We start from the raw sequence: 112820 nt of genomic DNA on the forward strand, positions 1-112820 counted from the left end.
GTAAAGCGGCAGCCGCGCCGTAGGTTTTGCTGATGCCACGCATCATCAAGCGATACTGTTCCATGTCATCCCCGCCCCGAGCTAGTGTGCCGTCAGCAGTTGACGCAACTTGGCGTTGTCCTTGGTAGAAAACGCGTCGACGTTTTCCTTGGTGATCAGGGCCTGGGGTGTCGCGACGACCCGCGAGATCTTCTGGCCCTCGATCAGGCGCAGCATGACGTCCATCGCGACCTCGCCGGTCAGGACCGGAAAGCTGTCCACCGTGCCCGTCAGCTCACCCCGCTTGATGGAGGCGTAGGCGTCGGAGATGCCATCGGTGCCGAATACGGCCACCTGATCCGCCTTGTTCTGCGCCCGCACCGCTTCGACGACGCCCAAGGCCATGGTGTCGTTGTTGGCGTAGAAGCCGACCAGGTCGGGGTGCTGCTGGAGAATCGTGGAGGCTGCGTTGTACGCCTGCTCCCGGCTCCAGTTGGCCGGCACGCTGGCGACGATGGTGAAGGCGTTCTGAGCCGCGATGGTTTCCTTGAAGCCACGCGTGCGCTGTCCCGCGGCATAGACGCCGGGCTGGCCTTCGATCACTGCCAGCTTGCCGCCCTGGGGCCGGTTCTGGATGAACCATCGGGCGACCCGTACGCCGTTGTCCTTCTGGACGTTGCCCACATAGTGAGGCGCATTGGGCATCACCGCGTCGTTCACGTTGACCACGGGTATCTGCTTGCTGGTGGCGGTCTGCAGCGCCGGCTCGAGGTTTATATCGGTCTGGGGCGATACCAGCAGGCCGTTGAACCCTTGGGCAATCATGGTTTCCGCAATCGATAGCTGACCGAGCTGGTCGTCTTCGTTGGCGGCGGCCTGGTACTCCACCGTGACACCATACTTTTGGGCAGCGTTCTTATAGCCCTGGCCAAGCAGTCGCCAGTATTCGTTGGTCAGCGTCTTGGACACCCCGCCGACCTTCAGCTTCTTCTCGGTCTTCGGCAGCGGCCCATAGCGGGTATCGAGCTGGGACCAATCGGTCCGATCCGGCTCGCTATCGGACTTCAGCGGTGTCAGATCGGCGGCCTGGACACTGGAGCAGAGCCAAGCCGACACCACTGCGGAGAGCAACAGTCTTCTCATTTTTCGGGCCTTCTATTGTTATTGTTAAGACTTAGCGGTTTATGAACGGCATACGCCGCGAGATCAGCTGGCCAACAGGAGGTCGTTGACGATCTGCTGCGAGGCGACCGCATCCTGGCGACTGATGGCCTCCGCCAAGGCCGGGTTGTCATTGAGGCGCTCGCTCAGCTTGAGGAGGCGCTTGACCGTCGCGATGTTGGTTTCCGCTTCGCGCACCGGATCGAGGCCGCTGGCATCCGGAAAGGTGTCGAAGTAGTAGGCGCCCCGATAGCCATCCCGCTGCATCTGCCAGAGGAACTCCAGGGTGGCGCGCGGGTTGACCGAACCGACCATCAGGCCGTCGTCACGCTTGCCCCAACCATCGTTGAGATCCAAGCCCAGCAGGCGTGAGCGGCGGGCGACCATGGCCGCGGCGAAGGCCGGGACTTCGTTGGCGAACAGCACATGGGCGAAGTCCAGGGTGATACCCAGGTTGGCACAGCCGGCCTCCTCCACCGCCAGCAGGCAGGTCGTGGCATTGGGGAAGATGCTGAAGGCACGGGGCTCGTTGGGCTTGTATTCGATACTGACGTCGACATCCGGGGCGTATTCCGCGACTTCCCGGACGGCGCTGACCGCATCCTCCCAGATCTTCTTGTAGTCGGCCTGGAAGCAATAATCGAAACCGTCCTGCCCCATCCACAGGGTCATCAGGGAAGCACCGAATTCGCGACCGGCGTCGATACCGCGCTTGGTAAGCTCGATCGCTTCACGCCGGATCCGAGCATCTGGATGAGTGAAGGCGCCGATCTTGAACTGGGGCGCATCCCAACGCATCTGCATGCCATTCACCGCCAGGCCTGCGTCTTCGATTCCGTGTTTCAGGGTGTCGATATCGGTCGTGAGGTGCTGGGGGTAGTTGAGGTCCAGATGAGTCAGACCCTTCGCGGTACCGGCGCGGGCGATCATCTGCATGACCGAAGGCTTGCCCTGCTGCTCCGGCCAGTAGCGATGCGCCCCGGAAGCGAACGAGTTCAGACGTGTAGCAAACTTGAGTTCAGACATGGCCCCATCCTTCGACAATCTCGTAATGTACTTTCCTTCTTCACGATTTTTCGTAAAGCTATAGATAAGGTACACGGATTGGCGTGCCGTGCAAGAGCAAATGCACCGGTTCGCTCGATGGACGGTTGGAAGACGAAGAATGGCGTCACACTTTCAACGGGAAGGCACTGGAAGATGCACCGTCATGGCTCCTTGCCAGGACTCCACGCCGTGGACATTGGGCTTCCGCTGGCGTCATTTCCCCCTGCGCAGGCCGTGGCCGCGCGCAGGGTCGCAGGGCTCTGCGGCCCAGACTCACTGCAGCTGGCCTACCGATGGAACCAGACACGCGGATCAGGCCTTGAGGCTGGACGCCCTAGTCTCAAGTGGACGGGGAAAGGTCGGCTGGTGATCGGCCGCGTTCTAGCTGGCGCATTCCACGTCTGGCGCCGCCTCTGGCAGGGGATGCCAATTGAAGGTTTCTTCGAACAGCCGTCGGTAAGCCGTCGTAATGGCCACCGGGGTGCGCCGGATGTAGTCGCGCGCATGGGCCTGGCGGTCGGGATCGAGCTTGCGCAGGTAATCCAGGGCGTCAGTAGCGGATGGCATGCGTCGGTTGAGGCCGCGGCTGCGCGGCGGCAAGGCGGTCCAGACCACGGCATCCAGGCCTTTGGCCGCCGCCCACTGGCCGATGCTGGTCTGAAAGGCCGATTGCGGCCCGCTCGGCCAGCTGCCAATGCATTCCGGCTGTTCCCTGGGTACCCCTTCACGCTCATGCAGGGCGTCGCGGGCCTCTTCGAGACTAGCGACATCGAGGCAGACCCACAGCACCTGCACCTCGGCGACATCCGCACAGAGCACCGTGGCCAGTTCGCCGCTGTCGCCTTCCCGGGCGAATTCGACGGGCAACCAGGGGCCATCGGTGAACCAGCATGAAGCGACCGGCAACTCTGCTGCCTTCCAGATCAACGAACCCCAACCCAGACAGGCAATCTTCATGGCCGCTCCCGCGCATCGACGATAGGCGTTGGAGGCCAACGAAGCGTCGGGGTTTCGCCCCGGCAAGATGGCGCGACAGAAAGACAAGACGAAAAAAAGCGGCCACGAGGGCCGCTTCTTTAGGTACCCGCGAGGCAGAGCTCGCGAGAGATAGATGGCGCAGCGGACGGGACTCGAACCCGCGACCCCCGGCGTGACAGGCCGGTATTCTAACCGACTGAACTACCGCTGCGCATGGAAGCCTTGCGGCATCCGGCTGGCTTAAGCAGCGAACCTGTTCAGCGGGGTTCTCTGCACCAGCGGCCGCTAAGATACTGATTTATCAGGGAAGAAACAACAGGCTTAGGAAAATATTTCTGCACTCGGCGGCGCTACCCACGGATGCCCCGGTAGGACTCAGTCAACACCCCTGCCCGCCTGCCGCCTGAGCAGCTCGAGAAAGCCTTGAAGCGCTGTGCCCGGCACCTGCCCCGCCCGCAGCAGGATGCCGAAGGGTTTCAGGGGTTCGGTGATCTCGAGGTCGAGCGGCACCATGAGACCGGTGCGCAGATGATCGCGCACCACGGCCTCGGTCAGCACCAGGATGGCGTCGGTGATCTGCACCAGTTGCAGCATGGCGAACACCGAGCCGCACTCGATGATGTCCGCTGGGGGCGGGAGTTGGCGGCGGGCGAAGGCGGCCTCCAGGGCGACCCGCGCCGGACTCGCCTCGGGTTGCAGGATCCAGGGCCATTCCTCGACCAGCTCGGCCAGATCCGGTACGGCGCGCCCGGCCAGCGGATGTCCGGTGCGCACCACCACCGCCAGGTGCTCATTACCCAACGGCTCGAAGGTGAAGCGGCCGAGATCGGCCGGGCTGGTGAAGCGAGCGATGGCGACATCGATCCGCTCCTGCTCCAGCAACTCGGTGAGCTGGTCGCTGGTATCGCCCAGGATGCGCAGCTGCAAGCCCGGTTGGCGGGCCTTGCTCTCGGCGATGGCCCGCACCACCAGATCGGGCAAGGCGCCCATGATGGCGCCCACCGCCAGATGGCCGTAGCCACCGGAGCGCCGCGCATCGAGGTCCTCGGCGCAGCGATCCAGGCCGCTCAGGGCGCGGCGGGCGAAGTCCACTACCTGGTCGCCCAAGGCCGTGGGACGTAAGCCCCGCGACTGCCGCTCGAACAACGCGCAGCCAAAGGCTTCCTCGACCTCCTGCAGCATCCGGGTGGTAGCCGGCTGGGACATGTGCAGGGCTTCCGCGGCGCGGCGCAGGTTACGAGTACCGGCCAGGGTCACCAGCATCAACAGGTGCTTGTAGCGCAGGCGATTGAACAGAGCGCGGGTATGCGGGGAGGCGTTCATCGGTAGCGTCCTGGTGCGTGATCGACGACGCGTGCGCGTCCTGAGCGTGGCAGGCCCTGGTCAGGCCCTCGCCTCGTACCGATACCCTAAGGGTATCGGCCCTAAACAAAAAGCGATTATCCAGGCATTGCAACTGCGACTACCTTGACCCGTGGCCGAATCACAACAACAAGAGAGATCGCCATGCACACCACCCTGTCTCCAGGGCTGGTCGCCAAGGTCACCCGGCGCCTGCTGCCCTTCCTGCTGCTGATGTACGTCATGGCCTTTCTCGACCGGGCCAACGTGGGTTTCGCCAAGGTCGCCTTCCAGGCTGACACCGGCATCTCCGACGCGGCCTTCGCCTTTGGCGCCGGGGTCTTCTTCGTCGGCTACGCTTTTCTCGAGATTCCCAGCAACCTGATCATGCACCGCGTCGGCGCCCGGCTGTGGATGTGCCGGATCATGGTCAGCTGGGGCCTGATCTCCGCCGCCATGATGTTCGCCCACACGGCGACGGCCTTCTATGTGCTGCGTTTTCTGCTCGGGGTGGCCGAAGCCGGCTTCTTCCCGGGCGTCATCCTCTACCTCACCTACTGGTTCCCCTCGCGCTACCGCGCCCGGGCACTGGGCTTCTTCTACTTCGGCGCCCCCCTGGCCTTCATCTTCGGCAGTCCGCTGTCGGGCCTGCTGCTGGAATTCGACGGCCTCGGCGATCTGCACGGCTGGCAGTGGATGTTCCTGGTCGAAGGGGTGCTGGCCAGCCTGGTAGGCATCTGGGCCTGGTTCTACCTGGACAACCGGCCGCGTGATGCCCGCTGGCTGAGCGATGCGGAAAAGCAGGCGCTGCAACAGGCGCTGGATGCCGAGGACGCCGCCAAGCCGCACCATGGCGGCCTGCTGCGCCTGCTCGGACAGCCGCGCATCCTGCTGCTGTGCAGCATCTACCTGCTGATCCAGGCCAGCGTCTATGGCGTGGTCTTCTATCTGCCGACCCAGGTGGCCGGGCTGCTCGGGCAGAAGGTCGGGCTGCTGGTCGGCCTGGTCTCGGCGATTCCCTGGATCTGCGCCCTGCTCGCCGCCTGGCTGATCCCCAGCTGGTCGGATCGCACCGGCGAACGCCGGCGCACCGCCGCCGCCACCCTGGCCATCTCCGGCCTGGGCATCGCCGCCTCGGTGACTTTCTCGCCGCTCTATGCGCTGATCGCCCTGTGCTTCGCCGCCGCCGGCTTCATCGCCGTGCAGCCGCTGTTCTGGACCTTTCCGTCCGACCAGTTGCGCGGTAGCGCCGCCGCGGGCGGCATCGCCCTGATCAATACCTGCGGCGCCATCGGCGGCTTCATCGCGCCCCTGGCCAAGCGCTGGGCCGAGGTGACCTTCGCCCACCCCGGCGCCGGCCTCTATCTCCTCGCCGGCACCACCCTGGTCGCCGCCGCCCTGATCCTCGGCCTGCGCCGCCGCGACCAGGCCGATCCCCAACCTCAGCTCACGCCCAGTCATTAAGGGAGCCTCGCCATGACCCTACCCACCATCAAGCAGGTCCGCGCCTACACCCTTCGCGGCGGCGGCGCCGACTACCACGACCAGGGCGACGGCCACTGGATCGACGACCACATCGCCACGCCCATGGCCAAGTACCCGGAATACCGCCAGAGCCGGCGCAGCTTCGGCATCAATGTGCTGGGCACCCTGGTGGTGGAAGTCGAGGCCAGCGACGGCACCGTGGGCTTCGCCGTCACCACCGGCGGCGAGCTGGGCGCTTTCATCGTCGAGCGGCACCTGGCGCGCTTCCTGGAGGGTGCCAAGGTCACCGACCTGGAAAAGATCTGGGACCAGATGTACCTCTCCACCCTCTACTACGGGCGCAAGGGCATCGTGCTCAACACCATCTCCGGGGTGGATCTCGCGCTCTGGGACCTGCTCGGCAAGCTGCGCCAGGAGCCGGTGCACCAGTTGCTCGGCGGCGCGGTACGTGACGAACTGCAGTTCTATGCCACCGGCGCCCGGCCGGACCTGGCCAAGGAGATGGGCTTCATCGGCGGCAAGCTGCCGCTGCAGCATGGCCCGGCCGAGGGCGAGGAAGGCCTGCGCAAGAACCTGGAGGCCCTGGCGACCATACGCGAGCGGGTCGGCGACGACTTCTGGCTAATGCTCGACTGCTGGATGAGCCTCGATCTCAACTACGCCACCCGCCTGGCCCAGGGCGCCCAGCAATTCGGCCTGAAGTGGATCGAGGAGGCGCTGCCGCCGGACGACTACTGGGGCTATGCCGAACTCAAACGCAACGTGCCGAAGGGCATGCTGGTGACCACCGGCGAACACGAGGCCACCCGCTGGGGTTTCCGCCTGCTGCTGGAGATGGGTTGCTGCGACATCCTCCAGCCCGACGTCGGCTGGTGCGGCGGCCTCACCGAGCTGATCCGCATCTCGGCCCTGGCCGATGCCCACAACGCCCTGGTGGTGCCCCACGGCTCCTCGGTCTACAGCTACCACTTCGTCATCACCCGCACCAACAGTCCCTTCGCCGAGTTCCTGATGATGGCGCCCAAGGCCGACGAGGTGGTGCCCATGTTCCATCCGCAGTTGCTCGACGAACCCGTCCCGGTGCGCGGCCGCATGCGCGCCTCGGCGCTGGATCGGCCCGGCTTCGGCGTGCGCCTCAATCCGGAGTGCGCCCTGGAACGTCCCTATCGCCACTGAGGCCTTGCCCAGGAGGGCTGGATGAAAGCGACCCAAGACACCCTGGCGACGCCCCTGCCGGATGCGCGCCCCGCGGCGACGCCGCTGCCACCCAAGAGCGCCCGGCTCAAGCGGGTCCAGGTGATCGCCCTGGCGCTATTGGTGCTGGCCGGCTTCGTCAACTACCTGGACCGCAGCACCCTGGCCATCGCCAACCAGACCATCAGCGGCGAACTGGGCTTCACGCCGACCGAGATGGGCCTGCTGCTGTCGGCCTTCGCCTGGGCCTATGCCTTCGCCCAGCTGCCCATCGGCGGCCTGCTGGATCGCTTCGGCGCGCGCCTGACCCTCGGCCTGGGCATCTGCCTCTGGTCCATCGCCCAGGGCGTGCTCGGGCTGCTCAGCAGCCTGCACCTGATGATCCTCGCCCGCGTCGGCCTGGGCATCGGCGAGGCGCCGCAATTCCCGGCCGGCGCCAAGGTGGTCAGCGAGTGGTTCAACGTGCGCGAGCGCGGCCTGCCCTCCGGCATCTTCAACCTCTCCTCCTCCCTGGGACCGGCGATCTCCCAGCCGATCCTCACCGCCCTGCTGCTGTGGCTGGGCTGGCGGCAGATGTTCATCGCCATGGGCGTGCTGGGCGTCCTGGTGGCGGCGCTCTGGTACCTGAGCTATCGCGATCGGGTCCAGGTGGCGCTGGACGCCGCCGAGCGGGCGCACCTGGACGCCGGGCTGCCCCCCCAGGACGCCGGCCAGCGACTGACCTTCGCCGACTGGCTGGGGCTGTTCCGCCGCCGCCTGACCTGGGGCGTGGTGATCGGCTACGTGGGCATCATCTACATGCTGTCGCTGTTCCTGACCTGGCTGCCGGCCTACCTGGAGCGGGTCCACCACCTGTCCCTGTCCCAGGCCGGCTGGGTCGCCAGTCTGCCGTTCCTGGCCGGCGCCTGTGGCGTGATCGGCGGCGGCCTGCTGGTGGATCGCCTGACCCGTAGCGGGCGCAGCCTGGCCTTCAGCCGCAAGCTGCCGATCTGCGGCGGTCTGGCCGCAGCCGGGCTGTTCGCCCTGTGCAGCGCCGGGGTGACCGGCATCGGCAGCGTCATCCTCTGTTTCAGCCTGGCGCTGTTCAGCCTCAACGTGGCGGTGGCCGGCACCTGGTCGCTGGTCAGCGTCGCCGTGCCCTCGCACCAGGTCGCCTCGCTGGCCAGCATCCAGAATTTCGGCGGCTACTTCGGCGGCGCCTTCGCCCCGGTCATCACCGGCATGATCGTCCAGCAGACCGGCTCCTTCGGCCTCGCCCTCGGCATCGCCGCCGCGGTCGCGGTGGCCGGCGCCCTGAGCTACGGCCTGCTGGTGCGCCTGCCCGACACCCCTTCCTGATTTTCCTGGAGACCACCGTCATGGACCTGCCACGCAATCCCTTCAAGGCCCGCCTCACGGGCAGCGATACCCTCTATGGCCTCTGGGCCGGCTTCGCCACCGGCTATGCCGCCGAGATCGCCGCCAGCACCGGCTACGACTGGCTGCTGATCGATGGCGAGCACGCCCCCAACACGGTGCCCAGCATCCTCGCCCAGTTGCAGGCGGTGGCGCCCTACCCCACGGCGCCGGTGGTGCGCTGCGTGACCGGCGATGCGGTGCTGATCAAGCAGCTGCTCGACATTGGCGTGCAGACGCTGATGGTGCCCATGGTGGAGACCGCCGGCCAGGCCCGCGCCCTGGTGCGGGCCATGCGCTATCCCCCTCATGGCATCCGCGGCGTCGGCGGCGGCCTGGCCCGCGCCACCCGCTGGGACGCGGTGCCCGACTACCTGCACAACGCCCATCGCGAGCTGTGCCTGATCGTCCAGGTGGAATCGCGATTGGGTAGCGACAATGTCGCCGAAATCGCCGCGGTGGAAGGGGTGGACGCCGTCTTCGTCGGTCCGGCCGATCTCTCCAGCGGCCTGGGCCATGCCGGCAATCCGGGCCACCCCGAGGTGCAGGCGCGCATCCGCGCCGCCATCGACGCCACCCGCGCCGCCGGCAAGGTGGCCGGGATCCTGGCGCCCCAGGAAGACGATGCCCGGCGTTATCGCGACTGGGGTTGCCAGTTCGTCGCCGTCGGCATCGACATCAGCCTGTTCCGCCAGGCGGCACTGACCAACCTGGCCCGCTATCGCCCGCTGGATGCGCCCCAAGCACCCTCTCGCACCTACTGACCCGGAGTCCGCCATGGCCGATCTGCCCCTTTACCAGAACTATATCGATGGCCGTTTCCTGCCGGCCGCCGAGGACTTTCTCGTCCACAACCCGGCCACCGGCGAGGCCCTTGCCCGGGTACCGGCCTCCAGCCACGAGGACGTCGACCAGGCCATCGCCGCCGCGCGCCGCGCGCAAAAGGCCTGGGCCCGCAAACCGGCAATCGAGCGGGCCGGCTATCTCAGACGCATCGCCACCAAGCTGCGCGAGCAGGCGCCGCGACTGGCCCAAACGATTGTCGCCGAACAGGGCAAGATCCGTGGCCTGGCCGAGGTGGAGGTCAATTTCACCGCCGACTACCTCGACTACATGGCCGAGTGGGCGCGGCGCATCGAAGGCGAGATCATCACCAGCGACCGACCCGACGAGCAGATCTTTCTGCTGCGCAAGCCACTGGGCGTGGTGGCCGGCATCCTGCCCTGGAACTTCCCGTTCTTTCTGATCGCCCGCAAGCTGGCGCCGGCGTTGCTCACCGGCAACACCATCGTGATCAAGCCCAGCGAAGAAACCCCGATCAATGCCCATGAATTCGCCCGGCTGGTGGCCGAGACCGATCTGCCGCCTGGCGTCTTCAATCTGGTCAGCGGCGCCGGCGCGGTGGGCGGTCAGCTCAGCGCCCATGCCGGCATCGACATGGTCAGCTTTACCGGCAGCGTCGCCACCGGCTCGCGGATCATGGCCGCTGCCGCACCCAATTTGACCAAGCTCAACCTGGAACTGGGCGGCAAGGCGCCGGCCATCGTCCTGGCCGATGCCGACCTGGACCTGGCGGTCCGGGCGATCCGCGACTCGCGCATCATCAACACTGGGCAGGTGTGCAACTGCGCCGAACGGGTCTATGTGGAGCGCGCGGTGGCCGAGGACTTCATCGAGCGCATCGGCCGGGCCATGGCCGCCACCCGCTATGGCGACCCCCAGGCCGACACCGGCGTGGAGATGGGACCGCTGATCAACGCCGCCGGCCTGGACAAGGTGGCGGCCAAGGTCGACGTCGCCCTCGGCCAGGACGCCCGGCTGGTCACCGGTGGCCGTCGTGCCGACCTGGGTCGCGGCTTTCACTTCCAGCCCACGGTGCTGGCCGACTGTCGCGCGGACATGCCGATCATGCGCGAAGAGATCTTTGGCCCGGTGCTGCCGATCCAGGTGGTGGACGATCTCGACGAAGCCATCGCCCTGGCCAACGACTGCGAATACGGCCTCACCTCCTCCGTCTATACCCGCAGCCTGGGCAAGGCCATGCACGCCATGCGCGAGATCGACTTCGGCGAGACCTACATCAACCGGGAGAACTTCGAGGCCATGCAGGGCTACCATGCCGGGGTGCGCAAGTCCGGCATCGGCGGCGCCGACGGCAAGCACGGCCTCTATGAGTACACCCACACCCAGGTGGTCTATCTGCAGGGTTGAGAGTCTCTGCCTGGTCCTGCACCAGGCCGCCTCGCTCGAATGTTCTCGGGCGAAAGCGGGTCGAAACAGACGCAACCCAAGACCAGGCACGGGCCTAAGGCCCTAGGGAGACCAGATGCAGAACTATCACATCGAACCGAGCGAGACCGGCTGGGAGCTTAGAGAAGAGAAAGGCGGTCGCGCCCTGCTCAAGGCCTCGACCAAGGACGCCATCGTCCACCAGACCGCGCAGTACATGGAAGGCAAGACCGGCAGCGTCAAGATCCATACCGGTGACGGCCGCATCGAGGAAGAACGCACCTATCCGCGCAGTGCGGATCCGGCGCAGTCCAAGGGCTGACGGTAGGCAGCCACCGGATTGGCTCCGGTGGCTGATTGATGGCTAGCTCAGCCGTAGGCTTTTTCGCCGTGCTGGAGTAGGTCCAACCCCTGCTCCTCGACCTCTTCGTCGACACGCAGACCGCGGGTCAGTGCCCGGGTAATGCCGAGCACCAGAAAGGTCACGACGCCGCAGAAGACCACGGTGAAAATGACGCTCTTGAGCTGGATGAACACCTGGCTGGCGATGGCGATGTCCTGGTAGCCACCGAGACTCTTGCTGGCGAAGACGCCGGTGAGCAGCGAGCCGACGATGCCGCCGATCCCGTGGAGGCCGAAGGCATCGAGGGCATCGTCGTAGCCGAAGGTGCGCTTGAGATAAACCACCGCGCCGTAGCAGATGGCGCCGGTCAGCAGCCCCATCACCAGGGCGCCGGCCGGACCGACGAAACCGCAGGCCGGGGTGATGGCGATCAAACCGGCCAGGGCACCGGACGCAACGCCAAGGGCGCTGGCCTTGCCGGTGCGCAGCCATTCCACCGCGAGCCAGCCGAGGATACCGGCGCAGGCGGCGATCTGGGTGGTGAGCATGGCCATGCCGGCACTGGCGCTGGCGGCCACCGCGGAGCCGACGTTGAAGCCAAACCAACCGACCCACAGCAAGGCCGCCCCGGTCAGGGCGAAGCCCAGGTTATGCGGTGGCAGGGCCTGGGTGCTGTAGCCCCGGCGATGGCCGAGCATCACGCAGGCCACCAGGCCGGCGACCCCCGAGTTGATATGCACCACGGTGCCACCGGCGAATTCGAGAATGCCCCAGTCGTAGAGCAGGCCGCCCGGACCACTCCAGGCCATGTGCGCCAGCGGCAGGTAGCAGAAGGTGAACCAGAGGGCGCAGAACAGCACTGCGGCACTGAACTTCATCCGTTCGGCGAAGGAGCCGGCGATGATCATCGGGGTGATCAGCGCGAAGGTCATCTGGAAGGTGGCGAAGACGCTTTCCGGAATGCTGCCGACCTGGCTATCGCGCACCACGTCGAGCAACATCCAGTGCTGCAAGCCGCCGATCACGCTGTGCAGGTTGAACTCACCGGCTACCATACCGTGGGTATCGGCGAACAGGCTGTAGCCATAGACCACCCAGAGCACGCCTATGACCCCGGCCACGGTGAAACTCTGGGTGAAGATGGAGAGCAGGTTCTTCGCCCGCACCAGACCGCCGTAGAAGAGCGCCAGGCCCGGCACCAACATCATCAATACCAGCACGCTGGAGATCATCATCCAGGCCGTATCGCCGCTGTCGAGCTTGGCGTCCTGTGCCAGGGCCATACCAGGCACCCCGAGGGCTGCCACCAGAACCGCAGATGCCTTGCCTTTACCGATCATGTCGAGCTTCCTTCGCTGAGGGATGAAAGGGAACGTCATTCGCCATACGGCCAGGCGCCCAACGCTGCCTGGCCGAAATGACGTTTTGCATGCCGCCTAATCGCGGCCATGGCGGGCCGCCGTAGGTTGGGTTGAGACGGCTTTATCGTCGAAGCCCAACATTGCCGGCCTTGGGGCGACGTTGGGCTTCGCTCCGCTCAACCCAACCTACGGTCTATCGCGGCCATGGCAGTTGCTCTTACCCAACTAGAACCCAGTCTGCCCCGGGATCCATTGGGTGCCCGCCAGCGGCACGCGCGCCATGGCGGCGGCCTCGATGGTGAGGGCTACCAGATCTTCCGGATCGAGGTTGTGCAGGTGCGACTTGCCACAGGCGCGGGCCATGGTCTGGGCTTCCAGCACCAGCACCCGCAGGTAGTTGGCCAGGCGGCGTCCGCCTTCCACCGGGTCCAGCCGTTTGGCCAGTTCCGGGTCCTGGGTGGTGATGCCGGCCGGATCGCGGCCGTTCTGCCAATCGTCGTAGTAACCGGCGGCCGAGCCGAGCTTGCGCAGTTCGGCGTCTAGCCGCGGATGGTTGTCACCCAAGGCGATCAGGGCGGCGGTGCCGATGGCCACGGCATCGGCGCCCAGCGCCATGGCCTTGGCCACGTCGGCACCATTGCGGATGCCACCGGAGACGATCAGTTGCACCTTGCGGTGCATGCCCATCTCCTGCAACGCCTGCACCGCCTGGGGAATGGCCGGCAGGATGGGGATGCCGACGTGTTCGATGAACACCTCCTGGGTCGCCGCGGTGCCGCCCTGCATGCCATCCAGTACCACCACGTCGGCGCCGGCCTTGACCGCCAGCTTGACGTCGTAATAGGGCCGGCTGGCGCCGATCTTGACGTAGATGGGTTTTTCCCAGTCGGTGATCTCGCGCAACTCGGCGATCTTGATCGCCAGGTCGTCGGGGCCGGTCCAGTCGGGATGGCGGCAGGCGCTGCGCTGGTCGACACCGATGGGCAGGGTACGCATGCCGGCCACCCGCTCGGTGACCTTCATGCCCAGCAGCATGCCGCCACCGCCCGGCTTGGCGCCCTGCCCCAGGACGATCTCGATGGCGTCGGCCTTGCGCAGGTCGTCGGGGTTCATGCCGTAGCGCGACGGCAGGTACTGGTAGACCAGGTGCTGGGACTGGCCGCGCTCCTCGGGGGTCATGCCGCCGTCGCCGGTGGTGGTGCTGGTGCCGGCGATGCTGGCGCCGCGGCCCAGGGCTTCCTTGGCATTGGCCGAGAGCGCACCGAAACTCATGCCGGCGATGGTCACCGGGATCTTCAGGTGGATCGGCTTCTTGGCGAAGCGGGTGCCGAGTACCACATCGGTACCGCATTTCTCGCGGTAGCCTTCCAGCGGGTAGCGCGAGACGCTGGCGCCCAGCAGCAGCAGGTCGTCGAAGTGCGGCAGCTTGCGCTTGGTGCCGCCACCGCGGATGTCGTAGATGCCGGTCTCGGCGGCGCGCTGGATTTCCTGGATGGTGAGGCGATCGAAGGTGGCCGATTCGCGCAGCACGGGGGTGTTCTGGTCAGTCATGGCGATTCTCCTGCGCGATCAATAGGCCGAGGCGTTGTCGACCTTGAAGTTGTAGAGCTGCCGGGCGGAGCCATAGCGCTTGAAGTCGCTGGCCCGTTCGGCGAAGCCGGCGGTGTCGAGCAATTCCTGGAGTTCGGCCAGGTGCTCGGCGCGCATCTCCTTCTCGATGCAGTCCGAACCCAGGGAGGCGACGTTGCCCTTCACATAGATGCGCGTCTCGTAGAGCGAATCGCCCAGGGCCTCGCCGGCATCGCCGCAGACCACCAGGCGCCCGGCCTGGCCCATGAAGCAACTCATGTGGCCGATGCTGCCGCCGACGACGATGTCGACGCCCTTCATGGAAATGCCGCAACGCGCCCCGGCGTCGCCTTCGATGATCAGCAGGCCGCCGTGGGCGGTGGCACCGGCGGCCTGGGAGGCGCTGCCCTTGACCCGCACCGAGCCGGACATCATGTTCTCGGCGCAGCCGACGCCGACGTTGCCGTGCACGGTGATGGCGGCGTGCTGGTTCATGCCGGCGCAGTAGTAGCCGGCATGGCCGTGGATATCCACGGACACGGCGTCGTTCACACCTACGGCGAGGTTGTGGGCGCCATTGGGATGGGTGACCACCCACTCGCGCTCGACGGCGGTCTGGGTGGCGTCGTGCAGGGCCTGGTTGAGGTCACTCACGGCGGTTTGGGTGAGATCGAAGGTTTTCATGTTCGCTGCTCCTCAGGCCGACTCGCGTTCCCAGACGTACAGGGTGGCCGGTGCCGGCTCCCAGACCTTGGCCCGCTCGATGCCGGGCAGGCTCGACAACGCCTGGTACTCGGAGGCCATGGCCACGTAGTCGTCGGTTTCGGCAAGGATGGCCGGCTTGCAGGCGATGGGATCGCGGATCACCGCGAAGCCGTTGCGGGTGCCGATGGCGAAGGTGAAGAAACCGTCCAGGTCTTCCAGCGAGCGATCCAGTGCCTGCTTGAGGCTGTCGCCCTCGCGCAGGCGCCAGGTCAGATAGCCGGCGGCCACCTCGGTGTCGTTCTCGGTCTCGAAGGCGATGCCTTCGCGCCGCAGGTTCTGGCGCAGCCGCGAGTGGTTGGACAGCGAGCCATTGTGTACCAGGCAGAGGTCGGCGCCGGTGGAGAACGGGTGGCTGCCCTCCAGGGTCACGGCGCTCTCGGTGGCCATGCGGGTATGGCCGATGATGTGGCTGCCCTGCATGCCGGCCAGGCCGAAGCGGCTGGCGATCTCCTGCGGCAGGCCCATGCCCTTGAGGATCTCGATGCTGCGCCCGGCGCTCATGATGCGCACCTCCGGCGCCAGTTCGGCCAGAGCCACCCGCACCTCGGCTTCCGGCGCCTGGACCTTGAGCACGATGGCGCTGGCGTTCTGGAACCAGTCCAGCTCGGCGCCCAGCCGCTGCTGCACGGCGGCGACCAGGCCGGCGAAGTCGTAGCCCGCGCTGGTGGCCTGCAGGGTCAGCTTGACCCAGCCCTCGGCCACCTCGTCGCCATAGATGGCGAAGCCGGCACTGTCCGGGCCCCGGTCGGTCATGGCTTCGAGCATGGGCTCGAAGAGGCTGCCGAGCTGGGCCTCCAGCGCCGGGTTCTTCAGATAGAGTCCAACGATTCCACACATGGGTGTCACTCCTTCGCAGGCAGAGGGCGCGTCAGGGCGCCCGAAGAACAGTCAGGAAAAATCCACAGCGATCAGAAGAATTCGATGTAGCGCTGGATCTCCCAGTCGGAGACGTGGCGGCTGTATTCCACCCACTCCATGCGCTTCAAATTGATGAATTCGTCGACGATTTCCGGCCCAAGCATCTCGCGGAACAGCGGATCGGCATCCAGGGCGTCGCAGGCCTCCTTGAGGCTCTGCGGCAGGGTCTCGATGCCGCGCGCGGCGATGGCTTCCAGGCTCAGGCTGTAGAGGTTCTCGTTGCAGGGCGCACCCGGATCGAGTTCGCGCTCGATGCCATCGAGACCGGCGGCGATGATGGCGGCGGTGACCAGATAGGGATTGCAACCGGCATCGGGCAGGCGGAATTCCAGGCGGCCATAGGGCACCCGTACCATCGCCGAACGGTTGTTGGCGCCATAGGCGATAAAGGCCGGTGCCCAGGTGGCACCGGACAGGGAACGCCCCACCACCAGACGCTTATAGGAATTCACCGTGGGCGCGGCGAAGGCGCACAGCGCCGGGCCATGGGCCAGCAGACCGCCGAGGAAGTGATAGGCCAGGCGCGAGAGGCCCATGCCGCGGGGATCGCTGTCGTCGTGGAAGAGGTTGCGGCTGGTGGCGCTGGCCAGCGACAGGTGGAAATGCATGCCATTGCCGGCGCGCTTGGGATCCGGCTTGGGCATGAAGGAGCAGATCATGCCCAGCTCGTTGGCGATCTCGCCGGCCGCCATGCGGAAGAAGGTGAAGCGATCCGCCGATTCCATGGCTTCGCTGTAGGTGTAGTTGATCTCGAACTGGCCGTTGGCGTCTTCGTGGTCGATCTGATAGATGTCGAAACCCACCGGCTGCAGCGCCTCGGTCAATTTTTCGAGGAACAGCCGCGAGCGCGACAGGCCCTTGTAGTCGTAGCAGGGCTTGTCCAGGGTATCGCTGCCGTCGACCAGGGAAAGCTTGCCGCCCTCGTCGCGACGCATGAGGAAGAATTCCGGTTCCAGGCCGGTATTGAGGCTCCAACCCCGCTCGCTCAGCCGCTGCACTTGGCGCTGCAGCACGTAGCGGCTGTCGTAGGGATGGGGTTTGCCGTTCACGTGGCCGATGCAGACCACCCGCCCATAACCGGCCTGCCAGGGCACCGGAATCAGCGTGGCGAGATCACCACGCGCCATGAAGTCCGGGCCATGGGGCTCCATGCCCATGCCGCAGATGGCAAAGCCGGCGAAACCCGCGCCCTCTTCCGCCACGGCTGCCAGCCCCGCCACCGGTACGGACTTGGTCTTGGCAGAGCCATGGATATCGACGAACTGGGCCAGTACGTAGCGGATACCGTGCTGATCGATGAGGCGCTGGGTTTCACTGGGCAACATGACAGGCTCCTGAGTTGAGATCGACTATATTCCCAATGGGAATTTATTCTTCTCATCAGGAAAGCAAGGAGTTTGCCAAGTCGGATGGCACGGATAGCCTGGTATGCCAAGATCTGTCATGCGGGCTGCTAAGGCCCTGAGGCTCAAGGAAATTCGCGGCTACAGCCCAGCTGGCGTTTTTCCGGCATGATGGCTCTCACACCAGACGCCGCTGGCGTCTTCCCCTCGCCCTGCACTTTACTGGTGCGAATTTTTTATTCCCTAAACTAAAATGATGCAAGAAACCTCAAGTCGTGAGCCACGCCTGAAGATCGAGCAGTACATCGGCATCCAGATTCGTCGCCAACGGCAAGACCAGGGCCTCAAGACCGCCGACGTGGCGCGCATGGCCGGTATCAGCCAAGGCATGCTGAGCAAGATCGAGAACGCCCAGGTCTCCACCAGCCTGGAAACCCTCGGCCGGCTATGCGATGCCCTGGGCCTGCCCCTGTCGCGGCTGTTCAGCCAGTATGATCAGCAGGAGCGCGATGCTTTGCTGGTCAAGGCCGGAGAGGGACTGGAGGTGGTGCGTCGGGGAACCGACAAGGGCCACACCTACCATCTGCTCAACCACTCTCGCGGGCCAAAGAAGAGTCTCGAGGCCTACCTGGTCTCCATGGACGATGCCAGCGAGGAATTCCCCACCTTCTCCCATCCCGGTACGGAGTTTCTCCATCTGCTCGAAGGCAGCCTAGTCTATCGCCATGGCAATCATCTCTATGAGATGAATCCGGGCGACAGCCTGACCTTCGACAGCGACATTCCGCACGGCCCCGAGCGCCTGACCCAGGTGCCGATCAAGCTGCTGTCGATCATGACCTTCAAGGACGGCTGAACCTCGTCGTCACCGGTGAAAGACCGATTCACCGGTGAAACAGCCACCAGATAACTGACAGGAAATTTTTATTACTCGACGCTAGACGAGGGCTTCTCCTTGCCCTATAAAAGCTTCCGTGAATTTTATATTCCCAACAGGAAATACCGCGACAGCGAAAAACTTCCTTCACTGGTGAAATCCGGACGCGCCCATGGAAACCTTGCCCACCTACATCCTCAATGTCAGCTGCCCAGCCACCTCCGGCATCGTGGCGGCGGTCAGCACCTACCTCGCCCGTAATGACTGCTACATCGCCGAGATGGCCCAATTCGACGATGAGTTCACCCAGCGCTTCTTCATGCGCACCCTGTTCCGCTTCAATGCCGGCGCCAATGCCGGGATAGAGGCGCTGCGCGATGGCTTTGCCGCAGTCGCCGGTGATTTCGGCATGGAGTGGGAGCTGTACAGCAACGAGCGCCCTACCCGTGTCCTGCTGATGGTGAGCAAGTTCGATCACTGCCTCACCGACCTGCTCTATCGCCACCAGAAGGGCGAGTTGCCGATGGAGATCACCGCCATCGTCTCCAATCACCTGGACCTGCGCCCCATGGCGGAGCGGGAAGGCATCCGCTTCGTCTACCTGCCGGTGACCAAGGACAACAAGCGCCAGCAGGAGATCGAACTGCTGCGCCTGGTGGAGGAAACCGGTACCGAACTGGTGGTGCTGGCGCGCTACATGCAAATCCTCTCGGACAATCTCTGCAAGGAACTGGCCGGGCGCGCCATCAACATCCACCACTCCTTCCTGCCCGGCTTCAAGGGCGCCAAGCCCTATCACCAGGCCTTTGAGCGCGGCGTCAAGCTGATCGGCGCCACCGCCCACTACGTGACCTCGGATCTCGACGAAGGCCCGATCATCGAGCAGGAGGTACAACGCGTCGACCACGGCTATCGCCCCGACGACCTGGTCGCCATCGGCCGGGACACCGAGACGGTGGCGCTGTACAAGGCGGTGAAGTACCACATCGAGCACCGCCTGTTTCTCAATGGCAATCGCGTGGTGGTATTCCGATGAGCGCCCTGCGCATCGACGGCAAGGCGGCCGCCGCCCGCCTGCTGCAACGGGTCGAACGGGACGTGGCTGAATTGCGCGAGCGCGGCATCCAGCCTGCCCTGGCGGTGATCCTGGTGGGCAGCGATCCGGCCAGCCAGGTATACGTGCGCAACAAGATCCGCCGCGCCGGCGAGGTGGGTATCCGCTCCCTCAGCCATGAATTGCCCGCGGCCCTGGAGCAGACCGAGCTGCTCGGCCTGATCGCCGCGCTCAATGCCGATCCCGAGGTGCACGGCATTCTGGTGCAGCTGCCGCTGCCGCCGCAGATCGATGAGGCCGCGGTGATCCAGGCGATTCGCCCGGACAAGGACGTCGACGGCTTCCATCGCGAGAACGTCGGCGCCCTGGCCCTCGGGCAACCCGGCCTGGTGCCCTGTACCCCGGCCGGCTGCCTGCACCTGCTGCAGGACCACCTGGGCGATCTCAGCGGGCGCCACGCCGTAGTGGTCGGGCGCTCCAATATCGTCGGCAAGCCCATGGCCGCCCTGCTCTTGCAGGCGCACTGCACGGTGACCCTGGTGCATTCACGCAGCCGGGACGCCGCGGCGCTCTGTCGCCAGGCCGACATCCTGGTAGCGGCGGCCGGCCAACCCGGCCTGATCACCGCCGACTGGGTCAAGCCCGGCGCGGTGGTCATCGACGTCGGCATCAACCGCGTGGAGCTTGAGGGCAACGCCCGGTTGGTGGGCGATGTCGCCCCCGCCGTGGCTAGCGTCGCCAGCGCCCTCACCCCGGTACCGGGCGGGGTCGGGCCCATGACCATCGCCCTGCTCCTGCACAACACCCTGAGCGCCGCCCAGCGCCAGCACCCACACGCCGCCGCGACCTGACCGGGAGTCCGTCATGCCTTTCAGCCTGTTGAAATATGGCCTCTCCGCCGACTATCCGGTGGAGGTCGATCTGCCGCCCCCCAAGGAACTCAAATCCAGCTACGACGTGGTCATCATCGGCGGTGGCGGCCATGGCCTGGCCACCGCCTACTACCTGGCCAAGTACCACGGCATCACCAATGTGGCGGTACTGGAGAAAGCCTATCTGGGCGGCGGCAACACCGCGCGTAACACCGCGGTGATCCGCTCCAACTACCTCACCAGCGAAGGGGTGAAGTTCTACATCGAGTCGGTACGGCTATTCAAAGAGCTGTCCAACGAATTCGACTTCAACATCATGTATTCCGAGCGTGGCCAGTTGACCCTGGCACACACCGACGCCACGGTACGCGCCTTCCGCCAGCGCGCCGAGGTGAACAAGCACTTCGGCGGCCGCACCGAGCTGATCGATCGCCAGCAGATCCGCGAGCTGGTGCCCTGCCTCAACCTCGATCCGGGCCACCTGCCGGTGTTGGCCGGGCTGTGGCACATCGACGGCGGCACGGCGCGGCACGACGCCGTGGCCTGGGGCTACGCCAAGCAGGCCGCCAAGCGCGGCGTGGAGATCCACCAACTGACCGAGGTGCAGGACTTCGTGGTGGAGAACAATAGGATCGCCGCCATCAAGACCAACCGTGGCACCGTGCGCTGTGGCTGCGCGGTGCAGGCGGTGGCCGGCACCAGCTCGCTGCTGATGAACAAGCTGGGCATCCGCGCGCCGCTGCACACCTATCCGCTGCAGGCCATGGTCACCCAGCCGTTCAAGCCCTTCCTCGATCCCCTGGTGAGCTCCAGCGCCCTGCACTGCTACGTGCAGCAGACCAGCCGCGGCGAGATCGTCTTCGGTGGCGGTTCGGACCCCTATCCGCTGTACCACACCCGCTCGACTCTGGACCTCAAGGAAAGCCTGCTGGCCCACGCCATCGAGATGTTCCCCTTCATGGCCAACGCCAAGCTGATGCGCCAATGGGCCGGGATGACCGACATGACCCCGGACTACAGCCCGCTGATGGGCCTCTCGCCCATCGACGGTTATTACCTGGACGCCGGCTGGGGCACCTGGGGCTTCAAGGCCACGCCCATCTGCGGCAAGACCATGGCCGAACTGGTGGCCAGCGGCGGCCGGGTGCCCGAACTCATCGCCCCCTTCGGCCTGGATAGGTTCAGCCGCTTCCAGCAGGTCAACGAGATGGGCGCCACTGCGGCCAGCCACTAAGGAGCTTTCATGAAGATCCTCACCTGCCCGCTCAACGGGCCGCGCAACATCAGCGAATTCACCTACGGCGGCGAGCTCAAGGCCATGCCCGACCCCAAGGCCAGCAGCACCGCCGAATGGGCCGACTACGTGTTCAACTGCGAGAACCGCCGCGGCGTGGTCACCGAGTGGTGGCTGCACAACGCCTCCAGCTACTGGTTCCTGGCCGAACGCCACACCGGCACCGACGAGGTGCTGCGCACCTTCGATCCCCGCGAGCTGTTCACCCAGCGGGTCGACTTCACCGCCCAGGAGACCCGCTCATGACCCGCCTGCCCGCCCCCATGGGGCTGCTGATCGACCGAAACCGCCCGCTCACCTTCAGCTTCGAAGGCCAGAGCTACCAGGGCTATGCCGGCGACACCCTGGCCAGCGCCTTGCTCGGCGAGGGTCGCTGGCTGCTGTCGCGCTCCTTCAAGTACCACCGGCCCCGCGGCCCCCTGACCCTGGCCGGCCAGGATGCCAACACCCTGGTGCAGTTGCCGGACGAGGCCAATGTGCTGGCGGACGAACTGTCGCTGCGCGAAGGCCTGACCGCCACTGCGCAGAACGTCAGCGGCAGCCTTGAGCGCGACCGCGACGCCCTGCTCGGCAAATTCTCCAAGTTCATGCCGGTGGGCTTCTACTACCGCGCCTTCTACAAGCCCAAGGGCATGTGGAAACGCTGGGAACCGCTGATCCGCAAGAAGGCTGGCCTCGGCGTGCTCGACCTGAGCTTCGTCCCTACTTACCACGACAAGGCCTACCTGTTCTGCGACGTGGCGGTGATCGGTGCCGGGCCCGCCGGCCTCAGTGCTGCGCTGGCCGCCGCCCAGGGTGGTGCCGAGGTACTGCTCATCGAACAGCAGCCGCTGCTCGGCGGCGCCCTGGCCTGGGGCCGCTTCGGCCTCGACGCCGGCCAGGGCGAAGGGCTGCGTGAGGAACTGGTGGCCGCGGTGCGCGCCGAGCCGCGCATCCGCGTACTGGAGGCCGCCGTGTGCAACGGCTGGTTCGCCGATCACTACCTGCCGGTCATCCAGGGCAACCGGATGTCCAAGGTCCGGGCGCGGCAGACCATCCTCGCCAGCGGCGCCTTCGACCAGCCGGTGATCTTCCGCAACAACGACCTGCCCGGCATCTTGCTGACCAGCGCCGCCCAGCGCCTGATGCGCCTCTACGGCGTGCGGCCGGGCCAGCGTGCCGTGGTCCTGGCCGGCAACGACGACGGCTATCTCGCCGCCCTGGACCTGCAGGAACAGGGCGTCGCCGTGGCCGCGCTCATCGATCTGCGCGCGGCGCCCTTGGATGGGCAATTGCTCCAGGCGGTGACGGAACGCGGCATTCCGGTGCATCGCAACCACACGGTGTACGAAGCCCACGCCGATGCCGCCGGTCGCCAGCTGGCGCGGGTGGACGTCCGCCCCATCGTCGCCCAGGGCCAGGTCGGGCCCGCGGGCCTGACCCTGGACTGCGACCTGCTGTGCATGTCCGCTGGCTACATGCCGGTCTACCAGTTGGCCTGCCAGGCTGGTGGTACCCTCGGCTACCTCGATGAGCAGGCGGCCTTCAGCCTCGGCAACCTGCCGCGTGGCCTGCATCTGGCCGGTTCGGTCAATGGTCGCCACGCGCTGGAGCGGGTACTGGCCGACGGTCGCGCCGCGGCGGCCAAAGCCCTGGCCGAACTGGACCTCGCCCCGCTCGCCACTCCGGAGCCGCCGGCCGACGACAGCCAGGTCAACTTCCCCTGGCCGATGTTCGCCCATCCCCAGGGCAAGGAATTCGTCGACTTCGACGAAGACCTGCAGATCGCCGACATCGTCAACGCCACCCGTCACGGCTATCGCGACATCCAGCTGGTTAAGCGCTTCTCCACCGTTGGCATGGGGCCGTCCCAGGGTCGCCACTCGGCGCTGCCTACCGCACGCCTGGTAGCCGCGGCCACGGCGCGCAGCGTCAGCGACACCGGCGTGACCACCGCGCGACCACCCTTCACTGCGGAAAAACTCGCCCATGTCGCCGGGCGGGCCTTCGATCCCTATCGGCGCACGGCCATGCACCGCCGCCACCTGGAGCTGGGCGCCAGCCTGATGCCGGCGGGCGCCTGGCAACGGCCGGCCTTCTACGGTCCTGCCAGCAAACGCGAGCGCTGCATCCAGGCTGAAGCCCGCCAGGTGCGCGAAGGCGTGGGGCTGATCGACGTCTCCACCCTGGGCGGTCTCGATGTGCGCGGCCCCGATGCCGCCGAATTGCTGGAGCGGGTCTACACCTTCGGCTTTCGCAAACTACCGGTCGGGCGCACCCGCTACGCCCTGATGACCGCCGAGGACGGCGTGGTGATCGACGACGGCGTGGCCGCGCGCCTGGGCGAGCAGCACTTCTATGTGTCGGCCACCACCAGCGGCGTCGACCGCGTCTATCGCAGCCTGCTCAAGTGGAACGCCCAGTGGCGCCTGGACGTGGACATCGCCAACGTCAGCGCCGCCTTCGCTGCCGTGAACCTGGCCGGCCCCCGCTCACGGGAAGTACTGCGGACGCTGTGCCCGGACCTTGACCTGTCGGCAGCGGCCTTCCCCTACCTTGCCGTGCGTGAAGGCCGGGTCGCCGGCATTCCCGCTCGCCTGTTGCGGGTCGGTTTCGTTGGCGAGCTGGGCTATGAGATCCATGTGCCGGCGCGCTTCGGCGAACGGCTTTGGGATGCGCTGATGGAGGCCGGAGCCCATGCGGGCATCCGTCCCTTCGGCGTCGAGGCCCAGCGCCTGCTGCGCCTGGAAAAGGGCCATGTGATCATCGGCCAGGACACCGACGGCATGACCCATCCCGCCGAGATCGACATGGGCTGGGCCATCGGCCGCCAGAAGCCCTTTTTCGTCGGCCAGAAGTCCATCGAGATCCTCGAGAGCCAGCCGCTGCGGCGCAAGCTGGTGGGCTTCACCCTGCCGGCGACCGCCACCCGGCCGCTGGAAGGTCATTTGGTGCTGCGCGGCGACGACATCGCTGGCAACGTCACCTCCTGCGAATTCTCCGCCACCCTCGGCCACATCGTCGGCTTGGCCTATGCCGGCGCCGACCAGGCCGAGCCCGGCATGTCCCTGCCGATCCGCGTTGAAGGGGGCGAGATCGTCCAGGCCACGGTGGCGCGCCTGCCCTTCTACGATCCCCAAAGCCAACGCCAGGAGATGGGCGCATGAACCAGACCCTCATGAGTTTCGACGAGCGCAGCCCCCTGGCGGAACTCCAGCTCGATGCCCCCTTGTTGCAGCATGAGGGGCGGATCTTCGCCGAACGACTGAGCGATGGAGACGAAGCGGACCTGCTACACCGCGGTGGCCTGGCCGACCTGTGCAACCTGCCGCGCTTCGGCCTGCGTGGCCCCGCGGCCGCTGGCTATCTGCAGGGCCAAGGCTATCTATTGCCGGAGCGGCCCAACGAGGCACTGCGCCAGGCGTCCGGGGAGTGGCTGCTGCGGTTGTCGCAGAGCGAATACCTGTTGCTCGGCGCCCTGGCCGATGGCGGGGCCCGAGTCGCCGCCCTGGAAGCGGCCGCGGGAGAGCTGGGCCCAGGCTGCTACCCGCTGCCGCGGCAGGACTCCCACGCCTGGCTGATCCTTACCGGTGCCCAGTTGCCGGCGCTGTTCGCCAAGCTGTGCGGTGTGGACCTCGGTAAGCCCTTCGCCGTGGGCCAGGTGGTGCAGACGTCGGTGGCGCGACTCAACGCCATCCTGCTCAATGCCGGCGACGGCGCCCTGCCGCACATCCATCTGCTCTGCGACCGCGCCAGTGCCCATTACCTCTGGCACGTGCTGCTGGATGCCCTGGACGAGTTCGACGGCGGCGCCCTGGGCGTCGCGGCGCTGCTGGAGGCTGGCATCCCATGACGGTCCTCGACGCGGCGGCGGTCGAGACCGACAGCGACTACCTCGTCCCCGCCCTCCTGCGCGGCCTGCGGGTGCTGGAGCTGTTCGGTCCCGAGCGGCGCCTGCTGACGCTGCAGGAGATCGCCGACGGCCTGGGCAGCTCGACCTCGTCGGTCTATCGGATCGTGGTCACCCTCACCGAATTGGGCTATCTGGACCGGCGCTCCAAGACCGAATACGGCCTAGGCATCAAGGTCATCAGCCAGGGCTTCGCCTACCTCGCCAGCCGCGACCTGGTGGACATCGCCCAGCCCCATATGGAACGGCTGCGCGACGTCACCTCGCTGTCCTGCCACCTGGGCGTGCGCGATCGCACCGAGGTGGTCTACCTCTATCGCGCCATGGCCAGCCAGCGGCTGACGGTGAACGTCCCGGTGGGCACCCGCCTGCCCTGCACCCGTACCGCCCTGGGCCGGGTCCTGCTCGGCGGCCTGGACGCCGAGGCACTCGGCGCCCTCTACCAGCACGAGCGCCTGGACGACCAACCGGCCCCAGCGCCGCGGACCCTGCCGGAGCTGTTGCGACTGATCGAGGAAGATCGCCGCCAGGGCTGGGTGCTGCATCGCTCCGACTACTCCACCGCCATCGCCACCGGCATCCGCGATCATCGTGGCCAGTTGGTGGCAGCCCTCAACGTCTCCGGACCGGATGCGGTGATGGATACCCCGACGACGCGGGAATGGGTGGGTGCCGTGTTGGCGGAGACGGCTGGGCGGATTGCGGGAGAACTGGGATATCAGCCTCCAGCCAGTCCCTGACTAGGCCTAGGCTGCTATCTGGTATACCGTAATATTAAAATACCCAGAGTAGTGGTCAGGCCGAGGTCGACATGAGCTCATCCCCGCGTTTCTGCTGTCAGTGCGGCAGCGCCGAGCTGATCCGCCGGCGCCCAGCCGGAGATAATCACGAACGGCTGCAATGCGCCGCCTGCCACCATGTGTTCTACGACAATCCGCGGATAATCGCCGGTTGCCTGGTGGAGCACCAGGAGCGCTATCTACTCTGCCGCCGCGCCATCGAGCCGCGCCTGGGCTACTGGACGCTACCGGCGGGCTTCATGGAGAACGGCGAGAGCGCCGAGCAGGCCGCCTTGCGCGAAACCTGGGAGGAAAGCGGCGTCAGGGCACGCATTCTGGCGCCCTACTCCATCTTCAACGCCGCTGCGGTCAACCAGGTCTATCTGATCTTTCGCGCCGAACTGCTCGAGATTACTGCCGAGGCTGGCCCCGAAACCTTGGAACGACGCTTCTTCGCTCCGCAAGAGCTGCCTTGGGCGGACCTCGCCTATCCTTCGATCCGCCAGATCCTCGAACGGCGGGTGCGAGAGCAGGCGCTGGGTCGTCACGGTCTGTACCTGGGCACCGCCGATGACGGCCAGCTCCACGCCCTGGGCTGATCGCGCCTGGCTCAGCGTGATGTCGCCGTCTGCAGGCGCGCCGCCTGGGCGGGCGAACCTTGGTAGGCCAGCCAGAAGTACAGCGGACAGGTGACCAGCAGGCCGACCAGCCACGACAGGTCCGCGCCCGCCACCAGCTCGGCGTAGGGCCCTTTGAACAGCGCCGTGTTGGCGAAGGGTAGCTGCACCAGGATACCGACGACGTAGGCGGCGATGGCGTGGCCGTTGAAACGGCCGTAGCGACCGCCATCCGCGGCGAACAGCGAGGGGATGTGGTAGTCGCCCCCCTTGATCAGATAGAAGTCGATCAGGTTGATCGCGGCCCAGGGCACCAGGATCATGGTCATGGCCAGTACCAGCCCGATGAATCTCTCGATGAAGTCGGCCGACGCCATCAGCGCCATGCCTGCGCAGCCCAGCAGCACCAGGCTGGACAGCATCACCTTGAGCCGCACGCCGGGCGTCCAACCGGCGGCGAAGGTCTGCACGCAGGTAATGAGGGAGAGCACCGCGCCATAGAGGTTGAGGGCGTTGTGGCTGATGATGTTGAGCAGGAACAGCACCATCAACACCGGGCCGAGCCAGCCGGTGGCCTGGGCCACGGCGGCCATGGCATCGAGACCTTGCGGCGCCGCCAGTACCGCCACCATGCCGAAGCTGAAGGCCAGGATGGTGCCCAGGGTAGCCCCCAGGTAGGTGGCCCAGAACGGCCGGGCGATGCCCACCGATTCCGGCAGGTAGCGCGAATAGTCGCTGGTATAGGGCGAGAAGCTCAGCTGCCAGATCACCCCGAGCGACAGGGTCGCGATGAAGCCGCTGGCGTTGAGGCTACCGCGGGTCAGGAAATCCGCCGGCAGCGGCTGGCTCAGCATCATGGCGAAGCCGGCCAGTAGCCCTGCCCCCATCACCCAGGTCCCCCAGCGGTTGAGCAGGTGGATGCAGCGATAGCCGATCACCCCGATGGCCGTGGCGCTGAGGGCGCCCAACACGATGGCCAGCGGCAAGGGCACCGCCGGCACCAGACCATGGATGGACTTGCCGGCCAGCACCACGTTGGAGGTGAAGAACCCCACGTAGATCAGCGCCGCGACAGCGACGATCAGCAAGGCTCCATAGCGCCCGAACTGGCCGCGGCTTTGCACCATCTGTGGGATGCCCAGCCGTGGCCCCTGGGCGGACGCCAGGGCCAGCACCAGACCACCGAGCCCATGGCCGAGCACGATGGCGAGCAGGCCCCAGGCCAGATCGAGGTGGAAGGTCTGGACCACCATGGCACCGGTGACGATGGGCAACGGGGCGATGTTGGTGCTGAACCAGAGGGTGAACAGATCGCGGCTGTGGCCGTGGCGCTCGGATGGCGCGACGTGATCCACGGTATGGGTTTCGATGGCGACGGCGGAGCGAGGGGCGACGGACATCCAGGAGTTCCATTGTTGTAGTTGTGGAAAACGCCTGCTGGACAGGTCGTTCTGGTAGGTAGAAAATATTATGGTATACCAGAATACACAACCGCTTTCTGGCAGCGTCGAGATCGCCTCCATGCCGGAAGGCAACGCCTCTTGCCATGAAACATATTATGGTATACCAATGATTACATCCGCCGGCCCTGCTGGCGCGTACCGTCAAACAAGAGCCGGTCGGGCCTGCCCGAAATGGCAGAGAAAGAGGTAGGCACCTATGAAGTTCTCCCTATTCGTGCACATGGAACGCTGGGACGACAGCGTCAGTCATCGGCAGCTTTTCGAAGAACTCACCGAGCTGACGCTGCTGGCCGAAGCCGGCGGCTTCTGTACCGTCTGGGTCGGCGAGCATCACGCCATGGAGTACACCATCTCCCCCAGCCCCATGCCCATCCTGGCTTACCTCGCCGCCCGTACCTCGACCATCCGCCTGGGTGCCGGAACCCTGATCGCGCCCTTCTGGCATCCCCTGCGTGCCGCCGGCGAATGCGCCCTGCTCGACGTGATCAGCGAAGGGCGCATGGAAGTGGGCCTGGCGCGTGGCGCCTACCAGGTGGAATTCGATCGCATGGCCGGCGGCCTGCCCGCCACCGCCGGCGGCAAGCACCTGCGCGAGCTGGTCCCCGCCCTGCGCAAGCTCTGGGAAGGCGACTACGCCCATGATGGCGAGATCTGGCAATTCCCCACCTCCACCAGCGTGCCCAAGCCACTCGGCACCCCGCCGATCTGGATCGCCGCGCGCGACCCCGACTCGCACAATTTCGCCGTGGCCAACGGCTGCAACGTCATGGTCACGCCCCTGATGAAGGGCGACGAGGAAGTGGTCGACCTCAAGCACAAGTTCGACGGGGCCCTGGCCAACAACCCCGGCGTCGCCCGGCCCAAGTTGATGGTGCTGCGCCACACCCATGTGCACGCCCCGGAAGAACCCGAGGGCTGGAAGATCGGCGCCCAGGCCATCGGCCGCTTCTACCGCACCTTCGATGCCTGGTTCGGTAACAAGGAAACCCCGGTCAACGGCTTCCTCGCACCGAGCCCCGAAGAGAAGTTTGTCGGCCGCCCTGAGTTCGAACTGGAGAACATCCGCAAGAACACCCTGATCGGCACCCCTGAGGAAGTGACCGCCCGCCTGCGTCACTACGAGGAACTGGGCGTCGACGAATTCAGCTTCTGGTGCGACAACAGCCTGCCCTTCACCGAGAAGAAGAAATCGCTGCAGCTGTTCATCGACCAGGTCGCACCCGCTTTCGCCTGAACGCGGGCCGCTCGGACTTACAAGGCTGCAGCACGCCTGAACGCTTGGCATACCATCATTTGACAGACAGACCAGGAGTCACCATGAGCTTCGAAATCCGTAAGGTCGTTACCTACCTCGAAGAGACCCACAGCGAAGGCGGCAAGGCCACCGACAAGCCGGTGACCATGGCCGGTGTCGCCGTGGTCATCCGCAATCCCTGGGCCGGCAAGGGCTTCGTCGAAGACCTCAAGCCGGAGATCAAGGCCCACTGCTCCGACCTCGGCGCCTTCATCGTCGAACGCCTGACCCGCGCCATCGGCGGTGCCGAGCGCATCGAGGCCTATGGCAAGGCGGCCGTGGTGGGCGCCGACGGTGAGATCGAACACGCCTCGGCGGTGATCCACACCCTGAGATTCGGCAATCACTACCGCGAGGCGGTGAAGGCCAAGAGCTACCTGAGCTTCACCAACAAGCGCGGCGCGCCGGGCACCTCCATCCAGATTCCCATGATGCACAAGGACGACGAGGGCCTGAGATCCCACTACATCACCCTGGAAATGCGCATCGAGGACGCGCCGCGCGCCGACGAGATCGTGGTGGTGCTGGGCGCCGCCGACGGTGGCCGCCTGCACCCACGCATCGGCAACCGCTACATCGACCTCGAGGAACTCGCGGCTGAAAAGGCCCGCTGAGGAGAATCCGCGAATGATCCGCTCTACAGATGCCAAGACCCCGGCCGGTACCGCCTTCAGCATCGCCGGCGACGGCAGCCCCCTCGTCCTGATCCACGGCGTGGGGCTCAGCAAGGAGATGTGGGGCGGTCAACTCGCGGGACTCGCGCCACGCTATCAGGTAATCGCCTACGACATGCTCGGCCACGGCGCCAGCCAGCGCCCGGCGCCGGACGCCACCCTCGACGACTATGCCGACCAGCTCGCCGAGCTGCTCGACCATCTCGCCGTGAAGACGGCCGCGGTGGTGGGCTTCTCCATGGGTGGCCTGGTCGCCCGCGCCTTCGCCCTGGGCCATCCGCAGCGGCTGGACGCGCTGGTGATCCTCAACAGCGTGTTCAACCGCTCCGTGGAGCAACGCGCGAGCGTGCTGGAGCGCACCCGCCAGGCCGAATTGGAAGGGCCTGACGCCAATCTGGATAGCGCCCTGGCGCGCTGGTTCAGCCGCGAGTACCAGGGTGCCAATCCGGCGCAGATCCAGGCGCTGCGCGAGACCTTCGCCCACAACGATCCCCAGGGCTATCTGACCACCTACGCCCTGTTCGCCACCCAGGACCGCTATGGCGCCGAGCGCCTCGACAGCATCCAGGTCCCCACCCTGGTGGCCACCGGCGAACTGGACAGCGGCTCCACCCCGGAGATGGCACGGCAGCTCGCGGCGTGGATTCCCCGGGCGCGGACTGCCGTGCTGCCCGATCAACGCCATATGATGCCGGTCGAGTCACCCAAGCTGGTCAACGCCCTGCTGCTGGACTTCCTCGACGAGGTCCTGAGCACGGCCTCCTCCACTTCCATCAAGGGATACGTGGCATGACCCTGCAACGCTTTCAGATGTGCATCGACGGCGAATGGACCCAATCCCGCGCGGGCCGCACCTTCGCCAGTCTCAATCCGGCCTCCGCCGAGGCCTGGGCGGAACTGCCCGATGCCGATGCCGAAGATGTCGACCGCGCCGTCCAGGCCGCCCAGCGCGCCTTCGAGGCGCCCGCCTGGTGCGGCCTTACCGCCACCGCCCGCGGCAAGCTGCTCCGCCGCCTGGGCGATCTCATCGCCGCGAACAAGGAAGCCCTGGCGCAGCTGGAGAGTCGCGACAATGGCAAGCTGATCCGCGAGACCCGTGGCCAGGTCGGCTACCTGCCGGAGTTCTTCCATTACACCGCCGGCCTGGCCGACAAGCTCGAAGGCGGTACCCTGCCGCTGGATAAGACCGACCTCTTCGCCTACACGGTGCACGAACCCCTGGGCGTGGTGGCGGGTATCGTGCCCTGGAACAGTCCGCTGTACCTCACCGCCATCAAGGTCGCCCCAGCCCTCGCCGCCGGTAACACCATGGTCATCAAGCCCTCCGAGCACGCCTCAGCCACCATCCTGGAGCTGGCGCGGCTGGCCCTGGAAGCCGGCATTCCGCCCGGGGTCTTCAATGTGGTGACCGGCTACGGTCCGGGTGCCGGCGCAGCGCTGAGTCGCCATCCGCTGGTGCGCAAGATCGCCTTCACCGGCGGTGCCGCCACCGCCCGCCACGTGGTGCGCGCCAGTGCCGAAAACTTCGCCAAGCTGAGTCTGGAGCTGGGTGGCAAGTCACCCAACATCATCTTCGCCGACGCCGACCTGGACAGCGCGGTCAATGGCGCGGTGGCCGGCATCTATGCCGCCTCCGGCCAGAGTTGCGTGGCCGGCTCGCGGCTGCTGGTACAGGACGAGATCTACGACGAATTCGTCGCCCGGCTGGTCGAGCGCGCCCAGCGCATCCGCATCGGCAATCCCCAGGACGACGCCAGCGAGATGGGCCCCATGGCCACCGAGCAGCAACTCGCCATCGTCGAGCGCCTGGTCGCCGACGCCCTGGCCGAAGGCGCCACCCTGCGCCTGGGTGGCAAGCGGCCGGATACCGGCAGCGCCGGCTGGTACTACGAACCCACCCTGCTCGAATGCGACCGCCATTCGCTGCGCATCATGCAGGAGGAAGTCTTCGGTCCGGTGGCCGCGGTGATCCGCTTCAAGGACGAGGCCGAGGCCCTGCGCCTGGCCAACGACAGCGAGCTGGGACTCGCCGCCGGTATCTGGACCCGCGACCTGGGCCGCGCCCATCGCCTGGCGCGGGACATCCGCTCCGGCATCGTCTGGGTCAACACCTATCGCGCCGTCTCGGCCATGGCGCCCATTGGCGGTTTCAAGAACAGCGGCTACGGCCGCGAGAGCGGCATCGACTCGGTACTGGCCTATACCGACACCAAGACGGTATGGATCAACCTGTCCCAGGCACCGATGCCCGATCCCTTTGTCATGCGTTGAACGAGGTTGGCAGTCATGATAGATCCCGCAGTCTACAAGCAGGTAATGGGCGCCTTTCCCTCCGGCGTTACCGTGGTCACCACCCTGGACGCCGAGGGCAACCTGGCCGGCCTGACCGCCAGCGCCTTCAGCGCCCTTTCGCTGGACCCCGCCCTGGTGCTGTTCTGCCCCAACTACAGCTCAGCTACCTATCCCCTGCTGCGCGACGGCAAGGGCTTCGCCATCCACCTGCTCGGCGCCGAACAGCAGCGCATCGCCTACGCCTTCGCCAGCAAGGGCAAGGACAAGACCCAGGGCATCGATTGGACGCGCAGCGCCCTGGGCAATCCGCTGCTGGCCGATGCCACCGCGGTGATCGAATGCGAGTTGTGGCGCGAATACGACGGCGGCGACCACGCCATCATCGTCGGGGCGGTGAAAAACCTCATCGTGCCGGAACAGGAGGTCGTCCCCATGCTCTATCACCGGGGCAAGATGGGTGCCGCGCCCGCCCACGCCTGAGGACCGCGCCGCGCCGACGGACTTATGGCATGCCAAGGGTGCATGCTAGACTTCGAGCTCATCGTACAGGCATGGGCTGTGCGGTCGTACGCCCCTTGGGGTTGTGCCGCCGCCCAGGCCATCGCCTGTGGAACCGGTCCGCCAGAGAGCCTCATGAGACGCGCGCAACTAGACGACAGCTTCAAGATCACCCGTAGCCCCGTCACCCTCCGCGAGATGGTGTGCAACCGTCTACGCCAGGCGATCCTGAACTTCCAGCTGCTCCCGGGCGATCGCCTGGTGGAGCGTGATCTCTGCGACCGCCTGGGCGTGAGCCGGACTTCGGTCCGTGAGGCGCTGCGTCACCTCGAATCCGAGGGCCTGGTGGAATTCGCTGATGCCCGCGGACCGCGCGTGGCCATCATCACCCTGGAGGACGCCTGCGACCTCTATGAGCTGCGCAGCGTGCTGGAAGGCATGATCGTGCAGTTGTTCACCCTGCGTGCCGGGCCTCAGGAGATCGCGGCGCTGGAACAGGCTCTGGTGGAAAATCGCGAAGCCCTGGAAGGTGCTGAGCTGCCGGAAGTCCTCGAACGCGTGCAGAACTTCTATGACGTGCTCATGGAAGGCTGCGGCAACCGCGTCGCCGCTACCCAGTTGCGCCAGTTGCAGGCCAGGGTCAGCTACCTGAGAGCCACCTCGGTGTCCCAGGCCAATCGCCGCCAGGCGAGCAATGCCGAAATGGAGCGCATCGTCGCCGCCATCCGCAGCGGTGATGCCCTGGCCGCTCACCAGGCCTCGGTCGACCACGTCCGGGCCGCCGCCAAGGTCGCCCTCGACTACCTGCGCCGCCAGCAGGAACACCAGGGCGAAGCACCGCGCGAACTCTTCACGCCGCAGGTGCAGGACGAGCCGCGCATCGAACGCTAGCGCCGCTCTTCCGGCCAGACCCGACGCCCGCCGCGCCTGGCCGTATCCCTCAGAGTCCTTCGACGATGAAGATCTCCGCCCGCGCCGCCGTCTGGCGGTGACCGCAGGCGTCCTGGTACTCAGCCGAGCGATAGCAGGCCAGCGCCTGCTCGTAGGAAGCGAATTCGATCACCACGCGCCGCGTGGCCCAGCCCTCGCCTTCCAGTTGCTCGGCGCGCCCGCCGCGGGCGAGAAAGCGGCCACCGTAGCGAGCGAAAGCCGCCGGCGCCCGCTCCGTGTAGCCGCGATAAGCCTCGGGATCGGTCACGTCGACCTGGGCGATCCAATAACCTTTCATGGCAACTTGCCTCTTTCTTTGGGTGTTGTCTAATGGTATACCAGAATACATAACCTTCTAGAAGCCTTGTGAGGACGTCGTGGCCATCCACCCTATCGAAGCGCTCATCGAGGATTTCCGGGCCGGCAAGATGGTCATCCTGGTGGATGACGAGGACCGCGAGAACGAAGGCGACATCCTCATCGCCGCGGACGCCTGCACGCCCGAGGCCATCAGCTTCATGGCCCGGGAAGGTCGCGGCCTGATCTGCCTGACCCTTACCGAAGAGCGCTGTCGCCAGCTCAACCTGATGCAGATGGTCAGCGACAACGGCACCGTACACGGCACGGCTTTCACGGTCTCCATCGAGGCGGCCAGCGGGATTTCCACCGGTATCTCGGCCGCCGATCGGGCCCGCACCATCGCCGCTGCCGTGGCGCCCGGCGCCACCCCGCGCGACCTGGTGCAGCCCGGCCACATCTTTCCCCTGCGTGCCCGCGACGGTGGCGTGCTGACCCGTGCCGGTCATACCGAGGCCGGTTGCGATCTGGCTCGGCTGGCGGGTCGCGATCCGTCCGCAGTGATCGTCGAGGTGATGAACGACGACGGCAGCATGGCTCGCCGGCCGGACCTGGAGCGCTTCGGCAAACACCATGGTATCAAGCTGGGCACCATCGCCGATCTCATCCATTACCGACTGCGCACCGAGCATACCGTGGTCCGCATCGGCGAGAGCGAACTGCCCACGGTGCACGGCACCTTCCGCCTGCTGACCTACGAAGACCGCATCGAGGGTGGCGTCCACCTGGCCATGGTGATGGGCGAGCTCGATCGCGAGACCCCTACCCTAGTCCGCGTCCATGCCCTGGACCCGCTGCGCGACCTAGTCGGCGCCGAATACAGCGGTCCGCCGAGCTGGACCCTGTGGGCCGCCCTGCAACGCGTCGCCGAGGAAGGCCATGGCATCGTGGTGGTGCTGGCCAACCACGAATCCTCCCAGGCGCTGCTCGCCCGGGTGCCCTCGCTGACCCAGCCCAAGCGCCTGTTCGAGCGCTCCCAGTCGCGCATCTACGCCGAAGTGGGGACCGGGGCCCAGATCCTGCAGGACCTGGGGGTCGGCCGCATTCGCCACCTCGGTCTGCCGCTGCGCTATGCCGGCCTGACCGGCTACGAACTGGAGATCGTCGAGACCGTCCCCTTCCACGGATGATGGCAAATCGTCATGCGGGAAGGCTTGCAAAAGGTTTGGAATACCATAATATCAAATTACGCCTAGGCCCGGATCAGACGGGCCCGACAGAACAAGACCAAGGCCTCCTTTTTCTGGCCCCTGGCCGCACTGCTCTTAGAACTGACAAGGTCTCCTGGCCGCGTCGATCCAATAACAGAGAGGGCATCAAGATGTTGCTGAAGCGCAAAGTCGTATCCGTGGTCGTCGCTGGCCTGCTCGCCACCCTGGGCGCTCAAGCCCAGGCGGAAAGCCTCAACTTCACCAGCTGGGGCGGGACTACCCAGGACGCCCAGAAGAAAGCCTGGGCCGAGCCCTTCACCCAGCAGACCGGCATCCAGGTGGTGCAGGACGGCCCCACCGACTACGGCAAGCTGCAGGCCATGGTGCAGAGCGGCAACGTCCAGTGGGACGTGGTCGACGTGGAGGCGGACTTCGCCCTGCGCGCCGCCCAGCAAGGGCTGCTCGAACCCCTGGATTTCAAGACCATCGACCGCAGCAAGATTGATCCGCGCTTCGTCAACGACCATGCCGTGGGCTCCTTCTTCTTCTCCTTCGTGCTCGGCTACAACCAGGGCAAGCTGGGCAGCAAGCAGCCCCAGGACTGGTCGGCGCTGTTCGATACCGCCACCTACCCCGGCAAGCGCGCCCTCTACAAGTGGCCGAGCCCCGGCGTGCTCGAACTCGCGTTGCTGGCCGATGGCGTACCCAAGGACAAGCTCTATCCGCTGGACCTGGATCGGGCCTTCAAGAAGCTCGACACCATCAAGAAGGACATCGTCTGGTGGGGCGGTGGCGCCCAGTCCCAGCAGTTGCTCGCCTCCGGTGAAGCGACCCTGGGCCAGTTCTGGAACGGCCGGGTCTATGCCCTGCAGCAGGACGGCGCACCGGTCGGCGTGAGCTGGAAGCAGAATCTGGTCATGGCCGACATGCTGGTGGTGCCCAAGGGCGCCAAGAACAAGGACGCGGCCATGAAGTTTCTCGCCGAGGCGAGTGGCGCCAAGGGCCAGGCGGACTTCGCCAACCTCACCGCCTACGCCCCGGTCAACGTCGACAGCGTCGCCAAGCTGACGCCCGACCTGGCCAAGAACCTGCCCACGGCCTATGCCAGCGAGCAGGTGACCCTGGACTTCGCCTACTGGGCCCAGCACGGTAGCGAGATCGCCAGTCGCTGGAACGAATGGCTGGTGAAATGACATGTCCGCCTCGAGCTCCAGCCGGGCGGTACTCGGCACCGCCACGGCCCCCAAGCGCCGGGTGAGCGATCCGGCGCGCAACCGGGGTGAGAGGGCCGTACGCTGGAAGGGGGCGAGTCATCTCTTCCCTGCCCTGCTGTTCCTTGGCCTGTTCTTCCTGATCCCGCTGATCGGCCTGCTGCTGCGCGGCTTTCTCGAACCCACGCCGGGCCTCGGCAACTACCAGACCCTGTTCGCCAACGGCGCCTACGCCCAGGTGCTGCTCAACACCTTTGGCGTCGCCGGCCTGGTGACCCTGTTCAGCGTGCTGATCGGCTTTCCGCTGGCCTGGACTATCACCCTGATGCCGCGTGGCTGGGGGCGATTGCTGTTCAACATCGTGCTGCTGTCGATGTGGACCAGCCTGCTCGCCCGCACCTATGCCTGGCTGGTGCTGCTGCAGGGCTCGGGGGTGATCAACAAGCTGCTCATGGCGATGGGACTGATCGACGAACCCCTGGCGCTGGTGAACAACCTGACCGGGGTGGTGATCGGCATGACCTACATCATGATCCCCTTCATCGTGCTGCCATTGCAGGCGACCCTGCAGGCCATGGACCCTATGGTGCTGCAGGCCGGCGCCATCTGCGGCGCCAGTCCCTGGACCAACTTCCGCAAGGTGTTCCTGCCGATGTGCCGGTCCGGCCTGGGCTCGGGGGCGCTGATGGTGTTCGTCATGTCGCTCGGCTACTACGTCACCCCGGCGCTGCTGGGCGGGGCGCAGAACATGATGCTGCCGGACTTCATCATCCAGCAGGTGCAGTCCTTCCTGAACTGGGGACTGGCCAGCGCCGCCGCGGCCTTGCTCATCGTCATCGCCCTGGTGCTGTTCGCCCTCTATCTCAGGCTGCAACCGGAATCCCCGGTCGACCCCCAGAACGCGAGGTGACCCATGCTGCTGACTCCCAACGCCATCGGCTGGCGCCTGCGCGGCGGCCTGCTGCTGATCACCGGCGCCATCGCCGCGGTCCTGCTGCTGCCCATCATCTTCATCGTGCTGCTGTCGTTCGGCTCCTCCCAGTGGCTGGTCTTCCCGCCGCCGGGCTGGACGCTGAAGTGGTACCAGCAATTCTTCGCCAACCCGGAATGGATGCAGGCCGCCCTGGCCAGCCTCAAGGTGGCGCTGCTGACCACTCTGGTCTCGGTGGCCCTGGCGCTGCCCTGCGCCTTCGCCCTGGTGCGCGGCCGGTTTCCCGGACGCAAGACGCTCTATGCGATCTTCACCCTGCCGATGATCGTGCCGCTGGTGGTGATCGCCGTGGCCATCTACGCGCTGTTCCTGCGCCTGGGCTACACCGGCACCCTGCTGGCCTTCGTGGTCAGCCATGTGATCGTCGCCCTGCCCTTCACCCTGATCGCCGTCATCAACTCGCTCAAGCTGTTCGATCAGTCCATCGAGGATGCCGCGGTGATCTGCGGTGCCTCGCGCCTGCAGGCCATCTACCGGGTGACCCTGCCGGGCATCTGGCCGGGCGTGTTCGCCGGGGCGCTGTTCGCCTTCCTGGTGTCCTGGGACGAGGTGGTGCTGAGCGTGATGATGGCCAGTCCCAACCTGCAGACGCTGCCGGTGAAGATGTGGTCCACCCTGCGCCAAGACCTGACTCCGGTGATCGCCGTGGCCTCCACCGTGCTGATCGGTCTTTCCCTGCTGGTGATGCTCGCCGCTGCCCTGCTGCGCCGCCGCCAACCCCAATCCCGCTGATACCCGGAGCCCTGCCATGAGCGTCGTCCTTCAGAACACCGCCGCCGCGGCCCCCCTGGTCCGCCTGCAGAACCTCAACAAGCATTATGGCGATTTCACCGCCGTGGACGATCTTTCGCTGGACATCCAGGAGGGCGAATTCCTCACCTTCCTGGGCTCCAGCGGCTCGGGCAAGTCCACCACCCTGTCGATGCTGGCGGGCTTCGAGACCCCCAGCTCGGGGGCCATCAGCGTCGCCGGCCGCTCGCTGCTGCGGGTACCGCCGCACCAGCGCGACATCGGCATGGTGTTCCAGCGTTATTCGCTGTTTCCGCACCTGTCGGTGCGCGACAACATCGGTTTCCCCCTGGACATCCGCAAGGTCGGCGCGGCGGAGCGCAACAAGAAGGTCGACGCCATGCTGCGCCTGGTGCAGCTCGACGCCTTCGCCCATCGGCGGCCGGCGCAGCTCTCCGGCGGCCAGCAGCAGCGGGTGGCCATCGCCCGGGCGCTGGTCTATGAACCGCGCATCCTGCTGATGGACGAGCCCCTCGGCGCCCTGGACAAGAAGCTGCGCGAAGACCTGCAGGACGAACTGCGCCAGTTGCACCGCCGGCTGGGGATCACCATCGTCTACGTGACCCACGACCAGGAAGAGGCGCTGCGGCTGTCGCAGCGCATCGCCATCTTCAGCCATGGCCGCGTCGTCGGCCTGGGCAGTGGCTACGACCTCTACCAGAATCCGCCGAATGCCTTCGTCGCGGCCTTTCTCGGCAACTCTAACTTTCTCAAGGTCACCGCCCGGGCCCAGGCCCATTGCACCTTCGAAGGCCAGGAGCTGGCGATGCGCCCGACCGCCGGCGTCAGACCGGAGCAGGCGTTGCTGCTGATGCTGCGACCGGAAAAGCTGCAACTGCTGACCACCGAACAGGCGGCGACCCTGCCCATGCCGGCGGGCTGGAACGAGATCCCGGCACGGGTCGGCGAGGCACTGTTCCTTGGCGAGAGCCAGAGCTGCATGCTGCAGACCGCAGGGGGTGCCCCGCTGATGGTCAAGTCGCTGGCCCATGCCCAGGGCCTGCAGCCCGGTCAGGTGGTGCGGCTGCGCTGGGCCGCCAGCGACGCCTGCGTCTACACCGAATGGAACGACGCTGACCTGAGCAAGGCGGCCGCTCACTGAGCCAGCCCAGGGCAGCGCCAGTCGCTGCCCTGGGCTCAGATCCGCCTGGCCCCAGCGGGCGCGAGCCCCCCTTACCGCTGCGCAATCCCCCCCCGGAGGGCCGACCCGGCAAGGCGTACCCCGGCATACCTCGAACGCCTTGCCTCTACCAGGCGCCAGTTCTCGCGGGCAGCGCGCAGCGGTGTTCGGCAAAAGGCAGACCAAGGAGAACACCTGAACGGGGCAAGCGCTCGGCCGACGACCTCGCCTGGGCTCGCCGCACCAGTCGCTTGATCCGCACGGGACGCCGCGCGTCTGGCTGTAAGCTGGGCCGCGGAACGGCCCAGCCAGGCGTGCGCAGGTACTAGCGCGAGCCGGTGTTCGCGTGTTGGCTACCATCCAGGACATCAGGGGCGTTGACCAGGAGAACGCACCTCATCCGCCAGCCGGACGGACGAGGCCCGTGACCGCCTACAGGCGGAAGCGACTGATCCGAGCCGTCAATTCCTCTCCCAGCTGTCCCAGCTCCATGCTGGCCGTGGACATTTCCTGGCTGGCGGTGACACTGGCCTCGGCCAGCGCCTCGACGACGGCAACGCTTCGCCCCACCTCGCCAGCGACCCGGCTCTGTTCTTCGGCGGCCGCCGCGATCTGCAGATTCATCGCCTGCATGTTGGTGACCTGGTTGCCGATGAGCTGCAAGGCTTCACCCGCGTGTTGGATCAGGGTCACCGCCTGGCCGGTCTGCGAGCGACTGGTACCCATGCAGGCGGCAGCCTGGGTGGCACGGTCACCCAGATCGGCAACGCTGCGCTCGATCTCGGTGACCGACTGCTGGGTACTGCGGGCGAGATTGCGCACCTCGTCGGCCACCACCGCGAAACCGCGCCCGGCCTCTCCGGCACGCGCCGCTTCGATGGCGGCATTCAGCGCCAGCAGGTTGGTCTGCTCAGCGACCGCCTTGATCACCCCGGTGACCGCACCGATGCGTTCGCTCTCGCGCAGCAGCGCATCCATCGCCGTGGCGGCCTGCAGCATCTCCCGGGCGAGCGCGTCCACCGCGGCGATCGCCTGGCGCACCCGGGCATCGCCATCCCCTGCGGCCCGCTCGACCTGCTGCGAGGTCTGCGACGCCATTTCGGCATGGCTGGCGACTTCCTGGGCGCTCGCGGTCAACTGCACGATGGCGGTGGCCACCTGCCGCGTTTCCTGGCCTTGCCGTTCCACCCCTTCACGGGTCCGCTCGGCACTGGCGGTGAGGCCCTGAGCTGCACCCTGCAGCTGCGCCGTGCCCTCCTGGACCTGGCCAACCAGGCCGCGTAACCCGGCGGTCATCTCGCCCATGCTGGCTTGCAGCTGACCCAGTTCATCGCGTCGCGTCACCGCGGGCACCGACGACAGGTCGCCACCGGCGATGCGGCGTGCCTGCAGCAGCGAAGCCCGGAGCGGCTGCATCAACAGGTGGGTGATGAGCCAGCCGGCGAGCAGCCCGGCCAGCAGCGCCAGGGCAGTGATCACGGCGAGCCAACGGTAGGCCTGCCGACTATCCATGTCGCGCTGAGCGACCGTCTGGGTCGCCAGTTCGCGACCCTTGAGGAGAATCTGGTCTTCCAGGCCGCGCAGGGTCTCGGCAGCCTGCTCGGCCTGGTGCCGCGCCTGCTGGAAGTCGCCGATGGACTGCTGGTAATGCACCAGGGCCTGTTCGGCCAGATCCAGGCTGGGCTTGTCGCGGGCTGATGCGCTGACCAGGCGGCGCTTCAGTTCAGCCAGTGTGGCCGCCATGTCGGCATCGGCCTTGGCTTGCTGGTCGGCGTCGCCGGTAAGCAAGTAACGTTGCAGGCTGTACCTCACATCGCGCAGACGCCGATCCAGCACCCCGATGGCGCGGAATTGCCCGAGGCGCTGGCCCGGATAGAACTCCGGCGCATCGCTGCTGGCCAGGTTCTTCTCGATCTCGCTCACCGCCTGCAGGGCCTGGTCGGCCCGGGTGCCGAGCAACCCCGCCGCCTGCCCCTGGCGCTCGTAGGCCGCCACCAGGGCAGTCAGGGTCTGGCCGTACTTGCCGGTCAGTTCGCTTTGCTGCCCAAGCAATCGCTCAGTGGTCGGATCGAGCCCCAGCCGCTGCAGTTCACCCTGCCGCTCACCGAGGGTCTTGAGGCGCGTGGCCAGCTCCTTGGCGGCGGCGTCGCTCACTTGATAGGAGTAGTCCAAGCGGGTGATACGCAGGTCTTTGGCGGCTTCGGTGAGTTCACCAATGGCCACCAGCCGATCGCTGCTGCGCCCCAGCATGCCAATGGTGTTCCAGCCGGTCGCCGCGATGGCCAGGGTCAGTAGCAGGACACTGCCAAAGCCCAACGCCAGCTTGTGAGTCGTCTTCAGATCCTTGAACCAGGTACGCATAAGCATCTCCGTATCGAAGCGAGGCTTCTTGGACAGCCATCGAACAGTGTTCAACTGACACCTGATGGTATACCAGAAGACAACTCTGCTCCCATCCTTCGTCCCTTGCCGCGCCTCGTTCATCCGATTCGCCCGCGGCGCTCTATCACGGCATTCCCGCTGGGGCGTTGCAGACGTTCGCGTGAGCAAGGCGTCAGGACGCGTCCGCGCAGGGCCATGGCGAAGAGTGGCAGCGCCGCCAAGGGCCGAAGACCGCCGCCAACAACGTGCAGACAGGGTCTGCAACACCACCCTAGCGGTCGCGCGCCTCGCCGCTCGCGGAGCGGAGGAATTGCCGAAACGCCTGGGCCCCAGGGCCCAGGCGCTCCTCGGGACTCCAGATCAGGCCCAGCTCCATGGGCGGGATGGCATCGGCCACGGGGCGGGCTTCCAGCTTGCGGCCTTCCAGCGACCAGCCGCGATAGAGCATGTCGGAGAGGATGGTCACGCCGAAGCTGTGGGCGACCAGGCCGCGCAGGGATTCCATGGACGAGGTCTTGAACACCACGTTGGGTTCCAGGCCCGCCGCGCGCCAGTAGCGCAGGGTCGAGGTCTCGCCTTCGTCCACCGTGGCGAGGATGTAGGGATAGGGGGCGATGTCGGCCAGGGTGACGCGCTCCGGCGCCAGCAGCGGATGAGCGCTGGGCAGCCAGAGCTGACGCGGCGAGCGCATCAGCAGATGACGCTCGAAGGGCTGGGTGGCGTCGACGTTGGAGATGACGGTGAGACCCAGCTCCAGGGTGCCGTCGGTGATGCCGGCTTCGATACTGGGTCGGTCCATGTCGCGCAGGTCGATGTCGATCTGCGGATAGCTGCGCTTGAAGCGCGCCAGCAGGGTCGGCAGGTAGTAGCCGAGCACCGCATAGGAGGCGCCGACGCGGGCCTGGCCGGTCAGGGCATGACTCTGGAACAGCGGCTGGCTGACGGCGTCCTGCAAGGTGTCGAGGATGTGCCGGGCATGGTGATAGAACTGGTGGCCCTCGGCGGTGAGCTTGACGCCGTGGGGCAGGCGCTCGAACAGCTGCACGGCGAGCATCGCCTCCAGCTGGCTGACCGCCGTGGTGACCGCCGACTGGCTGACGTTGACCGCGCTGGCGGCCAGGGAGAACTGGCTGCTCTCGGCGGCGGCGACGAAATAGCGCAGTTGCCGCATCGAGATGTCCTTGAGCAGTGCCATCTGATTTTCCAATACCTGGATTCTATTTTTATCGTTTCACGATAGCGCATTTCTCCTCCTAGACTCAGAGGCACAGGCGCGCCGCCTTCCTCTCGCGGTCGCCACGACAAGAACAATGAACAGGAGGACGGACCATGAGCGCCCTGGCGCCCGCGTTCCGCACCCGCGCGTCGAGCGCACCCTTGCCCAGCCGTCGGCGGCCCTGCCCGACGTCCTTGCGGCTATCGCTTTCAGGCCACGCCCGCGCCTGGCCGATGACAAAGCCCCGCCCTGTCCCTTTCCGCTCCGCACCGTGCCTGGCGGCCGCCCTGCGCACGCCTGATCGGCTGACCGCTCGCACCCGACAATCCCAACAACAGGTGACCCCATGAGCTATCCGAGTCTCAACTTCGCCCTGGGCGAGACCCTCGACCTGCTGCGCGATCAGGTGCGCACCCTAGTCGCCCGCGAGGTGGCGCCCCGCGCAGGCGAGATCGATGCCAGCAACAGCTTCCCCATGGATCTCTGGCGCACCTTCGGTGACCTGGGGCTGCTTGGCATCACCGTAGGCGAGGAATACGGCGGCGCAGGACTTGGCTACCTGGCCCATGCGGTGGCCATGGAAGAGATCAGCCGCGGCTCGGCTTCAGTGGCCCTGTCCTACGGCGCCCATTCCAATCTCTGCGTCAACCAGATCCATCGCAATGGCAGCGCCGCGCAGAAGGCCCGCTACCTGCCCGGACTGGTCAGCGGCGAGCACGTCGGCGCCCTGGCCATGAGCGAACCCAATGCCGGCTCGGACGTGGTCTCCATGAAGTTGCGCGCCGAACGCCGCGGCGATCGCTATGTGCTCAATGGCAGCAAGACCTGGATCACCAACGGGCCCGATGCCCACACCTATGTCATCTACGCCAAGACCGAACCGGAAAAGGCAGCCCATGGCATCACCGCCTTCATCGTCGAGCGTGACTGGAAGGGCTTCAGCCGCGGCAGCAAGTTCGACAAGCTGGGCATGCGCGGCTCCAACACCTGCGAGCTGTTCTTCGACGACGTGGAGGTGCCGGAGGACAACGTGCTGGGCCAGGTCAATGGCGGGGTCAAGGTGCTGATGAGCGGCCTGGACTACGAGCGGGTGGTGCTCGCCGGCGGCCCGGTGGGCATCATGCAGGCCTGCCTGGACGTGGTGCTGCCCTATGTGCATGACCGCCGGCAATTCGGCCAGAGCATCGGCGAATTTCAGCTGATCCAGGGCAAGCTGGCCGATCTCTACACCGGGCTCAACGCCAGCCGCGCCTATCTCTATGCGGTGGCCCAGGCCTGCGACCGCGGCGAGACCACCCGCAAGGACGCCGCCGGGGTGATCCTCTACACCGCCGAGAAGGCCACCCAGATGGCCCTGGAAGCCATCCAGATCCTCGGCGGCAACGGCTACATCAACGAGTACCCCACCGGCCGCCTGCTGCGTGACGCCAAGCTCTACGAGATCGGCGCCGGCACCAGCGAGATCCGCCGCATGCTGATCGGCCGCGAGCTGTTCAACGAAACCCGGTGAGGACGCCTTCATGACCGTGCTGACCTCCACGCTGAACCGCCGCGCTGCCGACTACCAGCGCAACGCCGCCGCCATGGCCGAACAACTGGCCCGGCTCGACGGGCTGCTGGCGCGCATCCGCGAAGGCGGCGGGGCCAGGGCCCAGGCGCGCCATACCGCGCGCGGCAAGCTGCTCCCTCGCGCGCGCATCGATCTGTTGCTGGACCCGGGCTCGCCCTTCCTGGAAATCGGCGCCCTGGCCGCCCTCGACGTCTACGAGGAAGAGGTACCGGCCGCCGGGGTGGTGGCCGGCATCGGCCGCATCGAGGGCGTCGAGTGCATGATCATCGCCAACGACGCCACGGTGAAGGGCGGCTCCTACTATCCGCTCACGGTGAAGAAGCACCTGCGCGCCCAGGCCATCGCCCTGCAGAATCGGCTGCCCTGCCTCTATCTGGTGGATTCCGGCGGCGCCAACCTGCCGCGCCAGGAGGACGTCTTCCCCGACCGCGAGCACTTCGGGCGAATCTTCTTCAACCAGGCGACCATGAGCGCCCAGGGCATCCCGCAGATCGCCGTGGTGATGGGTTCCTGCACCGCCGGTGGCGCCTATGTGCCGGCCATGAGCGACGAGACCATCATGGTGCGCCAGCAGGCCACCATCTTTCTCGCCGGCCCGCCGCTGGTGAAGGCCGCCACCGGCGAGGTGGTCAGCGCCGAGGAGCTGGGCGGCGCCGATGTCCATTGCCGGACCTCCGGCGTGGCCGACCACTACGCCGAAGACGACGCCCATGCCCTGACGCTGGCCCGGCGCTGCATCGCCAACCTCAACTGGCGCAAGCTGGGCGACTTGCAACTGAAGACGCCTATCCCGCCCCTCTACCCGGCCGAGGAACTGCACGGTCTGGTGCCGGCCGATCCCAAGCAGCCGCTGGAGGTGCGCGAGGTGATCGCGCGGCTGGTGGACGGCAGCGTCTTCGATGAATTCAAGGCGCAATTCGGCACCACCCTGGTCTGCGGCTTCGCCCACTTGCACGGCCATCCGGTGGCCATCCTCGGCAACAACGGCATCCTCTTCGCCGAATCGGCGCAGAAAGGCGCGCACTTCATCGAACTGGCCTGCCAGCGCCGCATCCCGCTGCTGTTCCTGCAGAACATCACCGGCTTCATGGTCGGCAAGAAATACGAGGAAGGCGGCATCGCCAAGCACGGCGCCAAGCTGGTCACCGCGGTGGCCTGCGCCCAGGTACCCAAGTTCACCGTGATCATCGGCGGCAGCTTTGGCGCCGGCAACTACGGCATGTGCGGTCGCGCCTACGATCCACGCTTCCTGTGGATGTGGCCCAACGCGCGCATCGGCGTGATGGGTGCTGAGCAGGCGACCGGGGTGCTGGTGCAGGTCAAGCGCGAGCAGGCCGAACGCGCCGGCGAGGCCTTCGACGATGAGGAAGCGGCGCGGATCAAGGCCCCCATCGTCGAGCAGTACGAGCGCCAGGCCCATGCCCACTATTCCAGCGCGCGGCTGTGGGACGACGGGGTGATCGACCCGGCCCAGACCCGCGAGGTCCTCGCCCTGGCCCTGTCGGCCAGTCTCAACGCCCCTCTCGAGCCGACGACCTTCGGCGTCTTCCGGATGTAGGCCATGACTGACTTCCACACCCTGGAACTGATCCGTGATCCACGCGGCTTCGCCACCCTCTGGCTCGACCGCCCGGATCGCCACAATGCCCTGGATGCGCAGCTGATCGCGGAGCTGGGGATCGTGCTCGCCCAAATCGCCACCGATGGCGAGCTGCGCTTTCTGCTCCTGCGTGGCCGCGGGCGGCACTTCTGCGCCGGCGCCGACCTCGCCTGGATGCAGGCCTCGGCCCGCCTGGACGCCGCCGCCAACCGCGCCGACACCGAGCGCCTGGCCGAGGTGATGTATCGCCTGCAGGCCTTGCCGATGCCGACTCTGGCGGTGGTCCAGGGCGCGGCCTTTGGCGGCGCGGTGGGCCTGGTCAGCTGCTGCGACCTGGCCCTGGCCGCGGGAGACGCCACCTTCTGCCTGTCGGAGGTGCGCATCGGCCTGGTGCCGGCGGTCATCGCGCCCTTCGTGACTCGCGCCCTGGGCGAGCGCATGGCGCGACGCTACATGCTCGGCGCGGAGCGCTTTTCCGGCGAACGCGCCGCCGAACTGGGCCTGGTGGCCGAGACTGCGCCGGCTGCCAACCTGGACACCCTGGTCGAGGCCTGGATCGCCCGGCTGCTGGACAACGGGCCCCAGGCATTGCGCGCCTGCAAGCGGTTGCTGGACGGCGCTGGCGCGGGCGCACCCCCCGACGAGGTGCGCTCCTTCACTGAGGGCCTGATCGCCGAGGTACGCGTCACCCCCGAAGCCCAGGAAGGCCTGCAGGCCTTCCTGGAGAAACGTCGTCCCGCCTGGCAGGAGACCTCGCCATGACCTTCGACCGTCTGCTCGTCGCCAACCGCGGCGAGATCGCCTGCCGGGTGATGCGTACGGCCAAGGCCCTCGGCCTGGGTACCGTCGCCGTGCACAGCGCCATCGATGTCGACGCCCGCCATGTGCGCCAGGCCGATCAGGCAGTGGACCTGGGCGGGACCAAGCCGGCCGACAGCTATCTGCTGGGCGAGCGCATCATCGCCGCGGCCCTGGCCGCCGGCGCCCAGGCGATCCATCCGGGCTACGGCTTCCTGTCCGAGAATGCCGCCTTCGCCGAGGCGGTGGCCGCGGCAGGGCTGGTCTTCGTCGGTCCTCCCGCCGCGGCGATCCGCGCCATGGGCAGCAAGTCCGCGGCCAAGGCGCTGATGACCGATGCCGGGGTGCCCCTGGTGCCGGGCTATCACGGCGAGGACCAGTCCCTGGCCACCTTTCGTAACGCCGCGGCGCGCATCGGCTATCCGGTCCTGCTCAAGGCCACCGCCGGCGGCGGCGGCAAGGGCATGAAGATCGTCGAGCGCGAAGCCGACCTGGCCGAAGGCCTTGCCTCGGCCCAGCGCGAGGCGCTCTCGGCCTTTGGCGATGCACGGATGCTGGTGGAGAAATACGTGCTGCTACCGCGCCATGTGGAGATCCAGGTGTTCGCCGATGCGCACGGCCATTGCCTCTATCTCAACGAACGCGACTGCTCCATCCAGCGCCGCCACCAGAAGGTGATCGAGGAGGCGCCCGCGCCGGGTCTCACGCCCGACCTGCGCCGGGCCATGGGCGAGGCGGCGGTGCAGGCGGCCCAGGCCATCGGCTATGTCGGCGCCGGCACCGTGGAATTCCTGCTCGACGCCCGTGGCGACTTTTTCTTCATGGAGATGAATACGCGGCTGCAGGTGGAGCACCCGGTCACCGAGGCCATCACCGGCCTGGACCTGGTGGCCTGGCAACTGCGCGTGGCCGCGGGCGAAGCCCTGCCCCTCACCCAGGCCCAGGTGCCGCTGCACGGCCACGCCATCGAGGTGCGCCTCTATGCCGAGGACACCGACCAGGGCTTCCTGCCGGCCTCTGGCACCCTGCAGCTCTATCGCGAGCCCGCGGCCGGTCCCGGGCGGCGAGTGGATAGCGGCGTGGAGGAAGGTGACGAGGTGTCGCCCTTCTACGATCCCATGCTGGCCAAGCTGATCGCCTGGGGCGACAGCCGCGAACAGGCGCGCAAGCGGTTGCTGGCCATGCTCGAAGACACCGCGGTGGGCGGCTTCGCCACCAACCTCGCCTTCCTGCAGCGCCTGCTCGCCCATCCGGCCTTTGCCGCGGCGGAGTTGGACACCGGTTTCATCGAGCGGCATCAGGCGGCCTTGCTGCCCGCACCCGCAGAACTGCCGGAGGCCTTCTGGACCCTGACGGGCCAGGCCTGGCTGGCGACGCTGCCCGCCGCTGCCGATCCCACGTCACCCTGGGCGTCCCGCCAGGGCTGGCGCCTGGGCGGACCACCGCGCATCGCGCTGCGCCTGGCCTGTCGTGGCGAGGTGCGCAGCCTGAGCCTGGTCGACCCGCTGGCCGTCGCATTGAGCGGTGATCGGCTCCACTGGCAGGTGGACGGCGTTCGCCACAGCGCCCGCCTCCATCGCCGAGGGCCGACGCTGTTTGTCGAATGGCAGGACCGTTTCGAAGCCGTCACCTGGGCCGATCCGCTGGCCGAGGTCGCGCGCCAGGCGGATGCCGGTGGCCTCACCGCGCCGATGAACGCCAGCGTGGTAGCGGTTCCGGTGGCCGTGGGCGACATCGTAGAAGCCGGGGCCCCGCTGGTGGTACTGGAGGCGATGAAGATGGAGCACAGCATCCGCGCGCCCCGTGCCGGCGTGGTGGCGGCGCTGTTCTGTAGCCCGGCCGAGCTGGTGGCCGAGGGCGCCCCGCTGGTGGAACTGGAGGAGGTGGCACCATGAGCGATGCCCTGCCGTCCCGGGTGCGGCTGGTCGAGGTCGGACCCCGCGATGGCCTGCAGAACGAGCCCCAGGCGCTGGGCATCGCCGAGCGCATCCAGCTGTGCACGGCGCTGATCGCCAGTGGCATGCATCATCTGGAGGTGGGCAGCTTCGTCTCGCCACTCTGGGTGCCGCAGATGGCCGGGACCGCCGAGGTGCTGGCAGGACTCGGCCGGCCCGAGGGCGTGGTGCGTTCGGTACTGGTGCCCAACCTGAAAGGTTTCGAAGCCGCCCTGGCGGCGGGGGTGGACGAAATCGCCGTGTTCGCCGCCGCCTCGGAGGGCTTCTCCCAGCGCAACATCAATTGCTCCATCGCGGAGAGCCTGGCGCGCTTCGTGCCCGTGGTCGAGGGCGCGCGGGCGGCGGGCATCCGGGTGCGCGGCTATGTGTCCTGCGTGCTGGGCTGCCCCTACGATGGCGAGGTCGCAACCGACCAGGTGGCGAGCGTGACCCGCGAACTGCTGGAGCTGGGCTGCGCCGAGGTCTCGCTCGGCGATACCATCGGCGTCGGCACCCCGGGTCGGACCCGGGCGCTCTGGCAGCGGCTGGGCCGGGAGGTGCCCCTCAGCCAACTGGCCGGGCATTTCCACGACACCTATGGCCAGGCCCTGGCCAACGTCTACGCCAGCCTGCTCGAAGGCGTCGCGGTGTTCGACAGCTCCGTCGCCGGGCTCGGCGGCTGTCCCTATGCCCAGGGCGCCAGCGGCAATGTCGCCAGCGAGGACCTGGTCTATCTGCTGGATGGCCTGGGCATAGCGTCCGGCGTCGACCTGAAGAGACTGGTCGAGGTCGGACAGAACGTTTCCGCCCTGCTCGGTCGCCCCAATCAATCGCGGGTCGGCAGCGCGCGGGCAACGCGAGCGGTCAACTAGCCGGGGCTCCGGCGGGCGCCCATGGCAACCGCCGGGGCTTGCTCTCATAATGGCGGCCTCTTTCATCCAAGGACCCGCTTTGGCCAGGAAGTCCCGACGCGAACTCGCCCAGCTCGATGGCACCACCGAGCTGCCCCTCACCGTGCGCGAGGTCGCCCTCGCCGCCGGGGTGTCGCCCATTACCGTGTCCCGGGCACTGCACCGCCCGAACCTGGTGAGCGCCGCCACCCGCGAGCATGTCCTGGCCGTGGTCAAGGAACTGGGCTACGTGCCCAATCTGCTGGCGGGCAGCCTGGCCTCCAGCAAGAGCCGGCTGGTGGCCATCCTCTTGCCCACCATCGCCAATTCCATCTATGCCACCGTGGTGCAGGCGATCATGGATCGCCTCACCGCGGCGGGCTACCAGGCGCTGATCGGTCCCACCGGCTATTCACCGGAAAAGGAAGAGGAACTGCTGGAAGCCATCCTTGGCCGCCGCCCCGATGGCATCGTCCTCACCGGCACCCTGCACACCCCGGCGAGTCGCGCGCGGCTGGCGGCGCTGAACATTCCGGTGGTGGAAGCCTGGGACCTGAGCGCCGAGGCCTTGGACATGCAGGTGGGCTTTTCCCACGAGCAGGTCGGCGTGGCCCTGGCGGAGCACTTCGTCGCCCGCGGCTATCGCCGCTTCGGGGTGATCTCGGTGGACGACCCCCGCGCCATGCGCCGCAACCTGGCCCTGCAGGCCCGCCTGGTCGAACTGGGCATCCCCGAATTGCCCATGGAGGTGCTGCCGCTGCCGGCCACTTGGGAAGTCGGCCGCAACGGCCTGGCGCGCCTGCTGGAACGCCCCGAGCCACCGGAACTGGTGCTGTGCAGCTCCGACACCCTGGCCCTGGGCGTGGTCGCCGAAGCCAGCAGCCGCGGCCTGCGCATCCCCGAACAGCTGGCGGTGGTCGGCTTCGGCGACACCACCAACGGCCGCTTCGCCACCCCGGCGCTGTCCACGGTCAGCGTCAATGCCGATGCCATGGGCCAGCGCGTCGCCCAGGCGCTGCTCGACCGCCTCGCGGGCGATCAAACTGCGGTAAGCCTCGACACCGGTTTCGCCCTGATCGAGCGCCAGAGTTCCTAGCCACTTTTTTGCGCCCGGCCACAGATTTAACGGTTGAATGATAGCGTTATCTGTTTAATGATAACGCTATCGTTGTCAGACGACTTACAACCTAAGCCCGCTACACGATGCCAGCCCGCACACAAAAACAAACCAGTGGGAGCTCTCCATGCACGAAACCAAGCAGACGCGCGTCCGCTATCTGATCCTGTTCATGCTATTCGTGGTGACCACGATCAACTATGCCGACCGCGCCACCATCTCCATCGCCGGCTCCGCCCTGCAAAAAGACCTCGGCATCAGTGCCGTCTCCCTCGGCTACATCTTCTCCGCCTTCGGCTGGGCCTATGTGCTCGGCCAGATCCCCGGCGGCTGGCTGCTCGATCGCTTCGGTTCGAAGAAGGTCTATGCGGCGAGCATCTTCACCTGGTCGGTATTCACCATGCTGCAAGGCTACATCGGTGAATTCGGCATCGGCACCGCGGTGTTCCTGCTGTTCGCCCTGAGATTCATGGTCGGCCTGGCCGAAGCGCCCTCCTTCCCCGGCAACGCCCGCATCGTCGCCGCCTGGTTCCCCACCAAGGAGCGCGGTACCGCCTCGGCGATCTTCAACTCGGCGCAATACTTCGCCACCGTGCTGTTCGCGCCGCTGATGGGCTGGATCGTCTACCACTTCGGCTGGCAGCACGTCTTCGTGGTGATGGGCGCCCTGGGCATCGCCTTCTCGGCGGTCTGGATGGCGGTGATCTACAGCCCCCGCGAACATCCCCGCGCCAACAGCGCCGAGGTCGAGTACATCGCCAGCAATGGCGGCCTGGTCGACCTGGACACCCCCGGCAAGAAGAGCGAAGGTCCGAAGTGGAGCTACATCGGCCAGCTGCTGACCAATCGCATGATGGCCGGCATCTACCTGGGCCAGTTCTGCATCAACGCCCTCACCTACTTCTTCCTGACCTGGTTCCCCGTGTACCTGGTGCAGGAACGCGGCATGACCATCCTCAAGGCCGGCATCATCGCCTCCCTGCCGGCCATCTGCGGCTTCATCGGCGGCGTGCTGGGCGGGGTGATCTCCGACTGGCTGCTGCGTCGCGGCAGCAGCCTGAGCGTGGCGCGCAAGACCCCCATCGTCGCCGGCATGCTGCTATCGATGAGCATGATCCTCTGCAACTACGTCGACGCCGATTGGATGGTGGTGGGCTTCATGGCCATGGCCTTCTTCGGCAAGGGCATCGGCGCCCTGGGCTGGGCGGTGGTCTCCGATACCTCGCCCAAGCAGATCGCCGGCCTCTCCGGTGGCCTGTTCAACACCATCGGCAACCTGTCTTCCATCACCACCCCGATCATCATCGGCTACATCATCGCCGCCACCGGTTCCTTCAAGATGGCTCTGGTGTTCGTCGGTGCCAATGCCCTGGTGGCCGCCATCAGTTACCTGTTCGTCGTCGGCGAGATCAAGCGCGTCGAGTTGCGCGGCGTGCCCACGCCGCCTGCCGAAGCCCCGCTCGCCGCTGAAACCTCTCGCTGATCGCCAAGGAGCCCGACCATGACCCAATTCAACGCCCCCCCCGCCCTGCACACCGGCACCCCGGTGGTCACCTCGCTGGAAGTCGTGCCCGTCGCCGGCCAGGACAGCATGCTGCTCAACCTGAGCGGCGCCCATGGCCCCTACTTCACCCGCAACGTGCTGATCCTCAAGGACAGCGCCGGCCGCACCGGCGTTGGCGAGGTGCCCGGCGGCGAGAGCATCCGCCAGACGCTGGAAGACGCCCGCCAATTCCTCATCGGCCAGCCGCTGGGGCAGTACCAGCGCATCCTCGGCCAGGTCCGCCAGGCCTTCGCCGGTCGCGATGCCAGCGGCCGTGGTCTGCAGACCTTCGACCTGCGCATCACCATCCACGCCGTCACCGCCCTGGAAGCCGCCCTGCTCGACCTGCTCGGCCAGCATCTGGAGGTGCCGGTGGCGGCCCTGCTCGGCGAAGGTCAGCAGCGCGACGCAGTGGAGATGCTCGGCTATCTGTTCTATGTCGGCGACCGCAACAAGACCACCCTGGACTACCGCAGCGAAGCCGAGAGCGACGACGCCTGGTTCCGCGTGCGCAACGAAGAGGCTTTGACCCCCGAGACCGTGGTGCGCCTGGCCGAGGCGGCCTATGACCGTTACGGCTTCAAGGACTTCAAGCTCAAGGGCGGCGTACTCAGCGGCGACGCCGAGATCGAGGCGGTCACCGCCCTGGCCGAGCGCTTCCCCGAGGCACGCGTGACCCTGGACCCCAACGGAGCCTGGTCGCTCAAGGAAGCCATCCGCCTGTGCCGCGACCAGCACCACGTCCTGGCCTATGCCGAGGATCCCTGTGGCGCCGAAAACGGCTACTCCGGACGCGAGGTGATGGCCGAATTCCGCCGCGCCACCGGCCTGCCCACCGCCACCAACATGATCGCCACCGACTGGCGCCAGATGGGTCACGCCATCCAGCTGCAATCGGTGGACATCCCCCTGGCCGATCCGCACTTCTGGACCATGCAGGGCTCGGTGCGGGTGGCGCAGATGTGCAACGACTGGGGCCTGACCTGGGGTTCGCACTCGAACAACCACTTCGACATCTCCCTGGCCATGTTCACCCACGTCGCCGCCGCGGCGCCGGGCAAGATCACTGCCATCGACACCCACTGGATCTGGCAGGACGGCCAGCGCCTGACCCGGCAACCGCTGGAGATCAAGGGCGGCCTGGTGGCGGTGCCGCAGCAGGGTGGCCTGGGCGTGGAGCTGGACATGGACGCCCTGGCCCGCGCCCACGAGCTGTACAAGGCCAAGGGCCTCGGAGCGCGCGACGACGCCATGGCCATGCAATTCCTCTCGCCCAACTGGACCTTCGATAACAAGAAGCCCTGCCTGGTGCGCTAGGCCCTTCGGCCCGCCAACAGCGCCCGCTCCGGACTCTCCGGGGGGGCGCTGTTTCCGTTCCAGCGTCCGACACCTGGAATTACACCTACCGATAGCCTGCTAAGCGTTCGTTAAGCTCACCGGATGGACACTGACCCCAAGGTATCGCGCAACCCTGCCCGATACCCACGCGGTTCCAGTTACTTTCGTATCCGGGAGAAGCACATGAACCTCAAGCCTCGTATTGCCAAGAGCCTCCTCGTCCTGACCATCGCCTCGGTGTTTTCCACCGCTGCCCTTGCCGACACCCGACCCGACATCGCTACCCAGCAGGTCGCCACCCTGCCGGCGATCTCCCAGCAGGGCCAGCAGGCCTTCATGGACGTGGTGGCCGCCCGCCAGGACCTCTTCGAGGCCCATGTCGAACAGGCCAAGCAGCAACTGGCCGCCGCCGAAAGCGCGCTGCAGACCGCCCAGACCGACAAGACCGCCTACCTCAAGTCGGCCAGGGACATGCGCGGTCAGGACGGCAAACTCATTCAGGTCTCCGCGCAGGACGCCAAGGCCACGTCCTGGCTGCCGATCTGGAGCGGCATGGCGCTGCGTGACGACTATGTCGCCACCCCGGCCAAGAACCAGGCCGTGGCCCAGGCCAACGAGAAGATCCAGCAGGGCGATACCAAGGCCGCCGGCGAGATCCTCAAGGTGGCCGGCGTCGACGTCGACTACTCCACCGCCGTGCTGCCGGCCCAGGAAACCCTGGACCTGGTGCACCGGGCCAATCAGGAGCTGGGCCACGAGCAATACTGGCAGGCCAACCTGACGCTCAAGCAGGTGCAGAACAGCCTGAAATACGACAACGCCAACGTCGACGTGACCCCCACCGGCTGGTTCTCCAGGACCACCTCGATCTTCACCCCGGTCGACAAGACCTGAGCCGGTCGCAGGCACCTGAGATCAACGGAATCGTTAACTTCAGCGTAACGATTCCGCCCTCAGGTTGATTGAACGCCAGGAAGGCGAGGTCTAGGGTGACTCCACGACAGGTGATTCGTGGAGACTCCAATGACAACGACATCCCACCCACCGGCTCGGATCGCCAGGCGCCGCAGCGACAAGCAGCAGCGTCTGGACCGGGTGGCCGCGCTGGCCGACGGCAAGGTGCTGCCCACCGCATCCATTGTCGCGGCCCTGGAACAGCTGCTCGCCCCCGGCGACCGGGTGGTGCTGGAAGGCAACAACCAGAAGCAGGCCGACTTCCTCTCCCGCAGTCTCGCCCAGGTCGATCCGGCCCGGCTGCACGACCTGCACATGATCATGCCCAGCGTCGGTCGCGCCGAGCACCTGGATCTCTTCGAACGCGGCATCGCCCGCAAGCTGGACTTCTCCTTTGCCGGCACCCAGAGCCTGAGGATCAGCCAGCTGCTGGAAGACGGGCTGCTGGAAGTGGGCGCCATCCACACCTACATCGAACTCTATGCCCGGCTGCTGGTGGACCTCATCCCCAAGGTGGTGCTCAGCGCCGGTTTCATGGCCGATCGCGCCGGCAACGTGTACACCGGGCCCAGCACCGAGGACAGCCCGGCGCTGATCGAGCCGGCGGCCTTCAGCGACGGCATCGTCATCGTCCAGGTCAACCAACTGGTGGACGACGCCAGCGAGTTGCCCCGCGTGGACATCCCGGCGGACTGGGTTGATTTCGTGGTGGTGGCCGACCGGCCCTTCTATATCGAGCCGCTGTTCACCCGCGATCCGCGCCATATCAAACCGGTGCACGTGCTGATGGCGATGATGGCCATCCGCGGCATCTACGAACGCCACCAGGTGCAGTCGCTCAACCATGGCATCGGCTTCAACACCGCGGCCATCGAGCTGATCCTGCCCACCTACGGTGAGCGCCTGGGCCTCAGGGGCAAGATCTGCCGGCACTGGACGCTCAATCCCCATCCCACCCTGATCCCCGCCATCGAGAGCGGCTGGGTGGAGAGCGTGCACTGCTTCGGCACCGAGCTGGGCATGGAGGGCTACATCGCCCAGCGTCCGGACGTTTTCTTTACCGGTCGCGACGGCTCGCTGAGATCCAACCGCCTGCTGTGCCAGCTGGCTGGTCAGTACGCCGTCGACCTCTTCATCGGCGCCACCCTGCAGGTGGACGGCGATGGCCATTCCTCCACCGTGACCCGCGGGCGCCTGGCCGGCTTTGGCGGCGCGCCCAACATGGGCCATGACCCGCGCGGTCGCCGCCATCCCACCCCGGCCTGGCTGGACATGCGCCAGCAGACGGGCGACACCGCCCCGGCGCTGCTGGAGCGTGGCAAGAAGCTGGTGGTGCAGATGGTCGAGACCTTCCAGGAAGGCGGCAAGCCCACCTTCGTCGACACCCTGGATGCCGTGGAGGTGGCGCGCAAGAGCGGCATGCCGCTGGCGCCCATCATGGTCTATGGCGACGACGTCACCCACCTGCTCACCGAGGAAGGCATCGCCTATCTCTACCGCGCCCGCTCCCTGGAAGAGCGCCGGGCGATGATCGCCGCCGTGGCCGGGGTCACCGCCATCGGCTTGCGCAGCGATCCGGCCGAGGCCCGGCGGCTGCGCCAGGAAGGCCTGGTCGCACTGCCCGAGGACCTCGGCATCCGCCGCACCGACGCCAGTCGCGAATTGCTCGCCGCCAAGAGCGTCGGCGAACTGGTGGAATGGTCCGGCGGCCTCTATCAACCTCCGGCCAAGTTCAGGAGCTGGTAATGCGCGCCCTTGCCCGTCTTGCCCCGTCTCCCGCCGAACGCCTGGCCGACCTGGCCGTGACGGCCCTGGTCGACGAAGCCGAACTTTCGCCCAAGCCGGCCCTGGTGGATCGCCGCGGCCAGGGTGCCCACCAGGACCTCAGCCTTGGCCTGATGCTGACCTCCGCCCAGGCCCTGCGACCCTGCTTCCGGGCCATGGCCGAAGCCGCTGAACTAGGGCTGCCCATGGCCGACCTGCGCCGCCTGATCGGCCGCCTGGGTCGCGATGGCGAAGCCGCGATGCTGAGCGTGACCGGTGGCGTCAACACCCATCGCGGCGCCATCTGGGCGCTGGGGCTGCTGGTGACGGCGGCCGTGCACGGGCGTCCTGGCTCTGCTGAGGCCTTGTGCCTTGCGGCAGGTCGCCTGGCTAGCCTCCCGGATCCTGATGCTCCCAGCACTCTGCCCAGCCATGGCCAGCGCGTTGCCCAGCGCTATGGCGTCGGCGGCGCCCGGGCCGAGGCGGCCGCCGGCTTTCCCGCCATCCACCAGCGCGGCCTGCCAAAACTGCGCGCCAGCCGCCAGGCGGGTGCCGGCGAGCAGAACGCCCGCCTGGATGCCCTGCTGGCGATCATGACCCGGCTGGACGACACCTGCGTGCTGCACCGCGCCGGCCCCGCCGCCCTCAGCGCCATGCACCAGGGTGCCCAGGCGATACTGGACGCCGGTGGCAGCGCCAGCCTGGCCGGGCGCCGCCAGCTGCTGGTCCTGGATCGGGAGTTGCTGGCCGCCAATGCATCGCCCGGTGGGGCGGCCGATCTCTTGGCCGCCACCCTTCTCGTTGATCGCCTGGAGCCACGGCTCCCTGGAGACCTCTGATGGAACACTTCACCTGCCGCTATCCGGCCAGCCAGCGCCGCCAGGGCCGTGCCCTGGTGGGCTGCGTCGGTTCGGGGGACCTGGAGGTCCTGCTCGAACCCGCCAACGCCGACTTCACCCTCAGGGTGACCACCTCGGTCAATGGCAGCGAACCGCGCTGGCGCGCCCTCTTCGACCGGCTGTTCGCCGCCCGCGATGACCTGCCGGCCTTGACCCTGGACATCCACGACTTCGGCGCCACCCCCGGCGTGGTCCGCCTGCGCCTGGAGCAGGGGCTGGAAACCCTCGACCTGGAGGAAAGCGCCCATGTCTGAAGCCACCCTTCCCGATGTGCAGGAATTGCTGCACAGCCGCAGCTTCGTCGAACTCGGCGCCCGTGAGCGGGCCCGGACGGTGCTCGATGCCGGTAGCTTTCGCGAGCTGGTCGGGCCCTTCGAGCGGCTGATGTCGCCCTGGCTGCCCAGGCAGGGCATCGTCTGCCAGGCCGATGACGGCGTGGTGGTGGCCAAGGGGCTGATCGACGGCGAGCCCGCGGTGGTCTGCGCCATCGAAGGCGCCTTCCAGGGCGGCAGCATGGGCGAAGTGGGCGGTGCCAAGATCGCCGGGGCGCTGGAATTGGCGCTGGAAGACAACCTCGCCGGCACCCCGACCCGCGCCGTGTTGCTGCTGGAAACCGGCGGCGTGCGCCTGCAGGAAGCCAACCTGGGCCTGGCCGCCATCGCCGAGATCCAGGCGGCCATCGTCGCCTTGCGTGCGCATCAGCCGGTCATCGGCGTCATCGCTGGCAGCGTCGGCTGCTTTGGCGGCATGTCCATCGCCGCGGGGCTGTGCAGTCAGCTGATCGTCACCCGCGAGGCCCGCCTGGGCCTCAATGGGCCTCAGGTGATCGAGCAGGAAGCCGGGATCGAGGAATACGACTCCCGCGACCGTCCCTTCATCTGGAGCCTGACCGGCGGCGAACAGCGGGTCGCCACGGGCCTGGCAGATGTCTTCGTCGCCGACGACAGCACCACCGTGGCCAACGCCATCCGCCAGGCTTTGGCCGCTGGCGTCACCACGTCGCTGCGGAGCCAGCAGGCCGACCGTTATCTGGCACGCCTTGCCGATCTCGATACCGAACCCCAGGCGGACGCCGCCGCGGTCCGTCACCTCTATGCCGGAGATCAGCCATGAGCACCCAGCCTTCGCAACGCGGCCTGACCTGGTTCCAGGCCTTGGCCGGTCAGGGCGAGGCCGTCAGCGGCCTGCCCGCCTCCCTGCACGTCGCCGACCTCGAACTGGCCGGACGTCCCGCGCGCTGGCTGGCGGTGGTAGCGGATGCCGAGAACCCCTTTCCCCGCGCCCGCCAGGGTGAGGTGGGCCTGCTGGAGGGCTGGGGTCTGGCCCGGGCCATCCAGCAGGCCATCGCCGAGGATGGTGGCGCTGAGATGAAACGCACCCTGGTCGCCTTGGTGGACGTGCCCAGCCAGGCCTATGGGCGCCGCGAGGAAGCCTATGGCATCCACCAGGCCCTGGCCGGGGCCGCCGGAGCCTATGCCGAGGCGCGTCTGGCCGGGCACCCGGTGCTGGCGCTGCTGGTGGGCAAGGCCATGTCCGGCGGCTTTCTCGCCCATGGCTACCAGGCCAATCGCCTGCTGGCCCTGCGCGATCCCCAGGTGGAGGTGCATGCCATGGGCAAGGCCTCGGCGGCGCGGGTCACCCTGCGAAGCGTCGAGGAGCTGGAACGCCTGGCGGCCGATATTCCACCCATGGCCTATGACCTGGACAGCTATGCCTCCCTGGGCCTGCTCTGGCGCCAGCTGGAAGTGGCCCAGCCCGACCAGCCCTCGGCCGAAGATGCGCAGCAGGTGCGCCAGGCCCTGGCCGACGCCCAGGCGGATGTCCTGGCCAGCGGAGCCACCGATCTCAGGCTGCGGCTGGATGGCGCCAATCGCGCGGCCTCTCGTGAAGTACGCGAACGCCTGCGGGCGGGTTGGAGCGCGTGATGAGCGGGCGGGCGATGGGATCGTTGGGCTTCGCTGGCGCTCAACCCAACCTACGAGACACTTTCGTAGGTTGGGTTGAGCAACGCGAAGCCCAACACAGCCCCCACGACCTGCTCTGGGGCCTGACGCCGGATACCCTTCCGGCAGAAGCCCCTGCCTGGGCGGTAGCGGTCGCCCAGGCCGGCCTGCCGGTGGTGGTACGGCGGGCGGCACCCGAGTCAGACCGCATTCCGGTCGGCCTGCGCGGCACCACCCGCGCCGAACGGATGGCGGCCTGGCTGGAGCCTGCTGCCGTGAGGCGCCAGCTCCCACCCGAGGCCCTGAGAGTCTCCAGTGATTGCCGTGACCTGCCCGTCTTCTCGACCCTGGCCTTTATCGAACCGCTATTGGATGACCTGGGGCTGCCCTGGGGGCCTACCGGCGCCGCGGGTTATGAATTGGCCTCCGGCTGGCCGGCGCTGCATGCCGGGAGCGATCTGGATCTGCTGATCCGCTGCGAAGCTAAAATGTCGCGTGACCAGGCGCGGGCCTTGCTGGCGTCCCTGCAGGGGCAAGCGCTGTGTCGCCTGGACATCCTGCTGGAGACCCCGCTCGGCGGCGTGGCCCTGGCCGAATGGGCCGGAAACGCCTCACGCGTGCTGCTCAAAGCAGCTGCCGGTCCCCAGCTGGTAGGCGATCCCTGGCGGGAGGCGCGCGCCGCATGAGCATCCTCTTCCAGTTTCCCGGCCAGGGCGCCCAACGTCCCGGCATGCTGCACGTCCTGCCCGAGCACGCCGAGGTCCGGCGTACCCTGGAGGAAGCGGCCGAGGTGCTGGAACGCGATCCCCTGGGCCTGGATACCGCCACGGCACTGGAACACACCCGCGCCGTGCAGCTTTGTCTGCTGATCGCCGGCGTCGCCACCGCGCGGCTGTTGTTGAGTCGGGGCCCGGCACCGCAGTTGGTGGCCGGGCTGTCCATTGGTGCCTATGCCGCAGCAGTGGTGGCCGAGGCCCTGGAGTTCGCCGATGCCCTGCGCCTGGTGGCCCGTCGCGGCGAGTTGATGCAGGCGGCCTATCCGAGCGGCTACGGCATGCTGGCGATCCTTGGCCTGGGGCGCGGCGCGATCGAGAAGCTGGTCTCTGACCACCACCGTCCTGACGCGCCGCTGTACCTGGCCAACGCCAATGCCGAGCAGCAATACGTGGTGGCGGGGAGCGACGCGGGCCTCGCCGTGCTGGCCGAGTCGGCGCGCGCCGAGGGCGCGGCGGCGGCCAAGCGCCTGGCCATGAGCGTGCCGTCCCATTGCCCGCTGCTGGCGGAGGCCGCCAAAACTCTTGACCAGGCCTTCGCCGGCGTCGAGCTGCGCGCGCCGCGCCTGGCCTATCTGAGCGGTACTTCGGCACGGCGGCTGGTGCGCGCCGAGCAGTTGCGCGACGACCTGGCCTTTAACATGGCGCGGCCCATCGAATGGCACGCCACCCTGGAAGCCGCTCGCGAGCGCGGCGTACGCCTGGCCATCGAGCTGGCGCCGGGCAGCGTGCTCACCCAGTTGGCCAAGCGCGTGCTGCCCGGGGCCGGGGTGCTGGCCTGGCAGGACACCCACCCCGACACCTTGGACGCGCTGCGGCGCGAGGAGGCGGCAAGACCGGACTAGGAAATTCCGAACATGGGGCTGCCCTCTCCCCGAGGGAGAGGGGGCAAGAGCGGGAGCGGTGCCTCGGCTTTATCCCATCAAGCACAACCGAGGCTGGACGAAGACTTTAGAACAAGGCGGCTGCCCTCTCCCTAGCCCTCTCCCCGTGGGAGAGGTGGTAAGAGCGGGGGCGGTACCCAGGCTTCATCCCACCCAAGCACAACCGAGGATAGACAAAGACTTAAAACACGGCGGCCGCCCTCACCCCAGCCCTCTCCCAGAGGGAGAGGGGGGTAAAAGCGAGATCGGTGCCAGGCTTTACCCCACCCAAGCACAACCGAGGACAACAACAATGATCATCTACGGTGTAGCGCTTCTGGCCGTCTGCATGCTTGCAGGCGTCATCATCGGCGACTTCCTGGGCGTCCTGCTCGGGGTCAAGTCCAATGTCGGCGGGGTGGGCATCGCCATGCTCCTGCTGATTTGCGCCCGGCTCTACATGGAGCGGCATGGCGGCATGAGCAAGGAATGCGAATTCGGCGTCGGCTTCTGGGGCGCGCTGTACATCCCGGTGGTGGTGGCCATGGCGGCTCAGCAGAACGTGGTCACCGCCCTGCACGGTGGCCCGGTAGCACTCTTGGCAGCCGTGGGGGCCGTGGCAGTCTGCGGGGCGACCATCGCCCTGATCAGCCGCAGCCATCGCGGCGAACCGCTACCGCCCTTGCCGGACGCCGCCGTGGCCCCCGCATCAGCGGTCACCCATGCCGCACCGGTCGGAGGTCGCTAGGATGAACGACATCATCACCAAAGCCCTGCAACACAACGGCCTGGTCGCCGCCTTCGCGCTGATCGGCCTGATCATGTGGATCTCGGTGATCCTTTCGCGCCGACTGACCTTTGGCCGGGTGCACGGCTCGGCCATCGCCATCGTCATCGGCCTGGTGCTGGCCTGGGTCGGCGGGACCGTCACCGGCGGCCAGAAAGGCCTGGCCGACCTCGCGCTGTTTTCCGGTATCGGGCTGATGGGCGGCGCCATGCTGCGCGACTTCGCCATCGTCGCCACCGCCTTCGAGGTCCAGGCCACCGAGGCGCGCAAGGCCGGAGTGATCGGCGCCGTGGCCCTGCTGCTCGGCACCGTGCTGCCCTTCATCGTCGGCGCCGCCGTGGCCTGGGCCTTCGGCTACCGCGACGCGGTGAGCATGACCACCATGGGCGCGGGCGCGGTGACCTACATCGTCGGCCCGGTGACCGGCGCCGCCCTGGGCGCCAGCTCCGACGTCATGGCGCTGTCCATCGCCACCGGCCTGATCAAGGCGATCATCGTCATGGTGGCGACGCCCGCGTCGGCGCGCCTGCTGGCGCTGGACAACCCGCGCTCGGCGATGGTCTTCGGCGGCCTGGCCGGCACCGTCAGCGGCGTCACCGCGGGGCTCGCCGCCACCGACCGCCGCCTGGTGCCCTATGGCGCCCTCACCGCCACCTTCCACACGGGTCTGGGCTGCCTGTTGGGGCCGTCGCTGCTGTACTTCTGTGTGCGAGCCCTGGCGGGTTAGTGGCGCGCGTACATCCGGCATTCGGCGACGAAGGCCAGCAGATTGGGATCGCGCTCGCGGCTGCGCAGAAAGACCGCGCCGATGCGCTGCTGCAGCCGGTAGCGCGGGGCCAGGGGCAGCAGCTTGAGGCGGTTCTGGTAGACCGCCTCGACCCGCCCCGGCAGCAACGCGTAGCCCACCCCGGAGCTGACCATGCTCATCAGCGAGAAGATGTCGTTGACCTGCATGATCACCTCCGGCTCGAAGCCGGCCTGGGCGAACACCTGGCGGCCGTCGCGAAAGGTGGCGAAGCCCTGGGTCAGGGTCACGAAGGGCACCCCGGCGAGATCGCGCAGGTCCACCTCGGCCTGGTCGGCGAAGGGCGAGTCGCTGGGCGCGGCCAGGAAGATGTCGTCGCTGAACAGCTCCACGCTCTCGCAGTCGGCGTCCACCACGGCGTCGTCCAGGGCCACCAGCATGGCGTCCAGCTTGAAGTCGTGCAGTTGCTCGGCGAGATCGGCGTTGGAACCCAGCACCAGGTCGATGTTGAGTTCGCTGCGCCTGAGCTTGAGGCCCATGATCAGCTGGGGCACGGTCTTGACCGTCAGCGAATAGAGCGCGCCCAGGCGAAAGCGATCGGCCGAGAAACCCGCCGCCTGCCGGGTCAGCCGCACCGTCTCGGCCAGGTCCTGCAGCAGTCGCTCGGCGCGCGCCTCCAGCACGAAGGCGCCGTCCAGCGGCGTCAGGGTACGCCCCTCGTGCTTGAACAGCGGACAGCGCAGGGCATTTTCCAGCGAATGGATGGCGCGGTGCACGCTGACATGGCTGGTGCCCAGCTCGGCGGCGGCCCGCGCCAGGTTGCGACTGCGCATGAAGGCCAGGAAGATCTCCAGCTTGCGCAGGGTGAGTTCATCGGTATCGGACATGGCGGCCAGCGGGCGGTGAGAGACAGCTGATCACCTTGCCCGGATGGGCAGGCGGCGTCGAGTGCCGAGCGCCTGGTTCAGCCCGATAACCACCGGAGGTAACCAGGCGCCCTCTCCCCGCCCTACAACCAACCCTTGATCTGCTGGCAGACCGCCGTGGTGGAGATGCCGTAGCGGTCGTGCAGGGTCGGCAGCGCCCCGGCGTCGAGGAAGGCGTCGGGCAGCGCGATCTGGCGGAAGGTGGGCGTCACGCCGTTGCGCAACAGGGTGGTCGCGACGGCCTCTCCCAGGCCACCGATCAGCGAATGGTTCTCCGCCGCCACCACCAGCCGCCCCGGCTTGCGGGCTTCCGCCAGGAGGGTCGCTTCGTCCAGCGGCTTGATGGTCGGCACGTGCAGCACCGAGACGTCCACGCCATCCGCGGCCAGGGCCTCGGCGGCCTCCAGGGCGCGCATGGTCATCAGGCCGGTGGACACCACCAGCACGTCGCGTCCGGGGCGCACCACCTGGGCCTTGCCCAGCTGGAAGCGGTAGTCGTAGCGATCCAGCACCAGGGGCACGTTGCCGCGCAGCAGGCGCATGTAGACCGGCCCCTGGTGGGCGGCGATGGCCGGCACCGCCTGCTCGATCTCCAGAGCATCACAGGGGTCGATCACCATGAGGTTGGGCATGGCGCGAAAGATAGCCAGGTCGTCGGTGGCCTGGTGGCTGGGGCCGTAGCCGGTAGTCAGCCCGGGCAGGCCGCAGACGATCTTGACGTTGAGGTTCTCCTCGGCGATGGCCATGCAGATGAAGTCGTAGGCACGTCGCGAAGCGAACACCGCATAGGTGGTAGCGAAAGGTACGCAGCCTTCGCGGGCCATACCGGCGGCGGCGCTCATCAGCAGCTGCTCGGCCATGCCCATCTGGTAGAAGCGCTCGGGATGGGCCTTGGCGAAGATGTGCAGGTCGGTGTACTTGGCCAGGTCCGCGGTGAGGCCGACGATGTCCTGGCGCTGTTCGGCCAGGGCCGCCAGGGCATGGCCGAACGGGGCTGGTCGGGTCGGCTGGCCCTCGGCGGCGATGCTGGCGATCATCGCCGAGGTGGTCAGGCGTGGCTTGGTGGCGGTGGTAGTCATCAGAAGTCCCTCCCGGCATCCAGGGCGTCGAGGGCCAGGGCCCATTCGTGCGCCTCGACGCGGATGAAGTGAGTCTTGTCGCGGGTTTCCAGGAAGGGCACGCCCTTGCCCATGCGGGTATCGCAGAGAATGATCCGGGGCTGAGGGCCCGGGTGCTGGCGAGCCCGGTCGAAGGCGGCGACCAGCGCCGCGCGGTCGTTGCCGTCGACGCGCTGGACGAACCAGCCGAACGCCTGCCAGCGCTCGACGAGGGGCTCGAAGGCCAGGATCTCGCGGCAGTGGCCGTCGGCCTGCTGGTTGTTCACGTCTACCAGGGCGATGAGATTGTCCAGTTGCCAGTGAGAGGCCGACATGGCCGCTTCCCAGGTAGCGCCTTCGTTGAGTTCGCCATCGGACAGCAGGTTGTAGACGAAGGATTTCGACTGCTTGCGCTTGAGGCCGAGGCAGGCGCCCACGGCGATGCCGAGGCCTTGGCCGAGGGAACCGCCGGTGATCTCCATGCCGGGGGTGTAGGCGGCCATGCCCGACATGGGCAGGCGGCTGTCGTCGCAGCCATAGGTCTCCAGTTCTTCCTGCGGCACGATCCCGGCCTCGATCAGCGCGGCATAGAGGGCGATGGCGTAGTGGCCGATGGACAGGTAGAAGCGGTCGCGCCCTTCCCATTCGGGCGCCTGCGGCTGGTAGCTCAGGGCGTGGAAGTAGGCGACGGCCAGGACGTCGGCGACGCCCAGGGCCTGGCCGACATAACCCTGACCCTGGATCTGGCCCATGCGCAGGGCATGGCGGCGGATGTTGTGGGCGCGCTCGGCCAGCGAGAGCGTTGCGGGTTGTGGCGAAGAAGCGGTCATGATCTGTACCTCGATTAGCGATTGACCAGGGCGGCGGGAATGCGCAGGACCAGCGTGGCGCCGATCACCAGCACCCCGGTGATGAGGAACATGCCGATGGCGCTGGAACCGGTGCTGGTGGTGATCCAGCCGATCAGGTAGGGCGAGCAGAAGCCGGCCAGGTTGGCGAAGCTGTTCACCGCGGCGATGCCGGCGGCGGCGGTGACTCCGCCTAGCAAGGTGGTGGGCAACATCCAGAACAGCGAGGACGCGGAAAGGATGCCGGCCGCTGCCAGGCACAGGCTGAGGATCGACAGGGTGACGTTGTGGCCGAACACCGCGGCGAGGCTGAGGCCGCAGGCGCCCAGCAGCATGGGGATCACCAGGTGCCAGCGGCGCTCGCGGTGCCGGTCGCCGCTGCGCCCGGCCAGCAGCATGGCGACGATGGCGCACATATAGGGCAGGCTGGTGAGCAGGCCGATGTGCAACGGATCGGCGACCCCCGAATTGCGCACCAGGGTCGGCAGCCAGAAGGTGATGGCGTACTGGCCCATGACCACACAGAAGTAGATGGCGGCCAGCAGCCACAGCCGGCGATCACGGATGAAGTCGCGCACGCTGGCGTGCTCGGTCTTGTGCTGGTTGTCCTCGGCCAGTTCCTTCTGGATCAGCGCCTTTTCCTCGTCGTCCAGCCAGGTCGCCTGGTGCACGCCATCCTTGAGATAGCCGAGCACCATTAGCCCCACCACCACCGTGGGGATGGCTTCGATGACGAACATCCACTGCCAGCCGGCCCAGCCATGGACGCCGGCGAACTGATTCATGATCCAGCCCGACAGCGGCCCGCCGATCATGCCCGACAGAGGTATGGCGACGAACCAGAGCACCGTCATGCGCGCACGGCGGTAGGAGGGAAACCAGTAGGTGAGATAGAGCAGCAGGCCCGGCGCCAGGCCGGCCTCGGCCACACCGAGCAGGAAGCGCAGCAGGTAGAACTGCCAGGCCGTCTCGACGAAGGCGAACATCCCGGAAAGGATGCCCCAGGTGATCATGATGCGGGCGATCCAGCGGCGGGCGCCGACCTTGTGCAGGATGATGTTGCTGGGCACCTCGCAGAGGAAATAGCCGAGGAAGAACATGCCGGCGCCGAGGCCGTAGACGGCTTCGCTCAGGGCCAGGTCGTTCATCATCTGCAGCTTGGCGAAGCCGACGTTGACCCGGTCCAGATAGGCGCAGAAGTAGCACAGCATCAGGAAGGGCATCAGCCGCCAGGCGGTCTTGCGATAGGCGTTGGCGCGCGCCGAGGTGGCCGCTGCCAGGGTGAGCGTAGTCATGGTCTGATCTCTTGTTGTTATGGACGCCGCAGGCGCGGCGTCCTTGTCGATGCAGAGCGTTGAAAACGAAGGGGCGATCAGTGGATCAGCATGCCGCCGTTGACGTCCAGGGTAACGCCGGTCAGGTAGCCGGAGAGATCGCTGGCCAGGAACAGCGCGGCATTGGCCACGTCCCTGGGCTCGCCCAGGCGACCCAGGGGGATGCCGTCGATGATCGACTGGCGGCGCTCGTCATGCATCAATCCGCCGGTGATATCGGTCTGGATCAGGCCGGGGGTCAGGGCATTCACGCGGATGCCGTCCGGCCCGAATTCCCGCGCCATGGCCCTGGTCAGGCCCAGCACCCCGGCCTTGGCGGCGCTGTAGTGGGGACCGCCGAAGATGCCACCACCACGCTGGGCGGACACCGAGGACAGGCAGACGATGCTGCCACCACCCTGCTCGCGCATGGCCGGGATCACCGCCTGGGACATCAGCAGGGTGCCGCGCAGGTTGACGTCGAGGATGCGGTCGTAGTCGGCGCGGCCGATCTCCAGGGTCTTCACCGGCTGAGTGATGCCGGCGTTGTTGACCAGCACGTCGAGGCGACCGTAGTGGGCGAGCGCCTGATCGACCGCAGCCCTGACCTGGGCCTCGTCGGCCACGTTGGCCGTCAGGCCCAGGTGACATTCGCCGAGGCTGGCGGCGGCATCCCGCGCGGCGCTGGCATCGAGGTCGAGGATGATGACCCGCGCGCCCTGGGCGGCGAAGGCCTGGGCCGTGGCTCGACCGATGCCGCGGGCGGAGGCGGCGCCGGTGACGAGGGCAATCTTATCTTGCAGCAGCAGGGAATGCAGGGGCATGACGCTATCCTTCTTGTTGTTGTGGAGGGCTGTCGCTGAGGGCCAGAGTGCCCCCGCCCCAGGGCCCCAGCAACGCAGCCTGCGTCAGACCGTGCTGAATAAAATTCATGCCTGCGGCTTGGCAGCTGGGTCTGACAGCTTAAGAATCGATCTCGAACTGGCCACAGGACCCGCAACTCATGGATTCCGGCAAGACGCTTTCCCTGCCACCCCTGAAAGCCCTTCAAGCCTTCGAGCAGACCGCCCGCTTCGCCAACGTCGCCCGCGCCGCCGAGCAACTGGCGCTGACGCCCTCGGCGGTCAGCCATCAGTTGGCCAAGCTGGAGGCCCTGGTGGGACGCGCCCTCTTCGTCCGCGGCGCGCGCGGCATGACCCTGACCCCGGCCGGGGAGCAATACCTCGAAGAGGTCAGCGAGGTGCTGCACCGGCTGGCCATGGCCACGGATCGCGCCGCCAGCGATGCCGGCCTGGAATGCCTGCGCCTGCACTCGGCGCCGAGCTTCGGCCTGCTCTGGCTGATGCCACGACTGGAACAGTTCCGCCAGAGCCACCCCGACCTGCAGATCAATCTCTCCTGCTCCTATGAATCCCTGCACTTCAGCCGCGACAAGGTCGACATCGACATCCGCCACGGCCTGCCCAGCTGGCCGAACCTGGAAATCCGCACCCTGCAGCGCGAACGCCTGGCGGTCCTGGCCGCGCCGCAGTTGCTGGAAAAACGTCCGATCCAGTCGCCGGCGGATCTGCTGCACAGCGAGCTGATCCTGTCCGAGGCCACCCTGATGAAGTGGCCCAACTGGTTCGCCCAGCAGGGCCTGGCGCTGCCGGAACGCCCCTACACCCTGAGTTTCGATCGCTCCTACATGACCCTGGAGGCCGCCCGCCATGGCCTGGGCTTCGCCCTGGAGAGCACGGTGCTGGCGGCGGACTATCTGGCCCGCGGCGATCTGGTACGGGTGCTGCCCCAGGACGACGACCTGCCGGTGGCCGCTCACCACCTGGTGTTTCCCCGGGCGCACTCGCGCTACGCCCGGGTGCGGCGCTTTCTGGACTGGCTGCAACAGGAGCTGGGCCAGCCCTTCGAGTACTAGAGCACCTGCAGCCGCTCCCGGAGCAAGTCGACGAAGGCCTGGGCCGCCGGAGTGAGGCTGCGGCCGGTGGGGGTGAGGATGCCCAGCGGCCGGGCCAGGCTCTCGCCGCAGAGCGGCAGGGCCACCACCGGGGCCTCGCCACCGGCCGACTCCGGCAACAACGCGAGGCCCTGCCCGGCCGCCACCAGGGCCAGCAGGGTGCTCATGTAGTTGGCCTCCAGGGCCGCCACCAGGCGCAGGCCGGCGGCGGCGAAGGCGAAGTCCAGGCACTCGCGCACGCTGCTGTCACGCCCCGTGAGCAGCAGGGGCACGGCGTCGAGTTCGGCCAGGGTGATTTCGGTGCGGCCTGCCCAGGGATGGTTGCTGGGGACGAACAGCTGCAGGTGATCGACGTACAGCGGCTGGAAGTCCAGGTCCACGGCCCGTGGGCGGACGCCGATGCCCAGGTCCACCTGCCCTTCCCTGACCAGCGCCTCGACCCGGCCGGCCACCACATCCTGCAGGCGAACCTCGATGGCCGGATGACGGGCCTGGAAGGTTTTCAGCAACTCGGGAAAGGGCCCCATGAAGAACGACGGCAAGGCCGCCAGGGTGATCCGCCCGCGGCGCAGGCCGGCCAGGTCCCGGGCGTGGGTCTGGACATCGCCCAGGTCCACCAGGATGCGCTCCAGGGGGCCGCGCAATTCTTCCCCGGCGGTGGTCAGCTGGACCCGCCGCGGGGTGCGCTCCAGCAGTTGCACCTCCAGCCAGGCTTCGAGTTGCTGAATCTGCACGGTGAGCGCCGGCGGTGACAGGTGCAATTCCTCCGCCGCCCGGGCGAAGGAGCCCTGGCGTGCCACGGCGAGAAAGGCCTGCACATGCTGGAGCAGATTCTTCATTTTGTTTTTCTGAACGCTGCTTCGGAAGATTCCAATTTACAGGACATCGGACGTCTTCGAATACTGGGCCCACAACAACAAAACCTCCCGTGCGCCCGCCTGCCGCGCCACGGTCCAAGGAGTCCGCCATGCTCGCCCTGCTCGGTGTCGTCACCATTCTCGCGTTGCTCGTCGCGGTCATGAGCAAACGCGTCTCGCCCCTGGTCGCCCTGATCGTCATCCCCATCGCCGCGGCCCTGATCGGTGGCTTCGGCCTCGGCACAAGCGCCTTCATCATCGCCGGCATCAAGGGTGTCGCCCCGGTGATCGGCATGTTCGTCTTCGCCATCCTGTTCTTCGGCATCATGACCGACGCCGGGATGCTCGATCCCATCATCGACCGCATCCTGCGCACCGTCGGTACCCGGCCGACGCGCATCGTCTGCGGCAGCGCCCTGCTCGCCCTGCTGGTGCACCTGGATGGCTCCGGCGCGGTGACCTTCCTGGTGACCATCCCCGCCATGCTGCCGCTCTATACCCGCCTGGGCCTGGACCGGCGCATCCTCGCCTGCGTGGCCGCCATGGCCGCCGGGGTCAACTTCCTGCCCTGGACCGGGCCGGTGCTGCGCTCTTCCGCTGCCCTCCACGTGCCGGTGGCCGACCTCTTCCAGCCGCTGATCCCGGTGCAGCTGGTGGGCCTGGCCTTCGTCTTCGCCAGTGCCTGGTGGCTCGGGCGGCGCGAGGAGAAGCGCCTGACCCTGGCCGGCCAGGCGCCCTGGCTGGCCGGCGGCGGTGCCGGTGCCGCGCCGGAGCGGGTGCTCAGCGAGGCCGAACGCGCCCTGAGGCGCCCTGGGCGCTTCTGGATCAATCTGCTGCTGACCCTGGTGGTGATGGGCGTGATGATCGCCGGCTGGGTCAATCCGGTGGTGATGTTCATGCTTGGCACCGTGGCCGCGCTGTGCCTGAACTACCCCTCGGTGGACGCCCAGAAGGCGCGCATCGACGCCCATGCCAAGACCGCCCTGACCATGGCCAGCATCCTCTTCGCCGCCGGGGTCTTCACCGGCATCATGCAGGGCAGCGGCATGCTCAAGGCCATGGCCCAGGTGGCGGTGGCCGGCATCCCGGCCGGACATGGCCAACTGATCCCGGCGGTGGTGGGTTTCCTGTCCATGCCGCTGAGCCTGCTGTTCGATCCGGATTCCTTCTACTTCGGCGTCATGCCGGTGATCGCCGAGGTCGGCCGCAACCTGGGGGTCGATCCGGTGCAGGTGGCCCAGGCCTCATTGCTCGGGGTGCACACCACGGGTTTCCCGGTCAGCCCCCTGACCCCGGCGACCTTCCTGCTGGTGGGCCTGTGCAAGCTGGACCTGGCCGATCACCAGCGCTTCACCATCCCCTTCCTGTTCGCGGCCTCGGTGCTGATGACCCTGACCGCCTTGCTCCTGGGAGTCTTCTAGATGAGCCGTCTTCTTCGCATCGGCTGCGGCGCCGGCTATTCCGGCGATCGCATCGAACCCGCCGTGGAACTGGCCGAGCATGGCCGGCTCGACTACCTGGTCTTCGAATGCCTGGCCGAACGCACCATCGCCCTGGCGCAACAGGCGCGGCTGGCTGATCCCGAGACCGGTTTCGATCCGCTGCTGGAAGCCAGGATGCGCCGTATCCTGCCGCTGCTGAATAAGGCTGGACGGCCGCGCCTGCGGGTAGTCACCAACATGGGCGCCGCCCATCCCTCCGCCGCGGCGCGCAAGGTCGCGGCGCTGGCGCGGGAGCTGGGCGTAACCGGTCTGAAGATCGCCGCCGTGGCCGGTGACGATGTGCTGGCGCAGCTGCCGGCCGAGGCCTTGCTGGACAACGGCCAGACCCTGGCCGAGCTGGGCGACCGGGTGATCTCGGCCAATGCCTACCTGGGGGTGGAAGGCATCGTCCAGGCGCTGGAGGCCGATGCCGATGTCATCATCACCGGCCGGGTGGCCGATCCCTCGCTGTTCCTGGCGCCGCTGGTGCACGAATTCGGCTGGGCCGCGAACGACTGGGAGCGTCGCGGACGCGGCACCCTGGTCGGCCATCTGCTGGAATGCGCGGGCCAGGTCACCGGCGGCTACTTCGCCGATCCTGGCTACAAGGACGTCCCCGACCTCGCCCGCCTGGGCTTTCCCCTGGCCGAGGTTGACGCCGATGGTCATGCCACGATCACCAAGGTGGCCGGCTCCGGCGGTTGCGTGACCCCGGCGACCTGCACCGAGCAACTGCTCTATGAGGTGCATGATCCAGCGGCCTATCTCACGCCGGACGTTACCGCCGACTTTTCCGGCGTGGTCCTGCAGCAGGCCGCACCCGACCGGGTGGCAGTCAGCGGTGCGCGGGGTAAGCCGCGCTCCGAGCAGCTCAAGGTCTCGGTGGGCTATCGCGACGGCTGGCATGGCGAAGGCCAGATCTCCTACGCTGGCCCAGGTGCCCTGGCCCGTGCCCGCCTGGCGGCGGACGTAGTGCGCGAACGCCTGCAACTCTGTGGCGTAGCGGTCGAGGAATTGCGCTGCGAATTGATCGGCTGCGACGCCCTGCATGGGGAAACCCTAGCGGCCCGCGCCTCCGGCGAGCCCTGGGAGGTGCGGCTGCGCGTCGTCGGTCGCTGCGCGACTCGGGCGGCAGCGGTGCAGATCGGCAACGAGGTGGAAACCCTCTACACCAATGGCCCAGCGGGCGGCGGCGGCGCCACCAAGACGGTCCGCGAGGTCATCGCCGTGGCCTCGCTGCTCTGGCCGCGCACTGCGGTCACCCCCACCCTGAACCTGGAGACGCTGCCATGAAACTGCGCGAAATTGCCCACGTCCGGACCGGCGACAAGGGCGACACCTCCAACATGGCGGTAATCGCCTACCGCCGCGAAGACTTCGAGCGCCTGCGCCAGGCGCTGACCGCCGAACGGGTGGCTGCCTGGTTCGCCGACAGCCGCCCGGCCGACGCCGCGCCCGTGCGCCGCTACGAATTGCCGGCGCTGGGCGCCCTGAACTTCGTATTGCCCGGCGCGCTGCGTGGGGGTGTCACCCGTTCCCTGGCATTGGACGCCCATGGCAAGGGCCTGGGCGCGGCGCTGCTGGATTTGGAGCTGGACGCCTGAGCACGGCGATCAGCTGGGGCTGCCGACCTTGTCATTCGGCAGCTTCGTCAGCAGGACGGTGTCCTTGTCCAGCGGCACCTGGGCACCCTTGCGGCGCAACTCATTGATGGCGTGCAACAGGACCAGGTTGACCCGCTCGATATCGTGCATCTCGTTGGACCTGATCAGGCGCGATACCCGGGCGTGGTGATCGGGATCAATGAGCGTGATCAGCAGCCCGTCATCCCGCCACTCCAGTTGATGACCCAGCGGCGGATCGAGTTTGGCCAAGCGTTCTTGCAACCTGTCCATGCGCAGGCTCCCGGCGAAGGAACGTCACCCTTCAGGCTAGCCGCCGTGCTGAAGAACGCAAGACCTCTGCACGGGGCCTTTCAGGAGAGTGCGGACTGCCTGCGGGCGGTCGTCCGGACTCGGGCAAGTCACCTCCAATCAGGTGTCATGAAGCTGCCATCCGCAGCCGGCACTCTGGATCTCTTGCCCTCCCAGCCGTGGCAGAGGCCGCCTGATGGATACCCGTCCCGCCATCCACCTGTTCAGCACGCTCACTACCCCCGCCCAGCGCCTTGGCCCGAGCGCAGCGGCCCTGCGCGGCCTCTCCGCCCGTGGCTGTGGCCAGCGTATCGAGCGGGCCACCCGCCATCTGGTTAAGCTCGGTCATCGCCGTATCATGCTGGTCTCGGCCGCAGAGCGAGCAGCCGTGTTCACCCAGGCCGACATGTATGGCCACTGCCAGGTGATGCTGCTGGAAGGCTTGCCGCTGTTGCCGCGCCTGGAAGTGGGAGCGGTCGGCGAGGCGATCTGGCCGGAGCTGGCGAGCCTGTTGGCCGAGGTCGCCCCTACCGCCTTGCTCTGCACCCAGGATGCCCTCGTCCCTGGTCTGGAAGCCGCGGTGCGCTGCCACCCGGACCTTGCCCATCTGGCGATTTCAAGCCCGGGAGCGCGCGCTTCAGGACCAAACGCGGCTCCGCAGTGAGGTATCGGCCGGCTCGGGCGCTTCTCAGAAATTCGACCCCCTGACGCCCTGCCCGGCCGGATCGGGCCGCTGCAGGTTGCCCGAGCTGGCAGCCTTGGGCGGATTCCAGTCGATCTCCGCGCGTTGCACGGCGGCCGCGGTGAAGCGCTCGGTGCGCTCGGGCGCCAGGCGATGGGCCCAGCAGGCGAGCCTGGCCTTGTAGCCCACGATGATCTCCGGCTCCGGCTGCAGCAGCGCCCTGACGATGGCCTGCACCGCCTTGTCCGGTACGTCCTTGGTCGGCAGGTCGGCGCGATGCCCGGTATAGCTAGCCGCATGGCCCCAGATCGGCGTATCGAGCGCCCAGGGCAGCACCGTCGACAGCTGGATGTTGGGCTGCCCTCCGCGCCGCAGCTCCTGTTGCAGCACCCGGCCGAGGCTAAGCACGGCGGCCTTGGACGCCGAGTAGGAGGCCTGGTAGGCATGGGGGATCTCGCCATCCACCGAAGCCACGTTGACCAGCCGCCCGTAGCCCTGGCGCCGGAAGCGCTGCAGGGCCAGGTGGCTGCCGATGACCACGCCCTTCACATTGGTATCCAGCAGGCGCAGGTGGTCTTCCAGGGGCACTTCCTCGAAGCGTCCGACCGCCACCACACCGGCATTGTTGATCCAGCCATCGATACGACCGAAGCGCTGCTCGGCCTGCTCGGCCAGCGCCGTCATCTGGCCGACATCGGCCACGTCGGTCGGCACCACCAGGGCGGCCACGCCCAGGGCTTGGACCTCGACCGCCAGGGCTTCCAAAGCCTCGCTGCGCCGCGCGGCCAGCACCAGATTGGCACCGCGCTGGGCTAGTGCCAGGGCCACGCCGCGGCCGACGCCACTGGAGGCGCCCGTGACCACCAGGGTTCTTCCGCTCAGTTGCTCGCGGTCCGAGCGCCCAGGGCGACGCGGCGAGGCGCGATTCAACAGGGCCAGGGCGGCAGGCAGGGCAAGCAACAGCGGCAGGGTACGCATCAGGGGTCTTCCTCGGGGTCCGTGTCTGAGGTGTGACCCCTGGGCGGCAGTCGTGACGCTTCGCCCGGAATGACCGATGCCCGTCATACCGGCCCCTGCCGCTTCGGTTGAGCGCCAGGACGACCGTCCCAGGGCAGCCGCGCCGCCAGGCGACCGTTCAGCGGAAGACTCAGGCCTCAGGCTGCCGATGCGGCATGGCGATACCGTAGAGCTTGAGGCGCCGATAGAGGGTGGCCCGGGAGATACCGAGTGCCTGGGCGGTGGGGACGGCCTTCCAGCGATGGCGAACCAGGGCGGCGAGAATCGCCCGGCGTTCGGGGCTGTCGAGCTGGGGTTCCGGCTCGCTGGCCAGGAGCTGTTCCGGGTGCAGGCTGGCCGGCAGGTGGTCGAGGGTGATGAGGGTGCCCTCGCAGAGCGCGTCGGCATAGCGCAGCACGTTACGCAACTCGCGCACGTTGCCCGGCCAGTGGTGGGCCAGGATGGCCTCTTGCACCTGGGGCGCCAGGTCCGGCGCTGGGCGGTTACCGCGCTCCTCGGCCAGCAGCCGCCGCGCCAGGGCCAGGCGGTCGGCACGCTCGCGCAGCGGTGGCAACTGGAAGACGGCGCCATTGAGGCGATAGAGCAAATCTTCACGAAACAGCCCGGCGGCCACTCGCTCGGTGAGATTCCGGTGGGTGGCGCAGACTAGGCGCACATCCACCCGCCGCGGCCTGGCGCTGCCCACCGGCAGCACCTCGCCCTCGGCCAGCACCCGCAGCAGCCGGGTCTGCAAGGCCAGGGGCATGTCGCCGATCTCGTCGAGGAACAGCGTGCCGCCATCGGCCGCGACGATCAGGCCGTCGCGGCCCTGGCGCTGGGCCCCGGTGAAGGCACCGGGGGCATGGCCAAAGAGTTCGCTCTCGATCAGGCTCTCGGGCAGGGCCGCGCAGTTGAGGGCGACGAAGGGCCGGGCCGCCCGGTCGCCACCCGCATGCAGGGCGCGGGCGAAGACTTCCTTGCCGGTGCCGGTCTCGCCGGTGACCAGGATCGGCAGGCCGTGGCGATAGAGACGCACGGCGGTTTCCAGGGCGCGGGTGACACGGGGTTCCTGTTCGGGCTCGGCGCTGGTGCGCACCAGCGGGATGACCGCCCCCACGCGCGGGCGCGGCGGCCTGACCCGCCCATGGAAACGCGCCTCGCCAAGGCGCAGGGGCTCGGCGTCGTCCTCTCGCAGCCGGGCCGCGGCGTCACGGCCGAACAACTCGTCGAGGCGTTGCGGCAGGTAGCCGAGCTGGCTCAGGCAGAGCTGCCGCGCCGGGCGATTCAGACCGGTCAGGCGACCGCTGGCGTCCCAGGCCAGCAGGAATTCCGGCTGGGTCTCCAGGTAGCTGGCCTGGGCATGGCCGCACAGTACCCAGTCGCCACGGGCGCTGTGCATGAAGTAGGCATTCTCGATGCGCTGGGCGCTGTCGCGGGTGAATTGCTGGATCAGCAACTGGCTGCGGCGGTCGTCCGGTGACCGCGGTGCCGAGACGTCCAGCACCCCGAGCAATTCGCCACCCGGGGCGAACACCGGTGCGGCGGTGCAGGTGAGGCCGGTGAAGGCGGCGCGGAAATGATCGGCCTTGTGCACCGTCACCGGCGCCCGGTCGGTGAGCACCGCCGCGACACCGCAGGTGCCCTCCTCCTGCTCGGACCAGCAGGTGCCCAGGTAGAGCCCGGCGAGGCGGCATTCGTCATCCAGGCGATCGCTCACCCGGTAGTCCAGGGTGTGGCCCTGGGCATCGGCCAGCAGCACGCAGTAGTCGGCCGCCTCCACCCGCGCGTGCAGCGCGCCCAGTTCACCGTCGGCGACGCGCAGGAAGTCCTCCGCCGCCTGCTGGTGCTGGCGCAATTCGTAGCGCGAGAGGATGCGCGGGCCGTGCAGGCAGCCCGGATCGAGGTGGTGCTGCTCGAAGGAGCGGCGCCAGGATTCGAGGATCCGTCCGGGCGGGCTAAGGCTGCGCAGCGGTGCGCGCAGGGCCTGGTCGATGGCACGGGCGTGGTGGTGCGCCTGGGCAGACAGCATGGGGTGTCTCTCCCTCAGTTCCGGTCATGGCGTGGAAGGCCGGTCATTGTTCTGCCCTTCATTTAGCGCCCCCGGCGCCCGCCGTTCAAGTCGCCCCGCCGGTGAGACGAATCGTCTCAGCGTCTCGCCGCGCGGCTGCGGCGCTGAGACGCCCCGGCTCGTCCAGCCGCCCTGAGCGAAAACTGCCCCTAGCGCTGCAAGCCGCGCCACAGCTGGGCTACAGCCACTTCGAGACGACCTGGCACCGGCCTTGCTCTGGGCTCTGCGACGCTCCCATGACAACGACAAGAGGGTCAGCCCCATGAGCGCAACCTGGCAGATCGAACCGCTCCCGGCGACCGGCGGCCCCACCGCGAGGCTGCAGCCATGCCGGTGACCGTCGGCATCCTGCCCAACCCCGCCTCGGGACGTGACCTGCGCCGGCTGACCGGCAACGCCGCCCTCACCTCCAGCACCGACAAGGCCGGGGTGGTGATGCGCCTCCTGGCGGCCTTTGGCGCCACGGGGGTGGAGCGAGTGCTGCTGCCACCCGATATGACCGGCATCGCCGCCGCCGTACTCAAGGCCAGCGGCAGTCGCCAGGCCCGCGAGCAGCGCTGGCCGGAGCTGGTATTCCTCGACCTGCCGCTGACCCAGACCGTGGACGACACCCGCCGCGCCGCGCGGCTGTTGCTGGCGCAAGGGGCGGCGGTGATCGCCGTGCTAGGTGGTGACGGCACCCACAAGGCGGTGGCCGCCGAGGTGGATGACCTACCGCTGCTGACCCTCTCTACTGGCACCAACAACGCCTTTCCCGAATTGCGCGAGGCCACCAGCGCGGGCCTGGCTGGCGGCCTGGTGGCCAGCGGCCGGGTTGATCCGGCCCTGGCGCTGCGGCGCAACAAGCGGCTGCGCGTCGAGGTGCCCGAGCGCGCCATCCGCGACTGGGCGCTGGTGGACGTGGCGGTCTGTCGCCAGGCCTATCTCGGCGCCCGGGCGGTGACCCAGGTCGAGGACCTGGCCGAGGTCTTCACCACCTTCGCTGAACCCTGGGCCATCGGCCTCTCGGCGCTGTGCGGTCTCTGGCATCCCGTCCCGCGCAACGCGCCCCACGGCGGCTGGGTGCGCCTGGACCCGAGTGCCCTGGCGCAACTCACCGTGCCCCTTGCCCCGGGCGTGCTGGCCCAGGCCGGTATCGCCGCCAGCGGCCTGCTGCTGCCGGGCGAGCCGCGCACCCTGTCGCTGGCCGCCGGCACCCTGGCGCTGGATGGCGAGCGCGAAATCGAATTCGGCCCCGAGGCGCGTCCGCAGGTGACGCTGGACCTCGACGGCCCCCTGAGCATCGACGTGGAGCGGGTGCTGGAGTTGGCGGCGCAGCAGCGCCTGCTGGTCCACCGCCGGCCCACGTCGCCCCTCGGCAATCCAGGAGAACAATAAGATGAGCGAGACCCCAAGCGTCGACCAACTGAACCATGCCTACCGGGTGATGCGCACCATCCGCGCCTTCGAGGAGCGGCTGCACGTGGAATTCGCCACCGGCGAGATCCCCGGCTTCGTCCACCTCTATGCCGGCGAAGAGGCCTCGGCCGCCGGTGTCATGGCCCACCTGGGCCACGAGGACAGCATCGCCTCCACCCACCGTGGCCACGGCCACTGCATCGCCAAGGGCGTCGACGTCTACGGCATGATGGCCGAGATCTACGGCAAGAAGACCGGGGTCTGCCAGGGCAAGGGCGGCTCCATGCACATCGCCGATCTGGAAAAGGGTATGCTCGGTGCCAACGGCATCGTCGGCGCCGGGGCGCCCCTGGCTGCCGGTGCCGCCCTGGCGGCCAAGCTCAAGGGCAGCGACGCCGTGGCCGTGGCCTTTTTCGGTGACGGCGGCTCCAACGAGGGCGCGGTGTTCGAGGCCATGAACCTGGCCTCGGTATGGAACCTGCCATGCATCTTCGTCGCCGAGAACAATGGCTACGCCGAGGCCACCGCCTCGAACTGGTCGGTGGCCTGCGACCACATCGCCGACCGCGCCGCCGGCTTCGGCATGCCCGGGGTGACGGTGGACGGCTTCGACTTCTTCGCCGTCCATGAAGCCGCGGCGGCCGCCGTGGCCCGCGCCCGGGCCGGCGAAGGCCCCTCGCTGATCGAGGTGAAGTTCACCCGCTACTTCGGCCACTTCGAGGGCGACGCCCAGACCTATCGCGATCCCAACGAGGTCAAGCAGGCCCGCGAGCAGCGCGACTGCCTCATGCAATTCCGCGAGCGGGTGACCCGCGCCGGCCAACTCCAGCCCGCCCTGCTCGACAGCATCGACCAGGAGGTGGAACAGCTCATCGAGGACGCCGTGCGCAAGGCCAAAGCCGATCCCAAGCCCGGCCCGGAAGACCTGCTCACCGACGTCTACGTCACCTACGCCTGATCGGAAAACAACAAGGAGCACCACCATGGCCAGAAAGATCAGCTACCAGCAAGCCATCAACGAAGCCCTGGAACAGGAGATGCGCCGCGATCCCACCGTCTTCCTCATGGGCGAGGACAACGCCGGCGGCGCCGGGGCGCCCGGCGAGCAGGACGCCTGGGGCGGCGTGCTCGGCGTCACCAAGGGGCTCTACCACAAGTTTCCCGGCCGGGTGCTGGACACCCCGCTGTCGGAGATCGGCTACGTCGGTGCGGCGGTGGGCGCCGCCGCCCGCGGAACCCGACCGGTGTGCGAATTGATGTTCGTCGACTTCGCCGGCTGCTGCCTGGACCAGATCCTCAACCAGGCGGCCAAATTCCGCTACATGTTCGGCGGCAAGGCGGTCACCCCGCTGGTCTTGCGCACCATGGTCGGCGCGGGGCTAAGGGCTGCGGCCCAGCATTCGCAGATGCTGACCGCCTGGTGGACCCATATCCCCGGCCTCAAGGTGGTCTGCCCGGCCACCCCCTACGATGCCAAGGGGCTGCTGATCCAGGCCATCCGCGACAACGACCCGGTGATCTTCTGCGAACACAAGCTGCTCTACGGCATGCAGGGCGAGGTGCCCGAGGAGTCCTATGCCATCCCCTTCGGCGAGGCCAGCTTCCTGCGCGAAGGCGACGACGTCAGCCTCATCACCTATGGCCGCATGGTGCACCTGGCCATGGACGCCGCCGCCAACCTGGCGCGCCAGGGCATCTCCTGCGAGGTGCTGGACCTGCGCACCACCAGCCCGCTGGATAGAGACAGCATCCTGGAAAGCGTGGAGAAGACCGGCCGCGCGGTGGTCATCGACGAAGCCAATCCGCGCTGCTCGGTGGCCACCGACATCGCCGCCCTGCTCGCCGAGCAGGCCTTCGACGACCTGCGCGCCCCGGTGCAGCTGGTGACCGCGCCGCACACCCCGGTGCCCTTCTCCGATGCCCTGGAAGACCTCTATATCCCCGACGCGGCCAAGATCGAGCGCGCCGTGGTCAAGATCACCCAAGGGAGGCAGGCCGCATGAGCCAGATCCATACCCTGACCATGCCCAAGTGGGGGCTGTCCATGACCGAGGGCCGGGTCAACGCCTGGCTCAAGGCCGAAGGCGACAGCATCGCCAAGGGCGACGAGGTGCTCGACGTCGAGACCGACAAGATCAGCAGCAGCGTCGAGGCGCCCTTCTCCGGCACCCTGCGCCGCTGCCTGGCGCGCGAGGACGAGACCCTCGCCGTGGGCGCTCTACTGGCCATCGTGGTGGAAGGCGAAGCCAGCGAGGCCGAGATCGACGCCGTGATCGCCCGCTTCGAGGAAGACTTCGTGCCCGGTGGCGAAGACGCCGCGGACACCGGTCCCCAGGCCCAGCGGGTGGACATCGACGGCCGCCCGCTGCGCTACCTGGAACGAGGTGAAGGTGGCCTGCCGCTGATACTGATCCACGGCTTCTCCGGCGACCTGGACAACTGGCTGTTCAACCACGAGGCCCTGGCTGCCGAGCGCCGGGTGATCGCCCTGGACCTACCCGGCCATGGCCAGTCCGGCAAGACGCTGGCCACGGGCGACCTCGCCGAGCTGGGCGCCGCGGTGCTGGCGCTGCTCGACCATCTGGACATTCCCCGCGCCGTACTGGTCGGCCACTCCATGGGCGGCGCCGTGGCCCTGCACCTGGCGCAGGTAGCGCCGCAGCGAGTCGCCGGACTGGTGCTGATCGGCAGTGCCGGGCTGGGTGCGGAGATCAACGGTGACTACCTCGCAGGCTTCGTCGCCGCCACCAGCCGCAACCAGCTCAAGGGCCCGGTCAGCCTGCTGTTCAGCGACCCTGGCCTGGTCACCCGGCCGCTGCTGGAAGATTTGCTCAAGTACAAGCGGCTGGAAGGCGTGGACGCGGCGCTGCACCAGCTGGCCGGCAACCTCTTCCCCGGCGGTCGCCAGGCCCAGGTGCTGCGTGACGTCCTGGGCGGAGATATCCCTGCCTTGCTGATCTGGGGCAAGGCCGACGCCATCATTCCGGCCCAGCATGCCGAAGGCCTGCCCGCGGCGGTCCAGGTCGAGATCCTGGCCGACCAGGGCCACATGGTCCAGATGGAAGCCGCCGACCGGGTCAACGCCCTGATCCAGGCCTTCCTACCTCGTTGCAACGCCTAGAGGAGCCCCCCATGAAAGCTGCTCGTTTCCATGCCGCCCGCGATATCCGGGTGGAAGACGTCCCGCCGCCCGGCGCACCGGGCCCCACCCAGGTGCTGGTCAGGAACCAGTTTTGCGGTATCTGCGGCACCGATCTGCACGAATATGTTGGTGGCCCCATCTTCATCCCCACCGCCCCCCATGCCTACACCGGTGGCCAGGTGCCGCAGATCCTCGGCCATGAGTATTCCGGCGTGGTGGAAGCCGTGGGCAGCCAGGTGACGGCGGTGAAGCCCGGCGATCGGGTGTCCATCCAGCCCATGGTCTCGCCACGGGACGACTACTACGGTCGGCGCGGCCAGTACCAGCTCAGCGAACAACTGGCCATCATCGGCCTGTCGCATCCCTGGGGCGGCATGGCCGAATACTCCCTGGTGGAGGACTACAACGCCATTCCCATGCCGGACAATCTCAGCACCGCGCATGCGGCGCTGATCGAGCCCACGGCGGTGACCGTCTACGCCACCCACAGGGGCGGCGTGAAGCCGGGCGACAGCGTGCTGGTGGCCGGCGCCGGGCCCATCGGCCAGCTACAGGTGCTGGCCGCCCGCGCCGCCGGGGCGACCCGCATCTTCCTGGTGGACCTTAATGACAACCGCCTGGAAATGGCGCACGCCTTGGTGGACGGCCTTATCACCCTCAATCCCGGCAGCACCGACGTCCTGCGCGAGGTACGCGCCCACACCACCGGTGGCGTAGGGGTCGACGTGGCCTTCGAATGCGTGGGCGCCGAGGCGCCGCTGGGGCTATGCCTGGAGGCCGTGCGCCGCCAGGGCGTGGTGGTGCAGGTGGGGATGCAGGGCAAGCCCCCGGCGCTGGATGGCTTCACCCTCACCTACAAGGACGTCGACCTGCGCGGTTCCTGGTGCTACTCGACGCTGATGTGGCCCCAGGTGGCCGCGCTCATCGCCAGCGGGCAGCTACCGGCGGAGAAGATCGTCACCCGCCACATCGCCCTGGACGACGTCGTGGAACAGGGCTTCGAGGCCCTGCTGGACAAGGGCGGTACCCAGCTGAAGATCCTGATCGAACTCTAGGGCTTTCCCACGCGGCCGGCGGGGGTCGCCGCGTGGGGCTTTTCGCGGCCTTACTGGAAGGTCGTCGCGCTGAAGCTGGGCCGCCCCATGAGGCGCTGGTGGAAGGCCACCAGCCGCGCGTTCGCGGACCAGTCGATTTCCGGCAGGCGAAAACTCAGATAGTCCAGGCCGACGGCGACCAGGAAGTGGCCGAAGTCGAGGCGGTCCTCGTCCAGCAGGGGCGTCTCTTCGAGTCGCTGCAGCAGGCGACCGATGGCCGCCAGCCGACGGGCACCCAGCACCGAGCCATCCTGGGCCGCGCCGCCATGCTTGCGGGCGATCACCGTGCCGAAGGCGGCGTCGATCAGGCCCTGCCCCAGGCCGGCCAGTTGCAGCTGGTCAGCCGCGAGCGGACTGCCACCCGCCAGTTGATGCAGATGGAGGCAGATCAGCAGGGTTTCGCTGAGGGCAAGGCCCTCGTCGGTGATCAACACGGGCACCTTGTTCGCCGGGTTGGCCGCCAGCAGTCGCGCGTCTTCGTTCCAGGGGTCGCTCCACACCAGCTCCAGGCGCGCGCCGAAACCGGCTTCCAGGGCAGTGACGCGCGCAGCGCGGGCATAGGGCGAGGTCTGGTTCAGCAGCAGTTGCATGGCGGACTCCTGGGCACGGACGGGGCGGTAGCGTTCCGCCCGCCAGTGTAGCCTGAGGTCAGGCGGGCCGCGTCACCGTCAGCACCATCGCCGCGATGCGGTCGGTATGGGCGTAGACGCCGGCCTCCAGCTCTTCGCCGAAGACGTCCGGGTCCAGTTCGCGATAGCGCCAGGCGCAATCGCTACCGGCCAGGCGCGTCTGCACCTCGGCCAGGAAGGGATCGCGCCCCTCGACCATGGCGACCCCGGTGTAGAGCAACAGGGTGCCGCCCGGCGCCAGCCGCTCCAGCGCGGTATCCAGGATCGCCAGCGATAGCCCTGCACCCAGCGGGCCCCCGCCATGGCGATAGGCGCGCTCGCCCGGGTCGACCAGATAGGGCGGATTGGACAGGATGAAATCGAAGTCGCCATCCACGTCGTGCAGCAGGTTGCTGTAGCGCGCGCTGACGTTGGCGGCCCCGGCCAGCTCGGCGTTGACCCGGGTCAGGGCCAGGGCGCGCTCGTTGATGTCCACCGCCAGCACCTCGGCCTCGGGCCGTGCCAGGGCTACCAGGATGGCGCCAGGACCGGCGCCACTGCCGATGTCCACCGCCCGGCGGATGGCGCCAGTGTCATGGCGCAGCTGGGCTTCCAGGGCATTGGCATAGCGGTAGGTGTCAGGGCCGAAGAACACCGCATCGGCCTCGTCGGTGGGATAGGCGGAGTGCACGAACAACTGGTCAGCCAGCGTCGAGACCCGTACCCGACTGCGCCAGCCGCCCGGTACCTCGGTCAGCAGCCCGGCGGCCGTGAGGGCCTCGATTAGCGGCTCGGGCAGCAACTCGCGGGAAAAGGGACGGCTCCAGCCGAAGATACCCTGGAGGTTCCGGGCCCAGGCATTGCCGGGCCGGGCATTGACCCGGGCATGGGAGGCCGGGGTCGGGGTGATGAACTGATAGTCTGCCGCGCGCAGCGTCTCGATCAGCAACTGCAGGGCTGCGGCTGGATCGGGCGTGGCCGCACCGAGGTCGGGATGTTCCATGGCCGTCACGGGAATGTCCTTGAATGGCGGTCGAATTGAGAAAGGCTCAGCCCAGCAGGGAGACGAACAGCCGCGTGGCCAGTAGCCCCGCACGACTGTGGTGCCGTGCGGGCGACAGCTGCTCGACCAGCAGCGCCATGGCCGCGGCACGACTGGGCTGGGCTGCCAGGCGTTGCTCCAGGGCGGCCTCTTCACTATCGAAATCGCTCGCCTGGGCCTGGCTGGCGTTGGCAGCCGCGCCCTGCTCCGTTTCCAGCGCCGGACAGAGGCGCTCCTGCTGACGCTGCCGGGCACGGAAGCTCACCTCCCGGCGCGGCAGGACGGCGACCCGTTCGGTACCGGCCTTGGCGCGCGCGCCGCTATGGACACACTCACCGGCGATCCAATCGTGGATCAGCTGCTGTTCATAGGCGGTGAAGACGCCGAACATCTCGGCGCGCTCGCCCTGGATCAGCCGCCAGAAGCGGCTGTTGGCCGGATCCTCGTGGCGCTTGATCCAGCCCTGGTCCTGCAGCGTCTGCAAGAAGTCGGGAATCTGCGCGGGGTCGGTCAGCCAGTCGCTGACGCTGCGTCCGCCGATCCGGCAGTAGTCGGAATGCACATAGCGACCGACCGAACTCTTGTCCGCCAGTACCTCGATGACTTCCTGCTCCAGGTCGAAGCTGCCGATCACCGAGGTGGTGCTGGCACCCAGTTCGTTCAGCAGATAGCCCTGCACCACCCGGCGATAGAAGGCCGCGCGGCCCTCGGCCGGCATGGCCTCGTGGACCGCGCGCAGGGCCTGGCGGGCATGGCCGGTGCCGGCATTGTCGACGGTGACGTGCAAGGTGAAGTAGTAAGGATCGATCCCCAGCTCATTGAGCTCGTAGGCGCTGATCAGCAGGTGCAACGGCAGTTGCTCGTAGCCCAGATTGAAACCGAGGACCTCGGGCAGGTAGTGCTCCGCGTTATAGGCCAGGGCCAGCTGGATGGCGCCCTGCACGAAGTGCTCATCGCTCAGGCGCGAGACGTCCTCGCAGCCATGGCTGGCCAGCAGCTTGCGATAGAGCACCACGTGGTTCTTGTCCGGCTGGCCGTCGCCCAGTTCTTCCAGGTAGATCTGGATGGGCGCGCGATAGCGCAGGTCGTCCCAGTGGGCGAGCGTGCCATAGAGCCAGGCACCGTCGACCAGCTTGGTCGGCGCCACGCCGCGCAGGAAGTACAGGGCGTGGGCCTTGCTGCCGAAATAGCGCCGTGGCGCGCCTGCCTTGCGGGCGGCCAGGTAGTCACGGTACTGGGCGCCGACCCGGGTGTTGTTTTCCAGCACCCAGGCTTCCAGGCCCTCGGGGTCTTCGGGTAGATCGGCGGCCAGGCTACCGGCAATCTGCAACTGGTCATCGAGGTAACGCTGGGCCTGTTGGCGCGCAGCGGCGTCGGGGTTGGGTACCAGCAGCTCCCGGTAAAGGGACTTGGCAGGTTCGAAGGCGACTGGCGTGGAGCCGGATCGCTGGCCGGTCAGGGCTCTTGTAGTGGTCTGCATGGGAGGCACATCTGGCAGCTGATGATCACAGCATTCGGCTGGCCTCGCGCGGCTTGGTTCCAGCGTCGGCGGGGCCCGACGGCCGTCGTCTCGCTTGCCAGCGTCAAGGGCGAAGGCCTGCTGGGAATGCCATTCGTCGGCGCGTGCCACCCACCGCTGCGCTGTGCGTCGCCGGGCCGTTTCGCCTCAGCGCAGCGGTGTCATGACGTCCGCCAGCCAGACGACGGATGGCGCCTCCTGACCCTCAGCTACCGCACCGGCGCGCCGATAAGCTGGTACCCGCCCGACCTTCAGGTCTCGTCCCATGTCTGCCGTCGAAACCGACGTTGATCTTCGCACCCTGCTCGACTCGATCCAGGAATTCATCGTCGCCAAGGACGGCCAGGGCCGCTGGCTGTTCGTCAATCGGATCGTCCTGGAAGCCTATGCCATGGTCGGCTTCGACTATGTCGGCGTCACCGACGCCGAGCTGATCGAGCGCTTTCCGGCCTTCGCCGAGGCCTTCATCTACAACATCCAGACCGACGAACTGGCCTGGAATAATGGCCGGCCGACGCTCGTGGAAAAATCCTTCCTGGGTCCGGATGGACGGATCAACACCTGGGAAGTGGTCAAGACCCCGCATTTCGATGCCCAGGGTGGCCGCCGGCTGCTGACCATCGTCAGTCGCAACGTCACCGAGCGCAAGCTGGCCGAGCGGGCGCTCCAGGAAAGCGAGCAGCGCTTCAAGTCGCTGGCCTACCGGGATACCCTGACGGGCGTCGCCAACCGGCGCAGTATCCTCGACCAGATCGCCAGCTACAGAGCCGGCAATGCCCTTGGGCAGCCCTGTGCCCTCTTCTATCTCGATCTTGATCGCTTCAAGGCGATCAACGATGCCTTCGGCCACGAATTCGGCGATCTCTTGCTGGTGGCCTTCGTGACCCGGGTGAAGACCGCCCTGCGCGAGGGCGATCTGCTCGGCCGCATCGGTGGCGACGAGTTCATCGTCTTCCTCAAGGACACCTCGCCCGCCGCTGCCCTCGCGCTCGCCGAACGGCTCTGTGGCGTGCTCCAGGAACCCTGGCAACTGCAGGGCCGCACACTGACGACCAGCTCCTCCATCGGCATCGCCCCGTGCACCGATGGACGCCTGAACGTGCACGAACTGATCCGGCTGGCCGATACCGCGCTGTACCAGGCGAAACGGGCCGGACGGGCGCGCGTGGCGCTGGCCGAGGTCTAGAGCCGCTCCACCGGCAGCGCGCGAATGAGGATCTCGCGCTGCCGGAAGGCCTGCTCGAGCTGTCGCCGATAATCATCCCACCAGGCGTGCTCCAGCGTCTCGGTCATGACCTCGTACACCACCAGCTGATCATCCTCGACCTCGTCCCTTGCGCCTTGGCACAGGCCATCGGCCGGTGCCCGGCTGAAGGCGGTCAAGCCGCCGAAGCGCTCGACCAGCTCCTCACGGACCCGCTGGAACAGCGCCCTGGGCAGGTGTTGGCCGTCGTTGTCGGTGAGGGGCAGCAGCAACTGGACGAGGTACATGGCCGGTTCTCCTTGGAAGCTGCCAGTGAAGACTCCCTAGGCCCGCGACATGGTTCCCCGCCGGCGACCAACAGCAGCCATGCCGTCGCCACGTGCAAAGGCCCTGCCGACGACGCGCGCCGACAGGGCCTTGCCGCTCGCGCGGGATCAGACCGAGAAGCGGCCGACCAGGCGGTGCATGTCCACGGCCAGGCGGGATACCTCATGGGCCGCCGCGGCGGTCTGGTGAGCGCCCGCCGAAGTCTGGATCGACAGGTCACGGATGCTCACCAGGTTCTGGTCCACCGAGCGGGCGACCTGGGCCTGTTCTTCCGAGGCGGTGGCGATGAGGAAATTGCGCTCGTTGATCGCGGTGATGGAACGGGCGATGTCTTCCAGCGCCGCGCCGGCTTCGTTGGCGATCCTCAGGGTGGCGGTCGCCTCCTCGCGGCTGCGCTGCATGGCCTGCACCGCGCCTTCCGAGCCGCTCTGGATGCCGCCGATCATCTGCTCGATTTCCCGGGTGGATTCCTGGGTGCGATGGGCCAGCGCCCGCACCTCATCGGCCACCACGGCGAAGCCACGCCCCTGCTCGCCCGCACGGGCCGCTTCGATGGCCGCGTTCAGCGCCAGCAGGTTGGTCTGCTCGGCGATCCCGCGGATCACATCGACCACGGTCGCGATGCCCTGGGCCTGCTGCGCCAGGTCGACGATCTGCTCGCTGGTCCGGGAAACGGTATCGGTCAGGCCGTGGATGGCCTTCACGGTTTCGGTGACCCGGGCGGTGCCGACGCCGGTGGACTGTTCCGATTGCTGCGCCGAGGCCGACGCCGAGGCGGCGTTGCGCGCCACTTCCTCGACGGCCGCGGTCATCTCGTTGACCGCGGTGGCCGCCTGTTCCACCTCGCCGTTCTGCCGTTGCAGGCCGCGGCTGGCTTCTTCGGTCACGGCATTCATCTCTTCGGCGGCCGAGGCCAGCTGCGTCGAGGCCTCGCCGATGTGGCTCACGGTGTCGCGCAGGGTCTGCTGCATCTGCACCGTGGTGCGCATCAGCTCGGCCATCTCGTCGCGCCCGGTCGCCTGGGCCGCGACCCGCAGGTCACCCTCGGCGATGCGCTGGTTGATTCCCAGCACCTGGCGCAGGGGCTGGAGGATGCTGCGGGTATAGAGCACGGCGAGGACCACGGTCAGCACGACGGCCAGCGCCGAGATCACGCCCAGCAGCCAGAGGCTTCTGCCATAGGTTTGTCCGGCGAGATGGCCGGCCTGCTTGGCGCCGCGCTCGTTGTAGGCGCCCAGGGCGACGATCCTTTCCTGCAGATCGTTGGCGAGCGGGCGGATGTGCGTGTTGACGTAGGCTATCCCTTCCAGGTTCGGCCGCGTCCGGGCGATGGTGAGGATCTCGTCCATGCGGCCGTCGTAGGCCTTGACGCCGGCATCGACGGCATCGGCCAGCCGTTGCTCTTCCGGCGAGGCGATCAGCGCCTTGTAGTCGGCCACGTCCTTCTGCAGCTCGCGGCGCACCTGGGCGATAGCGGTGGTGGTGGTTTCCTTCAGCTGCGGGTCGTCGGTTGCGACCAGGCGAAAGGTCTCCAGGCGCAACCTGAGCACGCGGGTATCCATCTTCGCGGTTTGCGCGATGCTGGCCATCCAGTTGGTCTCGACATCCTGTTCGGCTCGGTACAGCGAATTGAGCCCCACGGCGGAGGTGACGGCGAGCACCAGTAGCAGCAGGGTGATGGCGGCGAAACAAAGGGCCGAGCGGGCCGGCAATTTCAGGGTACGCATGGAGCAACTCCGGGGGCAGTGAACAACGTGTTCAGCTCTTTCGTCGGCGGCCCCGGCGCTGGCTGAATATCCGCTCATCGCCGATGAACGGCCGCTCCGTTTCAAGCCGCAACCCAGAGCTGGCGCGGCCTCCAGGGTGATGAGAGGGTTCTGCAACAGAGTGCCGGCCCTGGCAAAACACCAGGCGGATTGAGGCTAGAATGGGCGCCTCTCTGCCCTTGAAGCCGACATGTCGCCGTCGATGAATCGCCCTGCTCGTCTGGTCCCCTTGCGCAACCGTCTGCTGGCGATCGCCTTCGCCGGGATCGTGCCCCTGGCTTTGGTCGCCGGCCTCGGTCTCTGGCTGCTGGTACAGCAACAACAGCGCGAGGCCGAACAGCGCGCCCTGGAATCCAGCCGCCAGGCGGCCACCACCATCGAAATCGAATTGCGCCGCTCGGTGACCATCCTGCAGGCGCTCGCCGAGTCGCCCCTGCTGCTGGCGGGTAACCTGGATGGCTTCGCCACCCTGGTCGAGCGCGTATTGCCGCTGGTACCGGGCTGGCGCGCCGTGCTGGTGGCCGCCCCCGATGGCCAGGTGGTCCGGCGGATTTCCAGCCACAACCGGACGCCCGGGGGACCGCTGGCCGAGCCGGCCAGCTTCGCCGAGGTGGTCGCCCGGCACCGGCCGGTGATCGGGCAATTGGGCCGCGGTCCGTCTGGCTTGCTCGCCTTTCCGGTACGAGTGCCGGTACTGGGCGACGGCCAGCTGAGTTTCGTGCTGACGGCGGTGATGACCCCGGAAAGCATCCGGGATGCGCGCATGACCCGCACCCTGCCGAAGAACTGGGTCGGCTCGGTGTTCGATCGCAATGGCCTGCGCATCGCGCGCACCGCGCTGCACAGTGAAAGCGTGGGCCAGCCAGCCCTGCCGGAACTGGCCAGGATCCTGGCGCAACCCGGCGAAGAAGGCGTCGGCGTGGCCCGGACGCGGGAAGGCCATGAGGTCTATACGGCCTTCGTCCGCCTGCCCGACTCGGGCTGGACGGTGACCACCGCCATCCCCACCGAAGAGGTCTCGGCGGCGGCCACCCGCTCCTTCGCCCTCTATGGCGGCGGGCTGATGCTGTCGGTCATCCTCGCCTGGGCGGTCGCCCTGCTGCTGTCGCGGCGTATCAGCCGTCCAGTCCAGGCGCTGCAGGACGCCGCCGAGGCCTTCGGCCAGCGGCTGCCTCCGGTCCTGCCGCACAGCGACGTACTGGAGATCCAGCAGGTGGGCCAGGCGCTGCTGGCCGCGGCCGACGCCCGGCGCCTGGTCGAAGAGGAGCGCGACGACTACCTGCACGGCCTGCAGCAGAGTCAGGAAGAGCTGCGGCTGCAGGTGGCCGACCTGGAGATCCTGCAGCGGCTGAACCATCGCCTGCTGCAGCTGCCGTCGCTGCCGCAACAGCTGCAGGAAATCCTCGCGGTCCTCTGCCGATTCCACCAGACGCCCTTCGGCTGCGTGTCGCTACTGGACGACAGCAAACGGCCACAGCTGTATTTCGCTGCCGGTTTCTCGGCCGAGGCCCGCGAGCGGCTGGCTGCCTTGAGGCCCGAGGAAAGCGCCTGCGACCTCGCCATTCGCACCCAGGGCCGGGTCCTGGTTCGCGACCTCGGGACCTCCCCGGACTTCTCCGCGCTGGCCGCCATCGGGCAGCGCGAAGGCTTCGCCGCCCTGCATGCCGTGCCCCTGCACAGCACCCTGCACGGCACCCTCGGCGCCTTGACCATCCAGTTGCCGGAGGCCCGCGAGCCTACCCCGCGGGAGCAGCGCCTGGCCGATCTGTGCGCCTCCAAGGCGGTGCTGGTGATTGACCGCGCCCGCATCCAGGACGCCGCGCTGCGCTCGCAACGGCGCCTGCACGTGGCCCTGGAAAGCTCGCTGATCTGCTTCGGCATCGCCGTACCCTCGGCCGCGCGGGGCTTCGCCTGGGATTATCTCAACCCGATCGCCGCGCGCACGCTGGGGCTGGACGAGGGACCTATGGCCGCCGGGCGCGCCTGGGCCAGCGGCCGCATCCTGCAGCTGTGCCAGGACCACGACGGCGCAGCGGCCTGGTCCCTGGAGCTGCCGGGGCCCGACCTCGCCGGCACCCCGCAGTGGCTGGAGGTCAGCGGCACGCCCTTCGATGGCAACGTGGCGGTCTGGTTCCTGGATATCAGCGAGCGCAAGCGCCAGGAACGGCTGCTGCGCGACGCCGATCGGCAAAAGGACGAATTCCTCGCCGTCCTGGCCCACGAGTTGCGCAATCCGCTGGCGCCCATTCGCCATGCGGCGGCCCTGATCGCCGCACCGACAGCCACCCTCGAGCAGCAGCGACGCAGTTGCCAGACCATCGACCGCCAGGTGGAGCGCATGAGCGCCCTGCTCAATGACCTCCTGGATATCTCCCGCATTACCTTTGGCCGGATCACCCTGCATAACGACTTCGTCAGGCTCCAGGCCGTGCTCGATGCCGTCGCCGACGCGGCGCTGGCCGTGATGCAGGACAAGGGGCAGGCCTTCGAGCTGCAGGTGCCCGAGGCGCCGATCTGGCTGTACGCGGATCCGCTGCGCCTGGAGCAGATCTTCCTCAACCTGCTGGGCAATGCCGCGCGCTATACCCCGGCGGGCGGGCGGATCGCCCTGACGGTGCGAGAGGAAGACGACGAGGTCCGGGTGGAGATCGCCGACAACGGTATCGGCATCGCCGCCGACAAGTTGGCGGCCCTGTTCCAGATGTTCGGCCAGATCGATCCACGCCTGGCCGAGCGCTCGCCGGGCCTGGGCATCGGCCTCGCCCTCTCCCGCGAGCTGGCGCGGCTGCAGGGCGGCGACATCACCGCGGCCAGTGCCGGGCTGGGCCTGGGCAGCCGCTTCACCGTGACCCTGCCACTCACCGTCGCCCCGCCGACCGCCCTGCCGGCGGCCGCCGTGGAGCTTGCGGCGCCCGCCGCGCGGCGGATCCTCGTCGCCGACGATAACCCCGACATCGCCGACACCATCGCCGAATTGCTGGAGCTGGACGGCCATGAGGTACGCATCGCCTACGATGGCCAGGCCGCCCTGGAGGCCTTCCAGGACCACGGCGCCGACATCGTCATCTCCGACATCGGCATGCCGGGCCTGACCGGCCATCAGCTGGCGCGCGCCATCCGCCAGACCCCGGCGGGCCAGGCGGTCAAGCTGATCGCCATGACCGGCTGGGGCCAGGCGGACGACAAGGCCGAGGCCCTGGCCGCCGGTTTCGACCATCACCTGACCAAGCCGGCGGACATGAAGACGCTGTATGAGCTGGTCGCCTCCTGACGCCTGGGCGGCGTCCGACGGCTGGCCAAGGCCTCAGGCCGCGGCCACGCGCGACCCGGCCAGGCGGGTCAGGCCGTAGAGCACCCCGCCGACCAGCAGCATCAGCCCGGCACGCAGCCAGGTGGCCGCCCCCTGCTGGGCGACCAGCAGGGCGCAGGAGGCGAGCGCCAGCACGGGAAAGATCCAGTGCACCCGAAAGTGCGGGTGGTCCACCTGCTCGCGCTTGAGCACCAGCACCGCCAGGTTGGTGCTGATGAACACCACCAGCAGGAGCAGGACGACGGTTTCCGCCAGCACATCCAGGGTGCTGGTGAAGGTCAGGGCGATGGCCACCGCGGTGGTGACGAGGATGGCGACCCCGGGCGTGCGGCGGCGTGGCAACACTCGGCCGAGTACCGCGGGCAGCAGTCCCTGGCGGGCCATGCCAAAGGCCAGACGGCTGGCCATGATCAGGGTCAGCAGCGTGCCGTTGGCCACGGCGATGAGGGCGATGACGGCGAACAGCCGCGTCGGCACGCCCAGGCCCGAAGCCCCCAGGACATCCATCAAGGGCGCACCCGAATGCTTGAGTTGCTCGACCGGCAGTACCAGGGCGGCACCCGCGCCGACCAGCAGGTAGACGATCCCGGCGATCACCAGCGCGCCGAACAGCGCGCGCGGATAGACCCTGCTGACGTCCTGTACTTCTTCGGCGAGGTTGGCCGAGGTCTCGAAGCCGACGAAGGAATAGAAGGCCAGCAGCGAGGCGCCGAGGATGGCCACGCTAGCCGAGGGCGCATCGACCTCCAGCAACCGCGCCGGATCGCCTTGCCCCTGGGCGACGAACCAGGCAGCGGCGACGATGACGATCACCAGGCCCGATAGCTCGACCAGCGTCATGATCAGGTTGACCGCGAGCGACTCCTTGATGCCGCGGGCATTGAGCAACCCCACGACCAGCAGGAAGCCCAGGCACACCCAGGTACTCGGCCAGGGCACCAGGGCCTGCAGGTAGCCGCCGGCGAAGGCCACCGCCAGGCCCGCGGCGCTGGTGACGCCGGCGGCCAGCATCGAAAAGCCCACCAGGAAGGACAGCCAGGGCCGGCCGAAGGCGCGTTCGGCGAAGACCGCCGCGCCGCCGGCCTTGGGATACTTGGTGACCAGCTCGGCATAGGAGGCCGCGGTGAGCAAGGCGAACAGCAGGGCGATCAGCAACGGCGCCCAGATGGCGCCGCCGACCCGCCCGGCGATGGTCCCCGCCAGGGCATAGACCCCGGCGCCGAGGACATCGCCGAGGATGAAGAACACCAGCATGGGCAGGGTGATGGCGCGTCGGAGCGCCGCTGGGGAGGAGGAAGATGCCGTGGCCATGCGCGGATGCCTCTGCGTGGTTCGTTCGGGGGCTGGCGCTCATGACGAACGCCTCGTGCCTTCGTAGAGATCTCTTGCGACGGCGGGGTTCCAGCCACCGACCGTTCGTCTCCCGGGCAGGAACCGCCCCTGCGCTGGAGCCAGCCGACGGCAGCGCAGCCGTGAGCATCGGCGGCCGCTTCGCCTGCCCCGCTCTAGCCCAGCAGCCACGCCATGGCGCCGTTTCGCTGGCGCTTGCGGCTCAGCCAGACGGTTCGCAAGCGCAGCCCATTGCGCAGCTTGCCGATCAGCGGCAAGGGCTTTCCCGCGTTGCGCTGTGCCGCCACACTTTGACGTTTTTGCGGTCGAACGACGCTCCCACCGATAGCCCCGAGGATTTCCAGCCCGATGAGTGAGGTACCCCTGACCGCGCTGACGCGCGAGGAGCTCGAGGCCGAAGTGCTGCGCCTGCGCGCCATCGTGCGCTCCACCGGTGCTCGGGGCGCCGCCCCTGCGGAAGCCGCCCTCCTTCCCAGCAAGGCGCGCAGCCGGGCGGTGCTGGAGAGCACCACGCAGTTCGCCATCGTGGTCAGCGACTGCCAGGGACTCATCACCGACTGGAATCCGGGTGCCGAACAGGTCATGGGCTGGAGCGCCCAGGAGATGATCGGCCAGGACGCCTCGCGCTTCTTCACGCCCGAGGATCGCGCCAATCACCGCGCCGCGTACGAGATGGCCAAGGCCCTGCGCGATGGCAGCGCCATGGACGAACGCTGGCACCTGCGCAAGGATGGCCAGCGCTTCTGGGCGTCCGGCGAGATGATGGCCCTGACCGATGACGACGGCGAGCCACTGGGCTTCGTCAAGATCCTCCGCGACCGTACCGTCGAGCACCTGGCCGGGCTCGCCCTCAAGGAAACCCAGGAACGCTACCGCCTGCTGGCCGAAGCCACCAATGACGCCATCTGGGACTGGGACTTCGCCAGTGGCCTGATCCTCTGGAACGAGGCCCTGACCGCCGCCTACGGTCACGCCCCGGACGCGGCCAAGTCCACGGCCGCCTGGTGGCTTGCCCATATCCATCCGGACGACCGCGGCCGCATAGATGCCTCCATTCACGGGGTGATCGCCGGTGATGGCCTGGCCTGGACCGACGAGTACCGCTTCCGGCGTGCGGACGGATCCTATGCCCTGGTGTTCGACCGCGGCCGGGTGATCCGCGACGCCTACGGCCGGCCCACGCGGATGATCGGCGCCATGCTCGACATGAGCCAGCTGGAGACCGCCGAGACCGCGCTGCGCAAGAGCGAAGAGCGCTTTCGCGCCATCATCGAGACCATCGGCTCGGCCTTCGCCATCGTCCAGGTCAAGTTCGACGCTGACGACAAGCCCATCGACTACCGCTTCCTGGAGGCCAACCCGGCCTTCGAACGCCAGGCAGGGGTGAACCTGCGTGGCAAGTGGGTGACCGAGTTCGCCCCCAACCTGGAGCAATTCTGGTTCGATACCTACGGCCATGTCGCCAAGACCGGCGAGCCGGCCACCTTCGAGAACTACGCCAACACCTTCGAACGCTGGTTCGACGTCCGCGCGGTGCGGGTGGGCGACCCGGACGAGCGCCAGATCGCCATCCTCTTCAGCGACGTGACCGAACGCCGCAATGCCCAGGAACGCCTGCGCATCAGCGAGGCCCTGGCCCGGGAGAACATCGAGCGCGTCCAGCTGGCGCTCTCCGCGGGGGCCATCATCGGCACCTGGCATTGGGACCTGCCCAGCGACAGATTCGCCATCGACGACGCCTTCGCCACGGTGTTCGGCCTCGATCCGCAATTGGGCCGCGAGGGCCTGAGCCTGGCCCAGGTGGTCACCAACGTCCATCCCGACGACCAGGGGGGGCTGGCCCACGCCATCGAGGCCGTGGTCGCCCAGGGCGGCCCCTTCGCCCACCAGTACCGGGTCCGCCGGGCGGACGGGCGCTATTATTGGATCGAGGCCAATGGCCGTGTCGACCACGCCGCCGATGGCACACCCCTGAGCTTTCCCGGCGTGCTCATCGACGTCGAGGAGCGCCGTGCCGTGGAAGCGGAACGCGACAAGGCGCTGGCCGCCCTGCGCGCCCTGAACGACACCCTGGAAAGCCGGGTGGCCGAACGCTCGGCCGAGCTGATGCAGGCCGAGGAAAAGCTGCGGCAGTCGCAGAAGATGGAAGCCGTCGGCCAGTTGACCGGCGGCCTCGCCCACGACTTCAACAACCTGCTGGCCGGCATTTCCGGTGCCCTGGAGTTGATGGAGACGCGTATCGCCCAGGGCCGCCTGCGCGATCTCGACCGCTACCTCGTGGCCGCCCAGGGCGCGGCCAAGCGCGCCGCCGCCCTCACCCACCGGCTGCTGGCCTTCTCCCGCCGCCAGACCCTGGCGCCACGGCCGGTCAACGTCAACCAGCTGATCGATGGCCTCACCGAACTCATCCAGCGGACGGTGGGTCCGGGCATCCAGGTGGAGACGGTGGGCGCCGCCGGGCTCTGGCCCGCCCTGGTGGATCCCAGCCAGCTGGAGAACGCCCTGCTCAACCTCTGCATCAATGCGCGCGACGCCATGCCCGACGGTGGCCGCATCACCATCGAGACCGCCAACCGCTGGATGGACCGCGAGACCGCCCGCGCCCAGGACCTGCCGGAAGGCCAGTACCTGTCACTGTGCGTGACGGATACCGGGGTCGGCATCCCGCCCGAGGTCGCCGCCCGGGTGTTCGAGCCCTTCTTCACCACCAAGCCCATCGGCCAGGGCACTGGTCTCGGCCTGTCGATGATCTACGGCTTCGCCCGCCAGTCCGGGGGCCAGGTCCGCCTCTATTCCGAGGTGGGCCAGGGCACCACCCTGTGCATCTACCTGCCACGCTATCTCGGCGAAACACCGGGGGACGAAGGTCTAGGCCAGCGGGAGACCGTGGCCGGTTCCGCCCAAGGCGAGACGGTGCTCATCGTCGACGACGAGCCCACGGTGCGGATGCTGGTCATGGATATCCTCGGCGATCTCGGCTACGCCGTCATCGAGGCCAGCGACAGCCTGACCGGCCTCAAGATCCTGCAGTCCGACGTGGCTATCGACCTGCTGATCACCGACGTCGGCCTGCCCGGTGGCATGAACGGCCGGCAGCTGGCCGATGCCGCCCGCCAGTCGCGGCCGGGGCTCAGGACACTGTTCATCACGGGCTACGCGGAAAACGCCGCCATCGGTAACGGGCACCTGGATCCGGGCATGGAGATCCTGACCAAGCCCTTCGCCGTCGACCACCTGGCGAGTCGCGTCCGCGAGCTGATGGGTGCCTAGTTCGACCCTCTAGAAGCTGACCCCGATCTTCAGCGCCACGGTATAGCCCTCCGCCCGGTTGCGCGTCTCGACTTCCTTGTAGGCGTGCAGCCAGATGGCCGGCAACCCCGAGCCAGGCTCGAAGTAGCTGATCGCCGGACCCAGCGCCAGGGTCCGCGCGCGATTGCCACGGGTCAGGCCCGGTGCCTCGTCGTCGCTGAGCTGGCGGTAGTAGTAGCCGCCCAGACCCGCCGTCCAGGGACCGAGGTGCTGGCCGACGGCGAATTCGTGGCGATACTCCACGCCGCTGCGGTAATCGGTGGCCGGGTTGCGCGCATTGATGTCGACCTGGAAGCTGGACGACAGCTCCAGCCCGCTCGGGCTGATATAGCTGGCATTGAGGATGGGGGACAGCGTCCAGTGGTTGGTGCCGGGACTGACCAGGCGATTCTTGTCGTAATCGCCGGTGGGCGCCTGGATCGACAGCTGGGTATTGATGCCCACCCCGGGCGCCGGGCGCCAGTCCAGGATCAGCGGGATCAGTTGCAGATCCGCCGGCCGGAACAGCTGGGCGCTGTCACTGAACACCCGCTGCCCGCCGGCGTTGATGCCCAGGTCGGCATCCATGCGGAAGAACACCGACACGGCGCCGAAACCATAGCGCGCACCGAACAGCTGCTGGTCGGTCATGCGCAGATAGGCCAGGCCGATGGCCAGGACGTTGATATTGAAGTCGTTGCCGTCATCGCGCCCATGGCTGTCCTTGATCACCCGCGCCTGGTAGTCGCTGAAGCGCATGCCGACCGTACCGAAGGGCGTCGACGGGGGCATGAAGCCCGCACCGAAGTCCTGCACCCCGGCGGCGGTGGTCGGCATGCCGTTCTCGGTGGCTTGGGCGGTAGTGCTCAGCGCCGCCAGCGACAGGAGCGTGGCGAGGAGCAAAATGGCAGGCGAACGCGACATGGTCAGACTCCTTCGAGCTTTCGAGCGAGCGTGCGAGGCCTCACCGGGCGCGTGGAGCGCCCGGTCTTGGCGAGAGGGTCAGGTAGGGGGTGGGATCAGTCGGGCCTAACCGCGACCCGCTGCGCGATCTGCGCCTTGCGGTTGACGCCGAGCTTCTCGTAGATGCGTCTCAGGTGATGACGCACCGTGGCTGGCGCCATGCCCAGGTTGCGGGCGACCTCCTTGTAGGTCTGGCCCAGGGCGAAACACTGGGCCACCTCCAGCTCGCGGGCACTGAGGCGGTCCGCCGAACTGCGCCGGCGCGCCTTGAGCAGCAACAGATCGCCCAGCGGCTGGGCGTCGAGCTGCAGGGTGCGGCCCTGGTAGGTGGCCTGGGGTTCACAGCCGGCGGGCAGGCGGTGGCCCGCCCAGCCCTGCCACTCCCCCGCCAGCAAGGCGGCGAAGCCCGGCTCCATCGAAAGCAGCACGCCGTAGCGATCGCAGACCGCCAGGGCCAGCTCGTCGAAACTGCCCTGGCTGTCGCGCAAGGTCGCCAGGGTGCGCAGGCAACTCTCGCGTTCGGCGTGCAGCAGGTGGGGCATCAGCCATTCGACCAGCTGGCATTCGAGCGCGGTGAAGGGTTTGGCGGGATCCTCGCGGAACAGCGTGAGGTGAACGCCCAGGCGGGTCTGGTCGTCGGTCAGCACGATGCGCAGGCCCTGGGCCAGCCGATGTCGCCGGCCCAGGGCCGCGAGCTTTGGCGCGGCCTGGTCCGCATGGCAGTCGAATACCTGGCAGCGCCCCGGCACCTGGTGCAGTTCGCCGAGCTCGTGGTCATCGGCCTTGAGGGCATCCCACTCCTCGGGATAGCCGCTGGGTAGCCCCAGCAGGAAGGCGCTGTGCGCCACCGGCAAGCCATCGCGCCAGGTGGAATTGCCCCACCAGGCCTTGTCGAAGGCGACCAGACGCTGCAGCTGCGCCAGGGCCTGGGCATGGAATTCGGTGATGGCCCCGCCCCGCAGCCGGGACTGCAAGGCCAGGACGACCTCGCTGAAGCGTGCGACCACCTCGGCGGGTACAGCGCTGGAAACGGCGACTGGCTGGGCCATGCTACCCCCATTGTTTTGATTGTCTTGGGTAGGGTGCCGACCCCCGACCGGGGCCTGGCTGGGATCCGAGTCTACCGCACCGAGGCGACGCGGCTATCGTTCAGATGCAGGATAGTGGGTCACCCGCACCTAGCGCCCAGGGCGCTCTGTTGCGGCATTCTCCGGGCGCAACCGCGTCAGGATGCCCAAGGTCCAACTCCGGGTCGCCATCGTTCATCTGACCGATAGACCGGCTGGCTGGCCTCCGGCGAGGCTGGCGGCGAACCGACGGCCGTATCGCCGTCCCGAATCCTCAGGAGAACCCCCATGCACGATATCTTCGCGCGCCTCGACCCCCAGGTCGCCGACCTGCTGGCCCAGTTGGCCGCGCAGCCCCAACCGCCGATCGAAAGCCTGACGCCGCAACAGGCGCGGGCCGCCTACGTGCAGATGACCCGCGCCCTCGGCCTGCCGCCCGCGCCCATGGCCCGTATCCAGGAACTCGCGGCGCCCGGCCCACTGGGCCCCATTCCCCTGCGCCTGTACCGGTCCCAGGCCGAGGACGGCACGCTGACGCCGGTGGTGGTCTATCTGCACGGCGGCGGCTGGGTGATCGGTGACCTCGACAGCCACGACTCGCTCTGCCGCCAGATCGCCCTCGGCACCGGCTGCGCGGTGCTCGCCGTGCACTATGCCCTGGCCCCCGAGCATCCGGCACCGGCCAGCCCCGACGACGTGCTGGCCGCCCTGCACTGGCTGGCCGGGGCCGGCGCGACCTTCAACCTCGACACCCAGCGGGTGGCCGTGGCCGGTGACAGCGCCGGAGGTGGCCTCGCCGCCATGGCTGCGCTGCACCTGCGCGGCGGTCCGCTCGGGCTCAAGGCCCAGGTCCTGATCTACCCGGGCGTGGACAACACTCCCGAGGCCTGGAACCACCCGTCGCGGATCGAGAATGCCGGGGTCCCGCCGCTGACCCGGCCGCTGATGGACTACTTCTCCGGTATGTACCTCAAGGACGCGGATACCCTGGACCCGCGAGTCTCGCCGCTGTATGCCTCGTCCCATGCCGACCTGCCGCCGGCGCTGATCTTCGGCGCGGAGTGCGATGCCCTGCGCGATGACGCCCGCCTCTATGCCCAGGCGCTGATCAAGGCCGGCAACACGGTCGAGTTCCACGAGCTGCCGGGCATGATCCATGGCTTCATCGAGATGCTCGGCGTGCTGCCCGTCGTCCGCTGGACGCTGGAGCGCACCAATGCCTTCCTGCGCGCACACCTCGGCCCGGGCGCCTGACCGGCCGAATCTGGCTAGGCTCGTCCCAGCCAGTGCAGCACCAGGCGATAGAGGTGCTGCGGCCAGCGCGACCACCAGCCACCCTGCTCGGCGTCGGCCAGGGCCACCAGCGGCCGGGTCTGCAGCACCCGGCCGCCGTCCACCAGCTCCAGTCGCCCTACCGTGGCGCCCTTGGCGATAGGCGCCACCAGCGGCTCGTCGAGCACCAGGCGCTGCTGCGGCTCATGCTGGCCCTTGGGTCGAGTCAGGACCACGTCCTGGTTCACCCCCACCGGCAGGGTCGCCACCCGGCCTTCCCAAAGCGCCGGGGTGCTCAGGGCGACGCCGGCCTGGTCGAAGGTCAGGTTGTCGAAGAAGCGAAAGCCGTAGGTCAGCAATTTCTGGGTATCGGCGGCGCGGTTGTTCAGCGAATTGGACCCGAACACCGCGGTGATCAGCCGGCGCCCGTCACGCTGCGCCGAGGTCACCATGCAGTAGCCGGCCGCCTCGGTATGGCCGGTCTTCAGCCCATCCACGGTGTGGTCACGCCAGAGCAGCAGGTTGCGATTGGGCTGGCGAATGCCGTTCCAGGTGAAGTACTGCTTGGCATAGAGCTCGTAGTAGGCCGACTCGTCCTGGATGATGGCGCGCGCCAGCAGGGCCATGTCATAGGGCGAGGAAAAGTGCTCGGGATCGGGCAGCCCGGTGGGATTCATGAAATGGCTGTCGTGCAGCCCCAGGCGCTGGGCGGTGGCGTTCATCAGGCTGGCGAAGCTTTCCTCGCTGCCGGCGATGTGCTCGGCCAGGGCCACGCTGGCGTCGTTGCCCGAATCGATGACGATGCCTTGCAGCAGGTCGTGCACCGCTACGTGGCTGCGCGGATCGAGGAACATCCGCGAGCCTTCGGTACGCCAGGCATGTTCGCTGACGGTGACCTGATCGTCCGCCTTGAGCCGGCCGGCCTGGATGTCGCGGGTCGCCACATAGACGGTCATCAGCTTGGTCAGACTGGCCGGCGGCAGGTGCGCGTGGGAGTCCTGCTCGGCGATCACCTGGCCGGTGGTGGCATCGAGCAGCACCCAGGCTTTCGCCGACAACTGGGGTGGCGAGGGGATCAGGGCGTCGGCCGTGGGGGCGGCGTCTACCTGGCCGAGCCAGGCGAGGCAAAGGGCGGCGAGGCCCTGGCAAAGCGAGGGGCGTTTCACGAGCGGCGGGTCCGGTTCAGCAGCAGGGGCCGCCACCCTAGGCAGGGCCCGCAGGCCGTGCAAATGAAGGAAAGTGAAGAAAAATTTAGGAAGGGCTGGCGGCCCAGCAAGGTCAGCCTGGGCAGCTGATCATCACCCGTGCTCCGCCTGGCTCCGCCGCCGCGATGCTCAGCCTGAAGCCGTGCAGCCGCACGATGGCGGCCACCAGTGACAGTCCCAGGCCATAGCCGGGCTGCTGGCGACTGGCATCGCCGCGATAGAGGCGGCGCAGCACACTCTCCCGCTCCGCCTCGGGAATGCCGGGGCCATCGTCGCTCACCTCGATGCGCACGCCGGCCCCGGCGCTCCGCGCCACCAGCCGCACCTGGCCACCCCGCGGGGCGAATTTGACGGCGTTGTCCAGCAGGTTGACCAGCGCCTCGAACAGCAAAGACGCATCGCCCTGTACCGCCGGCAGGTCGGTATCCAGATCCAGCTCGAGGGTCTGGCCCTTCTCCTGGGCCATGGGTTCGTAGAATTCATGGGCCTGACGCAGCAGCGCGGCGAGGTCCAGCGGCGCGAAGGCCATGCGCCGGCGGGTGTCTTCCAGCTCGGAGATGCGCAGCAGCCCCTGGAAGCGCGACATGATGGCCTCGGTCTCTGCCAGGGCTTCGTCGAGATGCTCGGCCTGGGGCGCCGCCAGCGGCAGCTGCGCGAGCTGGTGCAGGCGCGCGCGCAAGCGGGTCAGCGGGGTACGCAGGTCGTGGGCGATGCCATCGCAGACGCCCTTCACCTCGTGCATCGAGCGTTCCAGCTGGTCCAGGGTGGTGTTGACCGCAGCGGCGAGCATGTCCACCTCGTCATGGCGCGGCGACAGCGGCAGCCGCTCCTCCAGATGGCCGGCGACGATGAGCTCCAGGCTGTCCTGCAGGCGCTCCACGCGCCGCAGGGGCCGCCGCCGCAGCAGATGCCAGCCGATCAGCCCCGGGATCAGCGTCAGCGACAGTCCCCAGAACAGTGCCTGGCCGATGATGCCGCCCACCGCCGAGATGGAGCCGCCGTCCCGCGCCAGCACCAGCAGGCGCCCGTCCGGCCGTCGTTGCAGGATGGCATGGCTGCTGCGGGTCGCGTCCAGGGCATCGGCGGTCTGCAGACCGCGGCGCAGATAATGCACCTGGCCATCATCGGGCAGGCTGCGCAAGAGCTTGACCAGGTTGCCGGCCAGGTAGCGGCCATCGGCTTCGAACAGGCCGTAGGCGTCGATACCGGGGATGGAATAGCTCTCGCTGGCCTGCAATTCGGCCAGCAGGTCGGCATCGGCGACCTTGCGATAATAGTGGGCGCGCTGCAGCAGGGTGCGTTCCGCCACGGCGCCCAGGTAGCCGGAGATCTGCCAGTAGAGCACCCCGGTCAGCACCGCGCCCCAGGCGACGAAGAACAGCGCATAGAGGGCCAGTAACCGGCTGCTGCCCGAGCGCCAGCGCCGGGGTCTAGTCCGGGACGACGAGGACATAGCCGGCCCCACGCACGGTATGCACCAACGGCCGCCCGACCCTTTCGATCTTGCGTCTCAGCCGCCCCATGTGCACATCGATGATGTTGGTCCCCGGATCGAAGTGATAGCCCCAGACCTGCTCGAACAGCATGGTGCGCGTCACCAGCTGACCGGCATGGCGCATCAGGTAGGTGAGGATCTTGAATTCGGTGGGTAGCAGGGCGATGGCTTCCCCGGCCCGGGTCAGGGTGTTCTCGATCAGATCCAGGGTCAGCTCGCCCACCCGCAACTGGTGGCTGGCGGCCTGGGCCACCGGGCGGCGCAGCAGCGCTTCCAGGCGCGCCACCAGCTCCACCAGGGAGAACGGCTTGGTCAGGTAGTCGTCCCCGCCGCATCTCAGCCCCCTCACCCGCTCGTCCACGTCGGAGAGCGCGCTGAGCATCAGCACCGGAGTCGTGATGCCGAGGCCACGCAGGGTACTGACGATGGTCAGGCCATCGAAATCCGGCAGCATCCGGTCGAGGGTGATGATGTCGTGGCCGCCGGCGATGGCCGCGGCCAGGCCATCGCGCCCGGTGCTCTCCCAACGGACCTGATAATGCTGGGCCTGTAGCTCACTGGCGATGGCGTGGGCGGTCACCTCGTCGTCTTCGATGACCAAAGCCTGGGTCATGGTTGCCTCTCGATCTGGCCGCCCCGGTCTGGCGGACCGCACACCCTAGGGAAATCGACCGGGCCGGTAAACTAAATTATTTTTCATCCGACCTCACGCAGGCGCAGCGCGCCCGCGGTCTATGATCGGTCCTTTCCAACAAGAGTACCTGCCATGTTCCCACGTCTGCCCTCCCTCGCCCTGGGCGCCCTGCTCCTGGCCTCCAGCACGCCGCTGCTGGCCGCGCAACCCACCACCCTCACCATCCTGAGCTCGGGCGGGATCATGGGTGCCATCCGCGAAGTCGCGCCGGTCTATGAGAAGGCCACGGGCGTCAAGCTGGAGATCGCCGCCGCGCCGTCCATGGGCGATACCCCCCAGGCCATTCCCAATCGCCTGGCGCGCAAGGAGCCAGCCGACGTGGTGCTGATGGTGGGCTCGGCGCTGGACAAGCTGGTCGCCGATGGCCAGGCCCTGAAGGACAGCCGCGTCGACCTGGGTCAATCCTTCATCGCCATGGCGGTGCGCCAGGGCGCGCCCAAGCCGGATATCTCCACCATGGACGCCTTCAAGAAGACCCTGGAGAACGCCCAGTCGGTGGCCTACTCCGACAGCGCCAGCGGCGTCTATCTGTCGCGCGTGCTCTTTCCGCGCATGCAACTGGGCGAAGCCTTCACCGCCAAGGCCCGCATGATCCCGGCCGAGCCGGTCGGCGGCGTGATCGCCCGCGGCGACGCCCAGCTCGGCTTCCAGCAATTGAGCGAACTCAAGCCGGTGCAGGGCATCGACATCGTCGGCCTGATCCCCGACCAGGCGCAGAAGATGACCCTCTACTCGGGCGCCGTGGTCAGCCACAGCCAGCATCCCGACGCCGCCCGTGCGCTGCTCAAGTACCTGGCCTCCAAGGACGCGGCCAAGGCCATCGAGGACAGCGGTCTCAAGCCCATCCCCGCGCAGTGAGCCCAACGGGGGTCGCCACCGCGGCGACTCCCCGCCGCGCCTGGCGCTACCACAGCGCCAGGTCGTAGGTCAGATACAGACGATTGCTGTCCCGCCCGCGGGCGAAGTCCGCCCGATAGACATAGTTGCGCAGCTTGACCCCGAAGCCCTTGAGCGGGCCCTTGGGCACCACGTAGGCCAACTCCACGTCGCGCTCCCACTCGTGCAGGCCCGCCTCGCCGGAGCGGCCGTTGTCGCCGCTGATGTAGCGCGTCATGAAGGTGAGTCCCGGCAGGCCGAGCGTCTTGAAGTCGTACACGTAGCTGAGCAACCAGCTGCGCTCGTCTTCCTCGATGAATTTGCCGATGCCGACGTTGCTGAAGGAATAGACGGTGGCGCCGCTGATGTAGGGCAAGCCGGCCTCGCCGCTCAGCCGCTGCAACCCCGCACCGAGCGTATGGCTGCCATGGGCATAGGTCAGCTGGCCACTGAGCATGTCGTTGTCGATCTTTCCGGAATAGGCCGAACCCGTGTCACGGCTCTTGAAATAGCGCAGGTCGCTGGTCAGGATGCCTCCGGCCAGCGGCAGCTGATGCTGGATGCCGGCGAAATCCTGCCGATAGAAATTGTCCAGCTCGCCATGGAAATAGCTGAGCCTGAGGGTCTTGCTGACCTGGTAGTCCGCGCCGGCGAAGCTGAAGTCGCCGGATCGACCGCCGGTGTAGCCATCGGCGAACAGGCCATTGCTGTCGGTCGAATCGCGCAGCTTGAACCTGTCCAGTTGCCCCAGGGTCAGGCTCAGGCCCTCGATGTCGTCGCTGGTCAGCTGGGTGCCCTGGTAGGTCTGGGGTAGCAGGCGAGCATCGTTGTAGACCAGCACCGGCGTCTTCGGCAGCAGGGTGCCGTGCCTGACCACCGTCTTGCCCAGCCGCGCCTTGGCGGTGGCACCGAGCGAACTGGCCTCTTCCGCCGCGCGCCCATCGCCATGCACCGGCAGCAGGCCGGTACCACTGCGACCGGGTCCGGAATCCAGGCGCAGCCCCAGCAAGCCGAGGGCATCCAGACCGAAGCCCAGGGTGCCCTGGGTGAAGCCTGAGCGGTAATCCAGCAGGAAGCCCTGGGCCCATTCGGTGCGTTCGCTCTTGGCCGTGGCGGCGGCGCGGGCGCTCAGGCCCTGCTCATCGCGGAAGTTCTCGTTGAAATAGACGTTACGCACCTGCAGCTTGAGTGTGCTGTCGTCGAGGAAGCCGGCGGCGTCGGCGAACGGCAGGCAGGCGCACAGGGCAGCGCAACCGGCGCCACTCGAGAGGAGTCGGGTCATGGAAAGGCTCTTGTTGTTGTAGGAAGACGGTTCCGCTGGCCCGGCGCGCGAACGCGCGCCGGGCCGGGATTTCAGACGAAGAAGGAGATGGCGCCGGTCAGCAGGGCGATGGCGGTGATGACCAGGGAGGTCAGGACGGCCCATTTGACGGTGGCCTTCTGGAAGTCACCGATGTCGCGGTCGACCATCCCCACCAGCAGCAGGGTGGAAGCCACCAGCGGACTCATCAGATGTACCGGCTGGCCGAGCACCGAGGCACGGGCGATCTCCACCGGGTCGATGCCATAGGCCGCCGCGGCGTTGGCAAGGATCGGCACCACCCCGAAGTAGTAGGCGTCGTTGGACAGCACGAAGGTCAGCGGCATGCTGGTGATGGCCACCACCAGGGGGAACCAGTGCCCCCAAGACGGCGGGATCCAGTCGACCAGGGTCTGCGCCAGGGCGTCGACCATCTTGGTGCCGGAGAAGATGCCGGCGAAGATGCCCGCGGCGAACACCAGCAGCACCACGGTCATGGCGTTGCCCGAATGCGCCAGGATGCGCTCCTTCTGCAGCTCCAGCTGCGGATAGTTGATCATCAGCGCCAGCACGAAGCCGATCATGAAGAGGATGGCGGCGTGCATCACGCCCATGACCAGGGCGGTCATCACGGCGATCACCAGCACCAGGTTGACGTAGGCCAGCCGCGGCCGCTTGGTCGGCGAATCGCCGAGGATCTCCTCGATATAGCACTTGCCGCCGTTGGTCCCGCCGCTCGCCAGGCTGACGTTGCCGATGCGGGCGCGCTCGCGGCGGCCGAGCAGGAAGGCGGTGAACACCACCCAGGCGCCGCCGCCGATCACCGTGGGCAGCATGGGGATGAAGTAGGCGGTGGCGTCCAGGCCCAGGGCGGCGATGGCCCGGGTGGCGGGGCCGCCCCAGGGGCTCATGCCGCTCATGATGCTCAGCGAGAGCATGGAGACGGTCGCCAGCACCATGGGATTCATGCCGATACGCTTGTACAGCGGCAGCATGGCGGCGCAGGTGATCATGTAGGTGGTCGTGCCGTCACCGTCCAAGGCGACCAGCAGCGAGAGCAGCGCCGTGCCGATGGCGATCTTCACCGGATCGCCGTTGACGCGCTTGAGGATCTTGCGGATCAGCGGATCGAACAGACCGGCATCGATCATCAGGCCGAAGAAGAGGATGGCGAACAGCAGCAGCGCCGCCGAGGGCGCCACCATCTTCAGGCCGTCGAGCATCATCTTGCCGGTGGTGGGGGCGAACCCCCCGATGAGGGCGAAGACGATGGGCACCACGGTGAGCGCCACGATGGGCGACAGACGTTTGCTCATGATCAAGTAGGTGAAGGTCACCACCATGATCAGACCGAGAAGCGCGAGCATAGGCTTATCCTTTGTTTTTGTTGTGGGTCTGGCCAGCGGCGGGCCAGCCGATCCCCTCCTCCGGCCAGCTGACGACACGGAGGGGGGGCTACAGCGGTAGCGCGGTTACAGCGATCAGGCGTGGGGACGGACGTCCGGCGCGCTCCACTCGGGGGCATCCGGCACCGCCACGGGCTCGGCCTTGCCGTTGGCCAGGGTGCGCAGCAGCTGCTCCCGGTCACAGGCGCCTTCGGACAGCGAGATCACCACGGTGGCCACGGCATTGCTGGCCAGACTGGTCAGGGCGCGGGCTTCGGACATGAAGCGGTCGATGCCGATGAGCAGCGCCAGGCCGGCCAGGGGGATGTCATGGATCACGGTGAGGGTCGAGGCCAGGGCGACGAAGCCACTGCCGGTCACCCCTGCCGCCCCCTTGGAGGACAGCAGCATGATCGCCAGCATGGTCAGGGTCTGGCCGACGGTGAGGTCGATGTTGCAGGCCTGGGCGATGAAGATGGCCGCCAGCGACAGGTAGATGGCGGTGCCGTCCAGGTTGAAGGAGTAGCCGGTGGGCAGCACCAGACCGACCACGCCCTTCTTGCAGCCCAGGCCTTCGAGCTTCTGCAGCATGCGCGGCAGCACTGGCTCGGTGGACGAGGTACCCAGCACCACCAGGAATTCCTCGCGGAAGTAGCGCAGGAGCTTCCACAGGCTGAAGCCGCGCGAGCGGCACAGGGCGCCCAAGACCACGAAGACGAAGAAGGCGCAGGCGATGTAGAGGGTGGCGATCAGCTTGGCCAGGGAACCCAGCGAGGTGATGCCGTACTGGCCCACGGTGAAGGCCAGGGCGCCGAAGGCACCGATCGGCGCGAAACGCATCAGGTAGCCGAAGATGCGGAAGACCATCTGCGAAGCTGACTCCAGCACGTCCAGCACCGGCCGGCCACGCTCGCCCATGGCGGACAGCGCGAAGCCGCAGAGCACGGCGATGAACAGCACCGGCAGCACCTCACCCTTGTTGAACGCCCCCATGAAGGTGTCCGGGATGATGTGCATGAAGAAGTCGACCACGCTGAGCTTGGCCGCGCTCGTCGTGTACTGGGCGATGCTGGCGGTGCTCAGGGTCGCGGGATCTATGTTCATGCCCACGCCGGGCTGGAACAGGTAGACCGCGCCCAGGCCGATGAACAGGCTGAGCACGGTGAGCACCAGGAACAGCAGCAGCGTCTTGCCCATCAGCCGACCCAGGGTGCTCTTGTCGGTCATGCCGGCGATGCCGGTGACGATGGTGCAGAACACCACGGGGGCGATCATCATCTTGATCAGCTTGATGAAGGCGTCACCCAGGGGCTTGAGCGCGACGGCCTGTTGCGCCCAGAAGTGACCGACCAGCACCCCGAGCACCACGGCGCAGAGGATCTGGAAGTACAGCGATTTGGCAAGTTTCATGGGGCATCACCGTTTATTGAAGTTGTGCGGATGCGCTGGTGGGGGTGAGGTGCTACGTCAGCCGGCGAGCCTCCGCGCGGTGGGCGCGTAGACGTGGCCGGCGAACAGACGGCGCGCGGTCCGGACGACCGAGGCCTGGATGGTAGTGCCGTCCGCGCCGCCGCGCGACAGGACGACGTCGATACCGCCGCTTGGATGCTCCAGGCGGACGTGGGTCAGGTCACGCGCCGACTCGCCCAGCAGCTCCATCACCACGGTCTCCGGGGTGACGCAGGCGGTGGCCAGGCCGATCGAGCCGGTGATGGCCAGCGCCCGGTGGCAGCTGTGCGGCATGAAGTAGCGTACCTGCAGGGTGCCCCCCTGCTGCGGCTGGGAGACCAGCACCGGCTTGGGAATCACCTTGCCGCTGACATCGCCCAGCCCCATGGCTCGGCCGGCCTGCAGGCGCAGGCTTTCCAGTCGCGCCAGCAACGCCGCATTGGCGTCCAGATCGGCCGGGCGCTCGCTGCCGGTGACGCCCAGGTGACGGGCTTCGACGATCATCATCGGCATGGCCATGTCGATGCAGGTCACCGGCACGCCGTCGAAGACGTCGGTGGCCTGGCCGGTGGGAAAGAGCTGGCCGGTCTTGCTGCCGACAGCGTCGAGGAAGGTCAGCTGGACTGGCGCGGCGGTGCCGGGCACACCGTCGATGGCGGTATCGCCCTCGTAGCGCACCTGGCCACCGGGGGTATGCACCAGGGAGTCGACGAAGCTGTTGGTGTTGAGGTTGCGGATGCGCACCAGGGTCTTGCCCTCGCGGGCCTCGACCAGGCCCTGCTCCACCGCGAAAGGCCCGACGGCGCAGAGCATGTTGCCGCAATTGGGCGCGGTATCCACGCGCCGCTCGGCGACCATCACCTGGACGAAGAGATAATCCACGTCGGCGTCGGGATGGCTGGAGGGGCTGATGATGGCGACCTTGCTGGTCTGGGGGCTACCGCCGCCGATGCCGTCGATTTCCAGCTCGTGGCCGGCGCCCATGAGGTCGATCAGCATCTCGTCGCGCATGGCGGGATCGCTGGGCAGGTCGCTGGCATGGAAGAAGGGGCCCTTGGAGGTACCGCCTCGCATGAGAACGCACGGAATACGTTGCATGACTGCTGACTCTTGTTGATCAATAGCGGTTATTGATGTTCTGAGAACAAGATTGGCAGTCCTGGATAAATCTATCCAATGCAAATATCGTCGCTATTATTCCACTTGGATAATCAATTTTCGACCCATCTGGCCAGAGGCCTTTCATGGATTACGAGCTGCAAGACATTCGATCTTTCGTGAAAATCGCTGAACTGGGCAGCTTCCACGAGGCCGCCGATGCGCTGCACCTGTCCCAGCCCGCCCTGAGCCGGCGCATCAAGAAACTGGAAGACGGCCTGGGGACGCCCCTGCTCGAGCGCACCACTCGTCGGGTCGGCCTCACCAGCGTGGGTCGGGACTTCCTGCCCAAGGCGCGCCGGCTGCTGGATGACTTCGAGGATTCCATCCTCAGCATTCGCGAGCTGGCCGAGCGCCAGACCGGCCAGGTCACCCTGGCCTGCATCCCTACGGCGGCCTTCTACTTCCTGCCCTCGGTGATCCGCCAGTACAACGAGCAGTACCCCAAGATCCGCATCCGCCTGCTCGACCTCAGTGCCAACGACGGCCTGGAAGCGGTACTGCGCGGCGAGGCCGACTTCGGCATCAACATGCTCAGCGGCCAGCACCCGGACATCGAATTCGTGCCCCTGGTACAGGAGCAATTCGTGCTCGCCTGCCGCCGCGACCACGCCTTGGCCGAGCGCGGTTCGGTCAGCTGGGCCGAGCTGGTCGAGCATCGACTGATCGGCGTCGGTCGCCTGAGCGGCAACCGGGTGCTGCTCGACCATGCCCTCTCCGCCCGCGGCATCCGCCCGAAGTGGTTCTACGAGGTCCAGCACCTGTCCACTTCGCTGGGCATGGTGGAGGCCGGCTTGGGGGTTTCGGCGATGCCCAGCCTGGCCATGCCGGATGCGGATCATCCCACCCTGGTCAGCGTGCCGCTCACCGAGCCGGAGGTGACACGCACCCTGGGCCTGGTCTCCCGGCGGGGGGCCTCGCTGTCGCCCGCCGCGGAAAAATTCGTCGCCATGCTGCTGGGCCAGTGGCAGATCGAACAGCCCTAGCTCGGGCTAAGGCCGCCGCGGTGCCCTGATCCGCGGCGGCCAAGCGCCAGTATCCAGTGAACGTCACGCCCGATCGGACGGTCTGTTGGCTGCAACAACTGGTTACGGTCCGATCGCCATGTCCCTTGCGAGCCTCTCGCCATCACCCGGCCGCCGCCGCGCCTTCCACTCGGGATGCCTGGCGCCGCTCCTCCTGCTGCTGACTGGCTGCTCGCCGCTGCAGCATGGCTTTCTCGCCCCGGCGGGCCTCGCTGCCGCTGGCGAACGCGACCTGCTGCTGTGGATCGTCGGCCTGGCCCTGATCGTGGTGCTGCCGGTGATCCTGCTCACCCCGCTGATCGTCTGGCGGTACCGCCACGGTAATGACCGCGCCGCCTACCGGCCGCGCTGGGAGTTTTCCTGGCTGCTGGACGTCTTCGCCTGGGGCGTGCCGGCGCTGGTGGTGGTCGCGCTGGCGGTGCTGGTCTGGACGCGCACCCACAGCCTCGACCCCTATCGCTCGCCGACGCCCGGCGAGGCGCCCCTGGAGGTCCAGGTGATCGGCCTGGACTGGAAGTGGCTGTTCCTCTATCCCGAACAGGGCATCGCCAGCGTCAATGAGCTGGTGTTGCCAGCCGGTCGGCCGGTGCAGCTCAGACTCACCAGCGATACGGTGATGCAGTCCCTGCTGCTGCCGCGCCTGGGCGGCCAGATCTACGCCATGGCCGGCATGCAGACCCAGCGCTTTTTGCAGATCCCGGCCCCCGGCCAGTTCGAGGGCCGCAACGCCCAGTACAGCGGCGAGGGCTTCCAGGACCAGCACTTCCCGATCCGGGTGCTGGAACCGGGCGAGTTCCAGGCCTGGACCCAGCGCGTGGGCGAGGCCCGCGCGGCCCTAGACTGCGCCCATTACCAGGTGCTGGCCCGCCCCGGCACCCTGGAGCAGGCCGCCGAGCTGCGCCTGACCCAACCCGCCCTTTTCGCCTGGGTGCTGGCCCGCTATCGCCAGGACCCGGTGCCCGCCTGCGACACCTTCAAGGGAGCCGCCCATGACTGAATCCTCGGCGCTCTGGCACCTGCTGTTCGGCCGCCTGGGCTATGACGCCCTGCCCTTCTACAGCCTGGTCGCCACCTGCGGCGCCAGCGTGGTCATCCTCGGCGCCCTGGCTACCGCCGGGGTGATCACCTGGCTCTGCAAGTGGCGCTATCTCTGGCAGGAGTGGTTCACCAGCCTGGACCACAAGCGCATCGGCATCATGTATGTGGTGCTAGCCCTGGTGATGTTCAGCCGCGGCGTGGTGGAAGGGGTGATGATGCGCACCCAGCAAGCGCTGGCGGTCGATGCACCCGGCTATCTGCCGACCGAGCACTTCGGCCAGTTGTTCAGCACCCACGGCACCATCATGGTGTTCTTCGTCGCCATGCCCTTCCTCACCGGGCTGATCAACTTCGCCATGCCACTGCAGATCGGTGCGCGCGACGTGCGCTTTCCGCTGCTCAATGCCATCAGCCTCTGGCTGACCGTGGCCGGCGCGGCGCTGGTGATGGTGTCCCTGGTGCTGGGCCGCTTCTCCACCGGTGGCTGGAGCGGCTATCCGCCCTATACCGGCGCCGAATACCAGCCCGGCGTTGGCCCCGACTACTGGATCTGGGCGCTGACCCTGAGCTCCCTTGGCAGCACCCTCACCGGCCTGAACTTCGCCGTCACCCTCTACAAGGAACGAGCGCCAGGGATGCGCCTGTTCCATATGTCGCTGTTCAGCTGGACGGCGCTGTGCACCAGCATCCTGATGATCTTCGCCATGCCGCCGCTGACCGTGGCTACACTGCTCCTGGCCCTGGACCGCTACCTGGATTTCCACTTCTTCACCAACACCCAGGGCGGCAACCTGATGAACTACATCAACCTGTTCTGGTTGTTCGGCCACCCGGAGGTGTACATCCTCATCCTGCCGGCCTTCGGCGTCTTCTCCGAGGTGTTCTCGACCTTTTCCACCAAGCGACTCTATGGCTACCACTCGCTGGTCTGGGCCACCCTGGTGATCGCCGTGCTGTCCTTCACCGTCTGGCTGCACCACTTCTTCACCATGGGCCAGTCGCCGAAGATCAACGCCGTGTTCGGCATCGCCACCATGCTCATCGGCATTCCCACCGGGGTGAAGATCTACGACTGGATGGCGACCATGTTCCGTGGCCGCATTCGCCTGACCACGCCGCTGATCTACGCGGTGATGTTCATCATGCTGTTCGTTATCGGTGGCCTCACTGGCATCACCCTGGCCACGCCACCGGTGGACTACCAGGTGCATAACACCGTCTACCTGGTCGCCCACTTCCACAACATGCTGATCCCGGGGATGCTGTTCGGCATGCTGGCGGGCTACCACTTCTGGTTTCCCAAGGCCTTCGGCTTCCGCCTCGACGAGCGCTGG

General features: G+C 67.6%; 99 protein-coding genes, 1 tRNA gene and 3 pseudogenes (2 of these 103 only partly in view). 62 read left to right on the forward strand and 41 right to left on the reverse strand.

The window, feature by feature from the left end; all coding sequences use genetic code 11:
* The 6 genes from ACYJP6_RS11685 to ACYJP6_RS11710 all read right to left on the reverse strand — a co-directional run.
* On the reverse strand, positions 1-64 hold the start of the coding sequence (locus tag ACYJP6_RS11685; RefSeq protein ID WP_459475137.1) for a sugar ABC transporter ATP-binding protein. Its footprint begins 1436 nt before the window's first position; 64 of the gene's 1500 nt are visible here — the first part of the coding sequence; it begins with the start codon at positions 62-64; its stop codon lies beyond the left edge, outside the window.
* Between the two features lie 17 nt (positions 65-81).
* Positions 82-1122, reverse strand: coding sequence for a sugar ABC transporter substrate-binding protein (locus tag ACYJP6_RS11690; RefSeq protein WP_459475138.1), 1041 nt, complete (start codon positions 1120-1122; stop codon positions 82-84).
* A gap of 63 nt (positions 1123-1185) precedes the next feature.
* Positions 1186-2166 (reverse strand): TIM barrel protein, encoded by a 981-nt coding sequence (locus tag ACYJP6_RS11695; protein ID WP_459475139.1) that lies wholly within the window; start codon positions 2164-2166, stop codon positions 1186-1188.
* A gap of 402 nt (positions 2167-2568) precedes the next feature.
* Positions 2569-3144, reverse strand: coding sequence for a hypothetical protein (locus ACYJP6_RS11700; protein WP_459475140.1), 576 nt, complete (start codon positions 3142-3144; stop codon positions 2569-2571).
* Between the two features lie 155 nt (positions 3145-3299).
* A tRNA-Asp gene (locus ACYJP6_RS11705) sits at positions 3300-3376 on the reverse strand.
* Between the two features lie 164 nt (positions 3377-3540).
* The gene (locus tag ACYJP6_RS11710; RefSeq protein WP_459475141.1) at positions 3541-4488 is read right to left on the reverse strand and encodes a LysR family transcriptional regulator; all 948 of its coding nucleotides are present in this window, start codon (positions 4486-4488) and stop codon (positions 3541-3543) included.
* Positions 4489-4671: 183 nt separating this feature from the next.
* Here ACYJP6_RS11710 and ACYJP6_RS11715 point away from each other — a divergent pair, with 183 nt between their 5' ends.
* The 6 genes from ACYJP6_RS11715 to ACYJP6_RS11740 all read left to right on the forward strand — a co-directional run bounded on the left by ACYJP6_RS11715 (position 4672) and on the right by ACYJP6_RS11740 (position 11131).
* On the forward strand, positions 4672-5970 hold the full coding sequence (locus ACYJP6_RS11715) for an MFS transporter (RefSeq protein WP_459475142.1): 1299 nt from the start codon (positions 4672-4674) through the stop codon (positions 5968-5970).
* A 12-nt stretch (positions 5971-5982) separates the two neighbouring features.
* A complete protein-coding gene (rhmD, locus tag ACYJP6_RS11720; protein ID WP_459475144.1) occupies positions 5983-7167 on the forward strand; it encodes an L-rhamnonate dehydratase in 1185 nt (394 codons plus the stop codon).
* Positions 7168-7188: 21 nt separating this feature from the next.
* Positions 7189-8523, forward strand: a complete 1335-nt coding sequence (locus ACYJP6_RS11725; protein WP_042133913.1) for an MFS transporter — start codon at positions 7189-7191, stop codon at positions 8521-8523.
* A gap of 20 nt (positions 8524-8543) precedes the next feature.
* Entirely contained in the window at positions 8544-9344 is an 801-nt protein-coding gene (locus ACYJP6_RS11730) for an aldolase/citrate lyase family protein (RefSeq protein WP_459475145.1), read from the forward strand.
* 13 nt (positions 9345-9357) lie between these two features.
* Complete coding sequence (aldA, locus tag ACYJP6_RS11735) at positions 9358-10791, forward strand: aldehyde dehydrogenase (RefSeq protein ID WP_459475146.1); 1434 nt, start codon at positions 9358-9360, stop codon at positions 10789-10791.
* A 115-nt stretch (positions 10792-10906) separates the two neighbouring features.
* On the forward strand, positions 10907-11131 hold the full coding sequence (locus ACYJP6_RS11740; RefSeq protein WP_459475147.1) for a DUF2188 domain-containing protein: 225 nt from the start codon (positions 10907-10909) through the stop codon (positions 11129-11131).
* Positions 11132-11178: 47 nt separating this feature from the next.
* Here ACYJP6_RS11740 and ACYJP6_RS11745 read toward each other — a convergent pair whose 3' ends face one another.
* The 5 genes from ACYJP6_RS11745 to glnT all read right to left on the reverse strand — a co-directional run bounded on the left by ACYJP6_RS11745 (position 11179) and on the right by glnT (position 17090).
* Entirely contained in the window at positions 11179-12492 is a 1314-nt protein-coding gene (locus tag ACYJP6_RS11745; protein ID WP_459475148.1) for an ammonium transporter, read from the reverse strand.
* A 246-nt stretch (positions 12493-12738) separates the two neighbouring features.
* Positions 12739-14064 carry an FMN-binding glutamate synthase family protein gene (locus ACYJP6_RS11750; protein WP_140216510.1) on the reverse strand — a complete coding sequence of 442 codons (1326 nt, stop codon included), beginning with the start codon at positions 14062-14064 and terminating at the stop codon, positions 12739-12741.
* 18 nt (positions 14065-14082) lie between these two features.
* Entirely contained in the window at positions 14083-14766 is a 684-nt protein-coding gene (locus ACYJP6_RS11755) for a GltB/FmdC/FwdC-like GXGXG domain-containing protein (protein ID WP_459475150.1), read from the reverse strand.
* Positions 14767-14778: 12 nt separating this feature from the next.
* On the reverse strand, positions 14779-15684 hold the full coding sequence (locus tag ACYJP6_RS11760) for a class II glutamine amidotransferase (protein ID WP_459475151.1): 906 nt from the start codon (positions 15682-15684) through the stop codon (positions 14779-14781).
* Positions 15685-15755: 71 nt separating this feature from the next.
* On the reverse strand, positions 15756-17090 hold the full coding sequence (gene glnT, locus ACYJP6_RS11765) for a type III glutamate--ammonia ligase (RefSeq protein ID WP_459475153.1): 1335 nt from the start codon (positions 17088-17090) through the stop codon (positions 15756-15758).
* A gap of 274 nt (positions 17091-17364) precedes the next feature.
* Here glnT and ACYJP6_RS11770 point away from each other — a divergent pair, with 274 nt between their 5' ends.
* The 9 genes from ACYJP6_RS11770 to ACYJP6_RS11810 all read left to right on the forward strand — a co-directional run bounded on the left by ACYJP6_RS11770 (position 17365) and on the right by ACYJP6_RS11810 (position 26472).
* Positions 17365-17964 carry a helix-turn-helix domain-containing protein gene (locus tag ACYJP6_RS11770; RefSeq protein WP_459475154.1) on the forward strand — a complete coding sequence of 200 codons (600 nt, stop codon included), beginning with the start codon at positions 17365-17367 and terminating at the stop codon, positions 17962-17964.
* A 193-nt stretch (positions 17965-18157) separates the two neighbouring features.
* Positions 18158-19021 (forward strand): formyltetrahydrofolate deformylase, encoded by an 864-nt coding sequence (gene purU / locus ACYJP6_RS11775; RefSeq protein WP_459475155.1) that lies wholly within the window; start codon positions 18158-18160, stop codon positions 19019-19021.
* A complete protein-coding gene (folD, locus tag ACYJP6_RS11780; protein ID WP_459475157.1) occupies positions 19018-19890 on the forward strand; it encodes a bifunctional methylenetetrahydrofolate dehydrogenase/methenyltetrahydrofolate cyclohydrolase FolD in 873 nt (290 codons plus the stop codon). The genes purU and folD overlap by 4 nt, the downstream gene beginning before the upstream one ends.
* A 13-nt stretch (positions 19891-19903) precedes the next feature.
* Positions 19904-21145 carry an FAD-dependent oxidoreductase gene (locus tag ACYJP6_RS11785; protein WP_140216523.1) on the forward strand — a complete coding sequence of 414 codons (1242 nt, stop codon included), beginning with the start codon at positions 19904-19906 and terminating at the stop codon, positions 21143-21145.
* A 9-nt stretch (positions 21146-21154) separates the two neighbouring features.
* Positions 21155-21451 carry a sarcosine oxidase subunit delta gene (locus ACYJP6_RS11790; protein WP_459475158.1) on the forward strand — a complete coding sequence of 99 codons (297 nt, stop codon included), beginning with the start codon at positions 21155-21157 and terminating at the stop codon, positions 21449-21451.
* The gene (locus ACYJP6_RS11795) at positions 21448-24351 is read left to right on the forward strand and encodes an FAD-dependent oxidoreductase (protein ID WP_459475159.1); all 2904 of its coding nucleotides are present in this window, start codon (positions 21448-21450) and stop codon (positions 24349-24351) included. The genes ACYJP6_RS11790 and ACYJP6_RS11795 overlap by 4 nt, the downstream gene beginning before the upstream one ends.
* Positions 24348-25037, forward strand: coding sequence for a sarcosine oxidase (locus ACYJP6_RS11800; RefSeq protein ID WP_459475160.1), 690 nt, complete (start codon positions 24348-24350; stop codon positions 25035-25037). Before ACYJP6_RS11795 ends, ACYJP6_RS11800 begins: the two co-directional genes overlap by 4 nt.
* Entirely contained in the window at positions 25034-25834 is an 801-nt protein-coding gene (locus ACYJP6_RS11805) for an IclR family transcriptional regulator (protein WP_459475161.1), read from the forward strand. Before ACYJP6_RS11800 ends, ACYJP6_RS11805 begins: the two co-directional genes overlap by 4 nt.
* A gap of 71 nt (positions 25835-25905) precedes the next feature.
* Positions 25906-26472, forward strand: a complete 567-nt coding sequence (locus ACYJP6_RS11810) for an NUDIX hydrolase (RefSeq protein WP_459475162.1) — start codon at positions 25906-25908, stop codon at positions 26470-26472.
* Between the two features lie 11 nt (positions 26473-26483).
* Here the strand turns inward: ACYJP6_RS11810 and ACYJP6_RS11815 are convergent, their stop codons facing one another.
* Complete coding sequence (locus ACYJP6_RS11815; protein WP_459475163.1) at positions 26484-27890, reverse strand: purine-cytosine permease family protein; 1407 nt, start codon at positions 27888-27890, stop codon at positions 26484-26486.
* 259 nt (positions 27891-28149) lie between these two features.
* Between ACYJP6_RS11815 and ACYJP6_RS11820 the strand changes: the two genes are divergently transcribed.
* The 6 genes from ACYJP6_RS11820 (at position 28150) to ACYJP6_RS11845 (ending at position 33602) form a co-directional block, all read left to right on the forward strand.
* Positions 28150-29187, forward strand: coding sequence for an LLM class flavin-dependent oxidoreductase (locus ACYJP6_RS11820; RefSeq protein ID WP_459475164.1), 1038 nt, complete (start codon positions 28150-28152; stop codon positions 29185-29187).
* 83 nt (positions 29188-29270) lie between these two features.
* Complete coding sequence (locus ACYJP6_RS11825; protein ID WP_059229647.1) at positions 29271-29861, forward strand: amino acid synthesis family protein; 591 nt, start codon at positions 29271-29273, stop codon at positions 29859-29861.
* A gap of 13 nt (positions 29862-29874) precedes the next feature.
* Positions 29875-30714 carry an alpha/beta fold hydrolase gene (locus tag ACYJP6_RS11830; RefSeq protein ID WP_459475166.1) on the forward strand — a complete coding sequence of 280 codons (840 nt, stop codon included), beginning with the start codon at positions 29875-29877 and terminating at the stop codon, positions 30712-30714.
* On the forward strand, positions 30711-32192 hold the full coding sequence (locus ACYJP6_RS11835; RefSeq protein WP_459475167.1) for an aldehyde dehydrogenase: 1482 nt from the start codon (positions 30711-30713) through the stop codon (positions 32190-32192). The genes ACYJP6_RS11830 and ACYJP6_RS11835 overlap by 4 nt, the downstream gene beginning before the upstream one ends.
* 15 nt (positions 32193-32207) lie before the next feature.
* Entirely contained in the window at positions 32208-32693 is a 486-nt protein-coding gene (locus tag ACYJP6_RS11840; protein ID WP_459475169.1) for a flavin reductase family protein, read from the forward strand.
* A 153-nt stretch (positions 32694-32846) separates the two neighbouring features.
* A complete protein-coding gene (locus ACYJP6_RS11845) occupies positions 32847-33602 on the forward strand; it encodes a GntR family transcriptional regulator (RefSeq protein WP_459475170.1) in 756 nt (251 codons plus the stop codon).
* 49 nt (positions 33603-33651) lie between these two features.
* On the opposite strand, the gene ACYJP6_RS11850 is transcribed toward ACYJP6_RS11845, so the two are convergent.
* A complete protein-coding gene (locus ACYJP6_RS11850; RefSeq protein ID WP_459475171.1) occupies positions 33652-33939 on the reverse strand; it encodes a DUF1330 domain-containing protein in 288 nt (95 codons plus the stop codon).
* A gap of 79 nt (positions 33940-34018) precedes the next feature.
* Between ACYJP6_RS11850 and ribBA the strand changes: the two genes are divergently transcribed.
* From ribBA to ACYJP6_RS11875, 5 genes are all read left to right on the forward strand, one after another.
* Positions 34019-35128 carry a bifunctional 3,4-dihydroxy-2-butanone-4-phosphate synthase/GTP cyclohydrolase II gene (ribBA, locus tag ACYJP6_RS11855; protein ID WP_459475172.1) on the forward strand — a complete coding sequence of 370 codons (1110 nt, stop codon included), beginning with the start codon at positions 34019-34021 and terminating at the stop codon, positions 35126-35128.
* A 191-nt stretch (positions 35129-35319) separates the two neighbouring features.
* Positions 35320-36342 (forward strand): ABC transporter substrate-binding protein, encoded by a 1023-nt coding sequence (locus tag ACYJP6_RS11860; RefSeq protein ID WP_241809949.1) that lies wholly within the window; start codon positions 35320-35322, stop codon positions 36340-36342.
* Between the two features lies 1 nt (position 36343).
* Positions 36344-37270, forward strand: coding sequence for an ABC transporter permease (locus ACYJP6_RS11865; protein ID WP_459475173.1), 927 nt, complete (start codon positions 36344-36346; stop codon positions 37268-37270).
* 3 nt (positions 37271-37273) lie between these two features.
* On the forward strand, positions 37274-38083 hold the full coding sequence (locus tag ACYJP6_RS11870) for an ABC transporter permease (RefSeq protein WP_459475174.1): 810 nt from the start codon (positions 37274-37276) through the stop codon (positions 38081-38083).
* Between the two features lie 16 nt (positions 38084-38099).
* The gene (locus tag ACYJP6_RS11875) at positions 38100-39242 is read left to right on the forward strand and encodes an ABC transporter ATP-binding protein (RefSeq protein WP_459475175.1); all 1143 of its coding nucleotides are present in this window, start codon (positions 38100-38102) and stop codon (positions 39240-39242) included.
* 450 nt (positions 39243-39692) lie between these two features.
* Here the strand turns inward: ACYJP6_RS11875 and ACYJP6_RS11880 are convergent.
* The 3 genes and pseudogenes from ACYJP6_RS11880 to ACYJP6_RS11890 form a co-directional block, all read right to left on the reverse strand.
* Positions 39693-40211 (reverse strand): annotated as a pseudogene (locus ACYJP6_RS11880) (methyl-accepting chemotaxis protein); the annotation flags it as partial.
* Between the two features lie 339 nt (positions 40212-40550).
* Positions 40551-41744, reverse strand: a pseudogene (locus ACYJP6_RS11885) (methyl-accepting chemotaxis protein); the annotation flags it as partial.
* 169 nt (positions 41745-41913) lie between these two features.
* Positions 41914-42837, reverse strand: a complete 924-nt coding sequence (locus ACYJP6_RS11890; protein WP_459475176.1) for a LysR family transcriptional regulator — start codon at positions 42835-42837, stop codon at positions 41914-41916.
* A gap of 367 nt (positions 42838-43204) precedes the next feature.
* Between ACYJP6_RS11890 and ACYJP6_RS11895 the strand changes: the two genes are divergently transcribed.
* From ACYJP6_RS11895 to madM, 18 genes are all read left to right on the forward strand, one after another.
* Positions 43205-44368: an isovaleryl-CoA dehydrogenase gene (locus ACYJP6_RS11895; RefSeq protein WP_459475177.1), complete on the forward strand. Its 1164-nt coding sequence runs from the start codon at positions 43205-43207 to the stop codon at positions 44366-44368.
* Positions 44369-44378: 10 nt separating this feature from the next.
* On the forward strand, positions 44379-45986 hold the full coding sequence (locus ACYJP6_RS11900; RefSeq protein ID WP_459475178.1) for a carboxyl transferase domain-containing protein: 1608 nt from the start codon (positions 44379-44381) through the stop codon (positions 45984-45986).
* Positions 45987-45989: 3 nt separating this feature from the next.
* A complete protein-coding gene (locus ACYJP6_RS11905; RefSeq protein WP_278894495.1) occupies positions 45990-46790 on the forward strand; it encodes an enoyl-CoA hydratase-related protein in 801 nt (266 codons plus the stop codon).
* On the forward strand, positions 46787-48721 hold the full coding sequence (locus ACYJP6_RS11910) for an acetyl/propionyl/methylcrotonyl-CoA carboxylase subunit alpha (RefSeq protein WP_459475179.1): 1935 nt from the start codon (positions 46787-46789) through the stop codon (positions 48719-48721). The genes ACYJP6_RS11905 and ACYJP6_RS11910 overlap by 4 nt, the downstream gene beginning before the upstream one ends.
* Positions 48718-49632, forward strand: a complete 915-nt coding sequence (locus ACYJP6_RS11915; RefSeq protein ID WP_459475181.1) for a hydroxymethylglutaryl-CoA lyase — start codon at positions 48718-48720, stop codon at positions 49630-49632. The genes ACYJP6_RS11910 and ACYJP6_RS11915 overlap by 4 nt, the downstream gene beginning before the upstream one ends.
* Before the next feature lie 79 nt (positions 49633-49711).
* Positions 49712-50746 (forward strand): LacI family DNA-binding transcriptional regulator, encoded by a 1035-nt coding sequence (locus ACYJP6_RS11920; protein WP_459475182.1) that lies wholly within the window; start codon positions 49712-49714, stop codon positions 50744-50746.
* Positions 50747-50894: 148 nt separating this feature from the next.
* A complete protein-coding gene (locus ACYJP6_RS11925; RefSeq protein WP_027602164.1) occupies positions 50895-52250 on the forward strand; it encodes an MFS transporter in 1356 nt (451 codons plus the stop codon).
* Positions 52251-52268: 18 nt separating this feature from the next.
* Complete coding sequence (gene gudD / locus ACYJP6_RS11930; protein WP_459475184.1) at positions 52269-53627, forward strand: glucarate dehydratase; 1359 nt, start codon at positions 52269-52271, stop codon at positions 53625-53627.
* Between the two features lie 204 nt (positions 53628-53831).
* A complete protein-coding gene (locus tag ACYJP6_RS11935; protein ID WP_459475185.1) occupies positions 53832-54542 on the forward strand; it encodes a YfdX family protein in 711 nt (236 codons plus the stop codon).
* Between the two features lie 129 nt (positions 54543-54671).
* A complete protein-coding gene (gene mdcA, locus ACYJP6_RS11940) occupies positions 54672-56348 on the forward strand; it encodes a malonate decarboxylase subunit alpha (protein WP_459475186.1) in 1677 nt (558 codons plus the stop codon).
* Positions 56348-57205, forward strand: coding sequence for a triphosphoribosyl-dephospho-CoA synthase (locus tag ACYJP6_RS11945; protein ID WP_459475187.1), 858 nt, complete (start codon positions 56348-56350; stop codon positions 57203-57205). Before mdcA ends, ACYJP6_RS11945 begins: the two co-directional genes overlap by 1 nt.
* Complete coding sequence (locus ACYJP6_RS11950; RefSeq protein ID WP_459475188.1) at positions 57205-57519, forward strand: malonate decarboxylase subunit delta; 315 nt, start codon at positions 57205-57207, stop codon at positions 57517-57519. Before ACYJP6_RS11945 ends, ACYJP6_RS11950 begins: the two co-directional genes overlap by 1 nt.
* Positions 57512-58378 (forward strand): biotin-independent malonate decarboxylase subunit beta, encoded by an 867-nt coding sequence (locus ACYJP6_RS11955; protein WP_459475189.1) that lies wholly within the window; start codon positions 57512-57514, stop codon positions 58376-58378. Before ACYJP6_RS11950 ends, ACYJP6_RS11955 begins: the two co-directional genes overlap by 8 nt.
* Positions 58375-59190 (forward strand): biotin-independent malonate decarboxylase subunit gamma, encoded by an 816-nt coding sequence (gene mdcE / locus ACYJP6_RS11960; protein ID WP_459475190.1) that lies wholly within the window; start codon positions 58375-58377, stop codon positions 59188-59190. Before ACYJP6_RS11955 ends, mdcE begins: the two co-directional genes overlap by 4 nt.
* 14 nt (positions 59191-59204) lie before the next feature.
* A complete protein-coding gene (locus ACYJP6_RS11965) occupies positions 59205-59894 on the forward strand; it encodes a malonate decarboxylase holo-ACP synthase (protein WP_459475191.1) in 690 nt (229 codons plus the stop codon).
* Positions 59891-60826 carry a malonate decarboxylase subunit epsilon gene (mdcH, locus tag ACYJP6_RS11970; RefSeq protein WP_459475192.1) on the forward strand — a complete coding sequence of 312 codons (936 nt, stop codon included), beginning with the start codon at positions 59891-59893 and terminating at the stop codon, positions 60824-60826. The genes ACYJP6_RS11965 and mdcH overlap by 4 nt, the downstream gene beginning before the upstream one ends.
* Positions 60827-61157: 331 nt before the next feature.
* The gene (madL, locus tag ACYJP6_RS11975) at positions 61158-61592 is read left to right on the forward strand and encodes a malonate transporter subunit MadL (RefSeq protein WP_459475193.1); all 435 of its coding nucleotides are present in this window, start codon (positions 61158-61160) and stop codon (positions 61590-61592) included.
* Position 61593: 1 nt separating this feature from the next.
* Positions 61594-62358, forward strand: coding sequence for a malonate transporter subunit MadM (madM, locus tag ACYJP6_RS11980; protein ID WP_459475194.1), 765 nt, complete (start codon positions 61594-61596; stop codon positions 62356-62358).
* On the opposite strand, the gene ACYJP6_RS11985 is transcribed toward madM, so the two are convergent.
* From ACYJP6_RS11985 to ACYJP6_RS12005, 5 genes are all read right to left on the reverse strand, one after another.
* A complete protein-coding gene (locus tag ACYJP6_RS11985) occupies positions 62355-63263 on the reverse strand; it encodes a LysR family transcriptional regulator (protein WP_459475195.1) in 909 nt (302 codons plus the stop codon). The genes madM and ACYJP6_RS11985 overlap by 4 nt on opposite strands.
* Positions 63264-63385: 122 nt before the next feature.
* Positions 63386-64381 (reverse strand): transketolase family protein, encoded by a 996-nt coding sequence (locus ACYJP6_RS11990; protein WP_007158546.1) that lies wholly within the window; start codon positions 64379-64381, stop codon positions 63386-63388.
* Entirely contained in the window at positions 64381-65229 is an 849-nt protein-coding gene (locus ACYJP6_RS11995) for a transketolase (RefSeq protein WP_459475196.1), read from the reverse strand. The genes ACYJP6_RS11990 and ACYJP6_RS11995 overlap by 1 nt, the downstream gene beginning before the upstream one ends.
* 14 nt (positions 65230-65243) lie before the next feature.
* On the reverse strand, positions 65244-66542 hold the full coding sequence (locus ACYJP6_RS12000; RefSeq protein ID WP_007158548.1) for an MFS transporter: 1299 nt from the start codon (positions 66540-66542) through the stop codon (positions 65244-65246).
* 77 nt (positions 66543-66619) lie between these two features.
* Positions 66620-67369, reverse strand: a complete 750-nt coding sequence (locus ACYJP6_RS12005) for an SDR family NAD(P)-dependent oxidoreductase (protein WP_459475369.1) — start codon at positions 67367-67369, stop codon at positions 66620-66622.
* A gap of 194 nt (positions 67370-67563) precedes the next feature.
* Between ACYJP6_RS12005 and ACYJP6_RS12010 the strand changes: the two genes are divergently transcribed.
* Positions 67564-68475, forward strand: coding sequence for a LysR substrate-binding domain-containing protein (locus ACYJP6_RS12010; protein WP_027599558.1), 912 nt, complete (start codon positions 67564-67566; stop codon positions 68473-68475).
* On the opposite strand, the gene ACYJP6_RS12015 is transcribed toward ACYJP6_RS12010, so the two are convergent.
* Complete coding sequence (locus ACYJP6_RS12015) at positions 68472-69353, reverse strand: LysR family transcriptional regulator (protein WP_459475197.1); 882 nt, start codon at positions 69351-69353, stop codon at positions 68472-68474. The genes ACYJP6_RS12010 and ACYJP6_RS12015 overlap by 4 nt on opposite strands.
* Positions 69354-69481: 128 nt before the next feature.
* On the opposite strand from ACYJP6_RS12015, the gene ACYJP6_RS12020 reads away from it, so the two are divergent.
* The 3 genes from ACYJP6_RS12020 to ACYJP6_RS12030 are packed head-to-tail and all read left to right on the forward strand — an operon-like array spanning position 69482 to position 72456.
* A complete protein-coding gene (locus tag ACYJP6_RS12020) occupies positions 69482-70792 on the forward strand; it encodes a CitMHS family transporter (RefSeq protein ID WP_459475198.1) in 1311 nt (436 codons plus the stop codon).
* A complete protein-coding gene (locus tag ACYJP6_RS12025) occupies positions 70793-72145 on the forward strand; it encodes an acyclic terpene utilization AtuA family protein (protein ID WP_459475199.1) in 1353 nt (450 codons plus the stop codon). It begins immediately after the preceding gene.
* Positions 72142-72456: an AtuA-related protein gene (locus tag ACYJP6_RS12030; protein ID WP_459475200.1), complete on the forward strand. Its 315-nt coding sequence runs from the start codon at positions 72142-72144 to the stop codon at positions 72454-72456. The genes ACYJP6_RS12025 and ACYJP6_RS12030 overlap by 4 nt, the downstream gene beginning before the upstream one ends.
* Before the next feature lie 9 nt (positions 72457-72465).
* Here the strand turns inward: ACYJP6_RS12030 and ACYJP6_RS12035 are convergent, their stop codons facing one another.
* The gene (locus ACYJP6_RS12035; protein ID WP_459475201.1) at positions 72466-72747 is read right to left on the reverse strand and encodes a hypothetical protein; all 282 of its coding nucleotides are present in this window, start codon (positions 72745-72747) and stop codon (positions 72466-72468) included.
* Positions 72748-72961: 214 nt separating this feature from the next.
* Here ACYJP6_RS12035 and ACYJP6_RS12040 point away from each other — a divergent pair, with 214 nt between their 5' ends.
* Entirely contained in the window at positions 72962-73429 is a 468-nt protein-coding gene (locus tag ACYJP6_RS12040) for a hypothetical protein (protein WP_459475202.1), read from the forward strand.
* Between the two features lie 24 nt (positions 73430-73453).
* Here ACYJP6_RS12040 and ACYJP6_RS12045 read toward each other — a convergent pair whose 3' ends face one another.
* Positions 73454-74425, reverse strand: a complete 972-nt coding sequence (locus ACYJP6_RS12045; RefSeq protein ID WP_459475203.1) for an SDR family NAD(P)-dependent oxidoreductase — start codon at positions 74423-74425, stop codon at positions 73454-73456.
* Positions 74426-74594: 169 nt separating this feature from the next.
* The gene (locus ACYJP6_RS12050; protein ID WP_459475205.1) at positions 74595-76472 is read right to left on the reverse strand and encodes a sigma-54-dependent Fis family transcriptional regulator; all 1878 of its coding nucleotides are present in this window, start codon (positions 76470-76472) and stop codon (positions 74595-74597) included.
* A gap of 366 nt (positions 76473-76838) precedes the next feature.
* Between ACYJP6_RS12050 and ACYJP6_RS12055 the strand changes: the two genes are divergently transcribed.
* The 5 genes from ACYJP6_RS12055 to ACYJP6_RS12075 are packed head-to-tail and all read left to right on the forward strand — an operon-like array spanning position 76839 to position 82106.
* The gene (locus ACYJP6_RS12055; RefSeq protein ID WP_459475206.1) at positions 76839-77888 is read left to right on the forward strand and encodes an ATP-NAD kinase family protein; all 1050 of its coding nucleotides are present in this window, start codon (positions 76839-76841) and stop codon (positions 77886-77888) included.
* Position 77889: 1 nt separating this feature from the next.
* Positions 77890-78867, forward strand: coding sequence for a thiamine pyrophosphate-dependent dehydrogenase E1 component subunit alpha (locus ACYJP6_RS12060; protein WP_459475207.1), 978 nt, complete (start codon positions 77890-77892; stop codon positions 78865-78867).
* Between the two features lie 25 nt (positions 78868-78892).
* Positions 78893-79912, forward strand: a complete 1020-nt coding sequence (locus ACYJP6_RS12065; protein ID WP_459475208.1) for an alpha-ketoacid dehydrogenase subunit beta — start codon at positions 78893-78895, stop codon at positions 79910-79912.
* Positions 79909-81030 carry an acetoin dehydrogenase dihydrolipoyllysine-residue acetyltransferase subunit gene (locus ACYJP6_RS12070; RefSeq protein ID WP_459475209.1) on the forward strand — a complete coding sequence of 374 codons (1122 nt, stop codon included), beginning with the start codon at positions 79909-79911 and terminating at the stop codon, positions 81028-81030. The genes ACYJP6_RS12065 and ACYJP6_RS12070 overlap by 4 nt, the downstream gene beginning before the upstream one ends.
* 11 nt (positions 81031-81041) lie before the next feature.
* A complete protein-coding gene (locus tag ACYJP6_RS12075) occupies positions 81042-82106 on the forward strand; it encodes a 2,3-butanediol dehydrogenase (RefSeq protein ID WP_459475210.1) in 1065 nt (354 codons plus the stop codon).
* Between the two features lie 50 nt (positions 82107-82156).
* On the opposite strand, the gene ACYJP6_RS12080 is transcribed toward ACYJP6_RS12075, so the two are convergent.
* The 3 genes from ACYJP6_RS12080 to ACYJP6_RS12090 are packed head-to-tail and all read right to left on the reverse strand — an operon-like array spanning position 82157 to position 85275.
* Positions 82157-82735 (reverse strand): glutathione S-transferase family protein, encoded by a 579-nt coding sequence (locus ACYJP6_RS12080; protein WP_459475211.1) that lies wholly within the window; start codon positions 82733-82735, stop codon positions 82157-82159.
* A 58-nt stretch (positions 82736-82793) separates the two neighbouring features.
* On the reverse strand, positions 82794-83756 hold the full coding sequence (locus tag ACYJP6_RS12085; RefSeq protein WP_459475370.1) for a methyltransferase: 963 nt from the start codon (positions 83754-83756) through the stop codon (positions 82794-82796).
* A 46-nt stretch (positions 83757-83802) separates the two neighbouring features.
* Positions 83803-85275, reverse strand: a complete 1473-nt coding sequence (locus ACYJP6_RS12090; RefSeq protein WP_459475212.1) for an iron-containing redox enzyme family protein — start codon at positions 85273-85275, stop codon at positions 83803-83805.
* A gap of 304 nt (positions 85276-85579) precedes the next feature.
* Between ACYJP6_RS12090 and ACYJP6_RS12095 the strand changes: the two genes are divergently transcribed.
* Complete coding sequence (locus tag ACYJP6_RS12095) at positions 85580-86500, forward strand: diguanylate cyclase domain-containing protein (protein WP_459475213.1); 921 nt, start codon at positions 85580-85582, stop codon at positions 86498-86500.
* On the opposite strand, the gene ACYJP6_RS12100 is transcribed toward ACYJP6_RS12095, so the two are convergent.
* The 3 genes and pseudogenes from ACYJP6_RS12100 to ACYJP6_RS12110 form a co-directional block, all read right to left on the reverse strand.
* Entirely contained in the window at positions 86497-86805 is a 309-nt protein-coding gene (locus ACYJP6_RS12100; RefSeq protein ID WP_459475214.1) for a hypothetical protein, read from the reverse strand. The genes ACYJP6_RS12095 and ACYJP6_RS12100 overlap by 4 nt on opposite strands.
* 147 nt (positions 86806-86952) lie before the next feature.
* Positions 86953-87834, reverse strand: a complete 882-nt coding sequence (locus ACYJP6_RS12105; RefSeq protein ID WP_459475371.1) for a methyl-accepting chemotaxis protein — start codon at positions 87832-87834, stop codon at positions 86953-86955.
* Positions 87808-88650 (reverse strand): annotated as a pseudogene (locus ACYJP6_RS12110) (MCP four helix bundle domain-containing protein); the annotation flags it as partial. The pseudogene ACYJP6_RS12110 and the gene ACYJP6_RS12105, both read right to left, overlap by 27 nt.
* A 151-nt stretch (positions 88651-88801) precedes the next feature.
* Here ACYJP6_RS12110 and ACYJP6_RS12115 point away from each other — a divergent pair.
* Positions 88802-91882 (forward strand): ATP-binding protein, encoded by a 3081-nt coding sequence (locus ACYJP6_RS12115; RefSeq protein ID WP_459475215.1) that lies wholly within the window; start codon positions 88802-88804, stop codon positions 91880-91882.
* A 33-nt stretch (positions 91883-91915) separates the two neighbouring features.
* Here the strand turns inward: ACYJP6_RS12115 and ACYJP6_RS12120 are convergent, their stop codons facing one another.
* Complete coding sequence (locus tag ACYJP6_RS12120; RefSeq protein WP_459475216.1) at positions 91916-93232, reverse strand: APC family permease; 1317 nt, start codon at positions 93230-93232, stop codon at positions 91916-91918.
* A gap of 387 nt (positions 93233-93619) precedes the next feature.
* Here ACYJP6_RS12120 and ACYJP6_RS12125 point away from each other — a divergent pair, with 387 nt between their 5' ends.
* The gene (locus ACYJP6_RS12125) at positions 93620-96541 is read left to right on the forward strand and encodes a PAS domain-containing hybrid sensor histidine kinase/response regulator (protein WP_459475217.1); all 2922 of its coding nucleotides are present in this window, start codon (positions 93620-93622) and stop codon (positions 96539-96541) included.
* 9 nt (positions 96542-96550) lie between these two features.
* Here ACYJP6_RS12125 and ACYJP6_RS12130 read toward each other — a convergent pair whose 3' ends face one another.
* Together ACYJP6_RS12130 and ACYJP6_RS12135 are read right to left on the reverse strand one after the other, a co-directional pair.
* On the reverse strand, positions 96551-97483 hold the full coding sequence (locus ACYJP6_RS12130) for a SphA family protein (protein WP_459475218.1): 933 nt from the start codon (positions 97481-97483) through the stop codon (positions 96551-96553).
* Positions 97484-97578: 95 nt separating this feature from the next.
* Positions 97579-98571, reverse strand: a complete 993-nt coding sequence (locus ACYJP6_RS12135) for a helix-turn-helix transcriptional regulator (protein WP_459475219.1) — start codon at positions 98569-98571, stop codon at positions 97579-97581.
* A 306-nt stretch (positions 98572-98877) separates the two neighbouring features.
* Here ACYJP6_RS12135 and ACYJP6_RS12140 point away from each other — a divergent pair, with 306 nt between their 5' ends.
* Positions 98878-99843, forward strand: a complete 966-nt coding sequence (locus tag ACYJP6_RS12140) for an alpha/beta hydrolase (RefSeq protein ID WP_459475220.1) — start codon at positions 98878-98880, stop codon at positions 99841-99843.
* 14 nt (positions 99844-99857) lie between these two features.
* Here the strand turns inward: ACYJP6_RS12140 and ACYJP6_RS12145 are convergent, their stop codons facing one another.
* The 3 genes from ACYJP6_RS12145 to ACYJP6_RS12155 all read right to left on the reverse strand — a co-directional run bounded on the left by ACYJP6_RS12145 (position 99858) and on the right by ACYJP6_RS12155 (position 103174).
* Positions 99858-101027: a D-alanyl-D-alanine carboxypeptidase family protein gene (locus tag ACYJP6_RS12145; protein ID WP_459475221.1), complete on the reverse strand. Its 1170-nt coding sequence runs from the start codon at positions 101025-101027 to the stop codon at positions 99858-99860.
* Between the two features lie 112 nt (positions 101028-101139).
* Complete coding sequence (locus ACYJP6_RS12150) at positions 101140-102519, reverse strand: sensor histidine kinase (protein WP_459475222.1); 1380 nt, start codon at positions 102517-102519, stop codon at positions 101140-101142.
* Entirely contained in the window at positions 102497-103174 is a 678-nt protein-coding gene (locus ACYJP6_RS12155; protein WP_459475223.1) for a response regulator transcription factor, read from the reverse strand. The genes ACYJP6_RS12150 and ACYJP6_RS12155 overlap by 23 nt, the downstream gene beginning before the upstream one ends.
* Positions 103175-103327: 153 nt before the next feature.
* On the opposite strand from ACYJP6_RS12155, the gene ACYJP6_RS12160 reads away from it, so the two are divergent.
* Positions 103328-104113 (forward strand): substrate-binding domain-containing protein, encoded by a 786-nt coding sequence (locus ACYJP6_RS12160; protein ID WP_459475224.1) that lies wholly within the window; start codon positions 103328-103330, stop codon positions 104111-104113.
* 46 nt (positions 104114-104159) lie between these two features.
* Here ACYJP6_RS12160 and ACYJP6_RS12165 read toward each other — a convergent pair whose 3' ends face one another.
* The 4 genes from ACYJP6_RS12165 to ACYJP6_RS12180 all read right to left on the reverse strand — a co-directional run bounded on the left by ACYJP6_RS12165 (position 104160) and on the right by ACYJP6_RS12180 (position 109363).
* A complete protein-coding gene (locus ACYJP6_RS12165; RefSeq protein ID WP_459475225.1) occupies positions 104160-105413 on the reverse strand; it encodes an OprD family porin in 1254 nt (417 codons plus the stop codon).
* A 71-nt stretch (positions 105414-105484) separates the two neighbouring features.
* On the reverse strand, positions 105485-106798 hold the full coding sequence (locus tag ACYJP6_RS12170; RefSeq protein WP_459475226.1) for a CitMHS family transporter: 1314 nt from the start codon (positions 106796-106798) through the stop codon (positions 105485-105487).
* 114 nt (positions 106799-106912) lie between these two features.
* On the reverse strand, positions 106913-108226 hold the full coding sequence (dctA, locus tag ACYJP6_RS12175) for a C4-dicarboxylate transporter DctA (RefSeq protein WP_459475227.1): 1314 nt from the start codon (positions 108224-108226) through the stop codon (positions 106913-106915).
* Positions 108227-108283: 57 nt separating this feature from the next.
* On the reverse strand, positions 108284-109363 hold the full coding sequence (locus ACYJP6_RS12180) for a 4-oxalomesaconate tautomerase (RefSeq protein ID WP_459475228.1): 1080 nt from the start codon (positions 109361-109363) through the stop codon (positions 108284-108286).
* A 146-nt stretch (positions 109364-109509) separates the two neighbouring features.
* Here ACYJP6_RS12180 and ACYJP6_RS12185 point away from each other — a divergent pair, with 146 nt between their 5' ends.
* The 3 genes from ACYJP6_RS12185 to ACYJP6_RS12195 all read left to right on the forward strand — a co-directional run.
* Positions 109510-110409 carry a LysR family transcriptional regulator gene (locus ACYJP6_RS12185; protein WP_459475229.1) on the forward strand — a complete coding sequence of 300 codons (900 nt, stop codon included), beginning with the start codon at positions 109510-109512 and terminating at the stop codon, positions 110407-110409.
* Positions 110410-110527: 118 nt separating this feature from the next.
* Positions 110528-111445 (forward strand): cytochrome ubiquinol oxidase subunit II, encoded by a 918-nt coding sequence (locus tag ACYJP6_RS12190; protein WP_459475230.1) that lies wholly within the window; start codon positions 110528-110530, stop codon positions 111443-111445.
* A 22-nt stretch (positions 111446-111467) separates the two neighbouring features.
* Positions 111468-112820: the 5' portion of a cbb3-type cytochrome c oxidase subunit I gene (locus ACYJP6_RS12195; RefSeq protein ID WP_459475372.1), read on the forward strand. 681 nt of this gene lie beyond the right edge of the window; only the first 1353 of its 2034 coding nucleotides appear in the window; its start codon is at positions 111468-111470; its stop codon lies off the right edge, out of view.

It is taken from the genome of Pseudomonas sp. No.117 (genome assembly GCF_054558395.1).

Coding starts and splice junctions, on each gene's coding strand:
- ACYJP6_RS11690 (WP_459475138.1), bottom strand. CDS start 1,122: ATGAGAAGACTGTTGCTCTCCGCAGTGGTGTCGGCTTGGCTCTGCTCC.
- ACYJP6_RS11695 (WP_459475139.1), bottom strand. CDS start 2,166: ATGTCTGAACTCAAGTTTGCTACACGTCTGAACTCGTTCGCTTCCGGG.
- ACYJP6_RS11700 (WP_459475140.1), bottom strand. CDS start 3,144: ATGAAGATTGCCTGTCTGGGTTGGGGTTCGTTGATCTGGAAGGCAGCA.
- ACYJP6_RS11710 (WP_459475141.1), bottom strand. CDS start 4,488: ATGAACGCCTCCCCGCATACCCGCGCTCTGTTCAATCGCCTGCGCTAC.
- ACYJP6_RS11715 (WP_459475142.1), top strand. CDS start 4,672: ATGCACACCACCCTGTCTCCAGGGCTGGTCGCCAAGGTCACCCGGCGC.
- rhmD (WP_459475144.1), top strand. CDS start 5,983: ATGACCCTACCCACCATCAAGCAGGTCCGCGCCTACACCCTTCGCGGC.
- ACYJP6_RS11725 (WP_042133913.1), top strand. CDS start 7,189: ATGAAAGCGACCCAAGACACCCTGGCGACGCCCCTGCCGGATGCGCGC.
- ACYJP6_RS11730 (WP_459475145.1), top strand. CDS start 8,544: ATGGACCTGCCACGCAATCCCTTCAAGGCCCGCCTCACGGGCAGCGAT.
- aldA (WP_459475146.1), top strand. CDS start 9,358: ATGGCCGATCTGCCCCTTTACCAGAACTATATCGATGGCCGTTTCCTG.
- ACYJP6_RS11740 (WP_459475147.1), top strand. CDS start 10,907: ATGCAGAACTATCACATCGAACCGAGCGAGACCGGCTGGGAGCTTAGA.
- ACYJP6_RS11745 (WP_459475148.1), bottom strand. CDS start 12,492: ATGATCGGTAAAGGCAAGGCATCTGCGGTTCTGGTGGCAGCCCTCGGG.
- ACYJP6_RS11750 (WP_140216510.1), bottom strand. CDS start 14,064: ATGACTGACCAGAACACCCCCGTGCTGCGCGAATCGGCCACCTTCGAT.
- ACYJP6_RS11755 (WP_459475150.1), bottom strand. CDS start 14,766: ATGAAAACCTTCGATCTCACCCAAACCGCCGTGAGTGACCTCAACCAG.
- ACYJP6_RS11760 (WP_459475151.1), bottom strand. CDS start 15,684: ATGTGTGGAATCGTTGGACTCTATCTGAAGAACCCGGCGCTGGAGGCC.
- glnT (WP_459475153.1), bottom strand. CDS start 17,090: ATGTTGCCCAGTGAAACCCAGCGCCTCATCGATCAGCACGGTATCCGC.
- ACYJP6_RS11770 (WP_459475154.1), top strand. CDS start 17,365: ATGCAAGAAACCTCAAGTCGTGAGCCACGCCTGAAGATCGAGCAGTAC.
- purU (WP_459475155.1), top strand. CDS start 18,158: ATGGAAACCTTGCCCACCTACATCCTCAATGTCAGCTGCCCAGCCACC.
- folD (WP_459475157.1), top strand. CDS start 19,018: ATGAGCGCCCTGCGCATCGACGGCAAGGCGGCCGCCGCCCGCCTGCTG.
- ACYJP6_RS11785 (WP_140216523.1), top strand. CDS start 19,904: ATGCCTTTCAGCCTGTTGAAATATGGCCTCTCCGCCGACTATCCGGTG.
- ACYJP6_RS11790 (WP_459475158.1), top strand. CDS start 21,155: ATGAAGATCCTCACCTGCCCGCTCAACGGGCCGCGCAACATCAGCGAA.
- ACYJP6_RS11795 (WP_459475159.1), top strand. CDS start 21,448: ATGACCCGCCTGCCCGCCCCCATGGGGCTGCTGATCGACCGAAACCGC.
- ACYJP6_RS11800 (WP_459475160.1), top strand. CDS start 24,348: ATGAACCAGACCCTCATGAGTTTCGACGAGCGCAGCCCCCTGGCGGAA.
- ACYJP6_RS11805 (WP_459475161.1), top strand. CDS start 25,034: ATGACGGTCCTCGACGCGGCGGCGGTCGAGACCGACAGCGACTACCTC.
- ACYJP6_RS11810 (WP_459475162.1), top strand. CDS start 25,906: ATGAGCTCATCCCCGCGTTTCTGCTGTCAGTGCGGCAGCGCCGAGCTG.
- ACYJP6_RS11815 (WP_459475163.1), bottom strand. CDS start 27,890: ATGTCCGTCGCCCCTCGCTCCGCCGTCGCCATCGAAACCCATACCGTG.
- ACYJP6_RS11820 (WP_459475164.1), top strand. CDS start 28,150: ATGAAGTTCTCCCTATTCGTGCACATGGAACGCTGGGACGACAGCGTC.
- ACYJP6_RS11825 (WP_059229647.1), top strand. CDS start 29,271: ATGAGCTTCGAAATCCGTAAGGTCGTTACCTACCTCGAAGAGACCCAC.
- ACYJP6_RS11830 (WP_459475166.1), top strand. CDS start 29,875: ATGATCCGCTCTACAGATGCCAAGACCCCGGCCGGTACCGCCTTCAGC.
- ACYJP6_RS11835 (WP_459475167.1), top strand. CDS start 30,711: ATGACCCTGCAACGCTTTCAGATGTGCATCGACGGCGAATGGACCCAA.
- ACYJP6_RS11840 (WP_459475169.1), top strand. CDS start 32,208: ATGATAGATCCCGCAGTCTACAAGCAGGTAATGGGCGCCTTTCCCTCC.
- ACYJP6_RS11845 (WP_459475170.1), top strand. CDS start 32,847: ATGAGACGCGCGCAACTAGACGACAGCTTCAAGATCACCCGTAGCCCC.
- ACYJP6_RS11850 (WP_459475171.1), bottom strand. CDS start 33,939: ATGAAAGGTTATTGGATCGCCCAGGTCGACGTGACCGATCCCGAGGCT.
- ACYJP6_RS11860 (WP_241809949.1), top strand. CDS start 35,320: ATGTTGCTGAAGCGCAAAGTCGTATCCGTGGTCGTCGCTGGCCTGCTC.
- ACYJP6_RS11865 (WP_459475173.1), top strand. CDS start 36,344: ATGTCCGCCTCGAGCTCCAGCCGGGCGGTACTCGGCACCGCCACGGCC.
- ACYJP6_RS11870 (WP_459475174.1), top strand. CDS start 37,274: ATGCTGCTGACTCCCAACGCCATCGGCTGGCGCCTGCGCGGCGGCCTG.
- ACYJP6_RS11875 (WP_459475175.1), top strand. CDS start 38,100: ATGAGCGTCGTCCTTCAGAACACCGCCGCCGCGGCCCCCCTGGTCCGC.
- ACYJP6_RS11890 (WP_459475176.1), bottom strand. CDS start 42,837: ATGGCACTGCTCAAGGACATCTCGATGCGGCAACTGCGCTATTTCGTC.
- ACYJP6_RS11895 (WP_459475177.1), top strand. CDS start 43,205: ATGAGCTATCCGAGTCTCAACTTCGCCCTGGGCGAGACCCTCGACCTG.
- ACYJP6_RS11900 (WP_459475178.1), top strand. CDS start 44,379: ATGACCGTGCTGACCTCCACGCTGAACCGCCGCGCTGCCGACTACCAG.
- ACYJP6_RS11905 (WP_278894495.1), top strand. CDS start 45,990: ATGACTGACTTCCACACCCTGGAACTGATCCGTGATCCACGCGGCTTC.
- ACYJP6_RS11910 (WP_459475179.1), top strand. CDS start 46,787: ATGACCTTCGACCGTCTGCTCGTCGCCAACCGCGGCGAGATCGCCTGC.
- ACYJP6_RS11915 (WP_459475181.1), top strand. CDS start 48,718: ATGAGCGATGCCCTGCCGTCCCGGGTGCGGCTGGTCGAGGTCGGACCC.
- ACYJP6_RS11925 (WP_027602164.1), top strand. CDS start 50,895: ATGCACGAAACCAAGCAGACGCGCGTCCGCTATCTGATCCTGTTCATG.
- gudD (WP_459475184.1), top strand. CDS start 52,269: ATGACCCAATTCAACGCCCCCCCCGCCCTGCACACCGGCACCCCGGTG.
- ACYJP6_RS11935 (WP_459475185.1), top strand. CDS start 53,832: ATGAACCTCAAGCCTCGTATTGCCAAGAGCCTCCTCGTCCTGACCATC.
- mdcA (WP_459475186.1), top strand. CDS start 54,672: ATGACAACGACATCCCACCCACCGGCTCGGATCGCCAGGCGCCGCAGC.
- ACYJP6_RS11945 (WP_459475187.1), top strand. CDS start 56,348: ATGCGCGCCCTTGCCCGTCTTGCCCCGTCTCCCGCCGAACGCCTGGCC.
- ACYJP6_RS11950 (WP_459475188.1), top strand. CDS start 57,205: ATGGAACACTTCACCTGCCGCTATCCGGCCAGCCAGCGCCGCCAGGGC.
- ACYJP6_RS11955 (WP_459475189.1), top strand. CDS start 57,512: ATGTCTGAAGCCACCCTTCCCGATGTGCAGGAATTGCTGCACAGCCGC.
- mdcE (WP_459475190.1), top strand. CDS start 58,375: ATGAGCACCCAGCCTTCGCAACGCGGCCTGACCTGGTTCCAGGCCTTG.
- ACYJP6_RS11965 (WP_459475191.1), top strand. CDS start 59,205: ATGGGATCGTTGGGCTTCGCTGGCGCTCAACCCAACCTACGAGACACT.
- mdcH (WP_459475192.1), top strand. CDS start 59,891: ATGAGCATCCTCTTCCAGTTTCCCGGCCAGGGCGCCCAACGTCCCGGC.
- madL (WP_459475193.1), top strand. CDS start 61,158: ATGATCATCTACGGTGTAGCGCTTCTGGCCGTCTGCATGCTTGCAGGC.
- madM (WP_459475194.1), top strand. CDS start 61,594: ATGAACGACATCATCACCAAAGCCCTGCAACACAACGGCCTGGTCGCC.
- ACYJP6_RS11985 (WP_459475195.1), bottom strand. CDS start 63,263: ATGTCCGATACCGATGAACTCACCCTGCGCAAGCTGGAGATCTTCCTG.
- ACYJP6_RS11990 (WP_007158546.1), bottom strand. CDS start 64,381: ATGACTACCACCGCCACCAAGCCACGCCTGACCACCTCGGCGATGATC.
- ACYJP6_RS11995 (WP_459475196.1), bottom strand. CDS start 65,229: ATGACCGCTTCTTCGCCACAACCCGCAACGCTCTCGCTGGCCGAGCGC.
- ACYJP6_RS12000 (WP_007158548.1), bottom strand. CDS start 66,542: ATGACTACGCTCACCCTGGCAGCGGCCACCTCGGCGCGCGCCAACGCC.
- ACYJP6_RS12010 (WP_027599558.1), top strand. CDS start 67,564: ATGGATTCCGGCAAGACGCTTTCCCTGCCACCCCTGAAAGCCCTTCAA.
- ACYJP6_RS12015 (WP_459475197.1), bottom strand. CDS start 69,353: ATGAAGAATCTGCTCCAGCATGTGCAGGCCTTTCTCGCCGTGGCACGC.
- ACYJP6_RS12020 (WP_459475198.1), top strand. CDS start 69,482: ATGCTCGCCCTGCTCGGTGTCGTCACCATTCTCGCGTTGCTCGTCGCG.
- ACYJP6_RS12025 (WP_459475199.1), top strand. CDS start 70,793: ATGAGCCGTCTTCTTCGCATCGGCTGCGGCGCCGGCTATTCCGGCGAT.
- ACYJP6_RS12030 (WP_459475200.1), top strand. CDS start 72,142: ATGAAACTGCGCGAAATTGCCCACGTCCGGACCGGCGACAAGGGCGAC.
- ACYJP6_RS12035 (WP_459475201.1), bottom strand. CDS start 72,747: ATGGACAGGTTGCAAGAACGCTTGGCCAAACTCGATCCGCCGCTGGGT.
- ACYJP6_RS12040 (WP_459475202.1), top strand. CDS start 72,962: ATGGATACCCGTCCCGCCATCCACCTGTTCAGCACGCTCACTACCCCC.
- ACYJP6_RS12045 (WP_459475203.1), bottom strand. CDS start 74,425: ATGCGTACCCTGCCGCTGTTGCTTGCCCTGCCTGCCGCCCTGGCCCTG.
- ACYJP6_RS12050 (WP_459475205.1), bottom strand. CDS start 76,472: ATGCTGTCTGCCCAGGCGCACCACCACGCCCGTGCCATCGACCAGGCC.
- ACYJP6_RS12055 (WP_459475206.1), top strand. CDS start 76,839: ATGCCGGTGACCGTCGGCATCCTGCCCAACCCCGCCTCGGGACGTGAC.
- ACYJP6_RS12060 (WP_459475207.1), top strand. CDS start 77,890: ATGAGCGAGACCCCAAGCGTCGACCAACTGAACCATGCCTACCGGGTG.
- ACYJP6_RS12065 (WP_459475208.1), top strand. CDS start 78,893: ATGGCCAGAAAGATCAGCTACCAGCAAGCCATCAACGAAGCCCTGGAA.
- ACYJP6_RS12070 (WP_459475209.1), top strand. CDS start 79,909: ATGAGCCAGATCCATACCCTGACCATGCCCAAGTGGGGGCTGTCCATG.
- ACYJP6_RS12075 (WP_459475210.1), top strand. CDS start 81,042: ATGAAAGCTGCTCGTTTCCATGCCGCCCGCGATATCCGGGTGGAAGAC.
- ACYJP6_RS12080 (WP_459475211.1), bottom strand. CDS start 82,735: ATGCAACTGCTGCTGAACCAGACCTCGCCCTATGCCCGCGCTGCGCGC.
- ACYJP6_RS12085 (WP_459475370.1), bottom strand. CDS start 83,756: ATGGAACATCCCGACCTCGGTGCGGCCACGCCCGATCCAGCCGCAGCC.
- ACYJP6_RS12090 (WP_459475212.1), bottom strand. CDS start 85,275: ATGCAGACCACTACAAGAGCCCTGACCGGCCAGCGATCCGGCTCCACG.
- ACYJP6_RS12095 (WP_459475213.1), top strand. CDS start 85,580: ATGTCTGCCGTCGAAACCGACGTTGATCTTCGCACCCTGCTCGACTCG.
- ACYJP6_RS12100 (WP_459475214.1), bottom strand. CDS start 86,805: ATGTACCTCGTCCAGTTGCTGCTGCCCCTCACCGACAACGACGGCCAA.
- ACYJP6_RS12105 (WP_459475371.1), bottom strand. CDS start 87,834: ATGCGCACCACGGTGCAGATGCAGCAGACCCTGCGCGACACCGTGAGC.
- ACYJP6_RS12115 (WP_459475215.1), top strand. CDS start 88,802: ATGTCGCCGTCGATGAATCGCCCTGCTCGTCTGGTCCCCTTGCGCAAC.
- ACYJP6_RS12120 (WP_459475216.1), bottom strand. CDS start 93,232: ATGGCCACGGCATCTTCCTCCTCCCCAGCGGCGCTCCGACGCGCCATC.
- ACYJP6_RS12125 (WP_459475217.1), top strand. CDS start 93,620: ATGAGTGAGGTACCCCTGACCGCGCTGACGCGCGAGGAGCTCGAGGCC.
- ACYJP6_RS12130 (WP_459475218.1), bottom strand. CDS start 97,483: ATGTCGCGTTCGCCTGCCATTTTGCTCCTCGCCACGCTCCTGTCGCTG.
- ACYJP6_RS12135 (WP_459475219.1), bottom strand. CDS start 98,571: ATGGCCCAGCCAGTCGCCGTTTCCAGCGCTGTACCCGCCGAGGTGGTC.
- ACYJP6_RS12140 (WP_459475220.1), top strand. CDS start 98,878: ATGCACGATATCTTCGCGCGCCTCGACCCCCAGGTCGCCGACCTGCTG.
- ACYJP6_RS12150 (WP_459475222.1), bottom strand. CDS start 102,519: ATGTCCTCGTCGTCCCGGACTAGACCCCGGCGCTGGCGCTCGGGCAGC.
- ACYJP6_RS12155 (WP_459475223.1), bottom strand. CDS start 103,174: ATGACCCAGGCTTTGGTCATCGAAGACGACGAGGTGACCGCCCACGCC.
- ACYJP6_RS12160 (WP_459475224.1), top strand. CDS start 103,328: ATGTTCCCACGTCTGCCCTCCCTCGCCCTGGGCGCCCTGCTCCTGGCC.
- ACYJP6_RS12165 (WP_459475225.1), bottom strand. CDS start 105,413: ATGACCCGACTCCTCTCGAGTGGCGCCGGTTGCGCTGCCCTGTGCGCC.
- ACYJP6_RS12170 (WP_459475226.1), bottom strand. CDS start 106,798: ATGCTCGCGCTTCTCGGTCTGATCATGGTGGTGACCTTCACCTACTTG.
- dctA (WP_459475227.1), bottom strand. CDS start 108,226: ATGAAACTTGCCAAATCGCTGTACTTCCAGATCCTCTGCGCCGTGGTG.
- ACYJP6_RS12180 (WP_459475228.1), bottom strand. CDS start 109,363: ATGCAACGTATTCCGTGCGTTCTCATGCGAGGCGGTACCTCCAAGGGC.
- ACYJP6_RS12185 (WP_459475229.1), top strand. CDS start 109,510: ATGGATTACGAGCTGCAAGACATTCGATCTTTCGTGAAAATCGCTGAA.
- ACYJP6_RS12190 (WP_459475230.1), top strand. CDS start 110,528: ATGTCCCTTGCGAGCCTCTCGCCATCACCCGGCCGCCGCCGCGCCTTC.